We start from the raw sequence: 115,343 nt of genomic DNA on the forward strand, positions 1-115,343 counted from the left end.
CATACTCAGCCGCAGCTTCGATTCGATATTTAAGGGATAAGGATGGTTCGGCTCCTTTTACCCTTGCTCCTAATATTATGACATAATCAATGTCTCGCTCAATTTCGATATGACTGTAACGTATGATTTGAATATGTAAAAAACAAACATAAAAAAATAATATACAACTAGAAATCAGTATTATGATTAGACTCTTTTTCCCCATATCCCTATTCCCTTTCTATAAGGTCTCCTCAAACAAAAAGAGTTGCCATACAACTGACAACTCTTTTTGTTTTACTGCAACTGTTCTAATTCTTGTTCTAAAAATACCATTAATTCTTGAATCATCGAATCTGAAAAATCAAAGCGAATCCCTGCCGCCTCATATACTTCAGGTAAAGATTTAGATGAACCGAGAGCTAATGCTTTTTTATAATTTTCAAGTGCTTGTTCTGGATTTTCTCGGTATTGTTTGTACATTTGGACTGCTCCTAGCTGGGCAATCACATATTCTATATAATAAAATGGCACCTCAAAAATATGAAGAACACGCAACCAAGCTGTTTGTTGCCATTTCTCATAACCATTCCAATTAACCACATTTGAATCTATATCTAACATCAGTTCTTTGTACTTTCTATCGCGTTCATCAGATGTATGATCTGGATTTTCATACATCCAATGCTGGAACTGATCAATAATCATCCCTAGAGGAAGAAAATCGATTATTCCTTTTAACTGCTCTTTCTTTGCACGTATAAGATCTGCCTCATCTTCATAAAAGAGATTCCACTGGTCCATAGTCAAAAGCTCCATTGACATACTTGCTAATTCTGCTGATTCCATTGGTGTCTCACGATAGTCTCCAATTGGTTGCTTTCTCATTAAGTCATTATGAATACAATGCCCCATTTCGTGAAGCAAAGTAATCATATCATCTTGTGTCCTGGACGCATTCATAAAAATAAACGAAAGCTGTGATACAGGGAGATTAGAACAAAAACCGCCTGGCGCTTTGCTTTTTCGACTATTTAAATCAAGCATCCCACGTTCATCCATCGTTGTTAGAAGTTCAGCAAAACGTGGATCAAGGTTTCCAAGGATAACCTTCGACTTTTCAATAAGCTCCTTAGTTGTTGTAAAAGGCTGTAATGGCTTTTGTCCTTGTGGTACACCTTGTCTATCCCATGGTCTATACGTGTCAACACCTAGTTCAGTCTTATGCTGTTTTTGTAATTTTTCTTTGAGCGGTTTGACATACTTACGAATTGATTCTGCTAATTTTTTACAATCCTGTGGTGAATAATCAAAGCGCTCATATTTTTTAAACATATAATCTCTGTAATTCGTTAACCCTGTGTTTCGAGCTTTTTGATGACGTAACACAATAAGCTCATTCATAATTTGTTGAAGCTCTGCTTCCTTGGAGAGGATGGCTTCGGATATTAAAGTAAGAGCTTTTTTTCTCGTATTACGATCAGGGTCTTGTATGTATGGAGAAAGTTCACTTAATGTCAGTTCTTCATTACCCCATTGAACGGTTAGTCCTCCTGTATGTTCAAAATAATTCGTTGCAAGTGCATCTTCTTTTACTTCTAAGTCAATATTTTCTAATCTGAAAATTTCTTTCGCATTTTGTTTTCTTTTAATCAACTGTTCATACAAAATAGGGTCTAATTGGCCGTTTGCCTTAGAAGATAAAAATGCCTCATCAAATAAAGAATTATATTTCTTATAAAGGGGATCAATGACACTTTGATCATGCTCAAAAATCTCTTTTGCCTCTTTAGAGTCACTTTGACATTGAAAGTCGATGTAATGCCCAGACATTGCTTCCTCAATGGTATCAAATAGCTCTGACTGTTTTTTAAGCCATGATTCTAATTCCTCTACTGTGTCCGTAGATTCCTGTAACAATGCATCAAACATTTCCGCTATTTTCTTAGGTTCTTTAAAATTCAGTTTCTCTACATAAAATGTTGACATGAATCATCCTCCTTTTCAGGTAAACTCATCGTACCAGAATACAAAGTAATAATAAATACAAAATTATCCAAACAAAAAAAGGCAGCCCCGACTAAGTCGAAGCCACCTTACACAATTTATTATTTTTCCATCCAGTTTGTATGGAAAGTTCCTTCTTTATCAATACGTTGATACGTATGAGCACCAAAGTAATCTCTTTGCGCTTGTAGAAGGTTAGCTGGAAGTGTTTCTGTACGATAGCTGTCAAAGTATGCTAACGCACTTGCAAGACCTGGAACAGGAATTCCAAGCTTAACAGCTGTAGCTACTACGTCACGAGCATCTTCTTGGTAGCTTTCTACGATTTCTTTGAAGTAAGGATCTAGTAAAAGATTCGTTAAGTTTGCATCACGATCGTACGCTTCCTTGATGTTTTGTAGGAAACGAGCACGGATAATGCAACCACCTCTAAAGATCATTGAGATATTACCTAAGTTTAAGTTCCAATCATACTCTTCAGAAGCTACTTTCATTTGAGCAAACCCTTGAGCATAAGAACAAATTTTGCTTAAGTACAATGCTTTACGGATTTTTTCAACAAATTCTTTTTTATCGCCTTCAAACGTAGTATTCGGTCCGCTTAGAATTTTGCTCGCTTTCACACGCTCTTCTTTCATCGCTGAAATAAAACGAGAGAAAACAGATTCTGTAATGATCGATAACGGTACACCTAGATCAAGCGCACTTTGGCTTGTCCATTTTCCAGTCCCTTTTTGACCAGCTGTATCTAAAATAACATCAACCATAGGCTTTCCTGTTTCATCGTCTACCTTAGTGAAGATGTCTTTTGTGATCTCAATTAGGTAACTATCAAGTTCTCCTTCATTCCACTCTTTAAATGTTTCATGTAATTCCTGTGCACTTAGTCCAAGAACGTCTTTCATAAGGTGGTAAGATTCACAAATTAACTGCATATCTCCATATTCAATTCCGTTATGAACCATTTTTACATAGTGACCAGCACCATCTGGACCGATGTATGTGCAACAAGCATCTCCGCCAACTTTTGCAGAAATATCCTTTAAGATAGGCTCTACAAGATCATATGCTTCTTTTTGTCCACCTGGCATAATAGAAGGCCCTTTAAGCGCTCCTTCTTCACCACCAGATACTCCTGTTCCAATGAAATGAACGCCTGACTCAGCAAGCTCTTTGTTTCTACGACGAGTATCTTCAAAGAACGTGTTTCCACCATCAATTAAAATGTCGCCTTTTTCTAAATGTGGCAAAAGCTGCTCAATTGTTGCATCTGTAGCAAAGCCAGCTTGTACCATTAATAAAATTTTTCTTGGTGTTTCTAGTGAAGCAACAAATTCTTCAATGCTATATGTACCAACGACATTCTTACCTTCTGCTTCTTTCAACATAGTCTCCGTTTTTTCAGAAGATCTGTTAAATACAGAAACACTATACCCTCTGCTTTCAATGTTAAGCGCTAGGTTACGACCCATTACTGCAAGTCCAATAACTCCAACTTGTTGTTTGCTCATTTCTACCACTCCTAATATTTTCTTTCTTTAGTGTGCTCGAACTATTCCCATTACATTACATGTTATTTTTTCACAACAATTATTGTTTTGGGAAAAGTTTTTTTTGAATTCTCTATCTATATTACTACCACTACACATTATGCGCAAACATTTCTTACTGATTTAGTCGAATTTTAGGGATAGTAGCCATAATTTTCTGATTTAACTAATAAAAATAGCTTGCTTGCATATGATGGATATTATACCAAGTAAATGTAGGTGATCATTTGAAACAACAAGAAAGGTTACACTACAAGTTTCAAAATTTACAAGAAAAAAGTATGTCGTTTGAACAAGTTTTTAAGCGAATTATTAAATTTATGAAATTAAATCCACGTGGCAATTATCGACTGATGGTTGGAACGGATTCACAAGTTCATGCACGATGCACGGTTTTTATAACTGGAATTGTGATTCAAAATACTGGGAAAGGTGCTTGGGCTTGCATCCGAAAAATAACGATACCTAAGCCAATGCACCATTTGCATGAACGAATATCGTTAGAAACTACACTAACAGAAGAGATTGTCTCTATGTTTTCAGAAGCAAAAAAGAACAAATTGATTGATATTGTCTTACCATACGTATACCAAGGAGCTACATTTTCTATTGAAGGACACATCGATATCGGTTCAGGGAAACGCAATAAAACACGAGAATATGTAAAAGAAATGGTGGCCCGGTTGGAAACGATGGGGGTTGAACCTAAAATTAAACCAGATGCCTTTGTAGCCTCTAGTTATGCGAATAGATACACAAAAAAAGGAGGTAAATAATACTTTAGATTACTCTTCTCCCCCTACTAATAAAGTACCAGCAATCGTAGGAACTGCCATACCTCAAACTTTAATGATTGGCTTGTTATCATCGACATGGATGATAATGTCAATCTTCCCTGGCCTTCCAACTGCATGCCCTTGAGCAATACAAAAGACATGATCTACTTTTGAATTTAAGATTCCTTCGAGTATAAAATAGCCAGCTAATGCCCCATTTGCTGAACCTGTAACAGGATCTTTATGAATTCCTACAGAAGGAGCAAAGTCACGTGAATAAATCAAGCAATTTTTTTCTTGACTATCAAATGTAAATAGATGAGTCGTACAGATATTCTTTCGTTATGCTTTTTCAATTTGAGAATCTGAGGTACAGCTTGGTCAATGGCCTTACGTGTTGTGACAGGTATGAGTAGGTGCCAATTCCCAGTATACCCACGTCTAACAGGATAATTTGTATCAATATCATCTTTAGTTAAACCGATATAGCTTGCTAACTCAGATAGGTCTGTCTCTATCTTTTTTACTTTTGGTTCTACCTGTTCCATGATAACAGCATGTAATACGCCTTGCATAGTAACGAATTCAACCGGAACATGACCAATGTTTGTCCAAACGTGATCATGTTCTATTTTTCTACCCAATCATATACCGTACCAAGTAACCAAGCTGATGCAACGGTGGCATGCCCACAAAAATCAATTTCACTGCTCGGCGTAAAATATCGAATACGAAAATCTGTATTTGTACTTTTTGAAGGTATGAGAAAAGCTGTCTCCGACAAATTAAGCTCTTTTGCGATCTATTGCATCTCAAAAGATTCCATTGATTCTGCGTTTGGTACAACCCCTGCAGGATTTCCTCCAAACGGTTGATCGGTAAACGCATCAACATGATACACTTTAATGTTTTTCATTTACTATCACTCCAATGTAGTTCTTTGCATTTCTATCATAGAAGAGTTAGATGTTACTATCCAGCACCTAAGCCTTTTTATTTTGACGTCTAAAATATATTACACCGGTACTCGCTAACAGAAGCTATCGAATAATGAGGTTATCCTTGAGATTTTTCTACCTTTAATTGTTCATTTTGTACTTTATTCGCTCTTCTTGACTTAACCCAATTTACGATAACTAGTACAAATACGATTGAAAACCCTATTATACTAGACTGCCAAACATGTTCCGATATCCATTGAATAATTAGACCAAACCGAGGAATTACCCATAAGAAACTTAAAAACAATGAAAATACAAGGATTTTTAAAAGATCTGACACTTAGATTCTCCTCCCAAAGTTTGTCCTCATACCACATATATGATAAAAACTAAGTTTCATTCTAGAAAATTCTTTCAATCCTGTTTGATAACCACCTTTATATTTGATTTGTTTACTTCAGATTAGAAGTTATTTCTCCTTAAGAATAACGGTAACTCTCCTGAGAAGATTGAACTCGGTCTTGGTCTAACAGCCATGAAGTAACGTGTAGATAAGTTAAGCGGAACGTTAGAAAATATACGACTGATGGTTTTACTTCTCCAAATCACTATACCTAATTCATGAAAAAATTCAGGACTGTCCATTTTTAGCATTAGTAATTTAAGCCTATTTCCCACTCGTATAGATCATGGTATGATTTGACTACTTACGAAGAGGTGAAAACATGAAATATGTTATTCTTTTAGTTTCATCAATGGTTTATTTGCTTTTACACACCTCTTTTCCAGTTGAAAAGACCTTTGCAGAAAAAGGCTATGGTCCTGACGCAGTAATTGAAACTAGTCAGTTATACGATTTTCAAGAATTGAAAATACAAAGTATTAAACCTGCATCCCTTACGTTACTCATTTGTTTAATTTTTTTACCGAAACTAGCAACCTCTGAAACTCACTATGAAACATCAATTAAACATTTTTTGTTAGCTGTATTTTATAAGTCGAATTATTTTCAAAACAACATTTATTCCGCATAATCCCTTGTTGAAAGGAGGAATCAATGTGTTTTGGATTCGTCTAATTACAGTTGCTGTTTTCTCGGCAAGTGCATTAAGTATTTTGTTATATCAAGGAATTGAATTTGCGCAAGCAATGTTTGATTTGTGGAAAAACAAAGCTTAGTCAAGAGAGAAAAAGGGGTGCCTCAAAAGGTTTTTGACCTAATGAGACACCCCTTTATAACTTAAAATGGTCCCCATGTCATTGCATGAGCAACAAACAAAAATCCACAACCAATTAAAAACCAAACGATCAATAATGGAAAGATAAATTTAGCCCATTTACCATAGGAAATTCCAGCAGCAGCAATCGTCGCCATAAAGTATCCTGAAGTAGGGAATATAATATTTGATAGACCATCTCCGATTTGGAAAGCCAAAATAGCAGTCTGTCTTGTTGTTCCTACAATATCTGCTAATGGGATCATAATCGGCATTGTAATTAATGCTTGGCCACTACCAGAAGGTACAAAGAAATTAAACAAACCTTGCGTTGCAAGCATCCCTAATACGGTGATCGATGATGGTAAACTACTAACCACATGTGATAACGCATAGATGATCGTATCAATGATTTGACTTTCTTCCATAACAACGGCAACACCTCGGGCAACACCAATAATCATTGCGCCAAGTAAAACATCCCGGAACCCCTTGTTAAAAGATTCACTAATTTGGTTTCCAGACATTCCTGCAACAATTCCTACAATGACTCCCATTGCCAGGAAATATCCAGCTAACTTTATGAAGTCCCATTGATGTGTCAATACTCCATAAATCATACCAACAAACATCAAGATCACGACAATCCCTGCAACCTTTTGTCTTGTTGTAATTTCATAGTTCTTCTCTTTATAAATATGGTGAGATGCAGTCTCTTTTAAACTTTGTTTAACTAATTGAGGATTCTTTTCTAACTTTTTAGCATATCGAATTAAAAATATTACACCAGAAGTAATAATAGCCATTAATAATAAAAATCTATAACCCGCACCTGAATAAACAGGTAATTCGGCTATTTGATGAGATAGACCAACCGTACCTGGATTCGTTAGTGCCGCTAAAAAACCCCCAGTTGTAGAAATCAAGGCTACACCAGCGGCCATCATCTTGTCATAGCCTAGCTTAATCATTAAAGGAATTAAAATAGGTACGTATACTAATGCTAACTCTGGTGTACCAATAAAAGCGGTAATAACCGAAAATGTAACTAATAAAACAGGAATAATTAATACTTTTCTACTAATAAACGTTCTCGTTAATCGATCCACGCCAAAATGTATAATTCCCGTGTCTTTTAATACCATGAATGCTCCACCTATCATAAAGGTGAAAAACACGACTGAACTAGCACTTACCATCCCTTGAGGAATAGCTGTTAGAAAATCCATCAAACCGATCGGTGTTGATTCAATGAATGTAAAAACATCTGGATTAATCATCATTCTCCCCATCGGGCCTTCAACTCGTTCATACTCTCCAGCGGGGATGAAATAGGACGCAATACTCATCACAGCTACAAATATCAATAGAATAACGTAAATGTGAGGAAAAGCAAACTTCTTCTTTTTCGGTTGTTCTTCTTTTACTGACATAATTTTCGCTTCTGCTCTCATGTTCTTCCACTCCTTTTTCCTCAATTTGAAGGTTCTGCTCCTGAATTCGGAATATTCAGTTTAATTTTTAGATACTATTGTTAAACACTAGTCTTGCTATTCAAGCCTTCGAAAACGCAAACGCCTCTTGAAAATGTATACAAGGTCTTTCCGATAAAGGTCTTCCCCACATACGGGCTAATTTTATGGCGATATTTAAGATCTTCTGCTTTCAACATGAATTTTTCATTAAGGTTAATGATTGTTAAATCGGCATCCGAACCGATTTGAATCGATCCTTTATTTGGATATAAACCAAAACGCTTTGCGGGTTGTATAGCGGTAACCTCTGCAATTTTTGACAATGAAACTCCACGTTTGTGGTAACCTTCCGTTAAGAGAGCATGTAATGTATTTTGACAACCAGCAATTCCTCCCCAAACATCAAAAATATGTTCGCCTTGTGTTTTTAACTCTGGAGGTGATGGTGAATGATCTGAGCTAATGATGTCTATATCCCCATTTTTTAAAGCTTGCCATAACAGTTCTACTTCTTCTCTTTCTCGCAAGGGAGGTGCACATTTAGCAGTAGGACCAATCTCCTCAAAGTCATCAATAGTTAAACTTAAATAATGTGGACACGTTTCGGCCGTTACGTCGACCCCTTGTTCTTTTGCTTCTTTAATTCGATTAATAACCTTCTTACTACTTACATGAACAATATGCAATTTACAACCTGTTAGCTCTGCATAACGTAAAACTCTTTCAACTGCTTCGAGTTCTGAGAGGATCGGACGTGAGTTGCAGTAATCTCGGCTGGATAAACGTTGTTCCTTTTTTGCTTTTTCGGTTAAATAATTTATCATCTCATTTGATTCTGCATGAAGCGCTAAAATTGAATCGAGTTCTGCAATTCTTTCCATTCCTTGAATTAAAGTACTATTATCAGCATACTGGAAATCATCCGTACCACATTCCGACATGAATGCTTTAAAACCAATAGCACCTTCTTCATGTAGTTCTGTTAGATTTTCAATATTATCTGGTACCAAACCACCCCATAGACGGTAGTCTACAATCGACTTTTCGTTAGCTAACTGTTGTTTTTCTAAATAGCGCTCCTTAGTAGTAGTAGGGGGATTGCTGTTTAAAGGCATATCAAAGAATGTTGTGATTCCCCCCGCAGCTAAGCTTTGGCTTCCTGTTTCAAGTCCTTCCCAATTATCTCTTCCAGGTTCATTAAAATGAACATGTACATCAATCAAACCCGGAAATATGTGTAAACCTTTAGCATCAATTATCTTTGCAGTTCCTGCTTTAATTGTTCCTGGTTCACAGATTGTGACAATTTTCCCATTATGTATTCCTAAATCCGCTTCAACCACATCGTTTTCAGTTACAACCGTTCCAAATAGTATGACCGTATCAAACAACATTTACCTGCCTCCTTTTTATAACGTTGATTAGAGTGTAAAAGATTCTTTCAAAATCATCATTAGCCACCTTGGCTGAATCAGCCCATTTTTGTTGTTCATCATGCACAATGTTCATATAAAAAAAATAAAATGTCCGTATGTTCTTATCTCATAATTTAGTTTTATCAGATGGTTCAAAAACTTTGGTTAATATTGTCAGATAATATAACGATCTTTTTATAAACTTCATATCTGTAAACAGATACATGTTTAAAAGAGTGTAATTTTTTATTTCTATTCTTGCTCTTTAAACTCATTACAATAAGACTTATAACAAATAAAAAAGACAAACGAAGTTGCAGATCTAACAAGATACGTGTACATCCGTAAATATACCTCACAGATTATATCCATCTTGCTATCTTTCACTTAGTTTGCCTATTTCAATTTATAGCTCTATTGCGCTTCTGCGATCCCGCACCAATCTATTACCGTTAAAGCAATGATTTCTGCTGTAACAAATACCTTATCAAGTTCTATATATTCATTAGGGAAATGTGCTTTTTCTGTTACTCCGGGTCCGAACACAACGGACGGAGTCTCTCCTACCTTTGTTAAGAGCCCCCCATCTGTTCCCCAAGGCGATGCTGCAACTATTGGTTCGTCTTTTAAAACTAATTGATAATTGTTTGCTAAAGAACTTACTAGCAGATGATTAGTTGGAATGGAACCAGGAAGCCATCTCGCACCAAACCATTCTATTTTTGGTGGGGTTTGTTTAAACCACGAATCTAGTTCCCCTAATTTTCTTACCCATTGTTCCATTTCTGCTTTGGCTTCCTCGATTGTTTCCTCTGGTGAAACTCCCATTCGTCCTTCAATTTGAACAAGATCACAAACGGAAGAAGGCCATTCTCCTCCTTCAATTTTTCCAATATTTATCGGGATCGGGATGGGGATCTTTTCATACAAAGGGTCTGTTATGCGGCTATTTCTCTCCTTCTCAAGGTTAAGAATATGATTAACAACTAGCATACTTTTTTCAATCGCACTAATTCCTTCATACCTCGTTCCACCATGAGCCGAACGTCCTTTCACAAAGATGCGAAACCACATTGACCCTTGCTGTTTTGGAAATATTTTCATATTCGTCGGTTCAGGGATAATTGCAGCATCGGCTTTATATCCCCTTTCAATACTAGCTAATGTTCCTGTCCCTCCACTTTCTTCTTCAATAACGCTCTCAAAGATCACATCACCTTTAAGAGGAATATTAAGAGCCTGAATAGCTTGAATAGCAAGAAGCAGCGAAACATTCCCCCCTTTCATATCCGTTACTCCTCGACCAAACATCTTTCCATCCTTTACTTTGCCACTATACGGGTCTTCATCCCATTGTTCACGATCACCGGCAGGAACGACATCAATATGTCCATTTAAAATAATGGATCGTCCCTTTCCTTTGCCTTTCAATACACCAACAACATTTGGACTTCCATGAAAATCAATTTTAGAAGAAGCAAAATACGGATGTGTTTGCAACTCTTTTCCTTCAGGGTCCCAAATATCAATATTTAAGCCCATTTCTGTTAACGTATCAATAACAATTTTTTGAGCCCCAGCCTCATTACCTTGAGTACTCTTGGCCTGAACTAGCTTCTGTAGCAAGTGAGTCCCTTTGCACCGATGAGCCTTTAACCAGCTTGAAATTTTGTCTCTAAAATGATGCTGATTTTCCATTGCTTTTCCCCCTAGTCTAGCTTTCTTTCACTATTTTCACCTCACCTGGTACCAGAAGATGTGCTTCTGTTGCTTCAATGACTTCCTCTGTAGAATATGGCTCCATTACCTCCTTTAATAGTAGCCCTTGATCTGTTACTTCAATTACTGCCATATCAGTAATAATCAAATTGACACAAGCTTTAGCTGTTAGTGGAAGTCGACATTGCTTCATGATTTTGGCATCACCGTTTTTATTTGTATGATTCATTACAACGATCACTTTTTTGGCTTTTTTTGCGAGCTCCATGGCGCCCCCTATTCCTGGCACTCGCTTTTTAGGGACGATCCAATTGGCAAGGTCGCCTTGTTCACTTACCTCTAGTCCTCCTAATATAGTGATATCTAAATAACCGGAACGAATCATTCCGAATGCAACCGCGCTATCAAAATAAGAAGCACCCGGAACGGTGGTAACAGGAAAACCAGCTGCATTACATAGTGTCGGATCTTCCTTTCCCTTTTCTGGTGCTTTCCCAATACCAAGTACTCCATTTTCTGCATGGAACATAACCCGACACTCAGATGCGAGATAATTAGCAACGAGAGAAGGGATTCCTATTCCTAAATTCACCATCATCCCGTCCTGTATTTCTTGTGCGGCGCGCTTAGCTATCCTTTCTCGAATATTCATTCCCATGCCCATTTCCAATCTACCCCTTTGCTTTGAATCACATAATCTACGAAAATACCCGGTGTATGAATATCATGGGGGTCTAATTTTCCAACAGGGACAATTTCTTCTACTTCAGCGATTGTAATATTTCCAGCCATCGCAACTAAGGGATTTGTATTCCTTGCACTTGTTTCATAAATTAAGTTGCCAAATTCATCTGCTTTCTTCGCGTAAACAATCGCAACATCAGCTCTAAGTGCAGATTCTATTAAAAATGTCTTCCCCTCTAGCTGAACTTTTTGTTTTCCTTCCTCCATCATGCTGTCGAGTCCAATATCTGTTAAAACGCCTCCCAACCCAACGCCTCCTGCACGAATACGTTCTGCTAATGTCCCTTGTGGCGAAAACTCAACTTCTAGTTGCCCATTAACCATTAACTGTCCTGCAACAGGATTTGAACCAATGTGCGAGGCTATTAGCTTTTTTGCTCTGCCTTGACTAATAAATTTTCCAATTCCGATTGTTGGAAAACCAGCGTCATTTCCGATCAATGTGAGGTCTTTCACACCTTTTTCTATAAGACCATTAATTAGTGTTGGAGGATTACCGACACCTCCAAATCCACCAAACATGAGAGAACAGCCATCATTAATATAGTTCATAGTGTTTTGTAGAGTACGCACTTTATTAAAAGGCTTGCGAATATTTTGCAAAGGCTTCAACCTCCTATCCTCCTTGGACTTCATGTAATGTGTCTGAAAAAAGCTTAATTAATTGATTAATCTCTTTTTCTGTAATGGTAAAAGGGGGGGAAATAATGATAGCATCTCCTTCAAATCCTTCTCTTCCAGCTGAAGCAGGATATAGAAGAAGTCCCTTTTCTCTTGCTGTAGTAACTATTTTCTGTGTTAGACGCCCATGTGATTCTGAGGTGAATTCCACCCCAATTAATAGCCCTTTTCCACGAATGTCTCCAATCATTGGAAACCCCTTGGCTAACACATGTAGTTTTTGAAGGAGAAGCGCCCCTTTATTTTCGACTTTTTCAACTAAATTTTCTTTTTCAATATAATTTAAAACAGCTAAAGCAACTGCAGTAGATTGTGGGTTGGCACTAAATGTATGTCCGCTCATAATCGATTTAGTTCCTTGTAAAATAGGCTTCATTACTTTATCGCTAGCGAGTGTCGCAGCAATAGGGGTATACCCTGCACTTAGTCCTTTTCCAAGAGTCATAATATCAGGCAACACATCCCAATGATCAAGAGCAAACATTTTTCCTGTACGACCTAGTCCTGTCATAACTTCATCTGCAATAAATAAAATGTTATATCGGTCACAGATCTTTCTAATTTGTTGATAATAGCCTTCAGGAGGCACAATTACTCCTCCTGCTGCACCAACAATCGGTTCGGCGATAAAGGCCGCAATATGTTGAGCTCCAATTCGCTTAATTGCTGTTTCAAGTTCGCTGGCACAAGCGAGCTGACAGTCTGGAAATGTTTTTTGAAATGGACATTGATAACAATACGGTGCTGAAATACTAGGATAATCCTCTAAAAGAGGAACAAATCGTTCACGACGTTTCACATGACCAGACATCGATAACGCCCCGATTGTAATTCCGTGATAGCTAATCCAGCGAGAGAGAATTTTGTTCTTTTGGGTTTTCCCTTGTTCTTGAAAATGTTGAATGGCAATTTTCATAGCAGTTTCAGCTGCTTCTGATCCACTATTTACAAAGAATGACCAATAGTTCTCTTTTGCATTTATCAAAGTGTTTAATTTTTGTGCTAATTGTTCAGCAGGGATCGTTGTAAATTGTGAACGGTAAACAAATGATACTTCTTTCGATTGCTCATGGACAGCTTCAATGATTTCAGTAACTGCATGACCAAGACTTGCGGTTACTGCTCCTGATGAACCATCTAGATACTTCTTCCCATGAGCATCATATATATAGATTCCTTCTGCTCGAACAGCCGTTGGGTAGTCTTCATCCATCATAGGTTTAATTAGTAATGAACGTTTCATTTTCATCCCTCTCTCTTTATGAAGGGCTTTTTTAACTTTAGCGTATTCAAAAAGACTGCAATGGCTCCACACGCTACAAGCCTCTAGGAGAATCCCGCTCCTAGAGGCTTAAAATTTGGTAGCGGTTCCGTTCTTTAATTAAAAACGAAAATAATTATATTTCAGAAAACGTTTTTTCTTCATTAGTTGCTTGTAGCTAATGCTTTTATCTAGTTTAGTTGTATCAATCAGGAGCAGCTGATCTTCTATTTTTTGAATTGTTTCTTCAGCTTGATACTCCATACCACAACTTTTACATTCCATCCCTGGTGTGTCTGTTATTTCTATGGCGCGCGTTCCATCGGGGAGCTCCCAGTAAACAGTACAACTTATTTCTTCAGCTTCGTGTTGCTCACACCATTCACACTTCATTTTTCCTCTCCTTTCTGAGATTGTGAATTTGAATCATAATTATATTTTTTTATTTCTGTTTGATACTTTTTTTCTTTCAATTCATCGCGTTTTTGGCGGCGATCTTTAAGTGTTGAATATCCTTCATTTTCTTGATAACTCGAGCGTCGATTGTATCGTTCCAACGATTTTGGAACGATTGTTTTTTGTTCATCGTTTAATAACGACGATATCCCTGTATTTGAATGGTTTTCTTTGTAATTATGATAAATATTGCTGAAATAATCATCTGCACGCCCAGGAATGTACCCTTTTGGTTCAGGATAACTTGTAATAACACCTTCAAAATTTCGGAGAACAACTTTTTCTGGACTTTGGGAAATCATATAGTTCGGTTGAAGTGTAATCTTCCCCCCACCACCAGGAGCGTCGACTACAAACGTAGGTACACTATAACCTGACGTATGACCACGTAATCCTTCAATAATTTCAAGACCTTTTGAAATAGGTGCTCTGAAGTGACCGATCCCTTCTGATAGATCACACTGATAAATATAATAGGGACGAACTCGAATTTTCACTAAATCATAATTTAATTTTTTCATTATTGGTAAGCTATCATTAATACCTGCTAAAATAACCGCTTGATTGCCAACTGGAACCCCTGAATTTACGAGCATTTCACATGCCTTTTTGGACTCTTCCGTAATTTCAATTGACGTATTAAAATGCGTATTTAACCAAACTGGGTGGTATTTCTTTAAAATGTTGCATAAATTTTCTGTAATTCGTTGAGGGAAAACGACTGGTGCTCTTGTTCCAATTCGAATGATCTCCACATGTGGAATGTCACGTAAGTTCTTTAATATATATTCAAGAATCTTGTCATTAATTAACAATCCGTCACCACCGGAAAGAAGAACATCACGTACTTTCGGGGTGTTGCGGATATAATTAATTGCGTCATCTAATTGCTTCTTAGGGACCCCCATTCCGATTTGACCAGAGAACCTTCGTCTAGTACAGTAGCGGCAATACATAGAACATTGATTTGTAACTAGAAATAGCACACGATCAGGATAACGGTGCGTCAATCCTGGTACTGGAGAGTCTTCATCTTCTTCTAATGGATCCTCTAAATCATATTTTGTTTTGTTAATTTCTTCTCCAATGGGTACAGACTGCATTCGGATCGGGCACCTTGGATCATCTGGATTCATGAGTGAAGCATAATAAGGAGTTATATTTAAAGGAATCGTTTTCGTTGAAATTTTCACACCTTCTCCTTCTTCAGGTGTTAAATTCACTACTTTTTTTAGATCATCAAGAGTTCGAATGGTATTGGTTAATTGCCAAATCCAGTCATCCCATTTCTCTTGCGTTACATCTTTCCAAAGTTCAATGTCTTTCCAGTGACGATTTGGTTTATATAAATCCATTTTCATGACAGACCCTCCTAATAATTGACTCATCCATTTAAATGCAATTTTTATGCCAATTTCGTTTGTTCCTGACACTCCTGCTATATGCGGTACTCTTACCACATAACAAAAAGAAACGACTAAAAAGCTGCCAGAACTTTGGCACGAATATTTCTAGAAGTCGTTCCTATTACCTTCTTCGACTGCCAAATATTGAGCAGTCAATGCAAGAATTTTGGCATATTTTTCTTACACTATAATTAGGGTGTTTTCAAAATTTTTTGTTATTATATCTGTAAAATGTTACAATTTTTTAAAAAAGAAACAAAGTTTGGTAGGGGGAATGAGAAATGAGTGGATTACACTCTTTTAGTCAATTTGTAAGTAAATATTTTGCGGTAATCGTAATCTTAATTAGTATGATTGCATTTATGTCACCAGATACTTTCACGTGGATTGCACCTCATATCACATTATTACTAGGAATTATCATGTTTGGTATGGGGCTAACATTAAGGTTATCTGACTTTGGGGTTGTCTTAAAGAAGCCAATTCCAGTTATTATTGGTGTCATCGCACAATTTGTTATTATGCCGCTTGTTGCTTTTGGAATAGCTATTGCATTAAATTTGCCTCCTGAGCTCGCAGCAGGTCTTGTATTAGTAGGAGCGTGTCCAGGGGGAACGGCATCCAATGTGATGGTGTACTTAGCTAAAGGAGATGTGCCAGTTTCTGTCGCTATGACTTCTTTTTCAACGTTACTAGCTCCAATTCTGACTCCATTTATTTTATTTCTTTTAGCTGACCAATGGTTCCCTGTTGATGCAGGAGCTATGTTTATCTCAATTATTAAGGTGATTATTATACCAATTGCTTTAGGAATCATTTTAAGAAAATTAATGCCTAATTTTGTTGATAAGAGCACAACTGTTCTTCCTTTAATTTCGATCGTTGCTATTTTAGCTATTGTTTCAGCTGTTGTTGGTGCGAACAAAGATAACATTGCTACAACTGGATTACTGCTGTTCGTTGCTGTTATGCTTCATAACTCTTTTGGTTTAGTCTTAGGTTACCTTACAGCTAAACTTGTTGGATTAGACGAAGCGAAACGGAGAGCCATTTCCATTGAAGTTGGGATGCAAAACTCAGGCCTAGGTGCTTCACTTGCAACCGTTCATTTTTCACCATTGGCTGCATTACCAAGTGCTCTATTTTCTGTGTGGCACAACATTTCCGGCCCGCTCCTTGTTAGTATTTGGGGTTGGATTGACAGTAAAAAATCTAAGGAAGAGGTTGATACAAAGACACCATCTATGTAAAGATATAGGGTTATCCTAGGTCACTTCAGCACTTTGGATAACCCTTTTCGTTACGTTTACGTAAATGTAATAAAATTTTTTTCTTAACTACATAAACCGATTGATCGCAAACTGAGAAATGTCTACATCATTCTTCCCTGAAATAATCAAATTACTCAATGCTTGTCCAACAGCACTGCTAAATTTAAACCCATGGCCGGAGAACCCCGCTGCAATTGCAACGTTTGAATGGTTTGGATGTAAATCAATGATAAATTTCTCATCTGGCGTGAGTGTATACATACATGTTTTGCCGTATTTCAATTGCTGTGCACCAGGTATATATTGATTTAAGTAGTTTACTAAATCTCCTTCATCTGCTTCTATTTCACCAAAAGCTAACATTGATTCATCAGGGCTTATTGGATCTCCTCCATCATGACGACCGACCTTTATCCCAGCACCATCAATACTTGGAAAGCCGTAGTACATACCTTGAGAAGTCTCAACCGCAAAAGCTGGAAACTTGGTATGATGATAAACCTTCTCATCAGCTTGAAACCATGCAAAAGTCTTCCTTACTGGTGTAAGAGGAACCTCTAAATCTAACATTGAAAGTAGCTGCCCTGCCCATGCGCCAGCAGCAACAACTAAAGCCTCAGAATAAAATGTCTGTCCATCTGTTAGGATCGTCACTTTTTCATTCTTAATAGAAATCTTTCTTACCCTGCTATTTGTAATGATCGTAGCCCCATTCTTCTTAGCAAGTTCTTGATATGCTTGAATGCTTTCCTCACATTTTAAGACTCCTGACGTTGGTTCAAAGCAACCTATATAGTTGCTAGGCAAAGAAAAACCGGGCCAACGGTTTTGAACTACTTTTGAATCCATAATATCTACTGGCAACGAATACTTTTGGGAACTAGAAATTATATTTTGAATAAAATCAGATTCTTCATTTCCGGCATTGATGACACCTGTTTGCAAAAACAATTGTTTGCCTGAACTTTTCTCTAAATCACTCCATAATTCTTGAGCTCTAAGTACGAAAGGCACATACTCTTCACCCTCACCATAAGCATAACGAATAATTCGCGTCTCCCCATGATGACTCCCTTTGTCGTGAGGCGGGTTAAACGCGTCTAATAATAAGGTTTTCTTTCCACTTTTAGATAGATAATACCCTGCAGCCATTCCCATTGAACCCGCACCAATTACGATTACATCAAAATTCATTTACTTACCTCCATACATTTGTAAAACTAACCTGATTCAGCTTATTAACTATAATTAATAGCATAATCTACTGCAATTTTTATAGCAACGAATAAATAACAAGGCTTGTTTCAAGAAGTTTAAGAAGGTAGTCTCATGATCGAAACTACCTTCTTTCATTAGGTTTTTATCTACTGCCATCAGGTGATGAGCCAGCTGGGAGAATCATCCCTCCGCCTTCTGAGTAGTATTCAGGTACTTCTCCTTGGATATTAATTAGCCCAACAGGAATGGTCGTTTTAACCGCTTCCTCTCTAGTTGCAAATGGGATGACGATCTTTGCATCTACTATCACATCAAAATTTACTGACAACGTGGTATTGTTAATCCCTGTATTTATTACTTCCCAATTTAGATCCGTCTTCACATCCCCAATTGCAGAGAAACGTACAGGGATTTTTGGCCCTAATTGAGCAAGTAATGCATTATTCGTTGCTTGACCTAATGGGATGTTATATATAAGTCCACCATCATTTGTCGAAATGGGCTCACTTTCTGTATCTATCGAAATATCAAAAGCCTCACCTCGTTCAATGGCTTTCAAATGTCTCTCAACACGCAATGTGGCTTCAGACAAAATCCGATTGTAAATTTGTGTATTAAACTGTATGATGTTTTCACTATTAGTAATAAACAATTCATCCTGATTAAGGTCAGAAGCGATTTTCTTTGAGACCGCATCATTGATAGCCCTTGTCGCAATGACTTTTGTTTCAGTAGTTGCGATTTCCATAAGTGTTGGACGAATGCCCTTCTCAATAATCCATAACCCTTGAACAGTTAAAGCAACGAAGATAATAAAAGATAGAAGCAAAACATAACGAAATGGCAGCGGACCTTTTCGAGGTCGGGGCCTGCTTCTTCTTGGTGCTCTCATGCTGATAACCCCCTTCGCAACAATTATATGCAGCAAAGGTGTCAGTTTGACCTAAAATTTTGTTCAAGCTTGAGCATCTAGAATACATGTCATTAATTGCGTGTATTCTATTAATTAAGGAAAGTAGTTACACTCTGACTACATAGTAAAAAAGCCATAGTTAACCTACGACTTTTAAACTACTCTTCATCTCTGATAGGAATCCCTAATTTCTCTTTTTCGTTTACTGGTATAAGCCGGTACAAGTGCACTGTTAGTAAGCCACTTTTATAAGATGCATCAATTTTATCTTTACGGACTGGAAAAGGTAGTTCTACTATCCGTTTATAAGAACCGTGCGGAAATTCCTGTTGAATAATTTGAAATCCATTATACTCGAGGGAATTAGAACCGCTTACCTCTAATGTACTCCCATTTACAGACAAGTGGATTTCTCCTACTCTTTTGATACCAGGAAGAAAGACATTACAGATTAATTCATGACCAGATTGATATAGATTTACTCTAGGCTGAGAATAAGCTCCATTAAAAAGGTTGTTAAAATTATTCCAGAATTCCCCTTGAAATTGGGATTGAAATGGATTATTCCACTCGTTAATATCCAATTCACTTCACCACCTTAAAATAGAAACTAAAACTTCATAACTCTAAATTTAAACATTGCCACCAATGTTTTGGTCAGCAACATCAGGATCAAAGGTATTATTGACACTAAATCCATTATTAGTAATCACAAAATCACCCGTAATTGCACTCCCAGACCCTGTTACAGATTTCCCGGTCGTTTTTGGTGAGATATTTTGGGCGTCGCCGAAATTAATAACTCCTTCATTTGAATTAATTTTAAATGGTCCTCCTACAATTGAAGGCATAAAAAACACCCTTTTCATTTTATAGTTAAATTAATATATTGAAGCCGTTACATTACTCGTCATTATCTTTTTGACCATGTAATAACTGTCTAATGTGCTTAACTCTAGATTCAGAATCAATCAATTGAGTTGATCCTACATGCAACACACTTGATACAGCAACTGCTGTAACAAAGATATTGTTCACTTTTATTGTAGGAGATTCATTGTACCTTACAAAATGTACAGGTTCGTCAAAGTCAGGCTTCGGTAATGGTCTCGTAAAAACAGGATCCCTAAAATGACCTTCATCGCCATAAAATAGCTCAAATTGACGTTGCAACGCCCATACTTTGGAACGTGGTTTGATCGAATATGAATCTCCTATTTCCAAAATAGAACTAAGACCTAAATTGATCACTTTCATGTTTTTAACGACAGAAGTTCGTTTTAACAAGATGGACACTCCTTATGCCCGGGCAAGTGGCACAAATGGCCCTATAATTAATGATTCAGGTGGTGTATCAAAAGCAGAAGACAACGAAATCGTTTCTGCGTCTCCCACTAAGAAGATAGCTGAACTAGCGACGTCAGTCACTCGAACATTATCTACGGATATATTTTTATTCACAACAGTAAAGTTCATAATTACGAATCATTCTCCTCTCGTGGTAAATTCCCAACAAATTCTTCATAGGTTTTGCAAATATCCTCTTTCACTTTATTAAATGTCAATTCCTCAATCTCAGCTAATTGCTCTTGGTTCAAATTTTGTGGTTTCATTTGATTAAGGTAATGCTGAATGCGCTGATCGATTTGCTTTCGAATATCTTCGATTATAAATTGTCTGTACTCGTTATTTAACTGATATTTGAGACGCTTTTCGATTGTATCGATGTCTTGATAGCATGATTTGTTTAAATATTCATGTACACGCTGTTGAACATTTTTATAAATAGGCGGATGTTGTGGGGCAGGAGGAACATTAAATTCACCTTGGTGAACGGCAAAATCCTCAATTGAATTTTCTCCGTTCTGAGGCGTAATCCCAATATTCAACGTACCTTCTAATCTTTCGACTTTAAGTTGATCAAACTTATATTCAATTTTTTCGATATTTGAAGTTTGATTTTGTTTTAATGTATTCATTTCACTTTGAAGCTCTTGGATTTGTAACTCTAATTGATTAATTCTTTGCTGCTGAGTTTGTAAATATCCATACATTTGTTGGAGATTTTGTATTAAACTTGAGTAATCATAGTACACGAAATCTCCTCCTTTTTACTATTATGTCGCGGGCGGAATGAGAGGGGCAATTGGAGCCGGTGTTGTTACTTCTGGTGCCGGTTCTGTAAACCCTCCTGTATTATAAAGGTTTGATAGAGATTTAATCATTCCTGCACTACCAATTTGCAATACAGATGAATTGGATATCCCCTCAATCTTCAAAAGATGAATCGATATATTTTGATTAATATGAAAATTCATTTGCTCCTCCTAACTAAATAATAGTTTTAATGTTGGAATCATTGAGGTCTTTGTCATATGTGTTCGTTTGACTATGCTGATTACTTATCCTTAAATAATCCCCTGTATTAAATGATCCTGCACCTGCATATGCCTTTGATGTACTCGATGGTGACATGTTTAATACATCCCCGATATTAAAAACTCCACTACCTTCAATACTTAATACTTTTACCGTTCCTACGATTGCGGGCATAAGAAACCATCCTTTTTAATGATGCTAATAGTAAAATATGTTGAACCGTGATAAATGTTCATATAATATATGTAGTTTTGTAATTACATTTTAGAAAGGGGGTGTCTCAAAGGTCTATTTTTGACCTTTGAGACACCCCCGAAGCCATTGCCAACTCTGTTCCGGAATTTTGGGAAAGCCTCTTACAATACTATAACCTATTCCACCTTGTTTTCACTTGTCATCCATCAAGTAACTCACGTGTTTTTTCTAATATCTCTTCATCTTTTAATCGAAACTTAAATTCTACCCGACGAGAGGCTTGATTGCTATAATTTCCTGCTTCATCAGTCCGCCCTTCCGTGTAAGATTTCCCGTTTACCGTTAATTTATCTTTTAAATGGTCCTGAATATTTCTATAAGGAAAATCTTCACTTAAAATATATTCCGCTACACTAAATGCCCTTTGCTGCGATAACTCTAGATTGTATAAATAACTGCCAATTTGGTCGGCATGGCCTTCAATAATGATTTCAGAAATATAATCATCATACCCACTTTCCAATAACACATCTAAATAGGCAGGTACAAACTCATCTAAAAACTCAAACGCCTCTGGCTTTAAAATGGCTGCATCAAACTCAAACAATATATCCGTATTAAAAATTAACGCACCCGTTTTCTCATCAATTTCAATGTTAAGAGAAGAATCACTAAATTCTTCATTCAAATCGTTGATTAAGTCTACTCTGACCCCCATAATTTGGTCAATCGTTCGTTTCATTTCTTCAATTTGAAATGATTTGATTACCATCATGATGATAAAGATGAGGATGAAACAAAGTAAGATCGCTGTTAATAAATCTGTGAATGACGGCCAAAAATGACTTTCTTCTTCTTCACGATGAAATAGTCTTTTATACTTTCTAATCATTTGTTCCAACCCTTATTCGACTGCTTTGCATTTTTGCCTCTTGAGAGAAAGACTGAAGCTGGCGATTCAACTGGTGAAATTCTTGACTTAATTCATTAAGTGTTTGCTGTAAAGAGCGAGTATTTCTTTGTTGATTATCGTCGGTAATTTCACTAATCTGCTTAAATTCCTTTTTAACCACTTCATTCATATCAACTACATACTCAGCTAAGTTTTTACTTACTTTGTCCAATCGATCACCAAGAGTCCCTTCCAAGTTGACAACATATTTAGAAAGGGTATCCTTTAATGCCGTAACACTCAACTCAATCTGATTTTCTTTATGATTGAACGAATCCGACATTTGCGAAATAATTCGATTGATGTCATTTAATAGCTGATTGTTCTTCATACCTAGTTGCTCGTAGGACCGCGATACATCATTCATATAGCTCTCTAAGGTTTGTGCATTGGATGAATGTGTCTGTAAATGATTTGAAAAATCAAGATTAAACTGCTTTAGTTCGTCAAAACGGTAGGATAATAAACTCTTATACTCCGATTGTGCTTTGTTCACTGTTTCTAACGCATTTGGGAGACGAACAACAGAATTCCCAAGTGTATGAAAATCATTCCGAAGTTCTCGTAAATACGAGTTCATTTCAAATAATTTTGCACTTACATCTTCTCCAAAAATCCGTTCGAATTTTTGATTATTCTCTTTCATCAGCTTAGCAAATTGATCACTCTGTGAAATCATCTTCTCAAAAGATGCATAAATCGATTCTTGTCTTTGAGCAACTGAAGAGAAAAAGTCTCTCAAGTCTTCAACCGAATGCTGGAAGTGAGTCATTGTTTCTGTTTGGGAATTTGTTAGTTCAGATACCTTTTTATACGTTTCAGTAAAAGCACTTGTCATTTTTTCATTTCTCTGATCTATTTTGTAAAAATAGGAGAATAATTGATCAAAGTTTTTATTTAGTTTCGTGACCCCTTTATCAAAGCCATTAGTTACTTCTTGAACATTATTAAAAATAGCCGTGAAATCCTTAAGGTTTGCTGATAAACCCTCATTAAACTTTGCTAAATCTTTAGCAGATTGCTGCAACCCCACAGTATATTCTTGAAAGCCATGAAAAGAGTCAACAATACTCTGTAAAGATTGTTCATTCGTTTCCCGTAGTTGATTGATGGAAGAATTGATCGTTTCGGATACATCAATGAGACGAGCCATCGCATCTGGTTCCGTCTCCTCTAAAAAAGATTCTGTTTTTAACATAATATCTGTTAGCATCATTTCCGTATTCGCTACTCGAGTTATAACTGTCATAATTAAAGATAACCCCATACCTGCAATACTCGTATAGAACGCCACATCAATACCTGCTAGTACCATCGCGACATTTTCAACAAGTTGGTCGCCTGTAGCATTAATGCTTCCAAGTGATATAGCAAGTCCAATGAAAGTCCCTAATACACCAATTAAAATAAAAACGGATACGGTCATTTGAATCATTTTGATGAGACTTACAACTGGTATATTAAACACACGCCAACTGGAGAACTTATTTTGGACAAATGTCTCCACTTTTACAGATTCCTGTTGATTCTTATGTCCAAATTCCATCTGAAACCTATTTACAGGAGCAATCTCCAGTGAATTTGTATCATTAATAAAGTTGCGTATTCTTCGTAATTTACTAAATAAAACAAAATGAATAACAACAGTGACGGTAAATGTCAAAAAAAGTACCAAGAAAATGAATTCAATTAACGAATTGGATAAAATAGATTGAGCTTGCTGTTCACTAACAAAAAATTTCAAAATAGCTTCAACCATTCAAAGTCCCCCTATTTGTAAAACATAGCTTGTCACGTAACTTAAAGGTAATACAATGCAAAAGAATGTCAGAAGATCGTTTTTTATATTTATTCAAAAGCTGGACAAATCATGCATGGAAACAAGGCGATCATGTTCAAAAGCTAAACTACATAACAGCTAGTTATTAAAGCTAAAAATCCGCCCATTATTTCTTTGGGCGGATTTGAATAACAGTATTTTGATGAGATTCATTATTAACTACTCCTATTTAAAACTCTTCATAAATAGCAGGATCTTGATTATTTATTCTGCCATCAGTTTGATTTAAACCTAATATAAGATTCATATCTGCTTCATCTAAGGTAAAGTCAAAAATTGATATATTTTCAAATTGTCTTTCAGGAGACGAAGATTTAGGAATTGAAATAGCTCCAAGTTGATAATGCCAACGAAGAATAACTTGCGATATTGATTTGTTGTGTTTTTCTGCAATTTGTTGCAAAGTACTATTTTGTAAGACTTCATTCGCTCGAGCTAACGGGCTCCAAGATTGTGTTGTAACATTATTCACTTTATGCCATTTTCTTTGTTGTTCTTGATTAAATAAAGGATGTAATTCAATTTGGTTTATACTCGGCATAACACCGGTTTCCCTATGTAAACGCTCTAAATGTTCAGGCAGAAAGTTACAAACACCAATAGATCGAATCAGTCCCTTCTTTTTAGCGTCTATTAATGCTTGCCAAGCTTCTAAGTAGTTATCTTGTTTTGGATTCGGCCAATGAATGAGGTATAAATCATAATAATCTAAATTCGCACGATATAAAGATTCTTCTATCGTTATGACAGCTTTTTTATACTCTTGATATCGTCCTGGTAGTTTAGAAGTAATTTTTAATTCTTCTCTTGAAACAGAACTTCGTCTAACAGCCTCACCTACTGTTCCTTCGTTCTCATAATTATAAGCAGAATCAATTAACCGATATCCTCTTTCATCAATAGCGCTTTGTATAGCATCGGCTCCTTGACATCCCTTAAGTGTATATGTACCTAATCCAACAACTGGAATAGTAACACCATCATTTAATGTTATTTCAGGAATAGGTATTCCCATAGATAATCGCTCCTCTCAACAATATGTCTAAGTACTAGTTATACTATTGCCTACTAATATAAATTCTCTCTTTAAAATTTCACAATCAAATTTTTTTAAGCCTTTGTTTTAAATCAGTATCCTCACTCCAGTTCATTTTATATATTTTGATGTTTTAATTTTACTATAATTAACCAATTTAAAATATAGTACATATAATTTTTTGCTAGAATCCAATAATTTTAAGCTCTCAAAAAACTTAAAGGCTCTATTTCTTCTCCTCACTTTTACTTTATAACTTATCCTCCCCCCACTAAATACTTTGTGAGGTTTTGTGAAAATGAATCACTATAGAAAAGATCGCAATTAATAGTTCTTTCATCTTATTTTCAAAGAATAAATCAACTATTAAGAATTTTTCTGTTACACTATAAATCCATGTTTTCGATTACTAATTGAATGACAGCGTAATGAAAAAAAATGTCGTAAAACAATAGAGACTAACAGAAAACCAATGTCAATCAGCTAATGAATGTCAACTCCTTAGATAACAGATAAAAAGATTCATTAGGTAATATTTTTTAAGGGGTGTTAGTAAATGATGAACGTAAAAGAATCTGAACTAATAAATGCCCTACAGCAATTTGACGAATTAATAATGGACACGCCTGATGAAAGAAAATTTGTACTAAAATTCAAAGATTTCATCATAACTTTATTAAAAACAAAAACAACAACTGTCACAATACCTATTGTTGAGGTCATGACAGTAATTAAAACGAAAAAACTTCTTGTATTTTCAATTTTAAAAAAAGAGTACGACAATAATCTCATTATGAATGTTGTCACTCAGATAGATGTTGAGTACCGAGAAGCTTATAGAAAGTTGTATGACATAAAGCAGCAGTTGGGGATTATTAAACGATATTAATTGTAATTAAAATTTTGTCTACTTAATTATCCCCCTTACAGAACAAAAATATACCATTAAAATCCATCTATTTGAATTTAAATGGTATAAACAGAAAAGGATTTCCCCCGTCTACCATTTTTCATAGGGTAAAAATTTTCCGTCTAATGTAATAACGACTCGTTCTCCTTCCGGGTCTTCATCGTCTGGACGTTTATCAACTTTTATATCTAGATTGATGGCACTCATAATTCCATCTCCGAACATCTCATTAATGAGTGCCTTTAGAGTTGTACCATATACTTGTGTTATTTCATAAAAACGGTAGATTAATGGATCAACCGGCACTGTCCGATCAAGGGACCCTCTCATCGGAGGCTCCTCTAACACATAAGCCAAACGAGAGTCTACCTCAAGAAGCTCTGTTAACTGGAAAGCATCTTCTCTTTCCATGCTTGCCTGCCCTAACATGGCAGCCGCTACCCACTCCTTGCTTCCACCAATCCTAGTAGCTATTTCTTCAAAGGTTAACTGTTTCATTCGTTTAGCTACTAATAATTCCTGTGAAACCATCGCACGATTTACATAAGCAGCCGTTGGAAAGGGATGGGGTTGGTAAGACTGAGGTAAATCATAAGCTTGATGTTTGTTATTTTCCATGAAAACTCCTCCTCTTATAAACTATATGTAGTCTATGCCGTTGCCTAAGCCTAGGTGTCCGTCCAGATCATTCCTATCGTTTTCAAAATAACTCTCCGAATTTATGTCCGTAACTTTAAGCTCTTCTTCTAAATTTCCAATTTTTACATATTACTTCCCTATAAACCATCTATTGGGGGGCTGAAAATTATAAAGATTTTAGTTGCTTTTATTAGCTTGACTTTCGTTGCTTATGTAACTACGAAGTTTAAGCAGAACTTTCCAGAAACATACTCATTTGGTCAATTTGTAAAAAATGAGAAAAGTACCACTAAACCTCTAGCAGAAAAACCGTATATAACAAACAGTGAAACTACTAACAGTAGTGATATTGGAGATGAAGGAGAATAGATTAAAATATGTTCAAGTGATACAGTAACCAAAGTTTTATATATCACTTTAAAAAGAAATCTAACAAAACTTGATTGACGTACTACTAAAAGGCAAGAATAAATACTACTTTAAATATGTATTTGAAATGTATGTTTCTTGTTATATTTTCTAACAGGAATCCATACAACTTTTGAAATAATTGATAATATAAAATCACCCGATAAACAGTTGGATTGTAGCCCTATTCATGGAATGATTTGGCGATACAATTCCATCTTCTAATAAAAAAAGCCTTTGGCATTTGCCTTGGCTTTTTTTATTATTACTCTCCTCCTTAAACACTCTACATAGGTTTGTTTAATTGCTTGATAGCTTCTTTTACTTCATCAATATGGCTAACAGACAAAATTTCAATCGATAATTCTTCTTGAAACTTCACCCTCTCTGCTTCTTCAACATTTTGCATTGGTAAGATAATCCATGGTAGCCCTTTTTGTTCGGAAATTAACATTTTCTCTTTAATCATTCCTACTTCCAAAACATCCCCATTAGGTTCAATCGTTCCAGTGACCCCAAATGGAATATGGTTCACTAATATTCCCTGATGAATCATAGCTGTTAGCGCCAGTGCTAACCCAGCACTGTTTCCAATCATATTTTCTCGTTGCAAAAAAGCATTAATAAATTCAATGTCTTCCTGAATGTAATTTTTCACATTCTCCCCCATTTGATGGAAGTCTTCTTTTTCAAACCCTACCATTTTTACACTCTCTCTTATTTTACTTTTATAGCGATCTTGATTTGTCATTTCGTACAACTCATAAATTTCAACATCACCACTAGTATAGGTGTCTCTAATTACTTCTTTGTTATCTATGTAATGAATATCGATTAATTTCACTGATAATATATGTATACCTGAATCTTTAAGTAGTTCTTCTGGTTCCTCGTATCCAGTTACGACATAAGTATGACTTTCATAGTTTAAGAGAGGAAATTCATAATAAAAGAAGAGCAATAAGAACAAAATGAAAAAAACGGTTGTCAGTCTCTTCTGTTTGTTATTCCGATAGATAACTAAAAAAATTAAACCAATAACCATCGTTATAATGAGAGAACCCAAAAAGAAAAAACCATTAATAATATTAAAATAATAGATACTACCTAAAATTACATAGACAGGAATTGAAATAAAAAGACTATGCAGTACCAATAAAATTATTTTCGGCTCATGACTGTTTTTATTTTGTATATGCCTTTGAAGGCGTGTATCATCTTCCATACAAATTCCCCTTTATATATATTTTCTTTGAAATGTATATTTTTGCTATTTAATATGTGAACCCCAATATCTTAACATAAAATGTTAATTACACTTAAATTCTTTAGATTTAAAAATTAAAATTCTATGGGAAAAAGAAAAAAACAGGAAGAATAAGTCTAGATCTCGAAATACTTAACCATCATCCTTTAGATAAAGGAGGAAAAAGAAAATGAAATTAAGCAAACATTACTTCATCCTTTACTCTACTATGGGCCCCACAGATGCTCAGGTATATATATCCCAAATTGCCGATTTACTTTCCTGTTCGGAACGTCATGCCAAGTCTGTGATTAAACAAATGCAAGTTCAAGAATGGATATGCTGGAAACCAAGTTCCGGAAGAGGAAAAGCTTCCACATTAACCTTTCTATTGAAACCTCAAGAAGTCGAGCAACAATGTGTTCAAACATGGATTGAAGAGGGAGACATTAAACGAACATTAAGGTGGATGGAACAACAAGCTGAATTGGAGCCTTCGTTCGTTAAGTTGGTAGAAGATCAGTTCCAATGGATCCGGGATGATGGACTGGATATTCTAAGATACCCATTATACCGCCAAATTTATACTTTGCTTCCTTTCAATATGACGACAAAACATGAATGGCACCTTGCTAACCATATATTCAATCGTCTTATACGGTATAATTCTGAGAAACATGAATTTGTTCCAGAGCTAGCTCATCATTGGGAACAACTAGATAATGGACGAATATGGCGTGTTTATTTACGGAAGGGTATTTTGTTTCACGACGGAAGTCCTTTGACCTCCCAAACAGTTAAGGAAAATGTTAATTTTTGGAAAGTGATGCAGTTTGATAGGTGGAGAACGAAAATGATTGAAGATATTACTCATATAGAAGAAAATTCATCGACCGTCATTACTTTTCATTTACTACAACCAAACAAGCTTTTTATGCACTTATTTACGGATTACCAATCCATGATTATTCCTATTCACATATATAAAAAAGACCCGGAAACTTTTAAAATGAGACCAATCGGAAGCGGTCCTTATCAAATCACTGACTATATTAAAGGGTATCTCGTTCTCGAAGCTTACTCTAATTATTTTGGCTACCGTCCCTTACTAGACAAAGTGGAATTATTTAATATACCTAACTCTTCTTATTCATCATCTAGACAGATTCACTATAAACTTTTAGATCAAGAGACAAAGTTAACGAAAAAATATAACTCTGTTTTTCCGGAATTAGGAGGCATTTACGTTGTCGTCAATCACAAAAAGGCAGGAATCCACCGTCACACCAATTTTCGAAGAATGCTTTCGTATGCAATTGATAGAGCAAAGCTATTTAACAATCACCCGAAACATGAAGTCTGGTTTCCAGATAGCCTTTTCGATGAACATGCAGGCATATTAAGGCAAGAATCTAATTTTGACGAAGCAAAAAAATGGTTCTTAGAGCAAGGCTTAACAGGTCAAACCCTAAAGCTTACTGCAACAAACTACGAACAAAATCCATATTTCAGCTTTGAGTTAGAACAACTAACAGAAGTATTTAGCGAGTTAGGAATTAAACTACAATCTGAAATGATCGATATACACCAACTAGCCGAATCGGATCAGCTTCATAAAACTGATCTAATTGTAACAGAAATTTGTCTTAGTGAAGACAGACTTTTTTCTATGTTAAATACACTAACAGATAATACCAGTTTTATCCTTAACACATTGCCACCAGAAGCAAAAGGGTATATACACTCATTGTTGGATGTTGTTAGCCAAAGCCCAGATACAAAAACTGCATACAAAAGCCTGAGAAAAATTGAGACATTTCTTTTAGACAACCATTACCTTATTTTCCTATATCAACGACAAACTCATGCTCTTATTGAGGCTGACGAGAAGCTGCAAGGGATTGAGCTTAATAGCTATAACCTGTTAAACTTCGATAAATTGTGGTACAAACCATAAATCAAGTAACAGTCTATAATACTTGAGAGTAACAAACGGGGATGTCTCTTTGACCTTTTAAGACACCCCAGTTAGAAGACTGCAGCAAAATTCCTATGTATTTAAGGTGATAGAAGTTGCTTCCTATCTAATATTCCTTTTCCTGTTTCTTGCTTCAATAAAAACTCGCTTTCACATAATATTACACGGTAAATAACTAACAACAGTGAAAATGTTGAAAATTCAAACAATTAATGTCATAGGACAAAGCAGTACAGAATACCCATTAAAAAAATAAGTTAGGTGATGCGATAAATGAAACTAAGAAAAATTCGGCTTGATGATATCATTCTTGAAGGGAACTTTTTTGAAGATGAAATGGATTTACCGTCAACTAAACCGCATGACCAAACTCCCCCACTCGTCGTTGAAGGACCAACAGCAGACAATAAATATTATTTAGTAGATGGAATGATACATTATTACAATCTTACCAACCATAAAAAAACTCACACCCTTTGTTTAGTGATGAAAGAAACCAATAAGCTTGAACGTGTGATTACACGCTTGAAAAATGAACTAAATAAAATAAGAAAAAACCATAACAAAATATCGGATTTGATTAACTATTTACGAACCCACAACTATTCCGTTTTAGATATTGCCCAAGAATGCCAACGTCATAAGGCTACCATATATAGATACCTAAAAAAACCAAAAGAAGATATAACAATAAAAAACATATCTGATACTAATAAAGAGAATTATAAAAAATTAAACGATCTGATTAATTCAGCAACATTAAAAGATTCGGTTAAGGAGGAAACAATAAATAAAATTCTAAACTCTGAATTTATGGACACACATATTGAAACGATTAAAGAATTTCATGATATTAGTGAATTTGAACACCTCTCAGCTGAGTCTCAGCTAGCTTGTATTAACAAAACATTTAATCAAACAAAATTCATTGAACAAAAAACTTTCGTCTATGAAGAAGCATTAAAGCAAAGATTTAACAAAACAGCCCATGAACACTTATATAACGTCATGTTAAAATCATTAAAGTGGATCACAGAAAATTGTCACTCTAAATTTTCCAAGTATTTAGATCTCCATCAAAAAATGGAATTACAAGAGCAACTAAGTAAAATATCTGATCAAATACATGAGCCTGTGAAAATAAAAAAAAGTCCTCATCGTCCTAGATCAACACGCTATCAAAATAAACTGGTTGTTTCAATAGAAACTAAAGTTAAGGGGCATCAAGAGGAGAAAGAGCCACACTATTAAACATTGCTTTCAATTAATGTCTTGTTCTCTGATTTCTAAAATGCGTGAATCCGTTCTTGATAGATCTAATTAAAGGAGAAATTATATGAATTTTAATTTTGAAGAAGTAATTCAAGTTCTAGAGCGTACACCACAAACATTGGAGCATTTATTATCTGGCTTATCATCGGAATGGTTTGAAAACAATGAAGGTGAAGGAACTTGGAATGTATCTCAAGTGATTGATCACCTCATTGACGGAGAAAAAAATAATTGGATTCCAAGGTTAGAAATAATTCTTCAAGAAGGAGAAACAAAGCCTTTTCCGGAATTTGATCGATATTCACATTTAAATGAGGAAACCAAACGTACTATGAATCAAAAGCTGTCAGAGTTTAAATGTATTAGAGTAAAAAATATAAAAAAACTAAAATCACTTATCAAACCTAACTCACACCTTGAATTAACAGGATCACACCCTGCATTTGGAGTAGTAAAAGTAAGAGAGTTGCTGGCTACTTGGGCTATTCATGACTTAACGCACATTTCTCAAATCGTTAGAGTAATGGCTAAGAGATACAGCGAGGATGTTGGACCATGGAAAGAATATTTAGGAATCTTGAATAAGAACTAATGACATAATATCACTACATTTCAGTTAAGTGATATTATGTAAGTACAATTCAAACTATATACTATGACAAGTTCACTAATTTTATTTACTTCCATTTACCTAGACTACAACTTACAAAAATTGTATATTATTAATTATGTCTCTTAACTCTCATCCACAATACTTAACCAGCCCGGGCTGCATTATAAGAGAGTTAGGAGACGCCATAGTTAAGATTTACGATTAAATTTAAATATTGTATACTTCCATTCCTCTAAATTGGTAACAATTACATCTCTTTGGTTTACATAGAAGTAAGATAATTATAGATACTAATCTCAAAACCAAGAAAGAGGTGTTTTAAACATGGCAAGTAACAACAATAATTCAAATCAATTATTAGTTCCAGGTGTACAGCAAGCATTGGATCAAATGAAGTACGAAATTGCATCAGAATTTGGCGTTCAATTAGGCGCTGACACAACTTCCCGTGCAAACGGCTCTGTTGGTGGAGAAATTACAAAAAGATTAGTTCAAATGGCTGAGCAGCAAATGGGTGGCTCTCAGTTTTAATTAAAGTAAGAAAGGGGTGTCCAAAAGGTTTTTTGACCTATGACACCCCTTTATTATGTACTACATTGAAATATTGTTCATTCTTCCCTAAAAATCCAGTCAACGTCTTCATCTTCAACAAGCTCTTCAATTGTTTTTAAATGATTTGTATCACTTACTATTTCAAAATCATTTATATGCTGATCGTCCAGTGTGAAGGAAAAACTATCTGTAAGCAAATAATTATCTTTCGTCATATTGGTAGTTAGAATACGAATATAATAATCCCTTGGAAAGCTATGTTCACTAGTATCCTTTTTAAGTCTCATTGACGTAAGATCTTCAATAATATCGTCAATGATTTCCTCATCTCTAATTGTTGCATGTGCATACCTCTCAGGAAAATGATCATCAGTAAACTCAACAATAGTAATGTTTTCGACAATACTTTCCTCATTAAGTTGATGGATATAAATCTTTTCAAATGTTGTATATTTCATAAATTCTATGATGAGAAGGACTCCTATTGTTACGATAACTGTTGCAACCTTAAATGATATTTTCTTCTTAACAACTAACCGCAAAGAAACCACTAGAAAAGTAATAAGGATCACAAAAAGAAATAAATTAAAAACCTGCCACGATACATCAAAGATGGTCACAATCCCCCTCCCCCTAATTAAACGGAAGTTCGTTGTTAATCGAAAAACTTCCATATATAGATAACATGATTAATACGATTTTCAAAAATGAAAAATCTATTCTGTTGTTAATAAACGCCCCATCAGATCTTAAAATGTGATTTATTAAGGACTCGGGTTCATGAAAGCTGTTATAGCAATAATAGAAAACAATATTGGTAGAAAAATACCAATGCTGCTACATACGATACCTATGATTGCCAATTTCTTTTCACCTTTTTCAAAACGTTCCATTTCTTTTAACGCTATTATACCGAATATGAGTCCAACCATTCCCACAACTATACCTAAAAACATGATAATTATAGCTAGAATTGAAAGTATCCCGAAAACAAAAGAAGTGATAGCCTTTCCATTTCCCATCGATCCTTCAACACCTTTCAAAAGTTACCCGTTCTATATAATGACACATGCTTCTTCAAAGACGGGCTTATATAAATAGACACTTCCTATTTATAAGAAAGTGCCTATTTTTCATGATAAAAACATAGTAGTCTACATCCTATTCATTACTATGAGGAAGAATGATATCTATTACCGCTCCACTGTTTTTATTATACATTTTTAATTGGCCTAAATGAACAGTTTCAATGATTCGTTTACATACCATAATTCCCAATCCATGCCCATGTTTTTTTGTAGTGACAAATGGTTGTCCCATTTTGTTAAGTATGTGTTCTGGAAATCCATCTCCATTATCCTCTAACCGGATTAAAATGTTATCCGAATCGTACGGTCCTACAGTAAGTTGAATTTTCCCATTATGCTCAATTGCTTCCACACAATTTTTAAAAATATTAATAAAAACTTGCTTTAACTGGTTGCCATCACAGTAAATACTTGTAGCCCCATTATAAGTTTGCAGAAATTCAATATTTTTCGGTAAAGCTAAACTTGATAAAAATACTTCTAATTCTTGAAATATTTTTTGAATATCATATATTTCTTTTGATAGGACAGTTGGTCTTGATAGGTCTAAAAATTCATTAGTAATGTCATTTATTCGCTCGATTTCTTTAATCATTATAGGTGTAAACGACTCGTCGTAACTCTTCTCTTGGATTAGTTGAATAAACCCTTTAAGTGTTGTTAATGGATTTTTTATTTCATGCGCGATTCCTGCAGCTAATTGACCAAGTATAGACAATTTCTCTGCATCTTGAATGTAAGCTTCCGTTTTTTTATATTCGGAAATATCATGAAGTTGAATTAAACTTCCCTCTAAAAAAGGAAAATAATCAACTAAACAGACGATATTTTTGGAGTTATGAATCCTTATCTCATAACTACGTATATTTTGACCACCTTGAAATTGCTTATATAAATTATTAAATGCCTCAATATCTTGAATAAATTTACATCTTAGTTGCACTTCTGGAAGGATAGCTTGTGCTTTTGGATTGACATTCACTATCTTCCCTTCTTTATTCAGTACAATATAACCTGTTGTCGATTGTTCCAGCATCATTTGATTCATTTTGTCTAAATATCGATTTTGCTCACGTAAGTCTAACTCACTCTTAATAGAATCAACAACCGTTTCTAATGTTGCTAAAATCATTGGATGAGCATAATCCAAAAATGTCATTATAGAGATCGTACCAACCAAATTATCATTAACATATAAAGGGACACTATAACAGGCTGCCGTATGTAGGAAATTATGGTAGTGATCCGTTCCTAGAAATTGAATAGGCTTTTCAAGTTCTATAGCAGCAAGAATCGAACTAACGCCAGCTTTGCTTTCCGTAAATTGAACCCCTTTTTGCAACCCCACTTGATGGACGACTGTCTGCTCCAAACTTTCGTCTCCCATATACTCAATGAATGTTCCTTTATCATCAGTCACTGTTACAAATAATGGCGTTCCTTTAGTTTTAGATAAAAATTTATTGATGAAAAGTCTGATGACAGATAAAGTATCCCTATATTCCTCGTGAATCCTGTTAAGTTCAAAATCTGTAACCCTTGTAAACATAGGAATTTCATTTGGGTCTAGCCCAGACTCAAGGCAACGCATTTTCACCTCAGTTATATATTTATCTAACATTTCTACTCATTCCTTTTGAAATCAGTTACTACAACTACTAATACTTAATAATACCACGAAGGTGATAGATTAGTAATAATAAAATCTTGTTAAACTATTGCATTCAAATGTATATAATACAAAGTCAGATATCAAGAAGGGGCTATCCGAAAGGTTCTATTTTTAACCTTTTGGATAGCCCGTATTTTTTACATTTTCTCAGTATCATGAGGAGAATCGTATGTTACATACGTTCCTGCAATCATGTCATGAATTGAACGTTTATCGTCTCTTAACCCAACCATAAAAGCACTAACAATAACCGTAATTCCTAATGTAATCACATAAATAAACCCGCCTACAAGTTCTCTTAGAAGCATTGTGCCAATCCCTACTTTTTCACCATCCACTCTGACAATTCGAATACCTAATGCTTTCTTACCTATCGTATAACCGTACCAAAATACCGGCAAGAGTAAGTAATATAGTAAATTAAACGTATCGATAAAAGAGAAACTATCAATAAAAAACTGTCCGTAAACTATAGATGAAATAAAACCGAGCACCACAAATAATATAATCGAATCTAAAATACCTGCACCAAGTCTAACCCAAAAACCAGCTGGATTACTTACATTCATATAACTCCTCCTCTCATTCTTTTATCTAACTATTTTATTCTAGAATTAGCTTGTTCTATTACTGGTAATGATTGAATTTTCCAGATTTATTTACTATGAGTCCCTTATCAATCATGTTAATTCCGAAATAAGGGAACACCAGTAACTGAAATAACGATATATAGTTTTGCGCCTAGCTCAATATTAGGTGATTTCAGGATAATGTGTACGTATTTTATGGTAATACTAATAATTAAAACTAAAGACTAGGAGTGAAATCAATGCCTCGTAAGACTGCTACAAATAACGAAGAGACTGAAAAGGACACAGACGAACTATCCGCTATCAAGAATAAATACGAAGATGAAATAAAAAATCTTAATCGTTGGCTAGCTGCTGTTTTGAATTATTTGTCTGATGATGAAGTCGAAGAAATTGACATTGAATATCTTTTAAGTAACACAGAAGGATTACGCGAATGGTGGGATCAATACCGCGAAAACAACAGAAAACTAATCGAAGAAGAAATAAAGAAATCGTTAGGAGAGTTGTCTTTAGAAGAGCTTGAAAGCATTCGGGAAAAAATTAAGGATAAAGAAAAATAAGCAACAGGCTTTTTTAGAGTGAAATATTCCTACTAAATCTGATCATATACAAAACACCAAATATGAGAGGGGGCACCTCAAGGTCGACTTTTACTTATCTAGTGCCCTCTTTGATGAAGTATTTCTTTAAAATTAAAATTCTTCTAGTCTGAAGCTTCCATAGATAAGTCCTTCACCCATACATTCATATCTTCTAGCTTATCATAAATGTAACAATTCTTTCTTAGCCTGCCTGTATAGTGATAGCCAAGTTGGTAAAATACTGAGTTCATACCAAAGGACAAGGAACGAGCAATGGAAAATGCACAAAATATTTGTTCCTTCTTTAATTCACCTTCCAGCTCCCTCAATAATGTCTTCATCAATCCGTACTTACGATGTTCAGGCAAAGTCGCGCAATCAGTAAGTTCTGCATTATTATACGTATAATTAACATCAGCTGAAGCCGCACTCACTATTTCATCGTTATATTCAACAAGATAAAAAATCGAACCAGCTTTCATGACTTTGTTAACATATTCAGGTTCATTCATGGGAGTTGGATACACTTTAAAAACTTTTCGATAAAGCATGGCGAGTTTGTCTGTATCCTTTTTTGTTGCTCTTCTAAAGATATAATTTTCAGGTGCTTCTTTTGTTTCAGAATCCCTTCCTTTTTTATAAACATCTGCTAGTATTTCATCTTCTTTTATCCAGTCTTCACTCGTTCGACGTTCATTTGTTAAATAGAAAGCCATCGTATATTGGTCTGTTCCATTGTTATAACCTTTGAAAATTGCTTCTAATTCAAATCCATACTGTAACAATTCTTTCCAATGTTCTGGCTTTGAATGAAAAATTACTTTTGTAAATTTGCTTTCCTTGAGAAATTCTCTTATTCCACTTACAATCGCTTTAACATTACCTCTGTAATAATCGATTCTAAGTCTCTTATTAAAATGATCTAAGAATAAATCCACTGTATATTGAGCGGTTATCAACCTTTTGTTTTCAGGTAACTTCACATCCATTCTCCTTTCTATTTCAATTTTTAAAAGAGATGCCGTGTTTCTTCATTTTATATTGTAAAGTTTGTCTAGGGATACCTAATCGATTGGCTGCTTGTAAGATGTTTTGATTGGATTCTTTTAATGCTTGCTGAATCATAGAAATCTCTGTTTGTTCTAATGTTTGGCGAAGAGACGAAGAAGTTGATTTTTTCCTTACACTTCCTAGTTCTTGAAGATAAATAGGTAGATGTTCCACAGTAATGGTATCTTCATCTACCAGATTCATTGCATATTCAATCGTATGCTCAAGTTCTCGAACATTCCCAGGCCAATCATGACTTTCTAACTTTTGTATTACTCTTTCGTCAATCGAAACAACCAATTTATTGAATGAGTAATTGTATTTCTTTACGAAATGCTCGGCTAACAATTGAATGTCATGCTTTCGTTTTCTTAAAGGAGGAATTTCTAGAAAGAAAACATTTAAACGGTAATAAAGGTCAGATCGGAGTTGGTTTTTCTCAATACACGTTAAAGGATGTTCATTCATAGCAACAATCATCCTTACATCAACTAAATAAGAATCGATTCCACCAACCCTTCGAATGACTCCATCTTCAATAACACGTAAAAGCTTTGTTTGAAAATCGAGTGACATTGTATTGATTTCATCTAAAAACAACGTCCCTTTATGAGCTAGTTCAAATAAACCAATTCGGTCAACTGAACCTGTAAAGCTCCCTTTTTTCGTCCCAAATAACGTACTTTCAAGTAATGAAGCAGGCAATGATGCACAGTTTTGAGCAATAAAAGGGTCTTTTCTCCTCATCGATGCATTGTGAATCGATTGAGTAAATAATTCTTTCCCTGTCCCAGTTTCACCATAAACCAATACTGGCGAAGACGTCTTTGCTGCTTTTTGAGCAAGTTTCTTTACCCGATTCATTTCAGGGTCTTTTGTAATAATGTCATCAAAGCCATACTTTGCACCCATAATGGGAACCGGCTTTGATTTTTTGTTATTCACTTTCTCTTGAAGATCCATTAATGTTTGTGAGAGCTTTTTTACTGTCGTTAAATCCTTTGCGATTTCAACTGCCCCGATAATCTTATCGCCGACTTGAATAGGAAGAGTAGTATTCACAGTATCAATAAGCTGTCCTTTGATATTTGTGTATGTTTGGGTTTGCTGAAAGATCGGTTTCCCATTTTGAATTACTTTTAGCAATGTGCTTGACTGTTTATTTAGAGATGGAAACACATCTAAAATGTGTTTCCCGAGCACATCCTCTATATTAGATCCATCATTAGTTGCGGCAACTTGATTGTAATAAATCGTAATCCCCTCTGAGTTCACGACATGTATCGCTTCATCAATACTGCCTAATATCGCCTCAAGCATTTGTTTTGTTTCAAAAGGTTTTAAAAACAAAAAAGAACACCCCCAAATCAAACATGTTCCATTCCTATGTGAATTAAAGAATAGGAGAAAGCAATCTAGAAACAGATTCTTTAAAGCGAATCTTTAACGTACGCTTTTCATACTGCTCAAGTGTTAACTCTCTTGAATGATCCATATCTTTATAAAAAATATCCGTTAAGCGAGCAACTTCTTTGGAAGAGTATAGGAATGCGTTAACCTCAAAATTCAACCGAAAACTCCTCACATCTATATTGGCCGTCCCAACAGATCCTATTTCTCCGTCAGAAACAATCGTTTTACAATGAAGAAAGCCATTTTCATATATATATACTTTTGCACCAATTTTTAAAAGCTCTCCTATATTGGAGTACGTTGCCCAGTACACAAATGGGTGATCTGGCTTATTTGGAATCATAATACGTACATCTAATCCAGAAAAACAAGCAATTTTTAAGGCGTCTAGAAGACTCTCATCTGGTATAAAGTACGGTGATTGAATGTATACATAATCTTTGGCTGATAAAATCATCTTAATATATGCTTTTTTTATTTGTTCAAGTTGAGAATCTGGTCCACTTGATACAATTTGTATTCCGCATTGACCATAATCTTTCTCAAAAGAAAGGCGATAGTCTTTAATTAATAACTCTTTTCTTGCCGCTTGATTCCAATCTTGAATAAATCGTGTTTGAATGTTATTCACAGCTTCACCAACTATACGTAAATGGGTATCACGCCAATATCCAAACTTCTCATTTAATCCAAGGTATTCATCTCCGACATTAAATCCCCCAATATACCCTACTTTCCCATCAATAATTACTAATTTGCGATGGTTTCTAAAGTTTATCGTTAAATTGATAAAACGAATTTTTGGTGGAAAGAATGATTCCACCTCTCCGCCAGCAGATTTAATCTTTTGTACAAATCTTTTACTTAAATTACGTGAACCTAAGTCATCATACAACAATCGGACTTTAATCCCTTCACTTGCTTTTTTGGCTAAAGCATCAGCTAACTTATTTCCAAGTTCATCATCACGAATAATATAATATAAAATATGTATATGCTGATTTGCTTGCTCAATATCAGCTAATAAAGAGTGAAACTTTTCTTTCCCATCAATAAATACATCTAATTTATTATTTTGAGTTAACAGAGATGCGTTATGAGTAAGATTCATGATAATGAAATCTTTATATTTCTCTATTGTATCGTCTCTAGTTTTTATTTTCTTTTCTCGAAACGACATTAATTGTGTGGAAACCAGCTTTTTTAATAGTAGATAACTTTTTTCGTCCCATCTAAATAACTTTGATTTACTCAAATTCCGACCGAAAATAATGTATAAAAAGAAACCAGCTAACGGAAGCAGGGTTAAGACTAACACCCACATCCAAATAGAGCTGACATTGCGTCGTTCTAAAAAGATAATCATAATCGCCAAAGCAATGTTTAATATAAAAATGAACGGGACGATTATTGAAAGATAATTCATTATTGGCCTCCACTTATTTAGAATAAATTGTTTTACCAATAGAATAACACGTTTCATCATTTTGTCTAATTTTTCTAAAAGAGCCTTCAATTAACTCTATCTAACTACTGCAAAACCATTTATGTTAAAAAAGTGACAATCTGGCTATGATTTAGAGTGAAGGAGGGATTTATGTGGATCATTTGTATTTGTATATTCTTGCTGCAGTTATTATTACATTTATCCCATTACTCAAATCACTTTTCGGTACAGTTCATACTTTAGTTCACGAAAGTGGTCATGCCATCGCATCCCTTTTAACAAGTGGAAAAGTTTATTCAATCTCTTTATACCGAACAACTGAGGGAGTAGCGTATACATCTTCAAGATCCTGGGTAAGTTCAGTTATCGTTACTTATGCTGGATATACATTCGCATCAGTTGTCTCTGTGTTAAGCTTCTACCTTATAGCTGAGGGTCACGTTTTGGTTTTATTTTATTCATTTTTGGGATTAGCAATAATAAATTTGCTTCTTTGGGTTCGTAACTTTTATGGGGTCATTTGGCTCCTATTCTTTATTGGAAGTTGTGTTTTATTAATGTACTTTCAGCTACGTTTAGTCAAGGAGATCGTCGTTTACTTTCTTTCAAGCATCGTTTTAGTTCACTCTTTACTAGCATCAATAACTATTTTTCTTTTAAGCATGTCCAATAGGCAGAACGCGGGTGATGCCTACGGACTCCAAAATTTAACATATATCCCTGCATTTGTTTGGGGGTTTCTCTTTTTCTTTCAGTCGGTAAGCAGTGCATATTATATCTTTCGTTTTTTTATTTCATAAACTCGTCACCCTTTGTAGAAAGGATGCCATATCCATTTCTACAAAGGGTGCAGTTATCCCTATTAAGATTCAAACCATGTTGTAACTTCCTCGAACGGAGTTTTCTTAACTTTTGGGGTTTTCATATTTGAATAACCGAGATAAATAAAGGCTAATATTTCCCCTTCTTCAGACATTCCAAAAAATTCCTTGACTTTTTCATCATAGCATATCGTACCCGTGCGCCAAATTGCTCCCAAGCCTAACCCATGGGTGGTAAGCAGCATATTTTGAATGGCACTATTGACAGCTGCATACTCTTCTTTAACAATCACATTTTTTTTCTTACTTGGTTCAACTCCAACCGCAATAATGACTGGTGCACGTAGTGGATTGGTTTGACTTCTTCTTAATTTTTTTTGACTTTCTTCTGTTGTAGGATCCTCGAGGCTTGCTTTTGTAATTTCCTCAAAAACATTTCCTAATCGGTTCCTCGCATTTCCAGTTAAGACAAAGAACCTCCATGGCTCTGTTCGAAAATGATTAGGGGCATGCGTTCCGGCATGGAGAATCTGTTCAATTAATTTTTTAGGAACCGGATCCTCCTTCACGAGGCCGATCGTCCTTCTCGTTAAAATTGCCTCAATAATGTCCATTACAAACACCCTTTCTATAGGTAGGGATGGAAAATGTTTTAACTAATCTTATCAAGCCAACAGCTATTTTATTACGGTAATTCCTTACTTTTTATAACAACTCTTTAATATCCAGACTTTCTTATCCCTTTACGCAATCGCTCATTCACTTTAAAATAAGGTGAGTGGAAAAAAGTATTTGAATTTAACAGGAAAAAGGAGATGGCTGTTACGCATTTTCATTTGTTCACACGCGTTTTAGGAGTCCTTTGTTATGTAACTTCAATCCTTTACCTAATTGATTCATTCTTTCCAAGTTCGATTTTAAAGGTTACTTATAGTACTTTTTCAGCTATTTTACTTATTTGTGCACTCTTTTTCTTAACAACAATGAACCGAGTTATTGTTTTGCTCTTGCTTGCTGCTGGGACCATATGTTTAATGATTGAAAAAAGTGGTTTCACTTTAGCTCTACTTGGTTTCGGTGAAAATGTTAATTTACTTACTTTGTTTTTGCTAATCCCGTTAATTGGGACATTTTTGTCAACTGCTGGTTATTTATCCGCCTTAAAAGAAAAGGTACAAGAACGACAAAATAAAGTCGGACAACATCCATATCGTCTTAGCTTTATCTTAACTGCTACAATGAGTGTCTTATTAAACTTCGGGTCTATGGCTATTGTGAAGAGGATTGCAGATGAAAGTTTCTCAAGCTATCGAAATCAGGCATTAACATTAACCATTATGCGTGGATTTGCTACGTCGATGCTATGGTCCCCTTACTTTGTTAATGTTGGTCTTGTTCTTGTTTTGTTTGATGTTGCTTGGTTTGACATTGGTGGCTACGGCTTAATTCTTGCGTGTTTCTATATTGGTTTTTGTATAATTATGTTTAAGAAAATATCATTTCAACATGATCCTCTCATTGAAAAAGTGGACCAAACACCGAAAGGTCATTCAAATCAATCGTCAATACGTGGATTTGTCACTTTCTGTGCGATTCTAATCATCTTATCTTTTCTATTGGATTTCTTACTACATGTTCGAATGCTAACAGTCGTATCATTACTAGCAATTGTTTTGCCAATTTGTTTTGCTATGATGACTAACAACTTAAAAACATTTATTCAAGATGTTTCCGAACAGGTTCAAACAGCTTTTATCAAATTAAAAAATGAACTGGCCGTTTTTATTAGTGCAGGTTTTCTTGGAATGGCTATGTCACTTACAGATATCGGAAACTTTTTATCGAAGGTGCTGTTCCAAGCTTCATTTGGATCAGTCTTTTTCATCAGTTTATTTTTGGTGATTTTAGCTACACTCCTTGCGCAAATTGGAATTCATCCTGTTATTATCGTAATAGGAATTGGGAGTGCTTTATCACCTGATCAATTCGGTGTGAGTCCAGAATACCTAGCATTAGTCTTATTAATTGCTTGGACTGTTTCAACTCAATTATCACCTTTTTCTGGTCAAGTGCTCATGGCTGCAAAGCTCATGGATAAGCCGACAAGTGTAATTGTGAAACAAAATTTGCTGTTTGTTAGTATGATTGGATTGACATTAACAGCAGTTCTGTATAGTTTTTATGTTTTTGGATGGTTGTAGACAAGAGAAATTGGAAGGAATGTATTATGGAAAGTACTACTCACAAACACTTTAAGACACAATCATTATATTGGTTAAAAAATAAAATGACAGACCTGTGTGCAAACGAAGTAAAGCTTTTTGTACATAGGAAGCGTTTTAAAGCGGATGCTTTAGGGATCAATCTAAAAAGGAAAGAAGCTCGCATAATTGAAGTAAAAGCTACTCGTGCTGACTTCCTTCGCGATGAGGTCTTGCATTCAGACTATGGGTATCATCAAATAGCCGATTATGCCTATTTGATGACACCGGTAGGCTTATTAAGCATCGAAGAAATCCCTAAAGGATACGGGTTATTAGAGATGGATGAGTATGATAATATTACCGTTAAGAAAAAACCAGTTAGAAACCCCAAACCATTACTAACTCTTGAAACATTAATTAAACGCACAGGTCGAGCTGCAACAAATGCTGTGTTGTTTCAAGAATTCTCCAAAGTAACAAAAGATAAAACGGACGGGGCCTTTTCAAGAGGTGCAACTGTACAGTTAATTAGTGCTACATGCCCTTCATGTAAAAAACGAAAAAAGTACTTAATTCAGGTGAATCAAGATGAAGTATCGTGCCAGGCTCGCGGTTGCAAAGCCGTAATTCCTCTTTCGAAGGCAAGAACTCATATCATTACATCTTATAACAAAAACTTCTATAAACAATTAAACTCACTAATGAATGAAACAGATTAAAGGAGCAAAGAAACAATGAAACATAAAGAAGTCGAAGAACGAATCGTTGGTAACTTCCAACGTGATGAGCACATGATGATCCTTGTTTTTGCACAGTGGTGTGTCAATCATGATTTAGATCCTGCTTCTATCTATGGAGAAGCTTATCCTAACCAAACTAGGAATCCCGCACTACAACAAGCAATTGAATTAACCGTTCCAAAGAATGAATCAGAGGAGATTCCTGATGAGACGTTACTTGGCGTACTTTCACTTTTTGGAAATGAAGATCTTGCTTTTGTAGTAACGCAAGAAATTAAAAAACGTAAACAATAGGTAAATAAGGCGCTGTTTCAAGGGGTTATCTAAAAAGGTCAACAGCAGACTTTTTGGGATAATCCCTTTTCAATTATTAGTCTTAATCTCCACCACAGCCTCATATTATAAAAGACCTACTAAGTGGAGGTGTGACATGATTCCAACCATTATAATAAAAATAGCTTTAATTATTATTGTAATTAGGTCTGGTTACGTTGCATTGAATATGCTTAATAAATCTTTTGGAAGAAATACGTTGGACCTTTTATACCATTTATCTATTTTTGTGATTGCACTATCTTTTTTAATGTGAATTCATAAAAAGACGAATTCTAAAATTGCTTTTGAACTCCTCCTATTTCTTGATCAGTCAATCTGAACTTGCTTGTCTTTTTATGTAAGCTAGCAAACCAACATAAAGAACATTTGCTACCAATGTGAACAGAAGAATCTCCATAATATAGTCCCTACCAGTAAATAAACTCCCAATTAAAAGTCCGTTTACAAGAAAAAAACCGATCAATATTAACACTTTCTCCTTACTCATATCATCACTCCTACAAATATAGTACTCATTTTATTTTGTCAAGTATAGGCAGATATCTATTTTCTCAGTTCGAATAATAATGATAGTAATACCAGAACGGGGTGGTTCGTATGTTTATTCGTAATTGCTTAACACAAAAAAAAAGACCTTATTTTACTCAATCCGGAAATAACCATTGGAAAAGCATTGGACATCTTAGGGCAATCCCATTATAGTCTTCCTGTATTATCAAAAGACGGATCTTCTTTTTTGGGCATTTTAAGCAAACGCTCTATTCTTGAATATTACGAGTTGCAACCCTTGTCTACACCTTTAGAAGAATTGCATAAACATCCTATTTTTGATTGTGTAGAAAAAACAACCTCTGCAGAATATGTTGACCTAAGAAAAAGTCATTTTGAGGATTGTTTGCCTATCATTGTTAGATACCCATTTGTTCCTGTCCTTGATGGAAACAAATTTGTTGGAATTATCAAACGTTCCATTGTAGAAAAAACGTTAGAATCTTGTTTTGGTACTAACGTAAAAGGTATTCGAATTCTTTTAGGTGTTCATAATCAAGTAGGAACGTTACTAGGTGTATCCAAAATAATGACAAAATATAATGTAAATATCATTTCTGACATCGGATTTGAAGCTGATTCAAAATATCTGCGAAGACTGCTTATAAAAATAGAACAGACACCGAAATTAACAAAAATACTGGAAGATTTGAATAAACATGGATACCGTATTCTTGAAGTGGGGTGATAATGTATGCAATATACTTCGTATTTTAAAACGAGGTATATTGCATTTTTCACCTATAATACTTTCGATTCCGGTACGCTCCTCTCTCCCTTTGTCGATATCGTGATTTGTGGCAGTCATCGCACATTGTAAATTCATGCTCCCATGACATACTTTTACCGCAATATTTACATTTTTTTGATAAATTCCTTACATCATTTTTCAGGACTTCATGGACGCCGTCACTTATTTCCTCACGTACCCGCTCCCAATAAATTGCTTCTGTTCTTCTTTCCAATCGATATAGGAACAACAAATGCAAACCAATCGATTTGTAAGAAAGCTCAAGTTCTTCGAGCGACCCTTTCACAATTTGGGGCTCTGGTAAATCATCTCCCCTCACAATAGCAATCATTTTCTCTTGCCATTGCTCGGTTAATCCTGGTTCTTTTGATGAAAAGGGCAAATGTAAAAATCCATATAAGTCCATCATCGAGAGGCGAGCTTCAATTTCAGTACCTCTAATTGTTTCATATAAATCACGTTCTTCGGACAGACTAGCTTTTTTCGTTCCTTTAGGACTTTCAAATTTCTCCCATAGCTCAAAGAAAGTTCCTAGGTCACGATAATACTTTTGAAATCGTTCGAACACAGCATTTGTAGGTGCAATCGCAAATGACTGAATCGATTCATCTTCTTGTTGTAAAAGGTGCTTCATAATCTTTATCTCACTCGTAAAGGCGACTTTCCCGACATCGTAGATTCCTTTTCGACCTGCCCGTCCTGCTATTTGTTTAATTTCCTGTGAAGTGAGCCTTCTTCTTCTAGTTCCATCAAACTTTTCATTTTCTAAAAACGCAATTCTACGTATTGGCAAATTCAAACCCATACCAATTGCGTCTGTCGATACAATGACTGTTGTCTCGCCATTAATAAATCTTTGCATTTGTTTTTTTCTAGTTTCAGGTGGCATACTCCCATAAATCATACTGACAGAGTGCCCATTCTTTTGTAACTGTGAAGCTGTTTCAAGAACTCTTCTTCTTGAGAAACAAACTAATGCATCGCCTTTTTTCGTGTGACTCATTTTAAATTCTTTTCTTTCAACTTTAAGTGGGATATCTCTCTTATAGTCATGGATTTCTATTTCTTCAGAATCCCCTAATAATTCAAGCACCATCGATTCTGCATTTCGACTCCCAATAATATGAACTTCATTTGCATTTGCTTTCGTTACTGCTTTATACCATGAAAAGCCACGATCTTTATCTGCAATCATCTGCGCTTCATCAATAACAACCACATCATAAAACTCTTTTTCATGAAACATTTCAACCGTACAAGAATTATGAGCTGCGCCTTCTACAGTTTTTTCTTCTTCTCCTGTTTTTAATGTACAAGGTATTCCTTCTGCATTTAATTTGTCATAGATCTCTAAAGCAAGTAACCGAAGTGGAGCCAAATATAAGCCACTTGAAGCTGCTTTCATCCGTTCCAATGCATGATGTGTTTTGCCAGTGTTAGTCTCACCAATATGCAAGACATAACGAATATTTCTCCCCGATGAAGGTCTATATTCACGCCCGAAAATATCATCAAGAATTCTTGCTTCCTCTTCTTGCTTTCTTTTTACCTCCGCCTCTTCTTCCGCTTTCTTTCGTTCACGCTCAATCAAGTCGTTGTGATAAATCTTTTTGTGTTCATCCACATCAAACGGAACCTCTGCAAGGCTCAATAGATCATCAAGCAACTCTGATTGGATATTAGAAAAAAATCGTTTCTCCCAATATGGAAGATATGGTTTAACAATCACACTTACTCTTATATCGGTTAAAGGTTGATTGTAAATTTCCTTATACTGAGTATAGGTTTCGCTGGATAGACGTTCTAATACTAGCCTACTTACATACAACCTTAATTTTTCATTAATAAAACGCTGGTAAGCAAATAAATATCTTTCATACTCCCAGTAATACGCTTTTTGTACAGATCCAGTTAACTCATCAAAGAACTTTGAAACAGTAAAATAATCTTTTGGAGAAAACGGTCCAATTTCTTCTAATTCTTCTTCAATCTTAAATGTTTCAATTTTTCGATACTTTGGCTTCGTCTTAAAATCAGACGCCAATTGCTGACTTACTCGATGACGTATATAAAGGTACAAATGTTCTTGATCTTGTTCCATTATTTCTTGTAAAACAGCTTCAATATTCGATTCAACCTTTTTACGTTTTTCAGCTAAGCGTTCTTCTTCTTTTCGCTTAGCGTAATTCATTTTTGCTTTATCAAAAAGTTCATTCCATTCTTGTTCTTTACCAGAGAACCTCTCTTTTAGCCAGCTGACCACATTAAATGGCCGGTAGTCTCTCATTTCATTACGGAATAAGCGGTTAATGATTTTTTTATCTACTCCGTCTACTTCGTAATTTCTTTCTGTTAAAAAAGCTTTCTTTTCTTTTTTTGACACATCATTAGTAATTTTATTTAGCCATACATTAACCCAAATTTGCTCTACATAGTTATGGCGATCTGCTATGTACTGCTCATAAGTCGGTATGGATTTTTTTTCTTCTAAATAACGTTCTATATCTTCCGTTATTTTTCTTTTTGTATGCTCAACTGCTTGTGGATATACGGTAGTTAATTTATTCATTTTGTACTCCTTCAGAAGGTGTGACATGACAGGACAGATTTGCCTGACAAGAAAAGTACTTGTTACTATTATTTTATGCTGTAATGTCCATTGTAATCAAATCAAAACCTTTACATTTTTTGGTTTGGTGCCCTTAGTGTGTTTATAATAAAAAAGGCGTGTCTCAAAAGGTCTGTTTTTGACCTTTTGAGACACCCCCGAGCCATTGCCTCCTATGTTCCGGACTTTTGGGACAACCCGTTTCGCTTTAGTCTTCTCCAATTACCACTTCAGCAATATTTACAGCATGATCTCCTACTCGCTCTAAATTACTTACAATATCAACGTAAATAATTCCTGCTGACCCTGTACAACGATTTTCATTTAAACGAGTAATATGCTTTTTACGAAGATCACGTTCCATTTTATCAATCTTGTCTTCTTTTTCTAGAACAGCCTTTGCTTCACTTAAGTCCTGTGTTTCTAGCGCTTTAATCGACTGTCTTAAAGTAGATAAAGTTAAGTCAAACATTTCATCTAAGTCGGCAATAGCCGATTCTGAAAACTTCACTTTGTTTCTAATCTGACTATCGACCAACTCCATAATATTTTCCATATGGTCGCCAATACGTTCAATGTCTCTTACTGTATCCATTAAGGTTGAATGCAGCCTCGAATCTTCTACAGTAAAGGAATGGGAAGACAATTGAACTAAATAATCAGTTATTTTACGATCTAAGTTATTGATTGCATCCTCAAATTGAGGTATTAATTCACCATGTTTCTTTTCATGAGTCTTCATATATCTTCCGACTTCTTCTAGACCTTTTTCTGAAAGCTCAGCCATTCTAAGAACTTCCTTTTGCGCCTGACCAAGTGCAATCGATGGGGCCTCTCTTATAAAGCGCTCATCTAAATGTTGAGCCTTGTACTCGATTGCTGAGTCTTTTCCTGGAATAATTTTTGTTACAATTAATGCTAACATCGCAATGAACGGCAGCTGGATCAAAGTGTTAGACACATTGAATATACCGTGTGCAAAAGCAATCGTCATTTCAGGATTCAGCAATAAACTGTCTTGAATATTAGAAATTAAGAACACAAATGGTCTAAATAAAAGTAAAACAATAATGGTACCAATTAAGTTAAAAATAACATGGGTAAGTGCTGCTCTTTTCGCTGCTATTGAAGCTCCTAAAGAAGCAAGGACAGCTGTGATCGTCGTACCAATATTATCACCAAATAATACAGGTAAAGCCGCATCTAAATCCATTAAACCTTGAGAGAACAAAGTTTGTAATAAACCAATTGAAGCTGAAGAACTTTGAACAATAACGGTAAAAATAGTACCAATTAATACACCTAACAACGGATTGTCACTCATACTTACGGTTAAATCCACAAAAGCCTGAACCTCTCTCATTGGCTTCATCGCATCGCCCATAAAATTTAAACCTAAAAATAATGCTCCAAAGCCAAAGATAACTTGTCCATAGTTGTTAACCTTTTGATTTTTAAAGAAGAAAATTAAGAACGTACCAACAGCGATAATCGGTAACGCGTACGCTGATATTTTAATCCCGATGATAAACGCTGTTACTGTTGTTCCGATATTCGCTCCCATAATCACCCCAATAGCTTGTTTTAACGTCATAAAACCCGCATTAACTAGTCCGATTGTGAGAACGGTTGTACCAGTACTCGTTTGAAGCAGAATCGTGACAACTAGTCCTGCAAGAATACCCATGATTGGATTTGTTGTAAATTTATCTAACAAATCTCTTAAACGATCACCTGCTACTTTTTGAAGCCCATCTCCCATGTACTTTATCCCAAATAGGAAAATCCCTAAGCCACCCAAAAACATAAACAAAATTGTTTGTAAATCCAATTTCATCAACCCTTCTTAAATATCGTTTCGACAAGGTTCTACAACGTTTGCCCCCTTTCACATATTAAGGAATTGTTATGAGAATGTAAATGATTCCAATGTAAAGATATTGTAAAGATATTGTAAACGCCATCTCTCATTTTTGTTGTACATTTTTTAATTATTACTCTTGTATTTTTAGACAATTACCCTTTTTGTATTCAAACTTTTAAAATACATAAACTAAGTGAAATGATAATAAAGGAGGTAAATTTTATGACAACAAATGACCATTTTGAAGAAGTTTATAATCAGTACCGAAGCGAGGCAAAAAGTGAAGCTCAAGAAGAGGCTATGACAGCAAGTAGTTCGCAAGAAAGCATTATTGCCGTTCGAAAAAATGATGATGGCGATTTAATTGCTTTTAAAACAAGCAGTGGTCGTGAACTCGATTACTTAACCGCCTTAACAGAAGCAAAACAAGGAAACCTGGCACATGTAGATGTGTTTCATAAATATGGACGCGATATTTTACGTAGTGAACCTGACGGGATAAAAGAAAACAATTTAGACAATTTACCAGAATTCTAATAATACAGGGTATGAAAGCAGTAACTTCATCTTAAAAAGTCAAAAGGCCTCTCCAATGTAAGGAGGGCCTTGGCCTTTTACGTTTAGTACCCCGTATCTAAACTTTGTATTGAATCCATATGACTAGCAATCATGGCAATAATCGTACTAGCTTCATCCTTACTGAAGATGAAGTTAAATTCATCTTTAATTAACTCATCATCCTCTGTTTTTACACGGTTCGTTCTTTGGAGGATTCCATCCCCTGTTTCCTGGATCACACCGAATTTATAGGTGATTTCCACATCTTCATTCTCATCAATATAGGCAGTCACCTCTGGTGTTTCCCAATCAACTTCTAACGTTTCATATTCATCTTCATCACTGTCAATGTAATCCTCATCCTGATCATCATACTCGTATTCATATGCTGTAACATAGTCTTCGTCCTCCATAAATTCATGGAAACTTTCATGAACAGCATCGATAATATCATCTATATCTTCGAGTATCGTTCGTGAACTAAGGTCAAGATCTAAATCAAATGACTCGATATAGAACTCATTGTTAAATGGATCAAAAAAAAGCGTGCAAAAATACTCACGGTCGTTTTCCTCAGATTCAACAAAAAATTCAATTCGAGGGTGCTTAGCTCCTTTATCAATAGACATATGACCAATTTGATCATACTGTTCACAAATTGATTCTAGATCGTCTTGCAGCTCTGCAGATACTCTATCAAACCAATCTAATGTCATGAACGATCACCTCTTTAATAGTATTAGCCTTTTGCATAAATTTGTTCCTGCTAACCCTATTTTGAACCAAAGCTGTGATTTTCAATCCAAAAAGCATTCTTTTCTTCAATTTTTTTATGAGGTTCGAACAGGTTAACGTAGTGCACCGTGTGGTAATATTGCATGGACCCCTTTAACTTGATTCACAATTTGTGTAATGCGAAGGTCAACCACCACACTAGCTAACGCGGTTGCTTCGGATTTACTGACTTTGTATTGTTGTTGAATAAGAGATATCATTCCACCTAATGCAAGGATTGTTGCTTTATTTAAATCTTCATCGAATCCAAAAGTAATCCATCCTGCAGGTGTGTTGGCATACGGCATATGTGAGTATATTTCTTCCCTTACATAAAAAGTTAAATCAACGAGTTCCATTGGACATTCAATTGCTTGTCCAGACACCTCACCGTCACCTTGTGCTGCATGGCCATCTCCTACTGAGAACAATGCACCATCAACAGCTATCGGTAAATATAACGTACTTCCTTTGACAAGCTCCTTACAATCGATATTGCCTCCACAGTAACGAGGAGGAATCGTTGAATGAACACCCGGTTCACTTGGTGCTGTCGCCATTACGCCCATAAAGGGCTGAATTGGAACGGAGAATTCTCTATTATTCCTTCTCCCTATTGCAATACGTTTTTCGTTATCAATTGTCCAATCGAATCTAATTGGTTCTTGATTTGATAAGCCTAACTGATCATTCTGCCAATTTGATTTACCTGCAGCACAGTTCCACCCATACCAACTAGGAACAATCTCATTAATTTTAATTTCAAGTGTCATTCCTGCTCTGGCTTCACTAATTTCTATAGGTCCGACAACTGGATGCCCCAACATCCCTTCATTTTCCCTTGAAGTATATTCTGTTTTCTTTCCATTTCTTTCGGTAAGTCCCCATCCAATATCAACCGTTGAATATTGGACTGAGTCACCTGGTTGAATGGTTAGGATTGGCTGATAATCTTTACTAAAAGAACCGTGCAAAGTAAAATTGCTTGCATCAATAACATGTTTGATATTTAGAAGCCTCCCTCCTAACGATTTGATAAAAATTTCGAAAAAAGTTTTTGATTGGATTCGACTCCTTCATCCAAGTTTAATTCTAGAGCTACTTCATGATATTGATCAAACTTCTCCCGATAATTAGCTAACTCAATCACTTGTGCTTCAAGCAATGTGATCTTATTTTGAATCTTCTTTTTATCCTTATTTGAACACGTTTGATTTGCGACCATTTCTTGTAACTCCTTCAATTGATCCATTTTCTTTTTGATTAGTCGACGTATATAACGGTTTTCAATGTTGACGATCGTATCCCGTTGAATCCGGTGCATATATACTAACGCCCTAAATCCTTTTTCTTTTCCTGAGTTAAATAACCAATATATTGGACGTTTATGATATGTTTTTAGATGGTCTCTGAAAAACTCTTCTAAGAAATACCTCTTTATTCTTTCTTCAGCTGTTTCGTTTTGTTTCATCTTTAGAGATTGTGCCAACCATAATAGATTAGCTTCAACGTAAGCACTTCCGAAACATGCCGCTAAAAAGTACCGTAAACGGGTCAGAACATCGTCCCCAAAAGAATCTTCAACTGTTAGCAATTGAATGCCATCCTGATTAGGCTGGAAGGATTGGTATAAAGAGTGATTCCATTCTCCCCCTGCAAAAACTAACCCCTGTACATCAAGGCTGTATCTTCCAAATAAACACCCTATAAAATAAGAAAGAAATGATTTAGTATCACGCTCTCTTTCAGGTAACGATATTGTTATATCTTTCTCCTTAACTTCCGGTGTTAACTCACCTTTTAAATCGTAAAGCTCTATAAAAATTCGATTCAGTCTTTCTTCGTTCTCTTTTAATGAAGCAAACATCATCTCTTTTGTTTCTTTCCATTTAATAAAAATTGAGGATAAAAACTGTTCATTTTTATAAGCTAGAAACGGATGCTGAGAATAATCCCAAGACGTTTCTTCATAATCCCAATCTTGCTTCGCTATATCAATATTCTCTTTCGTTAACCTGTCAATTTGTTCGTTTTTTTCTTTTTGAATAATAGGGAGTTTTCCAATAACACCCGAACTATAATTAATTGTTGGGTTCAATGTATGTAAAAGAGTACTTGCAACTGTAGAATTTAAAAAGCTTGCAAAGTAATAATAGTCTGCTTTTTCACAAAAGATAGCATGAGAACCAACATCAAAAATCATTCCCTTTGGATAACAACGTACACCAAATTTACTTGAGCTTATTAGCGACCATGTAATTCCTTCTCGAAAATAATATGGTACATTCTTTGGTTTTGAATTACTAGGCAAGCATTTTCCAATCGATAGTTTATGTAGTTTATCCTCTCGTATTTCTTTCCCGTCATGCTGCCAATTTACAACCATCTCGTTATTTCCATACCACTTCCGTATAGGGCCACCTTTATTTAATGGAAACCATTTTTTATCACTTTCTAGTGCAGACTCTCGGTCATGTGAAAAGCCGATATCTGAAAATCGAACTTCATACCAATAACGATGAAACCGATTATTATCAGCTGTAGCTAGCCCCTGTCTCGGTTCTGCAATTTGTTTTAATGGTGTTCCCTTTAAAAAGACATTTGTTAATTTCTTAGTTAACCAATATACGATAGGTGTTTCTGGAATAATCGAAAACCTTTCTTGTATACATGTGTATTTACCTTTGCCATTTAAAAAAGCTTCTCTCTTAAGTTCTGTATTCTTATAATCAATGAGTCGATAATAGGTGCTATTATACCCGCTAATATAATTACGTTTTGAAACAAATGCCGTACTTTGAACAACTTCCCCACCAATATCTTCAAATGTATGTGCTCCTAAATGTAACATGGACATAATAGTAGTCTCATTTAAAAGCTGCAACCGTAATTTCTTATAGCTTGTTAAAAACATCCATGATTGCTGGTTAAGCATGGAGAAGACACCATTCTCTTTTGTGAAACGGAGCACTCGTTCCATAAAAACGGCTGACATGTCATACTTACTATAGGGAAAATACTTCTTAATATAATCACTTGTTGATTTGTTCAACCCTCTTATTCCAATATATGGTGGATTTGTGACGATAATATCGTATGACGACGCTAACATCTTTCCTTGTGTTAAAAGCTGAAGTGTAAGGTCTAATTTCTCAAATACATCATAATTATCGACAGCTAATTCTAAATCCAGATCCTTAATTCTGTTTATATACTTATCAAAATTGATTTGATTAGGCTGCAAAACGGATCCTAATTGCTTCGCATTAACAAATGATGTGAATAGCTGTATAAGTTCAGCTGATTCATTTTCATCACTTGCTAATAGATTTGCGACAGAAATAACATCAAGGTCCTTCGATTCTTGTATCGAAATAATGTTTATTTGTATGTCATTTTGTAATATTGTTTTTGATTTTTGACAAGCTTTCATTAACAAACTGAAGGTTGCAAGCTGTGCTGCACGATTATCAATATCGATTCCATAAAGATTATTTTCTAAAATTAATCGAGGAATCAACTCATTTTCATAGCCAGCCTCAATATACATTTCGTACAACAAATCAAAAGCATACACAAGAATATGACCTGATCCTACACATGGGTCAAGGAATGTGATCTTTTTTAGGTTAACAGGGGAATAATCTAATTGTTTGTTGTGAACGATAACGTCCTTCTCAATTGGTTTAATATAATAGGGCATGGAGTGCTTTAAATTTGAAACTGGATTGGCATTAATCCATAAATTACCTAACGTATTCTCAACCATATATTGTACAATCCATTTAGGTGTAAAAAGCTGTGTAGCTACAGCGATATCTTGTGTTTCCATTTTTTTATTTTGCTTTAGATTAGCAAATACTTGATCTTTAGGTTCACTATTATAAAATTGGTACATCCATCCAATGATTTCGACCTCGGAAAAACTTTCGGTTAAGCTTTCACTTCGTAAAAATTTATTTATACAAGAATATTGATCTAATAACATATCCGGCAACAACAATTCCGTATAATCTTCAATTTTATCAAATGAAGCAGGTAAGATTGCATGCAACAGATTGCATTGAGCAAGGAAAAGCTTACGATTCAGTAAATCAATTGCTCCTTTCTTGAAGAAAGAGAATAGTACTTCTTCATTCAAGTCAATGTAGAGCTGTATTGCACTTATGAATTGTCTAAGTGTAGATTCAGATAAGGAGTCCATTGCCTGTAACCGGTCTGGAATCAACTCATTCACTTCCATGTATCGGATGGCCACCATTCGATTAAACCACGTATAGGACACTTCCTCTATCAACTGACCAACCCCCTTATAGTTCAGTTCACTTTGCAATGATTGAAAAGAAGACTTCATTTTTGTTGGGTACAACAGATCATTAATAAGAAGTTGCTCATGTTTTTCTTCCATTTGCAACAACTTATTTTCTTTTAGACCAAATAACTCAGCACGTGTAGACACCTCATAAAGTAGGTCGCGTCTTGTTTGTATAGCAAACGCCTTTAATTCTGATCGCTTCATATATAAACCTCCCAAATAAGGGAATATTCTCTACTTTCCTTCACTTTTTTAATTATTAAAGTACTCAAACTACTCAAACAATCTCATCCTTACAGTAAGAAAAAACCAATGAGAGTTCCGACTCCTCCATATAAAATTGCAAACGGAATATTTCTAATAGTAATTCGATAAGGATTTTGATTTGTGTTCATAGAAGTGATGGTAACCGTTACTCCATATGCCCCAACTGTCGCTGTTGCCAATGCACCTGTAATTAAGACCATTCCAATACTAAGAGGATTGATAATTTCATATAATGGCTGCAACACTTCCATTAGGACACCTATTGTCGCAATTGGGTGCACTCCTATCATGCTCATCACAAGGTATGTTGCTTGGACTAGCAGCAAAATTAAAAACGGTGTTTCCGCTGCTACTATAAATGGTTGTTGAATGATTCCAAGAAACGGTGTTTCATTTAAACTACTTGAAAAAAAAGCTAACGATAAAAAGAGAACAACAAAGTTTTGCATACTATTTGTTCGCAGCTTCCATGAGTTCCAACCAATTGCAACGAAACTTCGAATCCGTCTCATTATGAAAGCCCAAGTAAATGAAAATGGCAAAATAACTAATGTAACAGAAAGGAGTAAGTTTAATTGAAAGTAATTGCCGATACTAACAACAGTCAATAGAAAGATAGACAGAGCCATAATAAGCTGTGCAATTTTCACAGCGATTTTTTTCGGTTGTAAATCACGAGGCCTACTCATTCCAATGGGCTCATATGGGATTTGATTAAATTTCTTCCTCCCCCATAACAGATCAATAGTAAAAACGATGAATGAACATAAAAATAACCAAGGTAAAAAGGTTAAGTAACTCACTCCAGTAGCATCGACTGTGATAGCAACCATGACTTCCATTGGATTCCACGCTAATGCAACAGCAAACGCTCTTAGGGTCGATCTACTAATAAAAGAGTCTTGTATTTTTTTCTTTAAGTTCGTCATATTTCCTTCAATACTTCTTGAGAAAGTGATAACGCTGATAAATTAATAAACGTACAAAGTACATACGTGGTAAAAGAACTTCTCTCATACAATCTTCCTAAATTAGTAACATTCACTTTCATTATTTCATTAATTCGACGATCAAATCGTCCTGCTCGCACCACACTGTTCATCCATGGCAACATAGCTAAAAAAGCTAATAATGGCATGGTAGACGTCATAAATATTGGGATTTGATAGATTGGTAACCCAGAATATATAAACAAAGCGATGCCAACCGAAAGAAAAATCACACCCAAAATTCGGAATAACTTAGCCGCCCCCAAAAACGATACACAAAGCATTGGTATCGACAACACCCCTACAACATATGCCAATATTGCATTTGCTATGAACGTATTTAACACGAAGAGGAAAAGCACACTTGTATAAATAACAAACATATATTCTTCAATGAAACGTTTCATACTCATCACCATTCTATCCACTTTACTCTTTGTTTTACAATTCTTTAACTAAATTGCAAACAAAAAAACGGCTGAGCCGTCTTTTAAATTGTTATATTGACATTTAATCGTGTATTTCTATCCCTTTATTTATCTCCATTTATCGGAAGAGTGATGCTAAAAACCGTACCTTTTTCGGAAGATGAAAGCAACTTAATTTTCCCTTTGTGATTATCAATAATTCTTTGCACAATCGTAAGACCTAGTCCCGTCCCATTTTCTTTTGAAGTTAAAAATGGATCAAACACTACATCTTGTAGGTCTGCAGGAATACCTGGACCATTGTCCTCTATAAAAATCTGATACTGATCTTCAATCTTCCTAGAGTAAATAGATAGTTTTCCCTTTTTCGGAATAGCTTCTATACTATTTCTTATCAAATTATGGAACACTTGTTTCATTTGCTTTATATCAAGTTGCAAAGGTATAGGTTCTAAATCCACTTGAATATCTACCTTTCCATTTGCTACTGATTGCATTATGAGTGGAAGGATTTCATTTATTACATCCTCTAGTATCATTTCATTAAATACTGGCGCACTCGGCTTGGTTAGCAATAACAATTCTTCAATAATTGAATTGATACGCTCAAGTTCTTTCATTAAAAGTGGCATATGAAATTTCTTAGTATCTGTTTCAGATAACGATTGATTCATTAATGACATAAATCCATCAATGACCGCTAACGGATTACGAATCTCATGCGCAGCTCCAGCGGCTAACTCACCAATCAAAGCCAACTTTTCAGACTGATGCATCCGTTTTTCAAGTTCTTCTGTTTCTGTAATGTCAACAAAGTAAAAAATTCGACCAATTACCTTAGCATGTTGATCTCGAAGTTCAGACTGAGAAACTAATAATGCATGTTCAGCATCCCGAGAATAATAAGGGACTTTAACGTTCTTAATAATTTTTTTAGAATGTAGAATATCCCAAAACATACGGTTTTGAGTATCGTATTCAGGATTATCTTCTTTTAATAGATGGTTTGCCGCATAGTTATACGTTACATTCTTCGTTTCTTCATCAGCAGTTATAATTCCAACTGGTAACGAATTCAGAATTTGTTCTCTGAAAATTTTATCCATAATAATTTTGTGAAATGAATCTTTTAATTTCGTAGACATTTGATTAATAGAACCAGTTAATTTCTGAAATTCCACTTGTTTGCTAGATTGAATAGTAAGTCCGTACTCACCATTAGCAATACGGTCAACTTTCTGAACCATTTCCTCTAAAGGTTTCGTCAAACTTCCACTTAAACGGTATGCTGATACAAAAGAAATAATAACCGTTCCTATTGTTAAGAAAAGCAACAGGTACAAAGATTGATTAATAATGGTAGAAACATTATTTGAATGATCTGTTAAAGACATAAGGACATTTTCTTTTGCTTGCTGCAACTTACTAGAAATTTCTCTATGATGTGGGAGAAATTGTCTTTCGATATAATTTCTTATTGCAACATGATCACCAAATGAAATCAAGCCCTGTACATAATTCTTCATCTTAAAATCTAGCAGTAGAATTTCAGTTTTGAGATACTCAATAGATTCAGGTGGTACTGCGGTATGTTCAGACAATAAATGATTCTGTGTAGTAACAGTGACTGAATTATATGTGTCCACTAAGTCACAACAGAGATCATTCAATAGAAATTGTTCAACTATATTTCCCTTAATGTGCATTTCATCTTCCCAATATGAAATCCAAACTAATTCAGGAATGTTTTGCTCATTTATTTCGTTATTTACATTACTTATTTGTTCAATCGATTGAATGAGAATAAATGAGAAGCTACTTAAGAGAATCGTTGTTAAAAGAAGGATTGTTAAAATTTTACTACGAAAACTTATTTTTTTAAAAAAATGAATCATAAATCCTCCTTCAACGAACGATCTATTATAAAAATGTTATTCGGATTGATGTATTTTTTCTAATTCAGAATCAATAAGTTGTTTCTCTTGATCTGAAAACATGGGGCCAAGAGGAGCAAGTCTATACACACCATCTTGATCTGTTAACATAACTGTCCCAGTCGGAATTCCATCAGGCGAAAAGAAATCCTCCATAATTGAAACATAGGCTTGCGACACATCATTAATGACACTAGTTAATACTAAATCTTCAGCAATATAGGACTGGTCATCGAGATAACCAATAATATAAATATCATACTTCTTGGCATGTTCAATAACATCTCGGTTAAATGCATTACCTTTTGAGTAAACAACATCTACTCCCTCTTCAATAAATTCTTCTAGAATTTCCACAGCTCGTTTCCCGTCATCTCGGCTACCGACAAGCTGATAATAAAGCAAAGCGTCTGGACTATAGTAACTCAACCCTTTTTTAAAATCGTTTTTGCTTTCTCTTGCTTCAATAGGATCAATTATTCCAACTTTTTTGTTCTTTGATTTTAACGAAGCGACTAATGCTGCAATGTGTTCGATGTTGCCTTGATTAAAAGTATAAACAGACTGATTTTCATACTCTGAAGTACCGTGAATTGTTACAAAATGCGTATCCATATACATTGGTGCTAGTTTAGTAAATACATTTGAAAATTCTCGGCCGTGGCCAATAATTACTTCTGTATTTTCTGCAATTGTTTCTTTTATAGTTGCTTCAATTAATTCATCTGAATATATTTCACTATATAATGATACGGTTACTGGGAATTTTTCTTCCATTTTCAATTGACCTTTATAGGCTAGACCACCCCAACTTTGGTCGTTAACTTGGTCTGATGTAATGATAGCCACTTTTACGGTATCCTGATTACTGCTCACAGTCTCAGAGTCATATAGTAAAGAACTGGTTCTCAGTATTAATAAACAAATAAATAGTATTGCAACAACCATAGTAATGAGCAAAAGAATTCTAGATTGTTTAGATTGTTGCAGCATAACTAACTCTCCCTTTTTCTATATATAAAATTAATCTTACTGAAAAAAAGTTCAGAGGTCTACCTTTTTTCTATTTTGTTTGACAAAATACCACATAGTTTACCATTTTCAAAAGAATTACAATCGAATTAGTTTACATAATATTGTTATGGTGAATAATCTCGGCGTTCACATGTTACGTTACATTACCCAAACAAAATTCACGATTACAACCGTCACAATTAAATATAATAGATTAAGCGGTATACCTATTTTCAAATAATCAGAGAAACGATATCCTCCGGGACCGTATACAATTAAATTCGTTTGATATCCAATTGGCGTTGCAAAGCTTGCTGAAGCAGCAATGGCAATCGTTACAAAAAGTGCCATCGGATCAATAGAAAGTTGGTTTGCAATATGCAGCGAAATCGGAAACATCAACACTGCTGCTGCATTATTTGTAATAATTTCTGTAAAAAAGCTAGTTAGTAAATAAACAACGAATACTGCACCTAGTATACCGAATCCTTTTGTCAATTGGACAAACTGATTAGCAATTAATTCTGCGGCTCCTGTTGTCTCTAGCGCAATTCCTATTCCAATCGCGCAAGCAATGACAATTAACACATCAAATTGAATATACTTTCTTGCTCCCTCAAACGATACTGTCTTCGTTAAGAACAAGATTACAACAGCAAGGACAGCAGCTTTAAACATTGGCAATATCTCAAATGCAGCGAGTAAAATCATCAACACTAAAGTAATAATTGCAATATACGATTTTTTTGCATCAATAATTTCTGGTTCATCAATCGGTGAGAGTAAATAGAAATCATTTGAACTAGACCATCTATTAAGAAAATCTTTGTTAGCTAACAATAGTAACGTATCGCCTGGCTTTAATTTAATATCCCCAACCTTATTATTAATTCGCTCATCATTTCGATGAACCGCTACTACCCCCGCATCATATTTACTGCGAAATTTACTCTCCTTAACAGTCTTTTGGATTAAGCTAGATTGATGAGACACAACCGCTTCAACTAAAGAGGCACTTCCATTTTGCAAATCTTCTAATTTAAGATCTGTACCTGTTTCTACAGTTAACCCGCGGATATTCTGTAATTCAACGATCGTACTAAATAGTCCTGTGAAAATTAAACGATCATTTTCTTTAATTTTATAAAAGGAAGGAACAGGAGCAGTCCGCTCTCCATTACTAATAACTTCTATAAGATATAACCCTTTTAAATTCCTTAAACCCGCATTTTCAATTGACTTGCCAATTAAAGGTGACTGCGTTTCAACGATTGCTTCTGAAAGATACTCTCTTGAACTCTCATCGAATGTCTCTTCAGATGTTTTTCTATCAGGTAGAATCTTGTACCCAATCGTCACCATAAATAAGATGCCGACGATACTTGCCGGGATACTTACTATTGCTAGTTGAAACATCGAAAACCCACTCATTCCTTTCTCTAACATAAATCCATGTATGACTAAGTTTGTCGACGTGCCAATTAATGTCCATGTCCCACCAAAGATTGCTGCATATGACAATGGTAACAAAAATTTAGATGGAGAAATATTTCGGTCTTTGCACCATTTACGTACAACAGGTGTAAACATTACGACGATTGGTGTGTTATTCAAAAAAGCTGACATACCAGAAATCGGTATCATCATTCTTATAAGAGACATTCTTGGACTTTTTCCCGTGCTTAAAGCTTTCACAACAAGTTGATTGAGAGTCCCACTTTGTTTTACAGCTCCTGCTACAATAAATAACAAAGCAACGGTTAACATACCTTCATTAGAAAACCCTTTTAGTGCATCCGCAGGTGTTAAAATTCCGGATAATAACAAGATAGCTAATGTACAAAACAAAATAAAATCTGGTCTTGCTACTTCTTTTATAAGACAGATAAGCATCCCAATTACTACAACTATCACAAATACAATTTCGAAGTTCACCTTATCCATCCCCTGTTCTCTTTTATCTAATAAACTAACCCTCTACCAATAAAACCAATGAGTTTAGTATGAATTAAATATAAAAAAAGGCTTCTACTTTTTAAAAATAAAAGTAGAAGCCTTCGGTATTTCCAATCAGCTTTCACGATTTAATTTTCTTATGTTCAACATATTTATTTCTTATGGTTATATTATTCTGTTAATTCACATCTGTCAAGTTGGTTTTAATAAAATGCGTTTTTTCTGGAGGAAGAATGAAAAACCCCACTACTTGCTGTATCATATGTAAGAAAAGTAGTGGAGTTTCCTTTAATTATCTAATTAAATAACTTAATGACTTTATTAAAGATTTTTTCATCGTTTGAGTTCATCTTTTTACTAACCGTGGTTGAAGATAATTTTGTGTTATCTTTTGAATCAAAAGAAACGATTTGTAAGTAAAAAGGTTTTGTTTTTCGGTCTCCTCCAAGATATCCTCTTAAAAAACTCATCTTTTCAACGGAGCCAGTAATCTTACAATTATAATCCCATTCAATTTCATTGTTGTAAATTGTATCCATTTTCTTTTTTAATGCTAATGCTTCAACTATCGCTTCTTGAGGAGTATTAAAAAAAGAATTTGTTCTCTTTAAACCCGTCCTCTTAAAACCATCGCCTGCTTTTGCTTGATAAACCGTATCTGTCATAGTGGTCATCCTTTCGTGATTGGTCTCACGCCTTCTGCTGGTGAGTCTGCACATCAGAAGACCAAAGGGTATTCCCTTATTAATAAGTGTAACCTATGTTACCAATTTTTACTACATAACAGCTAAATTAACAAATTATATAGAGAAAAAAGTATAAAAATGAACATAACTTCAATAAGTATGAGATAATATAAAAATGTAGATTTTAACTTAATTCAAATACAGGATACTTTTTTTATATGTATTAATCAATTGAAATGATTCTTCATATAAATAAACATTATATTGAAAGTTGGGTTTTTCATGAAAAGTAAAAATAAGTTTCAAGCTAATGAGAAAGTAATTCTAAAGGCGACCGGTGAGACCCTTACTATTAACAAGTTTAGTTATGTACCAAATATGAAAAGATACTCCTATACTTGTTTAGAACACCCAAGTACATTCTTCTTTGAAGAAGAAATGAGACATTCAAAATCATAAAAAACCCTTATTTAACCCAATTGCGAATTGTTCTTGCAATTCCATAAGATGGATGTTATGATTAAAACAATTATTTTTGTTCGGATACACTGATAGAATTAAGACTTTCTTAATAAGTGGTTTTGTCTTGAGGGGTTATGCATGGGCAAGGATAGTAATAAATAGTGGATAATCCACGTTGGAGGCAATATCATGACACAAGGTACAGTAAAATGGTTTAATGCAGAAAAAGGTTTCGGTTTTATCGAAGTGGAAGGTAGCGACGATGTATTCGTACACTTCTCTGCAATTCAAGGTGAAGGTTTCAAAAGTTTAGAAGAAGGTCAAGCTGTTACATTTGAAATTGAACAAGGTGCTCGTGGACCACAAGCTGCTAACGTTCAAAAGTAATAAAAAAAGACTCCAATTGGAGTCTTTTTTATGGAAATTTGAGAAAGCAGGCATTAGCAAAAGAATTAGAACACTTGTATTAATCCTTCCTATCTAACTAAAGCATATAGAAAGCTTATGACCAATAATAGCAATGAGCTGAGTAACAATGGATTTAGTGTAAGCAATTTATTACCTTCACGTGGAACATGAGTACCAAGTGTCTTCATTGCTAAGTGCGCTTCACTAGAAAGCCCACTTGTTGATAATAACAATGAAATAGCCCCAACGATAAAGGCCACATTGACAAATTGAAAACCAAAATACCATCCAATTAGAGCACTAATTCCAACTAATATTATAAAGAAAATCGCAGTGTTACCGATGTATTGTTTGATGTCATACACTCTCCCTTCAACGTTATTTATTTTATAAATGAATACTATCATTGTAAAGCGTTAATACAGCTATGCAGTTAGAGTAAAATTAAGGGAGCAATGTTTTAAAAGACCTTTTAAGACACCCCTCATAGCAAAGTATTGAAGCTGTAAAAAGTTGATCCTAATATTTTTTACACCTATTCCAAACAATACTATATTTGTGGTTTTTACTGTTACTGTTCATCATATCATATCTTTGAGGCATATTATGAAGCTACATACAAAAGAGCCCCACAACAACAAGAGGGCACTGAAATAGGTTGATTTGTACCTTTTCAGTGCCCTCAATAACCGTGAGCTTTACATTTTGAAATTTATCCTCTAAACAAGAACGTGTTCTTTAAAAATATGCTTACATTCTCTCTTAACTTTAGCTAAAGAATCTTCAATACTACTTGTTTTGTCAATTAGAAATGAATACATTGGAACAAGCGAACTACTTTCACTTTGTTCATACATTACTTTCACAAATTCTTCAATTGAAGCTGATTCTGTTTCGTCTATGCAAACCTCAACCTGTTCCCAAACTACATAATAATGGTTTTTTACTTCTTCTCTTAAATATTCTTTCATGTTAATCAGTTCTTTCGCTACCAATTTAATCACTCTTTCATTTATTTTTTGCAGTCTTTACCGAATAAATAACATGAATGAGAAGAGTTAAATTCTTATTAGGTATATACTGCAACCCCAATCTATTTGGTTAAGTTAATCATAAATAGAATTCGGTTCGACTATCTGTGCGTTTCATCACATTCGTATCAGTTTTTTTATAGTTTTATCCAAAATAAAGAGTCACTTCAAAATGAGGACACATCAAAGGTCGACTTTCACCTTTTCAGTGCCTCTATGCAATGTGATTAGCCATTTCTACTTAATCGAGCCATTGAAAAAGGTTGGTTTTCACCTTTTTCCGTGGCTTCTTCAAAACAGATACCTCTCTTAATAAAAAAACACATTATTTTCTTTTTGATAAAGCTTGTACTAAGATTTCGATTTCTTCTTCTGACAAAGTTACTCCTTTTCCCATTTTTGAATGGTCAGGTGCCCAGTCTCTTATATCATATTTAGCATCTCGACCGTTCCAACTAATTAAATTCAACTCTTTTTTCCAACCCTTAGATCCTTCTGATAATACAGCTAACGTTTCTACAATTTCAAATTTAATATCCGCCACTCTTTAAACCTCCAATAAAAACATTTCAACTATACCGTACCCCTTTTATTAAGCAATTACAATATATTTGAACATTAAGCGCTTCATAGTTCCTCCTCATTCCAAATTATTCCACAATTCTATTGGTTATTTTTGTCATTTCTTTTAAAATAGTTTTATAACAAGGAAAGGAGCTATGACTTTGATTATCTAAATAGTGTTGCTTACTGAATAGCAAAAAAAATCAAAGGAGAATAAAAACAATGCAGTTACAAACAGAAAGACTTACGCTAATTCCATGTACAAAAGTTTCCATTTTATTGGCACAAGCTTCTTCATATGAAATTGGACCACATATTGAAAGTCATCTCCTGGAACTTGAACAAGATTCTAGCCTTTTGGGCTGGGGTGTATGGTTAGTTATTAATAAAGAAACGAACAAAGTAATTGGGGATATTGGCTTTAAAGGCAAACCTGATCAAGAAAATTCGATTGAAATCGGCTATGGTATATTACCAGCTGCTCAACAAAATGGTTTCGCTACAGAAGCAGTGCGTGAAATCATCAAATGGCATTCTCAATTGAACACGTCCATAAAATTATTGCTGAATGCCTGGAAGATAACGAACCATCAATAAAAGTATTAGAAAAAAATAAGGAAGAAAGTTAACAGAATAGATAATATGCTAAAGTGGGAACTGTGTAAACATGGCTAAATTCTAATTCTATATAAACATAAATTCCTAAGGGGGATCTCAAAAGGTTTGACACCCTCTTTGTATTGATTTTATCAAAGCTTCACCTACTATTCTCATTCTTTATACAAACTTTGAGATGAATAGTAACCACATATGACTAAAACTAAGATAGATAGTGGATATAAATCAAATTTCGCTACTGTATACGCATTTACCTTATTGAGCGTTATATCTAAAACTAGTAGCAACATAACTGGAAAGATACCAAGCAAGATAAATTTTGAATACTGTATTTTCCACTCCCCATAGATTCGATGTTGTTTAATTAAATGCTTGCTTGCAAGTAGCACTCCAAATAATATAAATATTGCTATTGGAGTTGCAACTGAAAAAACATCGAGAGTTTTTGATGTGGTAATATGATACCAACCATTTGTTAATTCTAATAATAAACCAGTTATGATTAGAAATATACACCATGCTATCAAGTTTATAATATGCATCATCGGCTCTCCCCCAAGTTTGAGTCGAATTTATTTATTCTATTGCAAGGATAAGTCATGCTTCCGTAAACGTTTCTTTCTCTATTTGTCAAATTGACGATAATATAAAAAGACTATAATAACAGTAAATAGCCCCCTCCAAAATAATATTCCTATCACATACATTAATTCAACTTGTACAACAAATTCGACAAAGAAAAAGGGCATCCCTAAAGCGAGATATAAAAAGACAAAAAACTGCTTTCATTAACCTCTTCCTGATCTATAAATTGAGTGTTTTATATATACGTTATAAATAGTCCAATGTTTCATTTGATCTAAAAATTTTAAAAACTAAAAACATAATATTGCTTCGGATAAAAACTTACTCTTTATTACTTATGAAAGTAATTTATGAAACATGAAAAACTAACAACAAAGAACTAAAATTTAATTTTTTTCAGCTGGAATGAATACAGCCATAACTTCCTTCTTTCTTGCTAAATAAATAACCTTTTGTTATCATTCGATAATTATAAGAAATGGGAGAGGCCTTATCAATTAACCTCTCCCATCTTTTCTTATTTTTGATTTTTTCTTTGTTTCTTTTGCGCACGCTTATCGGCTTGCTCCATCCTAGCCATTGCTTCTTTGTCTTCAGCGTCAGCTAGTTCCTCTGAATACTCAACATCATCATATTTTCCTTGCTGGTTTTTCTTGCTCATATTCGTATTACCCCCTAATCAAAATTGTAGAAGAAGAGAAGGTTATCCTTCTTATCCTCTATTAGTATTTACGCCCAATATTTCACACATGAGTGGTACATTCTGGCTACAATACATATTGACTACCAAAAAGGGAAATCTAACAATACGTCTTGTATGAAGGTAGGTAAATAAGAAATGTATAGCATTTTTCTTATATTATTACTCCAAATTATCTTAGTACCCGTACTATCACTTCGGATTATTTTTGTCGTAAATACATGACGTTACTCGCATCAGCTTTTGGATTTTTAGAAGCGTTAGTACACATTTTTGGTCTTTCTATTGTACTAAGCGGGGAACAAAGCATTGCTGAGATGCTTACATATGCTATCGGATTTGGTGCAGGTATTTATATTGGGGGATATATTGAAAACAAATTAGCGTTAGGTTATACAACTCTCACTGTGAATTTGCTGACAAGAAACACAGACTTGATTTCTTCTCTTCGTAACGAAGGGTTTGGAGTAACCGTTTTTGAAGGAATGGGAAAGGATAGTATCCGATACCAATTGCAGATTTTGACTAAAAGAAGCATGGAACAAAAACTTATTAATATGATTGAGGAATATGAACCTCATGCATTTATCATTTCTTATGAACCACGTAAGTTTAAAGGAGGTTATCTTCTGAAAGGAATGAAAGTAAAGTCGTACAAGCAGAGCTCTCACTAACCCTAACGTTTCTGTTGGAACAATCCCATAATTATCTAAAGAGTCATTCATGTTTTTATTTCGTTAAGATAGCTTAGTGACAATTTATTCAGCTTTTCACCATAAATATCCTGACACCTCCCTTTCCTTTTTGAAACCTTCTCCTTACCAGGAAAGTTATCCCAGTAAAATATGTGTATTTGTAAGCAATTGAAAGGTAATAGCATATATAAAAAGGACAAAATTGATTTAGAAGTAGAAACCATAGCAAACATTGTCTTACCATCATATCTGAATGTTTTGTCGTGTTGAGGAACTGTTCGGATTTCGTTACGATATACGTCGTTGGCAACAAACATTTTTAAGGAGGAACAATGATGAAGCGCAAAATTACCTTAATCAGCCTAGTCATACTACTTTCCTTCCTAGCTGGAGTTCTTTATTTCGAAAATACAAAATTACAACAAACAATAACAGAAACTGAAAATGAATTAGAAGAACAAAAAACTAAGCTAGAAATGAAGGAACTGGAAGAATATTTTGCTACAAATTCTGAAGCAACGGATGTTACTCTCACTTATGAAACTTGGGTTGAATCTACGATGCTTGCAGAGAAATTGCCGCACAACGTGATATTGATCCATTTATCGTTTATGAATTGTTAAGAACAGAAACAGGTGGCTCCTTTGATCCTACCCTTGTTGGTCCAGAAACTCGCTTTGGACATGCTTATGGGATGGCTCAATTTATGAAAAATACAGCACCCTGGATTGCAGAAATGGCAGAATTGCCATATAACGATGACTTGTTATTTGATCCACTTTACTCAATTCAGTTATCAGTTGAGTATTTAAGTTATCTTTATAATAAATATGAAGATTGGGATTATGCATTAACCGCATATCACCGCGGAGTAGGTGGCCTTGAAAATTACATTGATGCAAATGGCCATGCAAAAAGTGCTTATGCCGTAGAGATTCAAGAAAATGCAGAAGAAATAGGAAATTTAGTCGCTTATTCGAACTAAAATTATAAATTCTTCGTTAGGAGATTCTATGCCGTTAGGCTCAAATCTCCTTTTCCTCATCTTACATATTCAGCTTGATAGGAATTCGAACCTGCGTGAACTGATAATAGTGTGTTCGCATAACCTACAAGCCGATTAACTAATTCATCTGCGATTGCGTAAACGAGCGGGTCTAATTCTTCTTTATAAAGCTCTGGGTCATCAAAGATGATCGTTGTATTAATATAAATATCACGGTTACCTTGGAGATCATAATGGATAATTGCTTTTCCCGCCGCTCCTCCAGTTTTAGGATCATGATAACTTTCAAGAAATACATACCACTCTTCAGCTGAAGCTGATCGGAAATTTTTCGTAAAACGTAAAGCTTTGAGTTCCTTTTTAATCTTATCTTCTAGTTCTGGGTTCGCCAAATCAATAATTTTCTTTGTCATACCATCACCACTTTTAATCTTATAAGAATAATGTTCCCCATTTTAAGCTGTAAAACACAAAATAAAACTAGCTTTTAGGCGGCCGTGAGGGCTCTCACGGTAATTGAGCAGCCCTCTTAGTGATAATTTATCATTGAAGTGCCTTAATTGGGTTTCCCTCCGAAGCTAGCACTTCCCAACTTTCACCACGATTAATCGTTCTATATATGTTTTGTTGGCTTGTACCAACAATAATTTCGCTCTCAAAAACCGGGTGAACACTTATATAGGTAACTGCATCTTCATCTAATTGTAAGTTAAGTGAACTCCACATATTTCCAAAATCTTCACTGATATATAGTCCCTCTTTCTCTCCAAAGAGGTAGGCAATTAGACCACCCGATTGCCCTACTTGTTGAAAAGCAGTTGAAAATATTTCTGTGTTATACTCGGCCCAATTTTGACCACCGTCATCTGAAACAAATATTCCTAAACCTGTTCCAGCTAAAAGTAATTCAGCATTTTGCGGATGAGACGAAAGAGCATATACTTCACCAATAGGTACTGGCAGGCCACTAGCATTAACTTGCTGCCACTCATGCCCGCCGTCTGCTGTACGATATAATTCAGAATGATAAGAGTCAATCCCATACATAATCCGTTCGTTTTCCCTACTTACATGAAGAACGTGGAAATCCACTTTACCATGAAGAGCGATCGGCTCCCAGGTTTCCCCTTCATTTTGACTAACAATGATCCCTAAAGGATTTTCAAGCTCCGATCGGTAACTAGGATGACCACTTGAAATCATTTGTCCATCTTCTAAAATCGTGAATCCCATTAAATCATGATGTTCTGTTTCGTCCCCTACTTGTTTCCAACTTGATTTATCAACATGAATTAAACCGTGGTGTGTAGCTAGATAGAAACTATTCCCCTCCTTGTCAAACTCTAGTCCATGAACATGCATAAATGATTCAACTTCGTCCGACTGACCGCACGCAGTCAAAAACAGCATTAATATGACCGTTAACGTTATCTTCCTCATAAAGATCCCTTCCTTTTTTAATTCCTTGTTAAAATAATTGTGAAGATTGTCCTCTCTCCTAACGTACTTCTAACTTTAATCTCACCTCCATGAAGCGTAACCAATTGTTTCGTAATCGCTAATCCAAGACCGCTGCCCCATGCTTTGTTGATCGTGATTGATCCACACGATAAAATCGTTCCCAAATATAATTTAAATCTTTAGAAGGAATGCCTTCACCATTATCTTGTACGGTAATTGAAATTTCAGATTCATTCTGTTCCATTTTTAACGTAATTTTCCCATTTGGGGGAGTATGTCGAATTGCATTATTTAATAAGTTTAGGATAATTTGCTCCATACGTTCTGGATCAATTGTAGCCATGATTTCATTAGGTTCGTATAAAAAGTCTAAATGAAGCTCCTTTGCAGAAGCAGCTACTTTCACTTTTTGAATCGTCTTTTTACCTATTTCAATTAAATTACAGTTCTCTTTTTCAATCGTAAATTTCCCTTCATCTAGTTTCATTAACTGAAAGATATCATTCACTAGACGTTCCATCCTGACAGCTTCTTGATAAATCACTTTTGAATGGTCCCCGATATCAGCACTCACATCATTTTTGTCTTTCAAAATCGCAGCATACGCCTTGATATAGGTTAAAGGGTGCGAAGATCATGGGAGACATTTGATAAAAATTGTTGTCTGGAGTCGCTATAACCCTTCAATTGTTCAGCCATCGACGAAATATCGTTCATCAAATCAGCTATTTCATCTTTTCCTTTTGCCTTTAACTGAACCTCAAAGTCCCCTTTTGCAATTTTTCTTGTTGAATTACGAATTTTCACTATCGGGTCTGTCCACTTTTTTGATAAATAAATCGTGATAAGACCTGATAACAGCAGTAAAAAGAAACTCATAACGATCGAATGAATAACAATTGTGATTTAGCCTGTTCAAACTCTCCTGTATCTTGATCAATAAACAAGTAGCCAACAACCGCAGCGTTTTGCTTAATAGGAACCGCAGCCCAAATATGCGGAATGTGATGAGCAACGGTTTCAACAAATTCTGTTTTTTTGGATGTTCCTACTTGACTAACCCAATCTCGGTAAAAGATAAGCCTTTCAGAATCAATTGGGTATGAATGATCGATCACTCCAAAATTCTGATCGAAAATAATAAAAGAACTTTCTGAACCTCTTTTCTCCATTAGAACAACATGGTGAAGTGTATGGTGTGAAAAATCATCTTCAATAACATCCAGGTGGGCTTGCATTCGGAATTCTATATCCTGCTGGAGCTGATTTTTATAGAAAGTCTTTGACACTTGATAAAAAGCTACACTCATCGAAACAATACCGATTAAAGATGAAACAAAGACAAGGATTATTAACTTAGTTGAAAGTTTCATTGTACATACTCTGGTTGTGATAGTTTATAACCGACTCCCCAAACGGTTTCGATGATCCTCTTTTCTAAGCCTGTATCTTTTAATTTTTCTCGAATGTTTTTAATATGAGTATCAATGTTGCGATCATACCTTTCTCCCAAATCATCCCATTCCAATTCTAATAGCTGATCTCGTGTAAATACTTGACCTGGATTTGAAAATAAGCGCAAAAGTATTTGATATTCTTTTCTTGTAAGACCAACGATCTGACCGTCTATCATAAATAGTTTCTGATTCTCATTTAATGTAATTCCATGCAGGTTAGTCACTTTTTCTCTTGTATTTGCTTTTTGGAACCTTCTTAACACAGATTGAACTCGTGCCTTAAGCTCACTTGGTTCAAAGGGCTTCGTTATATAATCATCTGCTCCTAAACTTAGCCCTTTAACAACATCTTCTGTTTCTCCTAGTGCCGTTAAAAGTATGACAGGTAGTGCTGCATGTTCCTTCTCTATATTTTGTAAGACTTCATACCCACTTACTCCTGGCATCATTACATCTAATAGTAATAAGTCATATTCATTTTGTCTTAACACGTAAATAGCCTCTTTACCAGAAGAGGCTGTATCAAGGATATAATTTTCTTCTTGTAAGCAAACTGCAATTAACTTCTGCATTTGAACTTCATCGTCTACTATTAAGAGCTTTTTCATTCTAATCCCCTTTTTTTAAAGAGCGTTTAAAAAGAAGTGAAAAGGAAGGAAATTGTATTGTACCTTACCTTCCTTTTCATATTTAATTATTGATGTGCATGATCATTTCCCTCCAAAGAAGCAATCTCTAACTTTTCATCAAGGATTCCTTGCGTTTGAAATGGAATTAGGTCAAATGATCCAAGTACATATCCATGATTATATGGTCCTTCCGTTGGATCTGTAGTAAAGGCTGGTTTTAACTTTGCTAAATACTCATACAACGACTTCGTTACTTCCCCATCTTCTAACCATACCATCGGTGCGTGCTTTCCTAAATGTGCAAACGGAGCGGCTGCAATAGCAAGTTCAGGACTTTCAGTTGATACAAATACTAATCCATGACCAGGAGTTGTAATTCCCCAACCGAAGTTATTATCATCTTTAAAAGAAGAAAAAGCAATAGATTGTTCAATTTCGTTATCACCGGAAATGCGTTGAACCGTTCCGTACTCTTCAAGTTTACTTTCTACTTCTTCAGATATAATTTCCTCTGGACCAACAATGTAAATTTCTGCTTTTCCTTCACGCTTTTCTAATGCTTTTATTGTTTCTTGTGGGACTGTATCTGCCTCTACATATAAAAGTGATTCGTTCATATGAGCGATCCAGTTGCCAACTGGGACCGTATATCCTTTAGCAGCATCATCAGCTGATCCAATAATAACAGCTTGATGTACATGACCGATCGTTTCAAAAAAAGATTCTTCTATTTTTTCCGCAAAATCAGCTGGGTTTTCACCGACAATTTGTTTTACTTCAAATCCATTCAATTTGCTTAACTCTTTCTCATCATAATCTCCAATGACTAACACTTGCGTTCCTTCGTCATTCCCTTTTGGCTGTAGGCGATTAATCTCCATTAACACATGATCCGATATTTCTTCATCAACAAATAACAATGGACCATCATTCGGGTGATGAACCAACGTTAATGCAGCTAACGAATATTGCCAGTCATCAACTGGAGCCAAAATAACTGTTCCTGGTTGATTTTGCTCATGCGTTGCGGGCCATACTGTTTGTGATACGAATATTGAGGCAGTTACAGGATCTTCCTCATTAATTCGTGTAATATTTTTCGTATTTTCTACAACAAGACCGTTCATGGCATTTTCATTAAAAGCATTAGGCTCCCTTTCCCCATCACTTTCCACCTGTTCTCGTGAGTTGTTACTAGAATGATGATTTTCATGTTCGTGATGCTCTTCTATTTCCTGATGGTCCTCATGATGATGTTCACTTGTTTCATCATTAGCACAACCTGCTAGTATGATTCCTGCACCTAACAAATTGGCAAGCAAAACTTTTCTTGTGAATTTCATTATTCATACTCCTCTCGACTGCAGAAATGTCTACACGAAACATCACACTTGTAATTTATGTAGAAAAAATGAAGATTCGAGCTTTTCATTAAACGTGCAATAATGTTAGTGGTTTCTCCTATTATATCCATACTTTATTTGGAAAAACGGCTTCTTTCTGTGTGATTGTTTATTAATACAATCTGAAGTTGGGAATACTTTACGTAAGTAATTATTTTTACATTTGAATTGTCTAAGCCTTCTTTATCTGTTTAGGAGGAGTGATATCTTGTCTGAAGTACCCATAAGTATCATAATCTTATTAATTTCGTTATTAGCTATATCAGCTTTTTTTTCTTCTGCTGAAACTGCATATTCAAGTGTAAATAGAATACGTTTAAAAAATTATAGCGATGAAGGCTTTAGAGGTGCCAAAAAAGCCTTACATATTTCAAACAATTTTGATGAGGCGTTATCTACCATTTTAGTTGGTAATAACTTAGTAAACATTGCAGCTGCAACCTTATCATCGCAGTTAGCTATACAATTGTTTGGTCCTAATATGGGGGTTTTTATTAGTACTGTTGTGTTGACTATTCTCGTTTTAATATTTGGTGAAATATTACCTAAGTCATTTGCAAAAGAATATGCTGAGTCCTATACTTTGAAAACATCAGGAATCATGACTCTCTTGATTACTATATTTAAACCAATTACATGGGCTTTTATCCAATTGCGCAAAGGGGTTTCAAGGTTTATAAGGAAAAAGGAGCATCATCCTTCTATGACGGAAGAAGAAATCAAAGTAATGATTAACATTAGCGAAGAAGAGGGAGTTATTGAAAGTCACGAAAAGGAACTTGTTCACCGTTCACTAGAATTTAATGACATTATTGTCGCAGAAATTATCAAACCAAGAACAGACATTGTAGCGATAAACGTGAAAAGTTCGATTGACGACATCAAAGAAGTATTCTTCCGTGAACATTATTCTCGCATTCCCGTCTTTGAAGAAAGCATTGATAACATCGTCGGTATTCTTTCGGAAAAAGATTTTCTAAAATCACTACTTATAAAAAGCGAAACGCAAATTACTGATCTTTTACGTGATCCTTTATTTGTAGTTGAATCAATGAAAGTATCAACTTTATTACCACAGCTTCAAATACAAAAAACACATATGGCGATTGTGATTGATGAATACGGAGGGACTGCTGGACTTGTCACCCTCGAAGATATACTAGAAGAAATCGTCGGAGAAATCTGGGACGAACACGATGAAAAGATAAAACCCTTTAGCCAACTTGACTCACATACGTATGTTATCTCTGCCGATTTTCCTCTTGATGATTTTGCGAGGTTAACAGATGTAGAATTACCTAATTCTTCTTACCACACTCTGGGCGGCTGGTTAACGGAGAGATTCGAGCGCATTCCTAGGGAGGGGGAGCAATTCACATATGAACATGTGGACCTCCAAGTGGAAGCATCCGATGACAAAAGATTACGGCAAATCAAAGTGTCGATTCACTCTTCTTAATTAAGCAAGCTTCTTTTCTGTCTTACAAGCTATTTTTGAGCGTTCATCACAGGCACTGGAAAAGGGTAGTTTCCCCATTTTCAGTGCCTTCTACGCAATGAGCGGAACCGTTTCAATTTTTTAAAGCCAGCTATGAGTGGGTTTCCCATGGCTGGCGCGCAACGTGTGGAGCCATTGCAGCTTCCTTGAGTAACTTTCAAGAGCTTTTTCAATGGTCTCCAGTTTTACCTTTTCAGTGCTCTCCATTATTCTCCTTTCTTCTTAACTTCACTTTCAATTAAAATTATTTTAATGTTATTTAATCTGACACAGTTTTTTCGTTTATCCTTAACTAATTGATACTAAATTACAGACAATCTTCTCCATTTCATGTACGATGGGTGTATAAGGAAGCGTAACCCTTTGTTCTTTCGGGATGAAGGTTGAATTTGCGCTTATGAATACGTTCTTACTATAACAATATCGTGTTAATAGGAGTGAGTCCCTTGCATCTAACTAGTTATACTGACTATGCATTACGTACTCTTTTGTATTTAAGTACAAGAGATAACCTTGAATTGGCAAAGATTAAGGATATAGCAACAATCTACAACATTTCTAATAACCATATGAGTAAAGTTGTTTATGAATTAGGTCAACTCGGATTAATTAAAACGATTCGAGGGAAGAATGGCGGGATCAAATTAGCTTTAGATCCAAAAGATATTAATATTGGATCTGTTGTTCGAAAAACGGAGAACTTACACATTGTTGAATGTTTTGACCGGAAAAATAACACATGCATTATCAGCTCTGCTTGTAAATTAAAGTTCGCATTAAATGAGGCACTTCAAGCTTATTTAAGTGTTCTCGATAAATATACTTTAGCAGATGTAATTACAAACAAACATGATTTACTAGAAATTTTTACTTTTCATGAGCAGAATGCTTAATGCTAAAAAAAGCTGAAACAAAGCTTCACTATTCTTTTAGCAATAGTGAAGCTTTTATTTCAGCCTTTTCCATTAGCGGTTAACTCTAACCTGCTTTTTACTTTCTTTCACTTTGAAAAAATCTCCTCCCTTCATATTTTTCAAACCACTACTTAGGTTATCTATTTTTTGTAATTTGGGGACATGCTTAGAACAATGGATAAATGCCTCTTCGACTTCAATAACAACCCATCTCTCCGCTTTTTCTCCTTCTCTTAGTAGAATATCTTCCTTCATCTTCTTTGGTAATTGTAGGGTATCTAATTCCTTATTTTCGCATATATAAGCTTTCCCATTCACATGCAAACCGTAGCGACTATGATAGAAATCAATAAACATTAAACCAATATGAGGGTTTTCCATAATATTACCCATACTTGCCATGACGCCATTGCCCCGATATTCCGGATACATAACCACATTTTTATTAATCACTCTGACAAATCCTGCTTCACCTGCACGAAAGGATGAATCACATTTCCCACTTCTATCAGAAGTTGAAATAAACATCATCTCTTGTGCTTCAATAAATTCCTTCATCGTTTCATTTAAATAAGATAACATCTGATTGTTATAAAATGCCTTAGCACGCTTTTCAGTATTGTATTTTTCCTGTAAAAGTTGCTCTCCCGATTGTTTAAACAATTTGTTCAACCCCTTTTCACTATTGAAATAGGTAAAACGTATCTCAATTCATCTTAACTGAATATTCAAACAAAAAAGCGCATGATGTAAGATTATCTAACATGTATTTTAAATCCATCAAAAAAAAACTGCAAACCTAAACAGAGGTTTCCAGCTTTTCGTAAGATCTTTTATATGGATATTTTATTAAGCCGTTTATTTAACTTTTTATACAGTTCATCTCCAGTTTCACATGAAATTACTTTTCCATCGACCAAAGAAAATGGACAGCTCTTACACGTTTTACACTTACCGAGACAACCTTTTCGTTTAATTGTTACCTCAGGATACTTTCCTTTAAGAGTCTTGTATGTTTTCTTTGTTTTGAACTCATTCTCTTTACAGAAATAGACTTTCCGCATGGCCTTTCTCCTATTCACCAATTGATAATTATAATCATTTTCACTAATACCATCATATCATCTGTAGACGCATATGTATAGTCTTAACAATCTGATAATTATAAATTAAAAATTGACTCCCTTTGATACACCGGAGTCAATTTTTAACTAATATTATTTTTGAGAAACTGTCGATATTTTTCATATAGCTTCTCTCTATTTTTTTGGGTTTTGAACTCCATATGCTGTAACTTGTATCCTACTTGATTATATAGGAGAAGTCCTGTCTCTTTTCCGACCAGCTCAGAACGTTTTCCCATTCCGTATTTATAGTTTATAATTTTTAACCAGTCTTTTGAACGTTTTCCCGCTTGATACTTCGATTGCGGTTTTTTTACAATAATCCCTTCAAGGTCGTATTCTTTTACAACATCGAAATACGTCTTAGAATTGCCCTCTACCCATTGAGAAGTCACAATTGTGATTGTATCTGTTGGGATAACTTCATTTAATAATGTTTTCCGTTTTATAAGTGGTAGCTGAGTAATTTGTTTCCCTTTATAGAATAACAGATCAAAAGCTACATATTGTATTGGAATTGTTGCATTCACCTTATCGGATCTAAATCTTTCCATCAAACGCGGAAAATCTGGTTTGTTCTCTGAATTTACTGAGATGAGTTCTCCATCTAAAATAATTCCTTTTGGAAGAGGAAGCTTTGTAATTTCTGGAAATAAATGAGTGACCTCGAGACTATGTCTAGTAAATAATTTTGGGGTTCCCGATACGTTACTATATATTAGCCGAACCCCATCTAATTTTAATTCAGTAATGACATTTGCATAATCTTCGGGCGGAGACGTTGACTCTTGTAACAACATTGGCGAAATAAACATATGCACCACCTCCCACTTTATCTTACATGGGCTATTTGTTTATTTCATTAGTGAGCAATTGGAAGTTAGTAAAAATTTAGGAATAAATGCGGTTCGTTCAACTCACCCTAACAGTATCTTTCATAATAAGCAGGAGTGAAAATAAAATGAAATTTGTTGATGAATTGTATGAACTATATAAAAATCATTTAACTGGGGATGAAGAAGATGCGCTAATCATTATTAACGGAATTCTGCATGATTTCAATGATAGAGATATAAAAAAGTTGGTTGACGATATGCCGGATCAAGAGAGATTTGAAATGCTAGCGTTGTATTTATATGAGAAATTTCGAATAAAAGTTGCTGAAGAAGGAATCGGCCAAACAAGAAATCGAGATGACCATGACGAGGTGAAATTTTATCATTAATCATAGAAAAAATGCGTCCGGTATCTAGACGCATTTTCATTCACGGTAACTAGATACTTGCTTATCTACTTCTTTTGATGGCGCCTTTTTTGGCGTATAGGACAGGACTCCAAGCCCTACAAATAACAATCCAACACCACCCCATGACAATAACGGTAAATATTCTCCGACGAGAAAGACTCCAAGCATAGCTGCCGTTAACGGTTCAGCAAGTGAGAAAGTTACCGCAGAAGAGGCTGTAATCCCAGTAAGACCGCGGACAAAGAGGAGGTACGCAATAGCAGTAGCAAAAATGCCAAGATGTAGAGCTACTCCTACTCCATTCACTTGAAGCAACCACGATAAGTCATATATAAAAAGAATCGGCGTTAACATGAATGCACTTAGGGTGAATACAATTGCCACAACTACTTCGGACGCGTGTCGTTCTAGTAACTGCTTACTAACAAGTGTATATATGGCAAAGGCTACTCCTGCTCCAAGTGCCATAATGATTCCAAGAGGACTGATACTCATTTCACTCTCATTTGTATTTGTAAAAAGGAGCAAACTTCCTGTAATTGCCACCACCGTAGCCAACCACCACTTTTTATTTGGCAACCGCCTTCTGACAAGCCACTCTAAAATACCAGCTAAAATCGGAGCGCTACCAATTGCCACCACTGTCCCTATTGCTACTCCTGTCATCGACACCGCTTGAAAAAACAAGGGCTGATATGCAGCCATACTTAATGCAGCTACAAGCGTTACACCGACTGGCCAATTTTTTAACGTTAATTTTCCTTGAAAGACAACAAATAACAGCAGTGCAGGACCCCCTACCGCTAGTCGAACGGCTCCAATTACAACTGGATTTGCATTTTCAGGAGCAAAAGTTTGTGCTGTACCCGTTGTTCCCCATAACATGGCAGCAACTAACACTAACAATACGGAAACATTCTTCAATTTATCTTCCCCCTAAAGAAGTACTTGCTTTATCTATTGTACCTCTTCAAAAAAAGGCTGCATTACATTTTTTAATGTCTTATTTACCTTTTTTAAAGCTATTCCTATACATTTGTGGTGAAATACCTATATTCCGAATAAAAGCTCGTGTGAAAGATGAAGGATATTCAAAACCAACTTCTTTGCAAATCTCTGTAATTGATAACGTTGTTTGAACCAACAGTCGTTTTGCTTCCTCTAATCGTACCCACTGAATATAGGCGCCTGGACTCAAGCCAGTTACTTTTTTAAACCAATTTGTGTAATAGGATGGATGGTAGTGTTCTAGCCTAGATAACTCCTCAATCGTAATTTTTTCCGCATAGTGGTCATGGATATATTGAACTGATTTCTCTGTTTTTTTATTTAATTTTTCACTAATGTAGCGTCCTAAATAAGTTAACGAAGCAGAAGAAGAACCTTTATTTTGTAGCTCTTCAAGCAACAAATAACGAATCGATCGCCACTGTTCATTTAACTTCATATATTTCCCATAGGATTGACCTCCCCCATTTATTAATAAATGGTCCGGTAGATCAACAATTAAAAACTCATTCGTATTAATCGCACGAAATGTATGTAAACACCCTGGTGGGAGGTAGAAGCAGAACTCATTTTCAAGCTGAAATTCTTGTTCATACACTTTTATTTGCATTTCTCCTTGAAGGGGAAACAATAATTGACCATATGTATGGTCATGTGTATCAAATTGTTTCGAGTACGTTCTTTTTTCGCAAATCACTCGTTCAAGCTGCACCTCAAATTCCTCCTCCTACTTCATATATGTATTTACAAGTGTAACTTTCTTCACCTTTGATTCTTCAATTATAGTCTCCTTTTCGTTCAATCACATCAATTATCCAAGGTAAATGCCTATTTCCTTCACCTAAATCTGTCTCATTACGTATGATACTTTCGAATAACAAAGGTGGTGAAAAAGTGAAAAATAGATCAAACGTATCATTTATCGTTCTTGGGGTCGTTTCTCTTTTATTTCTTTTCTCCCTTACCTTTTTTAGTCAATCGAATACGCCTGTACCAGTTACTGCTTCTTCCGATGACTCACAAGTAGAACACACCGATTTAGTTGAGGATGAATCATCAAATTACAGTAACGGTGACAATGAGTCCAAAGAAAGCAATGTCACAAATCATGTCGATAACTCAATTAATGCAAATGATGGAGAAGTTGATAACTCTCTTGAAAATCACATTAACTCCTCTAGCTCAAATGTAGAAAATAATGTGACAAATGAGATTATCTCTACCCAATCCTCAGTTAATAATACAATTCAAAATCACATTGACGCAGAAAGTGCAGATGTTGATAATGCCATCGACAATAACATTCATAGTAACAGCAATGATATCACAAATAGCATCGGAAATGATATTAACGTTAGTGTTGATGTAAACGTAACAAATCAGATAAATAATCATATTACAAATACAACAAAAGACGGCGATGGATCTGAGAACGGAGAGAATGGGAACGGAAACGAAGAATCCCCTGAAACGGTATGGGGTGTTGATTCAGCCAGTATTACTACAGAAGATATGCTTGCTTGCGTTCGTAATAACTTTGGTGACCCCGAGGTGTGGGGCCGTTATTTAGGTACGAATGAAGGAGCTTCGTATGGCTTAACCACTGAAGAGGTTGATTTGCTCCATTCCGAAAACATCCAAATCCTTGTGATATATAACCACTTTAACGATGGTACAGTATTTGAACATGGGCAAGACCATGCAAATGCAGCGCTTGAAATGGCAAGAGACTTCGGGATACCTGAAGGGGTAGCATTATTCGCTAATGTAGAACCAATTTATCCTATTGATTCGGAGTTTATCCAAGGTTGGCATGATATTGTCTCTGAATCAGAATACAGTTCTGGAATCTACGGAATTTTTGACCCAAGTGAAGAACTGTATGTAGCATTTGAAGCCGCTATAGATTCTGATCCTAGTATTCTAGATGAAATGTATGTATGGACCGCAGCTCCAAATGAAGGCATTACCACAGAAGAAAATGCGCCAGCATATAATCCTAGTTACCCTGATGGAGCTTTAATCGGTGGTTGGCAATACGGTCTTGATGACGAAGCGTGTAACATTGATACAAATATTTTTGATGGAAACGTTCTAGATGTCCTATGGTAATCACTAAAAGTAATGATGTTCGCATCGTTACTTTTTCTTTGTTATTTAAATTAATTACAATTTAATGTTTACTTCTCTTTGATAAATGTTATTATTTAATTAGCAACATTAAATATGATGAGCAAAGGTGAACTTTATGTCAACTAAGAAAACAGTTTGTCCGCAGTGTCAATCGATAATAAAACAACTTAAACATAGTATTATATGTGATTGTGGTATTAAATTCAAAACATTAAAATTCATCTTGTAGTAAGTTAACGAATTTGCTAAAGGAGGTGCCCACCCTATTCTGCACCTCCTCCTTAAGTCGTAGAGAATTTCAGCATCTAGTACGAAGACGTTCTCTTCCTTTTGCTATATCCTTTAGTTATAAGGCTATATGTAAAGGAGGAATGGGTATGACGTTTCACTTTCTACTTTTTACAATAACAATTCATAAAAGAAAATATACGGAACAAGAGTTACAGCAAATTATTCATGACAATCATGTTCAAGCCCAGGTAGACCGCTACAGAGCTAAGTACTGGAATTAAAAAAACAGCAATGGGCCAACTTGTAAAGCCGTGAGTGGTATGGTATCACTTCTCACGGCTGCTAATTAGCTCCATAGATCCCCTCTCCCCCTTCTTTATCTCACTCTTTCACCCATTTTAAATATCCGATGGATTTAGCTGCTTTAAATAGGCCGTATCACTTTCCATCGTTTCAAGCCACATCGTAACTAATTCCACCCCATTTATTAATTCGATTCCTAATCCATCCGCATATTCAACTGCCTTTTTTGTAAAACTTGACGTTGTAATCACATAACCCCCAACAGCTCCCCATTTCTCCATATTTGAATGGACGAGTGCAATGGCTTCAAAGTTTACATCTTTATTCGTGCATTTTACCTGCCCCATATAAAGGCCATCCTCTCTCCTATTTTCAAAATCCACGCCAAAGTCTCCACTTGCTTTACTTACAAACATCTCTCCCCCATACTTAGCTTCAATAATATCAGCGACAAAATGTTCAAAAGAAAGAGGGTCTTCCTTTAAAAAGTTCGAGCTATATGTCGTGGTACTACTAGACTCTTCTTTTTTAAAGCGCATATACAATCCCATTGCGAGAGTTTTCCTTAACTCCAAATCATGCTCTATTTGATCAAGAAGAAGCTCAGCAAAATCATTATGTTTACTTTTAAGACGAATCCAATTCACTACCGCAATGAGCGTGATCAATATAGCTCCAATTACTGTCATCATTTGCATATTAATTTGTAGATTCATTCGTAGCACCTCCACTTATTAAGTTTATACAAAACACTAAATTGGCAAACATTTTTCTATTCTTCTAAATTTATTAAAATAATGCTGGTAATTTCCGAAAAATAAAGTATATTTTATATAGCCATATTAAATGGAAGTTTACTGGAGGGATATAAATGTGTGGTTTCATAGGTGAATGTAGAAAGAAGGATATGCCCGCAATTGATTCACATACATGGTTTAAAGCAATTGAAGCAATCCATCACCGAGGTCCTGATTCGACAGGACACTATGTAGATGAACATGTTCAATTAGGTTTTAAAAGATTAAGTATTATTGATCTCGAACACGGGACTCAACCTATGTCTTTGCAAAATAGATACCACATTGTTTTTAATGGGGAAATCTACAATTATATTGAACTTAGAAATAACCTTATAGCTGAAGGCTTTGTATTTCAAACTGATTCAGATACAGAAGTTTTGCTAGCAATGTACGCTTCACATGGGATAGAATGTGTGAAAGAGCTTCGTGGAATGTTCGCATTTGCTATTTGGGACAAAGTTGAACAAACGCTTTTTGCTGCAAGAGACCCTTTTGGAATTAAACCATTCTATTATACTGTGAGCGAGGATCGTCTCTTTTTTGCTTCAGAGCAAAAAAGCATTCATTCCTATATCTCAATAGATGAATTATCAAAAGAGGCCTTACAACATTATTTAACTTATCAATATGTTCCTGAACCTTTGTGCTTATCGAACAAAATCTCAAAGCTTCTTCCAGGACAGTATTTGCTCACATCACCGGGGCAAAAGGTATCGATAGAATGCTATTTCAAAAAAACCTTCACCCCTGTCAAAGAAAGCATGAAACTTTATTCTAAAAAAACAAGAGATGTTTTGCTAGATTCGGTCGAAAAACACATGAGAAGTGATGTGCCTGTTGGTGCCTTTTTGTCATCTGGTATTGATTCTACAAGTATCGTTGCACTAGCTAAACAACACAATCCTAACTTAAAGACGTTTACAGTTGGATTTGACCATCAAGGTTTTAGTGAAATTGATATTGCTAAGGATACAGCCGAGAAATTACAAGTAGAAAACATCCACAAGATTATTACACCGGAAGAATTTATGCAAGAGCTTCCTAACATTATTTGGCATATGGATGATCCGGTTGCAGACCCTGCTGCCGTTCCTCTTTATTTTGTTGCCAAAGAAGCCAGCAAGCATGTAAAGGTTGTCCTTTCTGGTGAGGGAGCAGACGAATTATTTGGTGGTTATAATATTTACCGCGAGCCATTGGCATTAAATTGGTTCAATTATATGCCTGGGTCTTTGAAATCCCTTTTGCATAAAGTGGCATTAGGATTGCCTGAAGGGACGAAAGGCAAAAGCTATTTGTTAAGAGGAACCACTCCGTTGTCTGAGCGGTATATTGGAAATGCCAACATTTTGAGTGAGCTTGAAAAACAGCACTTACTTACCGCCTATGATACATCTAATCCGTTTATGAAGATGACAAGAAATCTATACGACGAAGCGGCTCTATTTGATGACTCCTCAAAAATGCAATACATTGATCTTCATACGTGGCTACCTGGCGACATCCTTGTTAAAGCAGATCGTATGACAATGGCTCATTCCATTGAACTACGAGTTCCTTTTTTAGATAAAGAAGTATTTGCTGTGGCAAGTGAGATCCCTACTTATGCTAAGATTTCTCACGGAACGACGAAGTACGTGTTAAGAGAGGCTATGAGTGAGTTTATTCCTGAATCCGTCTTGCACAGAAAGAAACTTGGATTCCCTGTACCAATCCGTCACTGGTTAAAGGACGAGCTCTACGATTGGGCCCGGAACCTTTTACTAACTAGTCCAACAGAGTATTTATTTAAAAGGGAAGAAACAATAAAATTATTAGACGAGCATGTACAAGGGAAAAAGGATAACAGTAGAAAAATTTGGGTGATTTTGTGCTTTATGGTATGGCATTCCCTCTATATTGAAAAAAATGCTTGGAATCACAGTTTACTGAATGAACCTAAAGTACTAGTTACTACTTAAGAAGAGGGGGTGTCTCAAAAGGTCTGTTTTTGACCTTTTGAGACACCCCCCGAAGCAATGAGCGAAGTCGCTACATCTTTTAAAAGCCTTGAGAGGAGTGGGTTTCTCCTCGCAAAGCGCGTAGCGAACGGAGCCACTGCCATCTCCGTTCTGGACTTTTGGGATAGACCCCCTTTTCTACTCTTACTTTCCAACCAATTGTTCAATCTCTGCTAAAATCTCTTTTTGAATCTCTTCTACTTTAGTGAAATCCATCGCTTCAATATAGAAAGCTTCTAATTCATCGCGGAGAGCTTTCGCTTCTTTTAAATAGGAAATTCCTTCTTTCATTTTGTCTTTGTATGGTTTGGTCGTTTTCTCGATTTCTGTTGCAAACTTTTCATCTGTACCTGGCGTGATACATCTTGCATACATATCAATGATTTCATCTGAATCACGATCAGGGAAATATTCGTGCGGAGCTGTACTATCAAAAATGGCAAAACCTAGCTCTCTTACAATAACCATATCTAAACTATTGGGATCAAAACCGCAATGATACACTTCAACATGAAAGCCTCTCTCTTCACCTGCAGCTGCTATCTTCTTTAGCATAGTCGATTTTCCAGACCCTGCTCTTCCTTTAATGAAATAGCGTTTACTAATATCTTCCGTTAAATTTTGAATAAAGTCTACTGCTCCATTTGGAGTAGCTGCGCCTAAAAAACGGTGTTTTACTTTCGCTTGTTTTGTGTCTGAATTCTCTCCGTAAAAACGAGAAATTAACTCATCCGTAAGTTGATTCGCTTCCGTGAAATCCATATTAGAAATATAGATATCTTCAATATCATCATGTGCCTTTAATGCTTCCGAAAATGTATCGTAAGCAGTTTGGAAGGTTGTAGAGATTTTTTGATTTAATGTAAGTATTTCTTTTTTATGCTGTTGCAATTTGTTTGAATCCCACGCCACTCCTAAGTTTACATATTCCTCAATAACACCAGGTGCTTTCGGTTCAATAACATGAGGAGCCGTACCATCGACAATTCCAACCCAAAAGTCAGGAATAATCACTCCATCAATCGATTCGTTGTCTGAGGAACAATGTAAGAACTCAATATTAATACCTTTATTTACCAATTGTTGTCCAACTGCCTTCATTAAAGAGGATTTTCCAGTCCCTGGCCCTCCTTTTAAAATAAAAAGACGCTCTAAATCTTCTAATGCAGAATCATATAAACTGTAAAACCCTTTCGCTGTGTTTCCTCCTGCATAAAAGTTTTGAACTTTTCCTTTCATCTAATCACCCTTTCCGCTTTTACCACAACATATGTAAGTATTCTTACAAGGGTGATTGCCTAACCTAAGTAAATTCAAACTTAATGTTACATGCCATTTGTTAGATTATTCTCTACCTCTTCTAACATTTGTAGCAACAAGTCTGGTCGCTCTGTAATAATCCCGTGAACCCATATTAGTTAAAACGTCATTAAAAAAAGAATTCCACTATTGTATAGGGAATTCTAAAATAATAGAAATACATTCATTAACGAAGCCATGTCTTTTTATCCAGCTATCTGGTTTTCGCTACTTGTTCTTATGAAATCTAACGAAACTTCATTAAAATGTTCATGTGCTTCCACGTTGCAAACGTGCCCGCTTTCTTTGATGACGATTAAGTGACCAGGAAATGTGTGATTAATTTCTTTTTTTACTTTTGGAAGAAACATGTAATCATTTTCTCCCATGATACATAATGTCGGTATATCTAAGTCTTTATTCTGGATTTCTTGATGATTCGAGTCCACATCTCTTGTTACTCGAAACCATTTGATAAACTCCATTTGGTTCATACTTTTTGCTTCTCTTCCAAATAACTGTCTTGATTCCTCATGTTGTTTTCTTGGCATCATAATCCAAGCAAATAAATTATACAACCACATATAAGGTATTCGTTTTTTTACTAAATTTCCTGCAGTAATTAAGATTCTAGAGCGAAGATTAAATCCTATAATTAAACCTCCGAGGATCATGGACTTCACCTTTTTCGGAAAGGAGTAAGCTATATTTCTAATGACAATGCTACCTAAAGAAATCCCCATAAAATGGGCTTTTTTTATATTTAGATGATCCATTACTTCTACTACGTCCTTGCTAGCCTGTGTAAAAGTATACCTTTCATCCTTTGTTTTTCTATTAAAGGACTTTCCATGTCCTCTTAGTTCCACTAATAGCAAATTAAAATGCTTCCTCAGGTCTTTTATTTGTTTATACCAAATGGTCGAACTTCCACCTAACCCATGTATCATAACAATCCATTCGTGTTTAGGCGAGATCTCATACGTTTTGTAATATAACATGCATTCTCCTTTTTAGAGCAAAATTTATACTAAAACTGGTGTCTTATCTTGTTTTTTATATCCGTCGATAATTGTCCGTAGCATTTCGTTATCCATGTTTAAAACTTGGTTATTTGTCGCATTTAGAAGCTGTTGAGTATTGGTTATGCTAAAATCAATATCACGATTTACATAAATGGTGAAATTTGATACGAACTCATTTAAAACCATTTCCTCTTTCGTTAATAAAGTATCTTCTCTCGAATTAAATTGAACATTCGGGAAATCTAGTAGTTCTCCTATCATTTTTAGCCCTTCATGATTTAGTGGAGGGTTAGGATTGGTAACATGATAAATTGTTTTATTTTTTGCCTTTTCTAATCCAGCCATTAGAACACGACAAACATAATCTACTGGCACTAAATTTTGAGTACCCAATTTATTTCCAATAATATTATACCTTCTACCGCTAGCGTTCCCTGCTCTAGATATTCTTTTCTTAAATATTTCAAGCCCTTTTATAAATCCATATAATCCAAAAGTAGAATCCGTTTTACCAGTTACAGAATGACCGACAATAATGGAGGGTCTAAAAATTGAAACGTTCATCTGTTCACTATAAGACATAACGATATGCTCAGCTTTGCATTTCGTTTCCTCATATGGATTATTAAATTCTTGGTCCATTTCATGTAATGATTCTTCAGCAGTGTTTTTCTTTCCAAGAGTATAAGCTGTACTAATATAATAATACGATTTCACACCAATATTTTTAGCCAACTCTAATGAATGTTTTGTTCCCATTTCATTTACTTCATACAATCGATCGGCCATTTTAAAATCGAACGAAAGCAATGCCGCTATATGAAAAAAAGCATCTATTTTACCTTTAAGATTGCTTTGATCTTTCTTAGAGATTCCTAGTTGATTGTCCGCAAGATGTCCTTCTATCATCTCTATTTGTGAATGTTGGTGTTTCGGAATTTTATTTAATAAAGTTTGGCTCTTCTTAGTTGATCTTACTAACACATAAACTCTGTTATCTGAATCTAGTAGTTCCTGGATAAATTGGGTACCTAAGAAGCCTGTTCCACCTGTGATAAATATATTCATATAGTTCCCCTTTCGTTATCCGCTTTCATGAGTTACCGCCATTATACACAACATTTCCAACATACTCGCGCTGTAAATCTTTCAATTATGTGAAGTCTTATTCTTTTTAAACATAAATTTACAAGTTCTATCCTAAAAAGTGGATTTAACGCTAAAAGGCTACTTAAAAGGATGTTTTTCCCTTTTCAGTAGCCTCTGTTTTTACTTTTCTAAAAGTGTTTGCACTGTAACAAATTCGTATCCTTGTGCTTGTAGCTCATCGATCATTCTTGGCAGAGCCTCTACCGTTCCATCGAGAAAACGAGCATCCGACTGAAAATTATGCTGAAGAATAATCCCGCCTGGTGAAATATCTCGACGTACAATATGTAGTATTTCCTCTGCTGATTGACCACTCCAATCGATCGTATCAACAGACCACATAATGGTTCGCATCCCCATCTCATGTAGAACGATGTGGTCCGACTTTGTCAATGCACCATATGGTGGGCGGAAAAGATCCGGCATTCTACCGACTGTTTTCATCATTTCTTTTTGAGTCGATTGTATTTCATCTACTAACGTCGATGTCATAACAGTCGGGATATTGGGATGATTCCATGTGTGATTAGCTATCCCATGTCCCTCCCTTACAATTCGCCTCATCATATCGGGGAATTCTTCTATTTGTTGGCCCATGACAAAAAAAGTTGCCGGTACATTTTTCTGGTTGAGGATATCTAGTATTCTCGGTGTATAATAACTATCCGGCCCATCGTCAAAAGTAAGAGCTACTTGTTTCATTGCCGGATCTCCTCTGTATATAGCACTTGGAGCCACTGGAATATTTGTTGTTATAAATGTATGGCCCCTTTCTCTTTGATACGCTACGTCCATCCCAAGTTTTCGAACGACATCAATAAGTGGAACAAATGCCTCACCATTAAATTCAATTGTTTTCGTTGAAAGACTTTGACGCCTCCAGGTCCCGGTGGCATGACCGTAGACATCGGCATAATCTCTTCCTACAGGCAGAGCAAATTGAATGTCTTTGTGATTAAACACAACAGAGCGATACTGCTTATTCCAACTAATTTTGACACCAGTATGTTTTAGAAATAACGCTGGGACGAGTAAGTGACCGTCTCTCATTATGTAGCGTGTCTCAAAGGGCTGATTGTCAATGTAGATCGGCGCTTCTGGCAACTGCGACTCTTGTGCCAATGTAGGGGCAGAGCAAGTGGCCAAAATAATGAAGCAAAAAAGGATGAGTATTCCATTTTTATTTAGCATAACAATTCCTCCTGACCAATTATGCTTAGCCTTTCCTATTCTAGGAGGTTTATGAAGAGATTACTAAAAAAGCCGTTTTTACTTTTTTTAGTCCCCTCTTCCGCTTAAAACGATTGGTTCGCTTGTTCGAGAGTCACAGCGTAGAAAAATGGTACCCTTTCTTTTTTAGCTTTTGAATAAGTTTTGGCAAAATTAAAAGTGTTTGCTCCAGTTCATGTAGAAGAATGATCGAACCATCTTGAACATGACCGACCACGTTTTCTATAATTTGATTAGGATCTTGTTTTAAATTCCAATCAAAGGATGAAATATCCCACATAACCGTCTGTAGTTGTAAATGCTCCGCGATCTTCAATGTATCTCGATTGTACTGTCCAAAAGGAGGTCTAAAATACTTGACGGTCTGCCCTGTGATGGTTTTGATTGCTTCTTTACTCGTTTGTATTTCATGCATTTGCTTAGCAAAACTCAACTTAGTCAGATTCGGGTGACGATGGGTATGAGCACCGATTAGATGACCATCATTAAGTACACGCTTCCATGGCCTATTATGGTGGAGCAATCTAGTTTGCCAAAAAAAGACTGCATTCACTCCCTCTTTTTCTAAAGTGTCTAGAAATTGGGGTAAGTATCTACTCGGGCCATCATCAAATGTTAAGACGATTCCTGTTTTATTACACTTTGTCATATTTGATAAGACACTTGCTTCTTTTGAGTTGTACACAACCTCGGTAGTAACCACTCATGGACTTTTTTGCATTGTTACACTTCCTTTTATCTACTTTTTACTAACAAATTAACCGCTTCTTGAATCATTTCTTCCGTATCTTCGCCTTTGTTTATTTGTTCACGTACACACTGCTCTAGGTTCGTGCTCACAACAAGTCCAATTGTTCGATCTAGTGCATTTCTTGCAGCAGACATTTGAGCTACAAGATCTTTGCAATCCTTTTCCTCTTCCATCATACGAATTAATGCCTTCACTTGTCCTTCTACACGCTTTATTCTATTTTTCATTTGATCATTATATTTCATTTTACTTCCCCTTTCTAAAATACACCGAAACTAATCCTACACCATCATATCCTACGTTCCTTCACACTTTCAACTTCTGCTAACCTTCATTATACACTTGGCACAAAATGTATGTTGAATACCGAACGTACTTTCGCATATAATGATAACACAAACATTCGTTCTTAATTCGGAGCGTGAATTCAATGAAAACAATCTTTCTTGTTGATATGCAATCTTTTTATGCATCTATTGAAAAAGCAAGATACCCTCATTTAAAGGACAAACCGCTCGTTGTATCTGGAGACCCGAAACGGCGTTCGGGAGTTATTTTAGCCGCCTGTCCTCTAGCAAAGAAAAGCGGCATCAAAAATGGCGAACGCTTATGGGAAGCTGCGCAAAAATGTCTTGATTTAGTTGTAGTCCCTCCAAAAATGCAAGACTACATTACGATCTCTGTTGAGATTACAAATATTTTAGAGCAGTATACCGATTTAGTAGAGCCTTTTTCCATTGATGAACAATTCATCGATGTAACCGGCAGTCACACGCTTTTTGGTCCTCCTCTTGAAATAGCTAAGAAGATTCAACAACAAATTTGGGAGAAAACAAAGGTCCGAGCGCGTATTGGAATCGGAGAAAATAAAATGTTAGCTAAAATGGCTTGTGATCATTTTTCTAAGAAAAACAAATCCGGTATCTTTTGGTTAAAAAAAGAAGAATTAGAAAAAACATTATGGCCCCTGCCCGTTGAGAAGATGTTTGGAGTTGGGGGTCGAATGGCGGGTCACTTACGGAATATGGGAATTCGTACAATTGGTCAATTAGCGGCTGTTCCCTTAAAACGTCTACAGGACAAGTGGGGGATTAATGGGCATGTTCTTTCTATGACAGCTAACGGCGAGGACTTTTCCCCTGTCACAACCTCTTCTCACGACGGACAAAAAGCGATCGGCCATGGCATGACCCTTCCACGTGACTACATAGGACTTGCTGAAATACGCGTTGTCTTACTTGAGCTCTGTGAAGAAGTTTGTATGAGAGCGCGAAAATCAAACGTGATGGGGCAAACCGTAACCGTTAGTGTCAGCGGAGCTAGCTATGAAATACGAAGCGGCTTTCATCGTCAAGCAACTTTATATGAGCCAACGAACTACGTAATGGATATCTTTCGTGTTGCTGAAAAGATCTTTCTTAAATTTTGGGACGGAAATCCGATTCGAAGACTGGCTGTTAGCTTAACAAAACTTTGTCGTGATGATGAGCTACAACTTAGCCTATTTGATACAGGAAGAGATAAAAAGGCCGATCTAGGCTACGTGATGGACGGAATAAAAGAGAAATATGGCACAACAGCTCTCATTCGAGCTTCTTCTTTGACAAAGGCTGGTCAGGCTTTTGAACGTGCCAAAAAGATAGGAGGACATTATAAATGAACGAGCAGCATTTACACCGTGGAAACCTTCTTTGGGAAAGCAGTAGAATGTTTTTACCTGAGCATAAAGAAGCTCTCCTTGAGCGGCGAATGGAACTAAATAAAGTCGCAAAGCCCGAATTAGACGAACAAGAGTTAGAAGAAATCGGCATTATTGTGACCGACTCACTCAAACATGAGCTCGATGTTCAAATCACCTACTGGCAAGATGGAATGTTTTATGAACTTATAGGAATTGTCGATCGTATTGACTGGCATTGTAAGAAAATAAAAGTAAAAGCTGGAGATGAACCAACTTACATTGCGATTGATTGCTTAAAATCAGTCGTCCGACTATAACTGGTAAGCATTGCTGTTCTTATTTCGTATCACACACTTAGAAACTCACATACTAGAACCATACTAACGAAAGAGGTGATAATCATGGCAAGCAACAACAATTCAAATCAACTACTAGTCCCTGGAGTCGAACAAATGTTCGATAACATGAAGTGCGAGATTGCACAAGAATTTGGTGTTCAACTTGGCGCTGATGCAACCTCACATGCTAACGGTTCAGTTGGCGGGGAAATTACAAAACGTCTTGTTCAAATGGCCGAGCAACAACTAAGCGGTTCACAACTCTAACGTATAATCAATACCCTTAAGCCCACACATTCTTCCTAGCAGCTAGAACCTTACAACGGTCTAGCTGCATTTTCTATTACCTACCTATCCGCTTACATAAATTCGGTATAAATGGGACATAATTACACTCATACTGATAAACGGAGGACACCAATGAATGAGACACTTGTCGTAATCATAAGATCAGTTATCACTTTTTTTACCCTCCTCGTTTATGCAAGGTTGATAGGAAAACAGCAAATTGGAAACTTAACGATGTTTGATTATATAAACGGAATTACAATTGGCTCCATTGCTGGAACGATGGCTACCGATACTTCATCAAAAATGTTAAATCACTGGCTAGCCTTAACGATCTTTATTGTTTTTACTCTCCTTCTTCAAATTACCGACATTAAAAATCGTTATTTATCAAAAGTGATTGATGGCGAACCTGTAACCGTCATAGAAGATGGAAAGATTTTAGAAAACAATTTAATGAAGTCACGCTTAACAAAAGATGAACTAATGGTACAGCTCCGCAGCAAAAATATCTTTGACCTTACTGAAGTGGAAATCGCTCTTTTAGAACCTGATGGAACGTTAAGCACGCTAAGAAAATCAGAATTTCAATTTGTACAGAAAAAAGATTTAAACATCCAAGTAAGTAGAGCTAAATTAACAACAGAAATCATCGTCGATGGACTTTTACTTCCGCAAAATTTACAACAGCGCAAGAAGGATCTTGCTTGGGTCCAAACACAACTAGACAGAAAAGGAATCAAAGATTTAAAACAACTCTCCTATGCAGCCATCTTACCGAACGACACACTCTATGTAGATTTATTTGATGATCACACAACAAAAACAAATGATATTAGTGATTATAAAGGACCTTACTAATAGCAAAAAGGAGCATCACTCTTGCGAAAAACACTCTTATACGCTGTCCCGATAACATTTATCCTAGTAAGTTTAACTTTAATGATTAGTGGAGGTTGGCTGAAAGAGCCAATGGGAGATCAAGATGAGCTCTTAAAATCCGTTCAAAACATTGAACAGCATGTAAAAAGAAATGAGTGGCAAGAAGCAAAGCGCGAACATACATATACAAAAAAAGCCTGGACCATTGTCTCAAAACGTATTCAATACAGTGTAGGTAAAGAGTCCCTGTCCGACGTAAGCCAAATTCTCTCTCGCATGGAAGGAGCGATAGAGGCAAATGATGCTAATGTCACCTTAGTAGAAGCATATTCTTTTTACGAGCTTTGGGAAAACCTCGGCTAATATATTAAAAAAGACAAAAAACCCGAAAAAGATATCACACCTTTTCGGGTGGACGAATCGTCCATAAGTTCAATTCCCCCAAACTAATTACTATCCTTAGTCCATATCAGGTAATGTTACATAAGCTAGTTTCTTAATAATCTCTTCATGTTGTGGGTATGTTTCGAGAAGATTTTTTTGTGTAAAAAGTTCGAAGTCTTCATATTCAAACCCCGGCGATACCATACAACCGACAAGAGAAAAAGCTCCCTCTTCCTCTTGTGACAGGGATGAACCAAAGATTGCATTTTTCGGTACTAACACTTGAGGTACTTCCCCTTTTTCAAGATCTAAACCTAAACGAGCTTCCTCGTATTCTCCATTTTCATGAATAATATGTACGGATAACGAATTCCCTGCATGGAAATACCACAATTCATCCGACTGTAAACGGTGAAAATGCGAAACATCACCGGTTCGTAATAAAAAGTAAATACTCGTATAAAGCATTCTTTCTTTTCCAGGCACTTCTTCCGTAGAACGGAACGATCTCTTAAAAAATCCGCCTTCAGGATGAGCCTCCAGCTCAAGATACTTAATCCAATCTTCTGCCTGATAGTTTTTCATACTAAACCCTCATTTCTAATAGTCACTATACCAAGTAAACCAAATGCACGGAAAAGAATCAACAAAAGAACAAACCTCATTAAATTGTAAAAAAGACGATTTTAGTTACCTGTAAGCAATGCGCGGAGGCGTAAATGCTTAATTACGGTACTAAAAAAGGGCGTTTTTCTACTTCTGGTCATCCGTTTCTGTTTGCTTTGATTGAATACTCACCCATAAGCGCTCTTCCTCCCACTTCAATCTCAAGGGAAGTTGAAACGTTTTTTCCAAGTTTTCTTCAGTTAGTGTCGATTGCTTTTCTCCTTTTGCAACAATTGATCCGTTATTAATTAATAATGCATGTGAAATGGCAGGAACGACTTCCTCAATATGATGTGTCACATAAAGAAGAGTTGGTCCTCCTTTTGTTTCAGCTAACGATTGAATCGTCTCTAGAAGTTGTTCACGTGAGAATATGTCCAATCCATTACATGGCTCATCTAAAATAAGTATTTTTGGTTTTGCCATTAAAGCTCGGGCGATAATGACTCGTCTTTTTTCTCCTTGTGAAAGACTCGAAAACCTTTGCCACGATAATTGTTCAATCTTTAATTCTTGTAGCAATAGTATAGCCTCTGAAACATCCTCACTAGTAATTTCATCATAAATTCCAATGGAAGCATGCTTTCCACTTAGGACAACTTCAAGGGCCGTATCACTCCCCCTTGCAGCATAACGGTCATCAATAGAGGCGCTGATCCAGCCGATCGATTTGCGAAGCTCTGGAATATTAGCCTGTCCAAATTTTAGATCAAGTACATGAATCTCCCCTTTTGATGCCCACTGATATCCCATTAACAACTGTAAGATTGATGTTTTCCCTGAACCGTTTAATCCTAAAATGACCCAATGCTCATTAGGAGTGACATTCCATGAAATATTATGTAAAATTGGTTTTCCTTCTCTTTGCCACGAAACATTCTTTAAAGAAACTACGACTTGTTCTGTCATCATTTTCCTCCTTCCCATATAAATATATTGTATAGTGTTCAACTATTTATGTCACTTTCCCCCAAACTGAATTTTATAAAATTTTAAAAAATTCATAAGTTCCTCTGGCATAATTTACAAATCACTTTCTTTCTATTACTATTTTTATGTATAAACTGAAAAGAATGGTGGGATGTTGATGTTTAAAAATATATGTGTATTTTGTGGATCAAGCTTCGGAACGAGACCAGGCTATGTCGAGGACGTACATACATTTGCCCAAGCTCTTGTTACTAGAAACATAAACCTCGTATATGGTGGCGGGAACCATGGTCTAATGGGGGAACTAGCACGCTATGTTCTCGAAAGAAAAGGGGAAGTAGTCGGTGTGATTCCTAAAAAAATACACGAGAACGTTCAGCATATTGAGCTGACGGACTTAATTATTGTGGACGATATGCATCAACGGAAAGCAAAAATGTATGAACTAGCTGATGGTTTTATCGCCTTACCCGGAGGTATCGGTACCATTGAAGAATTGGCAGAATCATTAACGTGGCAACAAATTGGTTATCACCAAAAACCAATCGGCATTCTAAATCCAAATGGCTTCTATGATAAATTGCTTTCGTTACTAGAGCATATGACCAACGAAGGGTTTCTAAAAGCTAATTTTCTTGAAAACATTATTATCTCTGATTGTCCAGAGGAGCTCTTACAAAAAATGGAGAACTTTAAACCAGCTTACGTAAGTAAATGGGATACATAACAAGGCTGTCTCAAGGGAAATATCCCTTTGAGACAGCCTCTTTCCGTATCTTAGTCAATATTCACTTCTTCTAGTAGTGGTTCATCAATTGGTTTTGCTCCATTTCGATTTTCTTTTAGTTCAAAGTAAGCCTCCAGTGCCAACTTCGAAATTTCTTGAGCAATTCCTTGGCGACCACCATTGCTACCAAGCTTAACATCTGGTACGACAACGGCAAATGCAATTTCTGGGTTATTAAACGGTGCATATCCGACTAATGATTGAGTGTTGCCATCAACGACTCGGCGATGATCACCTTGACCAACAGCAACTTTCACTTGAGCGGTACCCGTCTTACCAGCAGGTTGATACGAAGCATTCGCAAAATTCCCCCGAGCTGTTCCTCGTGTCATCACATCACGAAGCCCTTGCTGAACACGACTAATATGAGCATCACTCATCTCGATTCGATTGAGGATCGTTGGTTCAAACTTTTGAATAACCGCTCCTTGCTCATTTTGGTTCGTAGAAGGTTCACGTATTTCTCTTACAAGCCGAGGCTCCATTCTGTACCCATCATTTGCAATCGTAGCAATATACTGGGCTAATTGAAGAGTCGTATAGTTGTCATATTGTCCAATCATCAAGTCGAGAAGATTCCCCCCACTCTCACTCCCTCCAGTCAAACCTGATGAATAAGAAGGAAGGTCGATCCCCGTTTCTGAGCCTAACCCAAATTGACTAAAGTTATTTCGAACCTCTTGATAGGCACGTTCAATCGTACCACCAGACCCTGTCGACCAACCACAACTTGTGTTTGGAGCTGTATAATAACAATTAGCCATTCTCATTCCAATTTCAAACATATAAACATTGGATGATTGCTCAAGTGCGCGTCGGTCATCAATCCATCCAAACCCACTTGTGTTCCAGGAACGTTTTGGGGGTGTATTCGGTAAATAAATAGGTCTGTCATTAAAGCGTGTTCCTGGAGAAGCGACCCCTGCATGGAAGCCCGTTAAAACTGACGCTGCCTTTACAGATGACCCCATTTCAAATGCTTTATTTATATTACCATCATGATCAGCATAGCTATTTCGGTCACTAACTGCCTGATCCCAGAACCCTGCCATAGCTAAAATGTCACCCGTACGCGGATCCATTAATACAGCATAAGCTGATCGATCTAAAATGAATGAGTTTCCAGATTTTCGAATCTCCTCATCAATAATGTCTTCAAGCCTTTGTTGAAGCTCCATATCTAAGGTGAGGACAAGATCATTTCCACGCTGACCTAATCGCTCATTCACTGTTCTATCAATCGTTCGCGTACCTTCTCGTTTTGTAACGCTTTCCACTATCGCTTTTTGCCCCCGTAACACTTCTTCATATTGAGCCTCTAAGAAGCTCGTTCCTACGATATCCGAGCGCTCGTACCCACGCGATAAATAATAATCGACTCTTTCACTTGGTATTTGATTTGTTCGTCCAAATAAACTTTGAAAGGAATCCCCATAAGGATAGGACCTGCTTGAATGCCTTGCGATATCAATCCCTGGTAGTCTATCTAAATTTTCACTTATAAGATGTGCTTCCTCATCCGTTATTCGCTGCTTGATTCTTTGTGGCGAATTAGCATATCCTCTGGCCATTTCACGATAAATTGCTGCAACTTGTAATTCTTGATCAGAGAGGCTATCAATTTGTTCATCGGTAATCCGCTCAATCTCAAGATGATACTCTGCAGAGGGACCATCAAGCTCCCGTCTTTCTTCTCGAGTCACAAGCTCATAACGCTCATCCTCTGACATATTCAATAAAATGTAATCCCTTTTGTCTCTTGGCGTTACTCGATCCGTCTCGACTTCAATGAATGGCTCCAAATCTTGAGCAATGTCAAGCATTGTTTGCGCCCTTGTTGTTCTAGAAGGATTTGTGTATGTAACGGATAATTCCAATTGATTGTCGACAACAACATGACCGAAACGATCATACATCACTCCTCTCGGTGCATCGTGTCGTTCTGTTGCATTTGTAGTTGAAGCCAGTTCACTAACAAATGTTTCTCCTTCAACTATTTGAACAAAGCCTAAACGCAATATCAATGCGGAAAACAAGAGAAACACGACAAAAAAGAGGACATTTAATCGAAATGAGAGATGATTCCTTTTCTTTTGCCTATGTTTTAGTTTGTTCTTTTTCTTCATAACCCTCTCACCTCTCCACCTACTTTTAGCCCCGTAAAAAAGAAGCAAAAAAAAGTTTTATATGGAATAAATCTCTAAACTTATATGACTAAATACTATTTTAACATATTTACCCATAAAAATAAGGATTTTTCCAATAATTTAGTAATACACTTTGTTAAAGAATCTATATTCATAGAATCATAGTAGAAACGTAAAAAAGAAGTAGCTAGTTATTGAACTGTTCGTTCTCCCTAACCACTTCTTGACTATTAACCAATCGCTTATAGAAACTTGATAAAAGAACCATTAACAAATGAAACCACATAAGCAGATAATGACTCTCTTTGTTTGACTTCAAAACCTGGAGACGTTTTAAAATCAAATGAAAACTAATTGAAAAAGCCAACAACTTACATTTAGAAATCCAATCGCCTACCTTTACTGTTTTTGTAGCAACAATCGCATATACAAATGAATACAAAGGTGCAATAAGAAAATGCTCGTACCATGTATGCACTTTTCCAATTCCAAACCTAAACTTTCTTAACAAAACTAACAGAAAAAATAAATTGACTGAAGTGACCAAATTCATATTAAAAAGTGAAGCCGATAAAACAACCGGGGTCCCTTTTTTGATATGCTTGTACCAAATATCACTTAAGTAAAAATGAACAGGAATAGCCAAACCAGTAAAAATAGGATTCCACCATTTTAGTTTATAAATTTTCATCCTCAAGAAAAGGGACTCCACGAAAACAAAGTATAAATTAACAAATAGCTTTGTTCTCCACTTTACCTCAAATGCAGTCAGAAACAAGGAAGTAAAAGGGATAAAAATAGCTTGCGATAAAAGAGCACCAAAAACATTGTCCAAATATCTGTTTTTCAAAAACATTGGTTTATACTTATATGCTTGAAACACATTGAGAACAAGATACTCAAAAAAGTAAGCAAATGAAATATTAGATAACAGAGCGATAAACAAGTTTTTTCGATCTTTTTTCATAATAAAAGTAACCAATAGCAACGTACTGTGAATGACAAATAATAAACCAAATGCCAGTCTATTTGGATTTTTGTTAATCATTATCACGACTCTTCTCTTCTAGTTGTAGTAATATAGTGTGCCACTTTTTTAAGTTGTTATGTAGACTACACCCCACCTCAACATGTATTCAATCTCCTACTTTTAATAAAGCATTCTTTCTTCTTGTTCGGTATGGCGTGACACTTTTCATCCATTTTAGCAGTGCACCTTCATAAAAACCTTTACTTAAAGGTGGTTTAAAAATCAAAAGAACACAAATGACAGACGCAACAGATGCATTGATAATCACTAGCGGTTTTTTTGTTAATAAATAGCTAAACAAATACATTTTTATATACACGCATATAGAACAAAAGATCGTCCACCGGCAATGAAATGTAATCAATTGTATCTTATGGAAAAGAAATAACTTTATGGATGCTGAAATCGCAATCCATTTCACAATATGAATGAATTGATTATACAGGCGACTAGGGAACTCAGATTAAATAGAGAAGAATGACATGAGGCATAATAAAAAAATGTACAGCGCCCTAAGATATTTGACTTTTACAAATGGAGATTTAAACTCCCAAAGCAGAAAATGTTTAAAAAGATAATAATAAAGTGAATTAAAGAACATGACATAAAGCACACTTGGGAAAAACTGTTTAATATTTGAATACGTTTTCCTTCTTACATTCAACAAAAAAACAACTAGCGACAGTTTGACTTGCCGTCAATCTAAAAACCTTTTGCGTTCATCTAATGGCAGTAGCATACAACTTTCATTTCTTCCAAACCTATAACGATTCTTCGCAACGAAATGATACAAACTATCCCTGATAGGCGTCGGTATAAACAAAAAAAGTGAAAACAAGCTCCAAGGCCATCTTAACTTCCTGCAAATCTTTAGAGCTGCAGATGACTTGATAAAATAAGTTTGTTGATCTACTAAAACCAAACTATTTAGGTTGGAGTCTATCCCGTATTGTTCCATCATTTTTTTACCTGTTGTACTTTGCTGTGAAGCAAATGTAAATATTGCTTTTGGATCTCTTTTTATAATAAATTGAACACTCTTATTACAAACGTTACATTCACCATCAAATAGAATAATTTGATTCATCATATCGCACCTGCCTTTCCTATACATACATTTTACCATAGCCGCTTCTTTTAAGATTTCCCATACACTGAATGTCCACATTTTATATAAAAAATGAGAAACAAAATAAGGTGGCTCACCTTAATATAAGCCACCCTACATGGTCAGACATTATGCTTTACAATACATTCCATCTACACTCGTTTATTCACTGTAAAATTAGCATCAATCAACAACCAATTTTGTGGGAACTCCCATCCTAACACCCAATAATAGAAGCCGCGTAATCCAAATTCTTTCACCAGATCGAATTTCGCTTGCATGCTTCTTGCGTCTTCAAACCATACTTCATGCTCTTGACCTTCATCATCAACATAATTGAAGAAAGGAGACTGCGCAACTGTATCATACTCAATAATAGCGTTATGCTCTGCTGCAAGACGGATTGCTTCCTGGTGATCGATCGCACGTGCTCTTGTAACACCTTCTACAAAAGGCAAGGTCCAGTCATACCCATATAATGGAATACCCATCATAATTTTATCATTTGGCATTACGGAAGCCGCATATTCGATAACTCTTCTAACTTCATTTAATGGTGCTACTGCCATGGGAGGTCCGCCAGTCCAGCCCCATTCATAGGTCATAAGGAAAACAAAATCGGCAATTTCTCCATGCGCAGCATAATCATGTCCTTCATATAATACACCTGGCATACCAGGCTCAACTTGAGGTGCTAATGCACTAGAGAGAAAATAGCCTCGCTCATCTAGTCTAACTCTCGCTTTTCTCATTAAATCGTTATATTGTTCTCTGTTTTGTGCACCTAAGTACTCAAGATCAAAATCTAAACCTAAATACCCCTTTTCATCCATTATTGCAATCGATTCGTCAAGCAAACGATTTTGTAGCTCTTCACTTTGCAAAACAGTAGTGACAAGCTCCGTATCAAAAGCACCATTTTCAAGATTTGTAATAACCATTAACGGTACGACTTGATTTTCCAAAGCCGTATTTATTATTGCTTGATCATCAATTGGTGTCAGTGTCCCATCAGCATTCAATTCATAACTAAAAATTTGTACATACGTTAAATATTGGCCAACTTCATCTACGTACTGTGGAGATTCCTCACCCGTAATTCCTAAATCAACATACGCTCCAACATCTACAGCTGGCTTTTGACGGTAATCACTTGGGATATACAACCTAAACCAAGTTGGAATATTATTTGGATATTCAATATTGTTAAAACTTACAATTTCTTCAACTGGTACTTGAAAACGTTCGCTAATAGATGATAAAGTTTCCCCCTCTTCAACCCAATAAACACGACCGCCTACTGGAATGACAAGCGCTTGACCAATAACTAATTGATCGGGGTTAGGCAATTGATTTGCATCGGCAATCGTTTGAAAATCCACCCCGTACATTTGAGCAATGCTCCATAACGACTCACCAGCGGAGACAACATGTATTTCCACTATCTCGTCCTCCTAATCTATACATTTATTCCCTTACAACCTTATTCAAAAAACTAGAACAAGGTGCCTGGCTCATCATATTTTGTTAACAACCATAAAAAAAGCTGCTGAAACAAATGGTTTCTACAGCTTTTAGAAATGAACTATTTTAATAAACCTACGAGCTTTAGACCATGCAGAATTCCATCTTCATCTACATCATTCGTTACATACCTTGCTGCTTCTTTTGCTCTATCATGTGCATTCCCCATTGCTACACTATTAGTAATTTGACTAAGCATTTCGATATCATTTAATCCATCTCCGAACGCATACTGATTTTCCTTCGCGATCCCTAGCTCTCTAGTAATTTTTTCAATGCCAATTGCTTTTGAACCACCAGCTGGGATCACATCCACCGAAAGTGGATGCCAACGTATAAAATCAAACTTCTTGTACTGTTCCTCATAGATGGCTTCCTCTTTGTCTTTTAAAAATAATAACGATTGATAGATCTCTCTCTCTTGGTGATAGAGAGGATCATGGCTAGGAAAATGACCGATTTTAAGAGAGTCGATACTTTCTACAATATAATCATGATGCGCAACGTTTGCTTTCATATCCTCGTGATCCATATAAACAATTGGATGATTGTTTGAAACAGCTAGTTCTGTCAATGCATGCAGTGCTTGTTGATCCAATGGATTTTTATATAATACACGACCATTTAAAACAACATATTGCCCATTATAGCTAACAAATGTATCGATTTCTAATTCCTCACGTAAATCTGCAAACATAAAAGGGGCACGTCCAGTAGCAATTGCTACCTCATGTCCTTTTTCTTTTAAATTTCCGATCGCTTTTTTTGCCGTTACAGGCAATTTCTTATCATGATCTAACAACGTTCCATCAATATCAAAAAATACAATGCTCTTTCCTGCCATTACTATACTCCAGCTCCTAACTTCTACTAATTTTTTTTATCTCTTTTCATGATACACGTAAATAAAACTTATTTCATGTTTTAAATGGTACATGATGAAACGCGTTTCATAACAAGCAAAGAAAACGACATGCTTATTGTTGACATGAAATGCGTTTCATCGTCTAAAATAAATTCAAGTAATATATTCATTAGAGCAAGTGAAGGTGAGAAAAATGGCAAATATAAAAGATATTGCTAAAATGGCGAATGTATCGATTACAACTGTATCACGCGTTTTAAATAATCACCCTTACGTGAGTCTGAAAAAAAGAGAAGCAGTATGGCAAGCAATGAAAGAAAGCAATTATCAAAAAAATTTAAATGCTGTTCACTTAAGTACGGGGAAAACACATTTAATAGGAGTCGTTCTTCCTTTTTCAAATCACCCCTATTTCGGCTTATTGTTAGAAGGAATAGCCACCGAGGCTGTAAAAAATAATTATAAACTCGTTTTGTTTCAAACAAATTATGAGGAAACGCGAGAGGTCGAAGCATTAGATATGTTAAAGCATAAGCAAATTGATGCACTTATTGTCTGTTCAAGAATTTGCTCTTGGTCAACGATAAAAGACTATGCGGGCTATGGACCGATTGTATTTTGTGAGGATACACGAGAGCAGCCTTTTTCCGCTACGTTTGTCGACCATTACAAAAGCTTTCAAACGGCATTACATTACTTAGCCGACAAGGGACATAAAAAAATTGGTTATTGCATTGGCCGTAGTAGCGGCGCAAATAGTACAAACAGAGCACTAGCATACAAAGACTTTTTAACAAAAAGAAAATTGCCATTTCATCCTGAATATATTTTTAAACAATGCTTGCATTTAGAAGATGGAGAAAACGTCGTGTCAAAAATTACAAACATGAAAGAACCTCCCACAGCACTTCTAGTAACAAGTGATCAAGTAGCCGCAGGTATAGCTGCATCTAGTCTAGCAAACAAGATTTCCATACCACAAGAAATAGCAATAATAGGTTTTGATAACCAACCTATCTCAAAAGTTATGGGGATTACAACAATGGAAATTCCATTAGTGGAAATCGGCAGGAATCTTTTTTCTCAGTCTGTTCAGAATCACATTTCCTATAAAGAAATGGATGTTACTTTAATTGAAAGAAATACCGTTTAACGTTTCACTACTCTTGACGTAAAGAAAACAATTCACTCTCATAGTTAAATTGGGATTCATTCTTCCATTTAATAAAAAAAAGCAACTCCTCTTCTTTATCGTAATACCCGCAACTATTGCATTCATATTGATACACTTGATCATTATTAATATCCTCGACATCTATCCACCCTCCTCCGTAATGAGGGTGGACGTCATATTCAACTTGTTTAACCTGCTTATTTTCTTTGTATTTAATGAAAATAGAATAGCTTCCTTCAGGATTCAATACTTACGTGCCATTTGTCAGTCTCTCCGGAATAGGTCACTGCCGGAACTCGTAGAAATAACTGATATAGCAAAATCAACAGTATAAGGGTAGACATGATCAAAAGTTTATTATTGACATTTTTACCATTCTTCACCTCTTAAACTATTTGATGTACAAGTATGAAGCATTATGCTTGCTTTTGCAGAATTTAGTTATTCAAAAAATACGGTACGTGAAATCATAATGTTAATAGTTAAAAACCGTTAGCAGAGTAAACTCTTCTACTAACGGCAAATAGTAATCTATGAAGTTGTCACCTAATCCTGCCTTGTATCGTCCTTGCTATGTACAAGTAATTAATTAAATGCTAAAGTGATTCTTTCCACGCATCCGAAAGCTCCCTTAATTCGAGCAATCTGTGGATGGCTTCTTTATTTTTCTTATCATGATATGTTACTTTATTTACAAACTCTATGCTACTATCAGTTTTACGTTCTAATAAGATAAGTGAATCATTAACAGAAATGTTTCCTTCTTGTAACACTCGTAAGTAAAAACCAGAATAACCTGTTTCCTGAATATATAAAGGAAACTTTTTTACTCCATGGCGCTTGGCAACTTTAAAGCAAGGTCTTCTCGGCTGGCTTACTTGAACGACGGCATCTCCCCATTGAAATGTATCACCGATGAACACATCTGCCTCAGTTAGTCCACGCAACGTAATATTTTCTCCAAATGCTCCAATCGGAAGTGATAATCCTAGTTTTTCGTTCCAGTAATGATAATGTTCATATGGATAAACGCAGACTGCTTTATCTGAGCCACCATGATTGACCAAATCTGCTTGCTCGTCCCCTTCAATTTGAGTTACAGATAAATGAAGTACTTGTTCGTTTACTGATTGCTTATGAATCGCAGACAAAACTTCCTTTTCCCCATAAGCAGCAATATTTTTGGAATTACCTATATTTAATGAAACAATGGTACCTTTAATCACAGTTTGAAACCTCCATCTCTTCCTTTATCAAACTATTCTTTCTGCACTTGGCCTTTAAATCCTTCCATGCTCTCTCAAATAAAAAGGTAAATTATTACGTATAAAAGATTTTCCTAAGGTAAATATTGTAATAAATCTTGCGAGGAGGTTACGATATGGAAGTCAATATGAGTGCCGAACAGGTCATTACAGAAATTCAACAATTAAGTGCAGCTGGTGAAAGTCTTAATAAGAAAAAAGTAAAAAAATCACACCCTGAACTCATGAGAAGTGCTCTGCACTATTTTCCTAATTGGGACAATGCCATTGAAAGAAGTACAATGTAAGTAATTAGGCTTCCACAAATGCCTGTTCAAGCTTCATTTCTACATATCAAACAGGCATTTGTTGAGCCACAATTATTTAAATAGGTCGACGAGGATGGCGTCCTTCTCTAAAAGCTCTATAGCTTGATCACGGTATTGCTTTTCATGCAAGTATGTAAAACGATTCGGCTTAATGGTTGGGGCTAATTCTATTGCCTGTATAAACTCTTCTTTTTGTAGTGATAACGTGGAGACAAAGGAAAAGAACCCTGTGCGTTCGAAGACTTTTGTCACTCGTTCTGCACGGTGGTTTTGAACTTTGGCCATAATATACGTAGCAACCCCTACTTGAATTCCATGCATTTGTGGTTGTTTGGCAATTTTATCTAATGAATGAGAGATTAGATGTTCTGAACCACTTATTGGTGAGCTATTACCGCTAATAACCGTCGCAATTCCCCCCATTGTCATCGAACTAACTAACTCTTTCAAGAATATCGTAGCCTTTATATCATCCATAGGAGTTCGTACGAAACTATTTACTGCCTTCTTACTGATCATAGAAGCAAATGCATTGACTGTACTGACTCCTTTTTGCTGTTCATATTTCCAGTCATACAGTGCAGTAATGTTAGACATAAGGTCTCCAATACCTGCAAATATAAATCGTTCTGGCGCTTGTCGTAATATCGTTAGGTCAACAATCACTCCAAAAGGAACTTTGGCAGGAACAGACGTTTTCTTACCATTTACAAAAATCGAGCAATTGCTACTAGCAAAGCCATCATTTGATGCTGAAGTCGGCATACTTATAAAAGGAAGTTTCCTTACGTAAGAAATATATTTCCCGTAATCGACAACAGCTCCTCCCCCAATTGAGATGATCGCATCATAATCTCCCAATTCAAACGCTTTCGTAACAAGATTATGAATATCCATCATACTTGGCAACTTTATCATCATTGCATTTTTTTTATCGAAAAATGGTTGAATTTTATTGCTAATAAAAGAATAAGAAAATTCATCAAACAAGATGACCACACGCTCTATTCCATGACTTTTTACTATCGTATGTATGTTAGTGAGCACTCCTTCTCCAATTTCTAAAATGGTCGGAATCGAAATAGTCGTTAGTAGATTTTCGTTCATACCAAAAACCTCCCTTTCAAAATACTAGCCCTCATTGTAGAAGCAAACTAAAAAATCATCATACTTTTGTTATTTTAAAACGCTTTCACTAAACTAATGATGGAATGGGACTAGTCTCCCTCCTTTTTTTCATTTATAGTTAGTTTATAGTCTCTTACTAAAGAAAGGAATTAAAACATGACATACAAAATGATTGTTCTTGATTTAGATGACACATTGCTTCGTGACGACCACACTATTTCTGAGCGAACAAAGAAGGCACTAATGACTGCGCAGCAACAGGGCGTAAAAGTCGTTCTCGCTTCTGGGCGCCCAACTTTTGGGATGAATGCTATTGCGGAAGAATTGCAATTAAAAGAGTACGGAAGCTTTATTCTCTCTTTTAATGGAGCAAAAATTATCAATTGTAAAACAAAAGAAGAACAGTATAGTAGTACACTTCCTCCTGATGTTGCTCATCGTCTATACGAGCTAAGTCAAAAAGAAGGTGTCTATATCCATACATATATTGGAGATGAAATCGTTACAGAATTGGAAAATCGGTATACGACAAGAGAAGGTGAAATAACAGGGTTACCCGTAAAAAAAATTGATAACTTTATTGAAGGCGTCAATGAACCTGTCGTAAAAGTATTAATGTGTGAAGACCCTGATAAGCTCGTAAAAGTCGAACAAAAGTTAAAAGAAGAATTTGCAGGTACTTTAAGTATTATGCGTTCGAAACCTTATTTCTTAGAATTCCTGGAAGAAGGCGTGACTAAAGGCTCTAGTTTAGATTCCCTCATTCAATCACTTGGTATTAAACAAGAAGAGGTCATAGCTATGGGAGATAGTTATAATGACTTAGCAATGATTGAATTTGCTGGCCTTGGCGTTGCCATGGGAAATGCACCTGATGACATTAAACAAATGGCAGATTATGTCACAGATACGAATATGAATGATGGCGTTGCTAAAGTCGTAGAAAAGTTTATTTTAGCAAAAGCTTCTGTCTAAATCATAGATCCTAAAGAGTATACACCCTTTTTAGGATCTTTTTTCTACTCTTAAATAAAAAAACCTTCCTAATTTACAAATTTGGTAAAAAATTACTTGGTTTGATACATACTAACCCCTACATATCAAAATAATTAGGAAGTAGGCTATGTAAGTGAAAAATCATGCATTACGTTATCCTAAAGGGGTAGTTTCTCCTTTCTCAATTAGTTTAGTTTCCATTCGGAATCCTAACTTAGCAATGTGGTGGGGAGCTGCCTTCCCAGGATTGCCTCAAGATTGCCATGTGTAAATATATTTCTGGAGTCATTCTTATTGCATGGGAATTTATTATTAATACATATTCAAATCTGAATGTTGCGATTATATATTCCTTCAATGGAAGATTCGCATTGGCCCAACAAGTTCTAGACACTAGATGGTTTCTTCTATATATCCCTTTATATATTTGGTATTTGGGATGGAAGGCGCGTTGTAATGGATGTAAATAAACATGCTCTTTTAGCTGATATGACTGGTTCGGTTGCAACAGTTAATTTCAAAATGTTGCTGGACTTCTCTTTATTTTAGATCGTTAACTCTACTTTAACCGGACAGTGATCACTCCCTAACACTTCTGAATGGATTTCTGCCTCTTTTATAAATTCTTTTAGTCGATCAGAAACAATAAAATAATCAATACGCCAACCAATATTTCTTTCTCGAACTTTATTCATGTAAGACCACCATGTATAGCAATCTTCCTTATTTGGATAAAGATAGCGGAACGTGTCTACAAAACCCGATTGAAGTAGCGTTGACATTTTCGCTCTCTCTTCAGGTGTAAAACCTGAGTTTTTTTGATTGGACTTATGGTTTTTTAGGTCGATCTCTTGATGAGCAACATTTAAATCTCCACAAAGAACGATTGGTTTTATTGTATCAAGTTCTTTCAAGTACGCACGAATCCGCTCTTCCCACTCAAGTCGATATTCAAGACGCGACAAGTCTCTTTTTGAATTAGGTGTATAAACATTCACCAGATAAAATGAATCAAACTCTAAAGTGATGACTCTGCCTTCATTTTCTTTAAAGTCATCCCCTAATCCAAACTGGACAGATAATGGTTTCACTTTTGAAAAAATAGCTGTACCTGAATAACCTTTTCTTTCAGCTGAATTCCAGTATTGATCATATCCATCAAGCTGTAATTGAATTTGCTCCGGCTGACACTTTGTTTCTTGCAAACAAAATATATCTGCATTCACTTTATGAAAATAATCTAAAAAACCTTTATTCACACAGGCGCGTATTCCATTGACATTCCAAGAAATAAGTTTCATATTTTCAAAGTTTCTCCTTGTTATTTTTCTTAAAAACTAATCTTACTATAAGTTGTTATTGAGCGTAAAGAAATATAGTGAGTAAAAGTGAAGGTACTAAAAAGGGTTGGGGTACCCTTTTTAGTACCTTCTTCACTTATTCTCTTTAATTACTTCAACTATGGTGTCCTGTTCGTCGTGATTGTTTAGTTCATGATCATCTAATAATTTATTTATAGATATGGACTGTTTGAACAGTTCTTCTAGATAACCTTCAGACATCATTGGGATCATTTTATCTTGGATAAACGCTGTTCCCTTTTTCACCGAGTTAACTCCACTTTCAGCAAGCTCTTCCGGTGCCATATCAAATAAAACAACTGCCCCTATTGCCACTACGAGCAAAATAACAGCAAATTTAAATAGCGTTTTTAATAAGGAAATAAGCAAAAAAACAACAATCACAACACCAATTAAAAATAACCATGTCTGTTGTGCTTCAACAAACTCAATTAGCTGCTCCACATTTCCTCCTTTATGACTGCTACGTGTATTTGTCTCTATTTCCCATTATGAACCAAATGACTATGTTTAAACATGTTCAAATCATTAAAAATAGACCTTATGTTTCTGCCAACATTGGGAATGCTATCATTGATAAAGTCTGATAAACAACTGGGGGATCATAAATGTCTATTTTCTCTAAGCAACAACGAAAGCCGTTTGCAAGAAGTGAATATGATGTATTAAAACAAGTCATTTTATGCAAACCAGAATATATGACGATTCGCGATGTTATCAATGAAACACAAAAGAAATTTAAAGATGAAGGAATCCATATTGAACTAGCAATGGCTCAACATAAGAAATTTGTGAAAACACTTGAGGACCATGGGATTGATGTTGTTTTATTACCTGCTTTAAAAATGTTTCCTGAGCAAGTATTTACACGCGATATCGGATTTACCTTTGGGCATATCTTGTTTGTTGCCGAAATGGCTCATAAGATTAGACAAGGCGAAGAAGAAGTATTACGTGGTTGGATTAAACAGGAGCGAATGTCTTATTTTAATTTAATTGGTGATATGATTGAAGGTGGAGATGTTATTGTTGACGGAGAATCGATCTACGTCGGTTTAAGCAATCGTACGAATCAAAATGCGATTGATCACCTACAAAGTATTTTGCCTCACTACGAGGTTGTGCCTGTTCCTTTTACAGAAAAGTATTTACATTTGGACTGTGTATTTAATATTGTATCTCCTAAAGAAGCACTTATTTACCCTGGCGCTTTAACAGCGAAAGAAATTGACTTCCTTGCTTCTCGATTTGATTTAATTGAAGTCACGGAAGAAGAACAATTTACACTAGGAACCAACGTCTTATCGATTGGCAACAAAAAAATCTTTAGTTTGCCAGTGAATACAAAAGTAAATGAGCAGTTACGAGCACGTGGTTTTGAAGTGATTGAAGTCGATATTACCGAAATCATCAAATCTGGAGGATCTTTCCGCTGCTGCACTCTTCCTGTTTTAAGAGAAGGAGATAACCATTAAGCAATGTGCGGAGTCGTTACATCTTTTATAAGCCTTGAGTTGATTTCTCCTCTCAAGGCGAGTAGCGACCAGAGCCATTGCTATTTCTGTTTCTTGGCTTTTTGAGACAGCTCCTTCATCACCTCTACAATTAAACAAGGAGTGATCTGTTTTGAAGAGACCGTTTCAAAATTTAGATAATATCGATAAAAATAAGATAAATCTTCGAAAGTTGTATCATTATTTTCAAATTCGTAATAAAGGCAAGGATTTAAAAAGCCGTATCCCCGTAGAAGAGAATACGAATATTCACTATCTCCAACAAAACCGCTCCCATATGACGTATACATGGATTGGTCACTCTACCTTCCTCATACAATGTCATGGACTCAATATTTTAACAGATCCTGTCTTTTCTAAACGGATGGGAACGGAAAGAAGATTGGTTCCATTAGGTATCGAACTTGAAAAGTTACCAGAAATAGATATCGTAGTCATCTCCCATGCGCATTTTGATCATCTTGAATTTTCATCAATTAAAAGACTTAAAGGAAATCCTCATTTGTTTGTACCCTGTGGTTTAAAGAAACTATTTAACCTAAGGAAAATCACGTCCGTTAGTGAAGCCAACTGGTGGAATTCATTCAAGTATAAAGATATCAAGCTCCATTTCGTTCCCGCTCAACATTGGAGCCGAAGAAATCTCTTTGATAAAAATCGTGCACATTGGGGAGGGTGGATCATTCAATCTGATCAACATACCTTTTATTTTGCTGGAGATACTGGTTATTTTCGTGGGTTTTATGATATTGGGAATCGCTTTACGATTGATACGGCTTTTATGCCAATAGGCGATTATGAGCCGGAATGGATGTCAGGATTGCAACATATGAACCCAGAACAGGCGGTACAAGCATTTTTAGACCTTGGTGCAAAAGCGTTTGTGCCGATGCATTACGGGACTTACCGACTATCAATGGATACGGGACCTGAAGCGTTAGAAAGACTGCATGCAGAATGGTCCAGCAGAAACACACCCGACAAAAAGTTAAACACTTTGAAAATAGGAGAGACAATCTTATTGTAGAATGAGCCTCTAAAAAAAATGGCAATAGCCAGCTTGCTTTCAATGCGAAACAGACTGGCTCTTTATAATTTCTATTACTTCCTTTTAACCTACTGCTTGTATTTCGTCACCTCCTACTTTTCGGTTCTAAATTCCGCCTTTTTTCGTAGAAATATTATCGATATTTCTGCATATAATATATAGGTTTACTATAGAAGGGAGAATACAGATGGATTTATCAGAAAAACAATTTTCTCGCTTAAGCAAAAAGTCACTAAAGCACCTTGAGAAACTGCAGCACAAATATTCAGAGGAATTTGGAGATTTCATTTCAAAAGCGGAGCTTATGTCGATTATCGTAAGGTATCAACGTGAAAGAACGAAACATACTCATAACCAAGAAAAGAAAGAGTGAACTAATTGTCACTCTACTCTCGGTTAATGTTAATATATTCAAACAAAAAAGATGAACCGTCCCGATAAAAGCGTGGATCATACACCCCTAGTATTTCATCTGTTTCAACTACTACGACAAATGGTGACCATTCCACTAATACTTCCGCTTTCGGATTTTCTTGATAAAGTGGCTCTAAATTAGCCTCATCCATTGATACAATGGTTTCATTCACAACTTCTCCTCCCCAAACAGTTGCATTAGAAAGTGTAACAATATCTGAGTTTTTTCCAATAACCGAAAAATGACCTGGGAGGAAACTAGCTGAGAGAGCCACTTCTTCATACTCTTTTATCGCTTCTTGATAAATGATTATCCCTTGAATTCCCTGGATGAATATGTGTAAAGTAATACCAACCCAAACATATCTCCATACTTTATATCGTTGTATATGTCTTTTAATCCTAATAATTACGAAACCAAATAATATAATTGACCAGAACACTAAGTCAACAATTGGGATAACCCCAAGCGTCACCCTCATCTGTGAAAGTGGTTCAAAAACCCCTGTTCCCCAAGCATTTAATGCATCTGACGCGTTATGTATTGCGACATTTATCATAGCCAAATAGAAAATAAGTAAGTCTTTACGCTTCCAGATAAAATAGGCAACTACGTAAATAAGTCCAGCCCATATTGGCACTAGAAAAAACGAATGCGTTAACCCTCTATGCCACATTTGTCCCATCACTCTGCCAGTCTCCGTTATATTAGCAACCACATCAATATCCGGAATTTGGCTTGAGGTCAACGCAGAAAATAGCAATGCTCTTTTTTTATTTCGATCCATCTCCTCTTTCTTCACTGCGCCGTACGTTGTTAAACCAAACAACATGTGAGTTACTGTGTCCATAATGCTTCCCTGCCCTTTTTGTCCTTCCTATATCATAACCATTTCTACGAAGTAATCCAAATGAAAGACGCTTCCCTTTAATAATTCATAAATTCTATCTCATTCATTACATAAACAACGCTTCTTTTTCGAACAATAATTTCGAATGAGGAGTGATAAACTTGAAGACAAAAGCTGGTGAACAAGCGGAAAAACCATTGAAATGGTGGGAATTATCCTTACTAGGAATAGCCGGTACAATTGGTACAGGTTTTTTTCTTGGATCAAGCATTGCTATTGATATGGCTGGCCCTTCCGTTTTATTTGCCTTTGCCTTAGCTGCTGTTGGAACCTATTTTGTTTATGAAGCACTGGCAAAGATGACAATGGCTGATCCGCAAAAAGGATCGTTTCGTTCATACGCAAAAAAAGCCTATGGTCGCTGGGCAGGCTTTAGTAGTGGTTGGGTATATTGGTTATCAGAAATGCTAATTATGGGAAGTCAAATGACTGCATTATCGATCTTCACTAGATTTTGGTTCCCAGCTGTTCCTTTATGGGTATTTGCTTGTGTATATGCTGCTCTTGGAATTCTTGTTATAGTAGTTGGAACAAAGAGTTTTGACCGTGTTGAAAACCTTTTGGCAGTTCTAAAAGTTGCAGCCATTCTCATGTTTATTATTTTAGCCATTTTAGCCTTATTTGGAATATTCGGTCAAGGTGGAGAAGATGTCCCCCTTCCAAGAACATACGATTCCCTTTTTCCGAATGGACTTACTGGATTACTTCCTGCGTTCATCTACGGATTTTACGGATTTGCTGGAATCGAAATTATGGGATTAATTGCAATTCGATTAAAAAATATGAATGAAGCACCGAAATCGGGTAAAGTAATGCTTACAGTCCTAGCGATTATTTACATTGCCTCTATTGGACTAGCCTTGTTTATGGTTTCTTGGAATAACTTTACGACAGAGCAAAGTCCGTTTGTAACGGCACTGAATGCCTTTAATGTTCCTTATATAAACCATTTCTTTAATGCTGTATTTATTATTGCAGGCTTTTCAACAATGGTAGCCTCTTTATTTGCTGTTATTCGAATTCTTGTTACTTTAGCGGAAGACCGAGATGCCCCAACTTTATTTTCTAAGAGAATTGGGAAAAACATTGCTTTACCAGCAATTGGTCTAACAGCCGCTGGAATGGTCGTCTCTATTATTCTTGCCATTGTCATCCCAGGCCGCCTTTACGAATATGT

Annotated in this window: 123 protein-coding genes and 4 pseudogenes (2 of these 127 cut by a window edge); 41 read left to right on the forward strand and 86 right to left on the reverse strand. The window is 35.6% G+C overall.

Features of this window, described 5'->3' with window-relative positions; genetic code table 11:
- The 3 genes from SAY88_RS01510 to gndA form a co-directional block, all read right to left on the reverse strand.
- Positions 1 to 205, reverse strand: partial view of a YdcF family protein gene (locus SAY88_RS01510; protein ID WP_332628704.1) — the 5' portion only. It extends 374 nt beyond the left edge of the window; the window shows 205 of its 579 coding nt (coding positions 1-205); its start codon is at positions 203 to 205; its stop codon lies off the left edge, out of view.
- A gap of 71 nt (positions 206 to 276) precedes the next feature.
- A complete protein-coding gene (locus SAY88_RS01515; protein ID WP_332628705.1) occupies positions 277 to 1,968 on the reverse strand; it encodes a M3 family oligoendopeptidase in 1,692 nt (563 codons plus the stop codon).
- Between the two features lie 119 nt (positions 1,969 to 2,087).
- Positions 2,088 to 3,497, reverse strand: a complete 1,410-nt coding sequence (gene gndA / locus SAY88_RS01520; protein WP_332628707.1) for an NADP-dependent phosphogluconate dehydrogenase — start codon at positions 3,495 to 3,497, stop codon at positions 2,088 to 2,090.
- Positions 3,498 to 3,817: 320 nt separating this feature from the next.
- Between gndA and SAY88_RS01525 the strand changes: the two genes are divergently transcribed.
- On the forward strand, positions 3,818 to 4,312 hold the full coding sequence (locus tag SAY88_RS01525; protein WP_332629026.1) for a ribonuclease H-like YkuK family protein: 495 nt from the start codon (positions 3,818 to 3,820) through the stop codon (positions 4,310 to 4,312).
- 63 nt (positions 4,313 to 4,375) lie between these two features.
- Here the strand turns inward: SAY88_RS01525 and SAY88_RS01530 are convergent, their stop codons facing one another.
- From SAY88_RS01530 to SAY88_RS01545, 4 genes and pseudogenes are all read right to left on the reverse strand, one after another.
- Positions 4,376 to 4,597: a PhzF family phenazine biosynthesis protein gene (locus SAY88_RS01530; protein WP_332628709.1), complete on the reverse strand. Its 222-nt coding sequence runs from the start codon at positions 4,595 to 4,597 to the stop codon at positions 4,376 to 4,378.
- Positions 4,594 to 4,956 carry a PhzF family phenazine biosynthesis protein gene (locus SAY88_RS01535; protein WP_332628711.1) on the reverse strand — a complete coding sequence of 121 codons (363 nt, stop codon included), beginning with the start codon at positions 4,954 to 4,956 and terminating at the stop codon, positions 4,594 to 4,596. The genes SAY88_RS01530 and SAY88_RS01535 overlap by 4 nt, the downstream gene beginning before the upstream one ends.
- Positions 4,941 to 5,228: pseudogene (locus SAY88_RS01540) on the reverse strand (PhzF family phenazine biosynthesis protein). Before SAY88_RS01540 ends, SAY88_RS01535 begins: the two are co-directional and overlap by 16 nt.
- Positions 5,229 to 5,368: 140 nt before the next feature.
- Positions 5,369 to 5,593 (reverse strand): hypothetical protein, encoded by a 225-nt coding sequence (locus SAY88_RS01545; protein WP_332628713.1) that lies wholly within the window; start codon positions 5,591 to 5,593, stop codon positions 5,369 to 5,371.
- A gap of 385 nt (positions 5,594 to 5,978) precedes the next feature.
- Between SAY88_RS01545 and SAY88_RS01550 the strand changes: the two genes are divergently transcribed.
- Positions 5,979 to 6,287, forward strand: a complete 309-nt coding sequence (locus SAY88_RS01550; protein ID WP_332628715.1) for a hypothetical protein — start codon at positions 5,979 to 5,981, stop codon at positions 6,285 to 6,287.
- A 206-nt stretch (positions 6,288 to 6,493) separates the two neighbouring features.
- Here the strand turns inward: SAY88_RS01550 and SAY88_RS01555 are convergent, their stop codons facing one another.
- The 8 genes from SAY88_RS01555 to kamA form a co-directional block, all read right to left on the reverse strand.
- Complete coding sequence (locus SAY88_RS01555) at positions 6,494 to 7,924, reverse strand: YfcC family protein (RefSeq protein WP_332628717.1); 1,431 nt, start codon at positions 7,922 to 7,924, stop codon at positions 6,494 to 6,496.
- Positions 7,925 to 8,004: 80 nt separating this feature from the next.
- Complete coding sequence (locus tag SAY88_RS01560) at positions 8,005 to 9,339, reverse strand: allantoinase (RefSeq protein WP_332628719.1); 1,335 nt, start codon at positions 9,337 to 9,339, stop codon at positions 8,005 to 8,007.
- Between the two features lie 435 nt (positions 9,340 to 9,774).
- On the reverse strand, positions 9,775 to 11,058 hold the full coding sequence (locus SAY88_RS01565) for a peptidase (protein WP_332628721.1): 1,284 nt from the start codon (positions 11,056 to 11,058) through the stop codon (positions 9,775 to 9,777).
- Between the two features lie 16 nt (positions 11,059 to 11,074).
- Complete coding sequence (locus SAY88_RS01570; protein WP_332628723.1) at positions 11,075 to 11,743, reverse strand: 3-oxoacid CoA-transferase subunit B; 669 nt, start codon at positions 11,741 to 11,743, stop codon at positions 11,075 to 11,077.
- Positions 11,728 to 12,417, reverse strand: coding sequence for a CoA transferase subunit A (locus SAY88_RS01575; protein ID WP_332629028.1), 690 nt, complete (start codon positions 12,415 to 12,417; stop codon positions 11,728 to 11,730). The genes SAY88_RS01570 and SAY88_RS01575 overlap by 16 nt, the downstream gene beginning before the upstream one ends.
- 22 nt (positions 12,418 to 12,439) lie before the next feature.
- Positions 12,440 to 13,747: an aspartate aminotransferase family protein gene (locus tag SAY88_RS01580; protein ID WP_332628725.1), complete on the reverse strand. Its 1,308-nt coding sequence runs from the start codon at positions 13,745 to 13,747 to the stop codon at positions 12,440 to 12,442.
- 138 nt (positions 13,748 to 13,885) lie between these two features.
- The gene (locus SAY88_RS01585) at positions 13,886 to 14,158 is read right to left on the reverse strand and encodes a YokU family protein (protein WP_332628727.1); all 273 of its coding nucleotides are present in this window, start codon (positions 14,156 to 14,158) and stop codon (positions 13,886 to 13,888) included.
- A complete protein-coding gene (gene kamA / locus SAY88_RS01590; protein ID WP_332628729.1) occupies positions 14,155 to 15,582 on the reverse strand; it encodes a lysine 2,3-aminomutase in 1,428 nt (475 codons plus the stop codon). Before kamA ends, SAY88_RS01585 begins: the two co-directional genes overlap by 4 nt.
- A gap of 326 nt (positions 15,583 to 15,908) precedes the next feature.
- Between kamA and SAY88_RS01595 the strand changes: the two genes are divergently transcribed.
- Complete coding sequence (locus tag SAY88_RS01595; RefSeq protein WP_332628731.1) at positions 15,909 to 16,877, forward strand: bile acid:sodium symporter family protein; 969 nt, start codon at positions 15,909 to 15,911, stop codon at positions 16,875 to 16,877.
- A gap of 87 nt (positions 16,878 to 16,964) precedes the next feature.
- Here the strand turns inward: SAY88_RS01595 and solA are convergent, their stop codons facing one another.
- The 12 genes from solA to SAY88_RS01655 all read right to left on the reverse strand — a co-directional run bounded on the left by solA (position 16,965) and on the right by SAY88_RS01655 (position 25,410).
- The gene (solA, locus tag SAY88_RS01600; protein ID WP_332628733.1) at positions 16,965 to 18,092 is read right to left on the reverse strand and encodes an N-methyl-L-tryptophan oxidase; all 1,128 of its coding nucleotides are present in this window, start codon (positions 18,090 to 18,092) and stop codon (positions 16,965 to 16,967) included.
- A 166-nt stretch (positions 18,093 to 18,258) separates the two neighbouring features.
- A complete protein-coding gene (gene yunB, locus SAY88_RS01605) occupies positions 18,259 to 19,008 on the reverse strand; it encodes a sporulation protein YunB (protein ID WP_332628735.1) in 750 nt (249 codons plus the stop codon).
- A gap of 179 nt (positions 19,009 to 19,187) precedes the next feature.
- A complete protein-coding gene (locus SAY88_RS01610; protein WP_332628737.1) occupies positions 19,188 to 19,613 on the reverse strand; it encodes an Hsp20/alpha crystallin family protein in 426 nt (141 codons plus the stop codon).
- A gap of 48 nt (positions 19,614 to 19,661) precedes the next feature.
- Positions 19,662 to 19,880 carry a spore germination protein gene (locus tag SAY88_RS01615; protein ID WP_332628739.1) on the reverse strand — a complete coding sequence of 73 codons (219 nt, stop codon included), beginning with the start codon at positions 19,878 to 19,880 and terminating at the stop codon, positions 19,662 to 19,664.
- Between the two features lie 52 nt (positions 19,881 to 19,932).
- Entirely contained in the window at positions 19,933 to 20,316 is a 384-nt protein-coding gene (locus SAY88_RS01620; protein ID WP_431308828.1) for a spore germination protein GerPE, read from the reverse strand.
- Between the two features lie 12 nt (positions 20,317 to 20,328).
- Positions 20,329 to 20,505 (reverse strand): spore gernimation protein GerPD, encoded by a 177-nt coding sequence (locus tag SAY88_RS01625; RefSeq protein WP_332628743.1) that lies wholly within the window; start codon positions 20,503 to 20,505, stop codon positions 20,329 to 20,331.
- 2 nt (positions 20,506 to 20,507) lie between these two features.
- Positions 20,508 to 21,125, reverse strand: coding sequence for a spore germination protein GerPC (gerPC, locus tag SAY88_RS01630; protein ID WP_332628745.1), 618 nt, complete (start codon positions 21,123 to 21,125; stop codon positions 20,508 to 20,510).
- A gap of 21 nt (positions 21,126 to 21,146) precedes the next feature.
- Positions 21,147 to 21,347: a spore germination protein GerPB gene (locus SAY88_RS01635; RefSeq protein WP_332628747.1), complete on the reverse strand. Its 201-nt coding sequence runs from the start codon at positions 21,345 to 21,347 to the stop codon at positions 21,147 to 21,149.
- A 13-nt stretch (positions 21,348 to 21,360) separates the two neighbouring features.
- Complete coding sequence (locus SAY88_RS01640) at positions 21,361 to 21,582, reverse strand: spore germination protein (protein ID WP_332628749.1); 222 nt, start codon at positions 21,580 to 21,582, stop codon at positions 21,361 to 21,363.
- A gap of 220 nt (positions 21,583 to 21,802) precedes the next feature.
- Entirely contained in the window at positions 21,803 to 22,495 is a 693-nt protein-coding gene (locus SAY88_RS01645) for an OmpA family protein (RefSeq protein WP_332628751.1), read from the reverse strand.
- Positions 22,488 to 24,314, reverse strand: a complete 1,827-nt coding sequence (locus SAY88_RS01650) for a MotA/TolQ/ExbB proton channel family protein (protein ID WP_332628753.1) — start codon at positions 24,312 to 24,314, stop codon at positions 22,488 to 22,490. The genes SAY88_RS01645 and SAY88_RS01650 overlap by 8 nt, the downstream gene beginning before the upstream one ends.
- Before the next feature lie 250 nt (positions 24,315 to 24,564).
- Complete coding sequence (locus SAY88_RS01655; RefSeq protein WP_332628755.1) at positions 24,565 to 25,410, reverse strand: aldo/keto reductase; 846 nt, start codon at positions 25,408 to 25,410, stop codon at positions 24,565 to 24,567.
- A 577-nt stretch (positions 25,411 to 25,987) separates the two neighbouring features.
- On the opposite strand from SAY88_RS01655, the gene SAY88_RS01660 reads away from it, so the two are divergent.
- Complete coding sequence (locus tag SAY88_RS01660; protein ID WP_332628757.1) at positions 25,988 to 26,320, forward strand: hypothetical protein; 333 nt, start codon at positions 25,988 to 25,990, stop codon at positions 26,318 to 26,320.
- A gap of 111 nt (positions 26,321 to 26,431) precedes the next feature.
- Here the strand turns inward: SAY88_RS01660 and cynS are convergent, their stop codons facing one another.
- Together cynS and SAY88_RS01670 are read right to left on the reverse strand one after the other, a co-directional pair.
- Positions 26,432 to 26,959: a cyanase gene (cynS, locus tag SAY88_RS01665; RefSeq protein ID WP_332628759.1), complete on the reverse strand. Its 528-nt coding sequence runs from the start codon at positions 26,957 to 26,959 to the stop codon at positions 26,432 to 26,434.
- Positions 26,960 to 27,674: 715 nt separating this feature from the next.
- Complete coding sequence (locus SAY88_RS01670; protein WP_332628761.1) at positions 27,675 to 28,613, reverse strand: S16 family serine protease; 939 nt, start codon at positions 28,611 to 28,613, stop codon at positions 27,675 to 27,677.
- 211 nt (positions 28,614 to 28,824) lie between these two features.
- Between SAY88_RS01670 and SAY88_RS01675 the strand changes: the two genes are divergently transcribed.
- The 4 genes from SAY88_RS01675 (at position 28,825) to SAY88_RS01690 (ending at position 33,028) form a co-directional block, all read left to right on the forward strand.
- The gene (locus SAY88_RS01675; RefSeq protein WP_332628763.1) at positions 28,825 to 30,591 is read left to right on the forward strand and encodes an ABC transporter substrate-binding protein; all 1,767 of its coding nucleotides are present in this window, start codon (positions 28,825 to 28,827) and stop codon (positions 30,589 to 30,591) included.
- A gap of 294 nt (positions 30,592 to 30,885) precedes the next feature.
- Entirely contained in the window at positions 30,886 to 31,863 is a 978-nt protein-coding gene (locus SAY88_RS01680) for a hypothetical protein (protein ID WP_332628765.1), read from the forward strand.
- Between the two features lie 85 nt (positions 31,864 to 31,948).
- Positions 31,949 to 32,476, forward strand: coding sequence for a DinB family protein (locus SAY88_RS01685; protein ID WP_332628767.1), 528 nt, complete (start codon positions 31,949 to 31,951; stop codon positions 32,474 to 32,476).
- Positions 32,477 to 32,821: 345 nt separating this feature from the next.
- Positions 32,822 to 33,028 (forward strand): alpha/beta-type small acid-soluble spore protein, encoded by a 207-nt coding sequence (locus SAY88_RS01690; protein ID WP_034742580.1) that lies wholly within the window; start codon positions 32,822 to 32,824, stop codon positions 33,026 to 33,028.
- 77 nt (positions 33,029 to 33,105) lie between these two features.
- On the opposite strand, the gene SAY88_RS01695 is transcribed toward SAY88_RS01690, so the two are convergent.
- The 4 genes from SAY88_RS01695 to SAY88_RS01710 form a co-directional block, all read right to left on the reverse strand.
- Positions 33,106 to 33,669: a hypothetical protein gene (locus tag SAY88_RS01695; protein WP_332628769.1), complete on the reverse strand. Its 564-nt coding sequence runs from the start codon at positions 33,667 to 33,669 to the stop codon at positions 33,106 to 33,108.
- A gap of 144 nt (positions 33,670 to 33,813) precedes the next feature.
- The gene (locus SAY88_RS01700) at positions 33,814 to 34,071 is read right to left on the reverse strand and encodes a DUF4190 domain-containing protein (RefSeq protein WP_332628772.1); all 258 of its coding nucleotides are present in this window, start codon (positions 34,069 to 34,071) and stop codon (positions 33,814 to 33,816) included.
- 139 nt (positions 34,072 to 34,210) lie between these two features.
- Positions 34,211 to 35,758 carry an ATP-binding protein gene (locus SAY88_RS01705; protein WP_332628774.1) on the reverse strand — a complete coding sequence of 516 codons (1,548 nt, stop codon included), beginning with the start codon at positions 35,756 to 35,758 and terminating at the stop codon, positions 34,211 to 34,213.
- A gap of 188 nt (positions 35,759 to 35,946) precedes the next feature.
- On the reverse strand, positions 35,947 to 36,378 hold the full coding sequence (locus tag SAY88_RS01710) for an RDD family protein (RefSeq protein WP_332628776.1): 432 nt from the start codon (positions 36,376 to 36,378) through the stop codon (positions 35,947 to 35,949).
- A gap of 260 nt (positions 36,379 to 36,638) precedes the next feature.
- On the opposite strand from SAY88_RS01710, the gene SAY88_RS01715 reads away from it, so the two are divergent.
- The gene (locus SAY88_RS01715) at positions 36,639 to 36,962 is read left to right on the forward strand and encodes a hypothetical protein (RefSeq protein ID WP_332628778.1); all 324 of its coding nucleotides are present in this window, start codon (positions 36,639 to 36,641) and stop codon (positions 36,960 to 36,962) included.
- Between the two features lie 143 nt (positions 36,963 to 37,105).
- Here SAY88_RS01715 and ablB read toward each other — a convergent pair whose 3' ends face one another.
- The 3 genes from ablB to cls are packed head-to-tail and all read right to left on the reverse strand — an operon-like array spanning position 37,106 to position 40,872.
- On the reverse strand, positions 37,106 to 37,966 hold the full coding sequence (gene ablB, locus SAY88_RS01720; RefSeq protein WP_332628780.1) for a putative beta-lysine N-acetyltransferase: 861 nt from the start codon (positions 37,964 to 37,966) through the stop codon (positions 37,106 to 37,108).
- Between the two features lie 19 nt (positions 37,967 to 37,985).
- A complete protein-coding gene (locus SAY88_RS01725) occupies positions 37,986 to 39,383 on the reverse strand; it encodes a sigma-54 interaction domain-containing protein (RefSeq protein ID WP_431308829.1) in 1,398 nt (465 codons plus the stop codon).
- A 43-nt stretch (positions 39,384 to 39,426) separates the two neighbouring features.
- A complete protein-coding gene (gene cls / locus SAY88_RS01730; protein ID WP_332628782.1) occupies positions 39,427 to 40,872 on the reverse strand; it encodes a cardiolipin synthase in 1,446 nt (481 codons plus the stop codon).
- 173 nt (positions 40,873 to 41,045) lie between these two features.
- Here cls and SAY88_RS01735 point away from each other — a divergent pair, with 173 nt between their 5' ends.
- Positions 41,046 to 41,693, forward strand: a complete 648-nt coding sequence (locus SAY88_RS01735) for a M50 family metallopeptidase (RefSeq protein WP_332628784.1) — start codon at positions 41,046 to 41,048, stop codon at positions 41,691 to 41,693.
- Positions 41,694 to 41,755: 62 nt separating this feature from the next.
- Here the strand turns inward: SAY88_RS01735 and SAY88_RS01740 are convergent, their stop codons facing one another.
- Positions 41,756 to 42,328 (reverse strand): nitroreductase family protein, encoded by a 573-nt coding sequence (locus SAY88_RS01740; protein WP_332628786.1) that lies wholly within the window; start codon positions 42,326 to 42,328, stop codon positions 41,756 to 41,758.
- Between the two features lie 201 nt (positions 42,329 to 42,529).
- Here SAY88_RS01740 and SAY88_RS01745 point away from each other — a divergent pair, with 201 nt between their 5' ends.
- Genes SAY88_RS01745 through SAY88_RS01755 form a run of 3 tightly spaced genes read left to right on the forward strand, consistent with a single transcriptional unit; the run spans position 42,530 to position 44,952 of the window.
- A complete protein-coding gene (locus SAY88_RS01745) occupies positions 42,530 to 43,915 on the forward strand; it encodes a hypothetical protein (RefSeq protein WP_332628788.1) in 1,386 nt (461 codons plus the stop codon).
- A 26-nt stretch (positions 43,916 to 43,941) separates the two neighbouring features.
- Positions 43,942 to 44,637, forward strand: a complete 696-nt coding sequence (locus tag SAY88_RS01750) for a hypothetical protein (protein WP_332628790.1) — start codon at positions 43,942 to 43,944, stop codon at positions 44,635 to 44,637.
- A 15-nt stretch (positions 44,638 to 44,652) separates the two neighbouring features.
- Entirely contained in the window at positions 44,653 to 44,952 is a 300-nt protein-coding gene (locus SAY88_RS01755; protein WP_332628792.1) for a hypothetical protein, read from the forward strand.
- A 352-nt stretch (positions 44,953 to 45,304) separates the two neighbouring features.
- On the opposite strand, the gene SAY88_RS01760 is transcribed toward SAY88_RS01755, so the two are convergent.
- Positions 45,305 to 45,481, reverse strand: coding sequence for a hypothetical protein (locus SAY88_RS01760; RefSeq protein ID WP_332628794.1), 177 nt, complete (start codon positions 45,479 to 45,481; stop codon positions 45,305 to 45,307).
- 150 nt (positions 45,482 to 45,631) lie between these two features.
- On the opposite strand from SAY88_RS01760, the pseudogene SAY88_RS25910 reads away from it, so the two are divergent.
- Both SAY88_RS25910 and SAY88_RS01765 read left to right on the forward strand, forming a co-directional pair.
- Positions 45,632 to 45,757: pseudogene (locus SAY88_RS25910) on the forward strand (CBS domain-containing protein); the annotation flags it as partial.
- 24 nt (positions 45,758 to 45,781) lie between these two features.
- Positions 45,782 to 46,231, forward strand: coding sequence for a hypothetical protein (locus SAY88_RS01765; RefSeq protein ID WP_332628796.1), 450 nt, complete (start codon positions 45,782 to 45,784; stop codon positions 46,229 to 46,231).
- Between the two features lie 49 nt (positions 46,232 to 46,280).
- Here SAY88_RS01765 and SAY88_RS01770 read toward each other — a convergent pair whose 3' ends face one another.
- Positions 46,281 to 48,863: a helicase-related protein gene (locus SAY88_RS01770; protein WP_332628798.1), complete on the reverse strand. Its 2,583-nt coding sequence runs from the start codon at positions 48,861 to 48,863 to the stop codon at positions 46,281 to 46,283.
- Between the two features lie 247 nt (positions 48,864 to 49,110).
- Positions 49,111 to 50,739, reverse strand: a complete 1,629-nt coding sequence (locus SAY88_RS01775) for a Na/Pi cotransporter family protein (protein WP_332628800.1) — start codon at positions 50,737 to 50,739, stop codon at positions 49,111 to 49,113.
- 249 nt (positions 50,740 to 50,988) lie between these two features.
- Here SAY88_RS01775 and SAY88_RS01780 point away from each other — a divergent pair, with 249 nt between their 5' ends.
- Positions 50,989 to 51,303 (forward strand): DUF3892 domain-containing protein, encoded by a 315-nt coding sequence (locus SAY88_RS01780; RefSeq protein WP_332628802.1) that lies wholly within the window; start codon positions 50,989 to 50,991, stop codon positions 51,301 to 51,303.
- Between the two features lie 83 nt (positions 51,304 to 51,386).
- On the opposite strand, the gene SAY88_RS01785 is transcribed toward SAY88_RS01780, so the two are convergent.
- The 9 genes from SAY88_RS01785 to SAY88_RS01825 form a co-directional block, all read right to left on the reverse strand.
- A complete protein-coding gene (locus SAY88_RS01785; protein WP_332628804.1) occupies positions 51,387 to 52,040 on the reverse strand; it encodes a hypothetical protein in 654 nt (217 codons plus the stop codon).
- Positions 52,041 to 52,172: 132 nt separating this feature from the next.
- A complete protein-coding gene (locus tag SAY88_RS01790; protein ID WP_332629031.1) occupies positions 52,173 to 53,165 on the reverse strand; it encodes an acetamidase/formamidase family protein in 993 nt (330 codons plus the stop codon).
- Positions 53,123 to 56,617 (reverse strand): BREX-1 system adenine-specific DNA-methyltransferase PglX, encoded by a 3,495-nt coding sequence (pglX, locus tag SAY88_RS01795; RefSeq protein ID WP_332628806.1) that lies wholly within the window; start codon positions 56,615 to 56,617, stop codon positions 53,123 to 53,125. The genes SAY88_RS01790 and pglX overlap by 43 nt, the downstream gene beginning before the upstream one ends.
- An 89-nt stretch (positions 56,618 to 56,706) precedes the next feature.
- Entirely contained in the window at positions 56,707 to 57,609 is a 903-nt protein-coding gene (locus SAY88_RS01800; RefSeq protein ID WP_332628808.1) for a hypothetical protein, read from the reverse strand.
- Complete coding sequence (locus SAY88_RS01805; protein WP_332628810.1) at positions 57,606 to 58,082, reverse strand: hypothetical protein; 477 nt, start codon at positions 58,080 to 58,082, stop codon at positions 57,606 to 57,608. Before SAY88_RS01805 ends, SAY88_RS01800 begins: the two co-directional genes overlap by 4 nt.
- Before the next feature lie 119 nt (positions 58,083 to 58,201).
- Positions 58,202 to 59,992 (reverse strand): sensor histidine kinase, encoded by a 1,791-nt coding sequence (locus SAY88_RS01810; RefSeq protein ID WP_332628812.1) that lies wholly within the window; start codon positions 59,990 to 59,992, stop codon positions 58,202 to 58,204.
- A gap of 36 nt (positions 59,993 to 60,028) precedes the next feature.
- Positions 60,029 to 61,024 carry a BMP family ABC transporter substrate-binding protein gene (locus tag SAY88_RS01815; RefSeq protein ID WP_332628814.1) on the reverse strand — a complete coding sequence of 332 codons (996 nt, stop codon included), beginning with the start codon at positions 61,022 to 61,024 and terminating at the stop codon, positions 60,029 to 60,031.
- 180 nt (positions 61,025 to 61,204) lie between these two features.
- Positions 61,205 to 62,980: an SLC13 family permease gene (locus SAY88_RS01820; RefSeq protein WP_332628816.1), complete on the reverse strand. Its 1,776-nt coding sequence runs from the start codon at positions 62,978 to 62,980 to the stop codon at positions 61,205 to 61,207.
- 317 nt (positions 62,981 to 63,297) lie between these two features.
- Positions 63,298 to 63,666: a hypothetical protein gene (locus SAY88_RS01825; protein WP_332628818.1), complete on the reverse strand. Its 369-nt coding sequence runs from the start codon at positions 63,664 to 63,666 to the stop codon at positions 63,298 to 63,300.
- 672 nt (positions 63,667 to 64,338) lie between these two features.
- Here SAY88_RS01825 and SAY88_RS01830 point away from each other — a divergent pair.
- Positions 64,339 to 64,536 carry a cold-shock protein gene (locus SAY88_RS01830; protein WP_250097305.1) on the forward strand — a complete coding sequence of 66 codons (198 nt, stop codon included), beginning with the start codon at positions 64,339 to 64,341 and terminating at the stop codon, positions 64,534 to 64,536.
- Between the two features lie 89 nt (positions 64,537 to 64,625).
- Here SAY88_RS01830 and SAY88_RS01835 read toward each other — a convergent pair whose 3' ends face one another.
- The 3 genes from SAY88_RS01835 to SAY88_RS01845 form a co-directional block, all read right to left on the reverse strand.
- Positions 64,626 to 64,922, reverse strand: coding sequence for a hypothetical protein (locus tag SAY88_RS01835; RefSeq protein WP_332628821.1), 297 nt, complete (start codon positions 64,920 to 64,922; stop codon positions 64,626 to 64,628).
- Between the two features lie 354 nt (positions 64,923 to 65,276).
- Positions 65,277 to 65,552 carry a hypothetical protein gene (locus SAY88_RS01840; RefSeq protein WP_332628823.1) on the reverse strand — a complete coding sequence of 92 codons (276 nt, stop codon included), beginning with the start codon at positions 65,550 to 65,552 and terminating at the stop codon, positions 65,277 to 65,279.
- A 361-nt stretch (positions 65,553 to 65,913) separates the two neighbouring features.
- Positions 65,914 to 66,132: a YdbC family protein gene (locus SAY88_RS01845; protein ID WP_332628825.1), complete on the reverse strand. Its 219-nt coding sequence runs from the start codon at positions 66,130 to 66,132 to the stop codon at positions 65,914 to 65,916.
- A 242-nt stretch (positions 66,133 to 66,374) separates the two neighbouring features.
- Here SAY88_RS01845 and SAY88_RS01850 point away from each other — a divergent pair, with 242 nt between their 5' ends.
- The gene (locus SAY88_RS01850; protein WP_332628827.1) at positions 66,375 to 66,749 is read left to right on the forward strand and encodes a GNAT family N-acetyltransferase; all 375 of its coding nucleotides are present in this window, start codon (positions 66,375 to 66,377) and stop codon (positions 66,747 to 66,749) included.
- A gap of 173 nt (positions 66,750 to 66,922) precedes the next feature.
- On the opposite strand, the gene SAY88_RS01855 is transcribed toward SAY88_RS01850, so the two are convergent.
- Positions 66,923 to 67,315: a hypothetical protein gene (locus tag SAY88_RS01855; RefSeq protein WP_332628828.1), complete on the reverse strand. Its 393-nt coding sequence runs from the start codon at positions 67,313 to 67,315 to the stop codon at positions 66,923 to 66,925.
- A 557-nt stretch (positions 67,316 to 67,872) separates the two neighbouring features.
- Complete coding sequence (locus SAY88_RS01860) at positions 67,873 to 68,016, reverse strand: YfhD family protein (protein ID WP_332628829.1); 144 nt, start codon at positions 68,014 to 68,016, stop codon at positions 67,873 to 67,875.
- Positions 68,017 to 68,193: 177 nt separating this feature from the next.
- On the opposite strand from SAY88_RS01860, the pseudogene SAY88_RS01865 reads away from it, so the two are divergent.
- The 3 genes and pseudogenes from SAY88_RS01865 to SAY88_RS01875 all read left to right on the forward strand — a co-directional run bounded on the left by SAY88_RS01865 (position 68,194) and on the right by SAY88_RS01875 (position 69,735).
- Positions 68,194 to 68,729 (forward strand): annotated as a pseudogene (locus SAY88_RS01865) (DUF2179 domain-containing protein).
- Positions 68,730 to 69,082: 353 nt separating this feature from the next.
- Positions 69,083 to 69,373 (forward strand): hypothetical protein, encoded by a 291-nt coding sequence (locus SAY88_RS01870; protein WP_332628830.1) that lies wholly within the window; start codon positions 69,083 to 69,085, stop codon positions 69,371 to 69,373.
- Positions 69,367 to 69,735, forward strand: coding sequence for a transglycosylase SLT domain-containing protein (locus SAY88_RS01875; protein ID WP_332628832.1), 369 nt, complete (start codon positions 69,367 to 69,369; stop codon positions 69,733 to 69,735). The genes SAY88_RS01870 and SAY88_RS01875 overlap by 7 nt, the downstream gene beginning before the upstream one ends.
- Positions 69,736 to 69,791: 56 nt before the next feature.
- Here SAY88_RS01875 and SAY88_RS01880 read toward each other — a convergent pair whose 3' ends face one another.
- The 7 genes and pseudogenes from SAY88_RS01880 to SAY88_RS01915 form a co-directional block, all read right to left on the reverse strand.
- The gene (locus SAY88_RS01880; RefSeq protein WP_332628834.1) at positions 69,792 to 70,169 is read right to left on the reverse strand and encodes a hypothetical protein; all 378 of its coding nucleotides are present in this window, start codon (positions 70,167 to 70,169) and stop codon (positions 69,792 to 69,794) included.
- A gap of 130 nt (positions 70,170 to 70,299) precedes the next feature.
- The gene (locus tag SAY88_RS01885; protein ID WP_332628837.1) at positions 70,300 to 71,196 is read right to left on the reverse strand and encodes a F510_1955 family glycosylhydrolase; all 897 of its coding nucleotides are present in this window, start codon (positions 71,194 to 71,196) and stop codon (positions 70,300 to 70,302) included.
- 17 nt (positions 71,197 to 71,213) lie between these two features.
- Positions 71,214 to 71,791, reverse strand: a pseudogene (locus SAY88_RS01895) (sensor histidine kinase).
- 44 nt (positions 71,792 to 71,835) lie between these two features.
- The gene (locus tag SAY88_RS01900) at positions 71,836 to 72,024 is read right to left on the reverse strand and encodes a HAMP domain-containing protein (RefSeq protein ID WP_332628841.1); all 189 of its coding nucleotides are present in this window, start codon (positions 72,022 to 72,024) and stop codon (positions 71,836 to 71,838) included.
- 68 nt (positions 72,025 to 72,092) lie between these two features.
- Complete coding sequence (locus tag SAY88_RS01905; RefSeq protein WP_332628842.1) at positions 72,093 to 72,590, reverse strand: hypothetical protein; 498 nt, start codon at positions 72,588 to 72,590, stop codon at positions 72,093 to 72,095.
- On the reverse strand, positions 72,587 to 73,282 hold the full coding sequence (locus SAY88_RS01910; RefSeq protein ID WP_332628844.1) for a response regulator transcription factor: 696 nt from the start codon (positions 73,280 to 73,282) through the stop codon (positions 72,587 to 72,589). The genes SAY88_RS01905 and SAY88_RS01910 overlap by 4 nt, the downstream gene beginning before the upstream one ends.
- Before the next feature lie 86 nt (positions 73,283 to 73,368).
- The gene (locus SAY88_RS01915; RefSeq protein ID WP_332628847.1) at positions 73,369 to 74,646 is read right to left on the reverse strand and encodes a cell wall-binding repeat-containing protein; all 1,278 of its coding nucleotides are present in this window, start codon (positions 74,644 to 74,646) and stop codon (positions 73,369 to 73,371) included.
- A gap of 268 nt (positions 74,647 to 74,914) precedes the next feature.
- Here SAY88_RS01915 and SAY88_RS01920 point away from each other — a divergent pair, with 268 nt between their 5' ends.
- Both SAY88_RS01920 and SAY88_RS01925 read left to right on the forward strand, forming a co-directional pair.
- Positions 74,915 to 76,165 (forward strand): hemolysin family protein, encoded by a 1,251-nt coding sequence (locus SAY88_RS01920; protein ID WP_332628848.1) that lies wholly within the window; start codon positions 74,915 to 74,917, stop codon positions 76,163 to 76,165.
- 485 nt (positions 76,166 to 76,650) lie between these two features.
- Positions 76,651 to 77,097, forward strand: a complete 447-nt coding sequence (locus SAY88_RS01925) for an Rrf2 family transcriptional regulator (RefSeq protein ID WP_332628849.1) — start codon at positions 76,651 to 76,653, stop codon at positions 77,095 to 77,097.
- A gap of 72 nt (positions 77,098 to 77,169) precedes the next feature.
- On the opposite strand, the gene SAY88_RS01930 is transcribed toward SAY88_RS01925, so the two are convergent.
- From SAY88_RS01930 to SAY88_RS01940, 3 genes are all read right to left on the reverse strand, one after another.
- Positions 77,170 to 77,781 carry a pyridoxamine 5'-phosphate oxidase family protein gene (locus SAY88_RS01930; RefSeq protein ID WP_332628851.1) on the reverse strand — a complete coding sequence of 204 codons (612 nt, stop codon included), beginning with the start codon at positions 77,779 to 77,781 and terminating at the stop codon, positions 77,170 to 77,172.
- 170 nt (positions 77,782 to 77,951) lie between these two features.
- The gene (locus tag SAY88_RS01935; RefSeq protein WP_332628853.1) at positions 77,952 to 78,182 is read right to left on the reverse strand and encodes a DUF1450 domain-containing protein; all 231 of its coding nucleotides are present in this window, start codon (positions 78,180 to 78,182) and stop codon (positions 77,952 to 77,954) included.
- A gap of 143 nt (positions 78,183 to 78,325) precedes the next feature.
- A complete protein-coding gene (locus SAY88_RS01940; protein ID WP_332628855.1) occupies positions 78,326 to 79,057 on the reverse strand; it encodes an ATP-dependent DNA ligase in 732 nt (243 codons plus the stop codon).
- 146 nt (positions 79,058 to 79,203) lie between these two features.
- Between SAY88_RS01940 and SAY88_RS01945 the strand changes: the two genes are divergently transcribed.
- Positions 79,204 to 79,467 (forward strand): DUF6154 family protein, encoded by a 264-nt coding sequence (locus SAY88_RS01945; protein ID WP_250097286.1) that lies wholly within the window; start codon positions 79,204 to 79,206, stop codon positions 79,465 to 79,467.
- 36 nt (positions 79,468 to 79,503) lie between these two features.
- Here SAY88_RS01945 and SAY88_RS01950 read toward each other — a convergent pair whose 3' ends face one another.
- On the reverse strand, positions 79,504 to 80,412 hold the full coding sequence (locus SAY88_RS01950) for an EamA family transporter (RefSeq protein ID WP_332628857.1): 909 nt from the start codon (positions 80,410 to 80,412) through the stop codon (positions 79,504 to 79,506).
- A 79-nt stretch (positions 80,413 to 80,491) separates the two neighbouring features.
- Entirely contained in the window at positions 80,492 to 81,208 is a 717-nt protein-coding gene (locus SAY88_RS01955) for an AraC family transcriptional regulator (protein WP_332628858.1), read from the reverse strand.
- A 182-nt stretch (positions 81,209 to 81,390) separates the two neighbouring features.
- On the opposite strand from SAY88_RS01955, the gene SAY88_RS01960 reads away from it, so the two are divergent.
- Positions 81,391 to 82,608: a glycoside hydrolase domain-containing protein gene (locus SAY88_RS01960; protein ID WP_332628859.1), complete on the forward strand. Its 1,218-nt coding sequence runs from the start codon at positions 81,391 to 81,393 to the stop codon at positions 82,606 to 82,608.
- 398 nt (positions 82,609 to 83,006) lie between these two features.
- Positions 83,007 to 83,141, forward strand: coding sequence for a YrzI family small protein (locus SAY88_RS01965; protein ID WP_332628861.1), 135 nt, complete (start codon positions 83,007 to 83,009; stop codon positions 83,139 to 83,141).
- Positions 83,142 to 83,258: 117 nt separating this feature from the next.
- Here the strand turns inward: SAY88_RS01965 and SAY88_RS01970 are convergent, their stop codons facing one another.
- Entirely contained in the window at positions 83,259 to 83,879 is a 621-nt protein-coding gene (locus tag SAY88_RS01970) for a restriction endonuclease (protein ID WP_332628862.1), read from the reverse strand.
- 155 nt (positions 83,880 to 84,034) lie between these two features.
- Between SAY88_RS01970 and asnB the strand changes: the two genes are divergently transcribed.
- Positions 84,035 to 85,924 (forward strand): asparagine synthase (glutamine-hydrolyzing), encoded by a 1,890-nt coding sequence (gene asnB, locus SAY88_RS01975; protein ID WP_332628864.1) that lies wholly within the window; start codon positions 84,035 to 84,037, stop codon positions 85,922 to 85,924.
- Positions 85,925 to 86,107: 183 nt separating this feature from the next.
- Here asnB and SAY88_RS01980 read toward each other — a convergent pair whose 3' ends face one another.
- From SAY88_RS01980 to SAY88_RS02005, 6 genes are all read right to left on the reverse strand, one after another.
- Positions 86,108 to 87,202: a PRK06851 family protein gene (locus SAY88_RS01980; RefSeq protein ID WP_332628865.1), complete on the reverse strand. Its 1,095-nt coding sequence runs from the start codon at positions 87,200 to 87,202 to the stop codon at positions 86,108 to 86,110.
- A gap of 266 nt (positions 87,203 to 87,468) precedes the next feature.
- Positions 87,469 to 88,263, reverse strand: a complete 795-nt coding sequence (locus SAY88_RS01985) for an alpha/beta fold hydrolase (RefSeq protein ID WP_332628867.1) — start codon at positions 88,261 to 88,263, stop codon at positions 87,469 to 87,471.
- 24 nt (positions 88,264 to 88,287) lie between these two features.
- Positions 88,288 to 89,355 carry an SDR family oxidoreductase gene (locus tag SAY88_RS01990; protein WP_332628868.1) on the reverse strand — a complete coding sequence of 356 codons (1,068 nt, stop codon included), beginning with the start codon at positions 89,353 to 89,355 and terminating at the stop codon, positions 88,288 to 88,290.
- A 201-nt stretch (positions 89,356 to 89,556) separates the two neighbouring features.
- Positions 89,557 to 90,627, reverse strand: a complete 1,071-nt coding sequence (locus tag SAY88_RS01995; RefSeq protein ID WP_332628870.1) for a polysaccharide deacetylase family protein — start codon at positions 90,625 to 90,627, stop codon at positions 89,557 to 89,559.
- Positions 90,628 to 90,760: 133 nt separating this feature from the next.
- Positions 90,761 to 91,369: a polysaccharide deacetylase family protein gene (locus SAY88_RS02000; RefSeq protein WP_332628871.1), complete on the reverse strand. Its 609-nt coding sequence runs from the start codon at positions 91,367 to 91,369 to the stop codon at positions 90,761 to 90,763.
- 32 nt (positions 91,370 to 91,401) lie between these two features.
- Positions 91,402 to 91,662: a metal-sensitive transcriptional regulator gene (locus SAY88_RS02005; RefSeq protein WP_332628872.1), complete on the reverse strand. Its 261-nt coding sequence runs from the start codon at positions 91,660 to 91,662 to the stop codon at positions 91,402 to 91,404.
- Between the two features lie 185 nt (positions 91,663 to 91,847).
- Here SAY88_RS02005 and SAY88_RS02010 point away from each other — a divergent pair, with 185 nt between their 5' ends.
- From SAY88_RS02010 to SAY88_RS02030, 5 genes are all read left to right on the forward strand, one after another.
- Entirely contained in the window at positions 91,848 to 93,077 is a 1,230-nt protein-coding gene (locus SAY88_RS02010; RefSeq protein WP_332628874.1) for a DNA polymerase IV, read from the forward strand.
- Complete coding sequence (locus tag SAY88_RS02015) at positions 93,074 to 93,415, forward strand: YolD-like family protein (RefSeq protein WP_332628876.1); 342 nt, start codon at positions 93,074 to 93,076, stop codon at positions 93,413 to 93,415. Before SAY88_RS02010 ends, SAY88_RS02015 begins: the two co-directional genes overlap by 4 nt.
- A gap of 84 nt (positions 93,416 to 93,499) precedes the next feature.
- Complete coding sequence (locus SAY88_RS02020) at positions 93,500 to 93,703, forward strand: alpha/beta-type small acid-soluble spore protein (RefSeq protein WP_332628877.1); 204 nt, start codon at positions 93,500 to 93,502, stop codon at positions 93,701 to 93,703.
- A gap of 153 nt (positions 93,704 to 93,856) precedes the next feature.
- The gene (locus SAY88_RS02025; protein ID WP_332628879.1) at positions 93,857 to 94,585 is read left to right on the forward strand and encodes a DUF421 domain-containing protein; all 729 of its coding nucleotides are present in this window, start codon (positions 93,857 to 93,859) and stop codon (positions 94,583 to 94,585) included.
- Positions 94,586 to 94,606: 21 nt separating this feature from the next.
- Positions 94,607 to 94,969 (forward strand): DUF4363 family protein, encoded by a 363-nt coding sequence (locus SAY88_RS02030; protein ID WP_332628880.1) that lies wholly within the window; start codon positions 94,607 to 94,609, stop codon positions 94,967 to 94,969.
- Between the two features lie 96 nt (positions 94,970 to 95,065).
- On the opposite strand, the gene SAY88_RS02035 is transcribed toward SAY88_RS02030, so the two are convergent.
- Positions 95,066 to 95,575 (reverse strand): cupin domain-containing protein, encoded by a 510-nt coding sequence (locus SAY88_RS02035; RefSeq protein WP_332628881.1) that lies wholly within the window; start codon positions 95,573 to 95,575, stop codon positions 95,066 to 95,068.
- A gap of 168 nt (positions 95,576 to 95,743) precedes the next feature.
- Positions 95,744 to 96,568 (reverse strand): ABC transporter ATP-binding protein, encoded by an 825-nt coding sequence (locus tag SAY88_RS02040; RefSeq protein ID WP_332628883.1) that lies wholly within the window; start codon positions 96,566 to 96,568, stop codon positions 95,744 to 95,746.
- A 175-nt stretch (positions 96,569 to 96,743) separates the two neighbouring features.
- Between SAY88_RS02040 and SAY88_RS02045 the strand changes: the two genes are divergently transcribed.
- Positions 96,744 to 97,313 carry an LOG family protein gene (locus SAY88_RS02045; protein WP_332628884.1) on the forward strand — a complete coding sequence of 190 codons (570 nt, stop codon included), beginning with the start codon at positions 96,744 to 96,746 and terminating at the stop codon, positions 97,311 to 97,313.
- A 50-nt stretch (positions 97,314 to 97,363) separates the two neighbouring features.
- Here the strand turns inward: SAY88_RS02045 and SAY88_RS02050 are convergent, their stop codons facing one another.
- The 5 genes from SAY88_RS02050 to SAY88_RS02070 all read right to left on the reverse strand — a co-directional run bounded on the left by SAY88_RS02050 (position 97,364) and on the right by SAY88_RS02070 (position 104,026).
- Entirely contained in the window at positions 97,364 to 99,499 is a 2,136-nt protein-coding gene (locus SAY88_RS02050) for a peptidoglycan D,D-transpeptidase FtsI family protein (protein ID WP_332628885.1), read from the reverse strand.
- A gap of 208 nt (positions 99,500 to 99,707) precedes the next feature.
- A complete protein-coding gene (locus SAY88_RS02055; RefSeq protein ID WP_332628887.1) occupies positions 99,708 to 100,568 on the reverse strand; it encodes a hypothetical protein in 861 nt (286 codons plus the stop codon).
- A 679-nt stretch (positions 100,569 to 101,247) separates the two neighbouring features.
- A complete protein-coding gene (locus SAY88_RS02060; protein WP_332628888.1) occupies positions 101,248 to 101,640 on the reverse strand; it encodes a thiol-disulfide oxidoreductase DCC family protein in 393 nt (130 codons plus the stop codon).
- A 170-nt stretch (positions 101,641 to 101,810) separates the two neighbouring features.
- Complete coding sequence (locus tag SAY88_RS02065; protein WP_332628889.1) at positions 101,811 to 103,100, reverse strand: glycoside hydrolase family 18 protein; 1,290 nt, start codon at positions 103,098 to 103,100, stop codon at positions 101,811 to 101,813.
- Between the two features lie 143 nt (positions 103,101 to 103,243).
- Positions 103,244 to 104,026 carry a Cof-type HAD-IIB family hydrolase gene (locus SAY88_RS02070; RefSeq protein ID WP_332628890.1) on the reverse strand — a complete coding sequence of 261 codons (783 nt, stop codon included), beginning with the start codon at positions 104,024 to 104,026 and terminating at the stop codon, positions 103,244 to 103,246.
- A 214-nt stretch (positions 104,027 to 104,240) separates the two neighbouring features.
- Here SAY88_RS02070 and SAY88_RS02075 point away from each other — a divergent pair, with 214 nt between their 5' ends.
- On the forward strand, positions 104,241 to 105,200 hold the full coding sequence (locus SAY88_RS02075; RefSeq protein WP_332628892.1) for a LacI family DNA-binding transcriptional regulator: 960 nt from the start codon (positions 104,241 to 104,243) through the stop codon (positions 105,198 to 105,200).
- Positions 105,201 to 105,207: 7 nt separating this feature from the next.
- Here SAY88_RS02075 and SAY88_RS02080 read toward each other — a convergent pair whose 3' ends face one another.
- Together SAY88_RS02080 and SAY88_RS02085 are read right to left on the reverse strand one after the other, a co-directional pair.
- Positions 105,208 to 105,468: a hypothetical protein gene (locus SAY88_RS02080; RefSeq protein ID WP_332628894.1), complete on the reverse strand. Its 261-nt coding sequence runs from the start codon at positions 105,466 to 105,468 to the stop codon at positions 105,208 to 105,210.
- A 349-nt stretch (positions 105,469 to 105,817) separates the two neighbouring features.
- The gene (locus tag SAY88_RS02085) at positions 105,818 to 106,447 is read right to left on the reverse strand and encodes an MOSC domain-containing protein (protein WP_332628896.1); all 630 of its coding nucleotides are present in this window, start codon (positions 106,445 to 106,447) and stop codon (positions 105,818 to 105,820) included.
- 155 nt (positions 106,448 to 106,602) lie between these two features.
- On the opposite strand from SAY88_RS02085, the gene SAY88_RS02090 reads away from it, so the two are divergent.
- A complete protein-coding gene (locus tag SAY88_RS02090; RefSeq protein ID WP_332628898.1) occupies positions 106,603 to 106,773 on the forward strand; it encodes a hypothetical protein in 171 nt (56 codons plus the stop codon).
- A gap of 72 nt (positions 106,774 to 106,845) precedes the next feature.
- On the opposite strand, the gene SAY88_RS02095 is transcribed toward SAY88_RS02090, so the two are convergent.
- Complete coding sequence (locus tag SAY88_RS02095) at positions 106,846 to 107,901, reverse strand: iron-containing alcohol dehydrogenase family protein (RefSeq protein WP_332628899.1); 1,056 nt, start codon at positions 107,899 to 107,901, stop codon at positions 106,846 to 106,848.
- Between the two features lie 177 nt (positions 107,902 to 108,078).
- Here SAY88_RS02095 and SAY88_RS02100 point away from each other — a divergent pair, with 177 nt between their 5' ends.
- A complete protein-coding gene (locus tag SAY88_RS02100; RefSeq protein ID WP_332628901.1) occupies positions 108,079 to 108,897 on the forward strand; it encodes a Cof-type HAD-IIB family hydrolase in 819 nt (272 codons plus the stop codon).
- Positions 108,898 to 109,051: 154 nt separating this feature from the next.
- On the forward strand, positions 109,052 to 109,189 hold the full coding sequence (locus SAY88_RS02105) for a hypothetical protein (protein WP_332628903.1): 138 nt from the start codon (positions 109,052 to 109,054) through the stop codon (positions 109,187 to 109,189).
- 274 nt (positions 109,190 to 109,463) lie between these two features.
- Here the strand turns inward: SAY88_RS02105 and SAY88_RS02110 are convergent, their stop codons facing one another.
- Both SAY88_RS02110 and SAY88_RS02115 read right to left on the reverse strand, forming a co-directional pair.
- A complete protein-coding gene (locus tag SAY88_RS02110) occupies positions 109,464 to 110,219 on the reverse strand; it encodes an exodeoxyribonuclease III (RefSeq protein ID WP_332628904.1) in 756 nt (251 codons plus the stop codon).
- A gap of 132 nt (positions 110,220 to 110,351) precedes the next feature.
- Entirely contained in the window at positions 110,352 to 110,723 is a 372-nt protein-coding gene (locus SAY88_RS02115; RefSeq protein ID WP_332628905.1) for a hypothetical protein, read from the reverse strand.
- 164 nt (positions 110,724 to 110,887) lie between these two features.
- Here SAY88_RS02115 and SAY88_RS02120 point away from each other — a divergent pair, with 164 nt between their 5' ends.
- The 3 genes from SAY88_RS02120 (at position 110,888) to SAY88_RS02130 (ending at position 113,214) form a co-directional block, all read left to right on the forward strand.
- Positions 110,888 to 111,754 carry a dimethylarginine dimethylaminohydrolase family protein gene (locus SAY88_RS02120; protein ID WP_332628906.1) on the forward strand — a complete coding sequence of 289 codons (867 nt, stop codon included), beginning with the start codon at positions 110,888 to 110,890 and terminating at the stop codon, positions 111,752 to 111,754.
- A gap of 151 nt (positions 111,755 to 111,905) precedes the next feature.
- Positions 111,906 to 112,820: an MBL fold metallo-hydrolase gene (locus tag SAY88_RS02125; RefSeq protein WP_332628908.1), complete on the forward strand. Its 915-nt coding sequence runs from the start codon at positions 111,906 to 111,908 to the stop codon at positions 112,818 to 112,820.
- 208 nt (positions 112,821 to 113,028) lie between these two features.
- On the forward strand, positions 113,029 to 113,214 hold the full coding sequence (locus SAY88_RS02130) for a hypothetical protein (RefSeq protein ID WP_332628910.1): 186 nt from the start codon (positions 113,029 to 113,031) through the stop codon (positions 113,212 to 113,214).
- A 13-nt stretch (positions 113,215 to 113,227) separates the two neighbouring features.
- On the opposite strand, the gene SAY88_RS02135 is transcribed toward SAY88_RS02130, so the two are convergent.
- Complete coding sequence (locus tag SAY88_RS02135) at positions 113,228 to 114,106, reverse strand: metal-dependent hydrolase (RefSeq protein ID WP_332628911.1); 879 nt, start codon at positions 114,104 to 114,106, stop codon at positions 113,228 to 113,230.
- Positions 114,107 to 114,258: 152 nt separating this feature from the next.
- Between SAY88_RS02135 and SAY88_RS02140 the strand changes: the two genes are divergently transcribed.
- Positions 114,259 to 115,343 carry the 5' portion of an amino acid permease gene (locus SAY88_RS02140; RefSeq protein ID WP_431308830.1) on the forward strand. Its footprint extends 292 nt past the window's final position, so only the first 1,085 of its 1,377 coding nucleotides appear in the window; it begins with the start codon at positions 114,259 to 114,261; its stop codon lies off the right edge, out of view.

Source organism: Halalkalibacter flavus, assembly GCF_036663575.1.
Classification (GTDB): Bacteria; Bacillota; Bacilli; order Bacillales; family Bacillaceae_D; genus Halalkalibacter; species Halalkalibacter flavus.

Coding starts and splice junctions, on each gene's coding strand:
- SAY88_RS01640 (WP_332628749.1), bottom strand. CDS start 21,582: ATGCCCGCAATCGTAGGAACGGTAAAAGTATTAAGTATTGAAGGTAGT.
- SAY88_RS01710 (WP_332628776.1), bottom strand. CDS start 36,378: ATGAATGTAAGTAATCCAGCTGGTTTTTGGGTTAGACTTGGTGCAGGT.
- SAY88_RS02110 (WP_332628904.1), bottom strand. CDS start 110,219: ATGAAACTTATTTCTTGGAATGTCAATGGAATACGCGCCTGTGTGAAT.
- SAY88_RS02010 (WP_332628874.1), top strand. CDS start 91,848: ATGAAAACAATCTTTCTTGTTGATATGCAATCTTTTTATGCATCTATT.
- SAY88_RS02040 (WP_332628883.1), bottom strand. CDS start 96,568: ATGATGACAGAACAAGTCGTAGTTTCTTTAAAGAATGTTTCGTGGCAA.
- SAY88_RS01740 (WP_332628786.1), bottom strand. CDS start 42,328: ATGGACATTATTGAGGCAATTTTAACGAGAAGGACGATCGGCCTCGTG.
- SAY88_RS01515 (WP_332628705.1), bottom strand. CDS start 1,968: ATGTCAACATTTTATGTAGAGAAACTGAATTTTAAAGAACCTAAGAAA.
- SAY88_RS01905 (WP_332628842.1), bottom strand. CDS start 72,590: ATGAAACTTTCAACTAAGTTAATAATCCTTGTCTTTGTTTCATCTTTA.
- SAY88_RS01680 (WP_332628765.1), top strand. CDS start 30,886: ATGAAACTAAGAAAAATTCGGCTTGATGATATCATTCTTGAAGGGAAC.
- SAY88_RS01805 (WP_332628810.1), bottom strand. CDS start 58,082: ATGAGTATGAAACGTTTCATTGAAGAATATATGTTTGTTATTTATACA.
- SAY88_RS01650 (WP_332628753.1), bottom strand. CDS start 24,314: ATGGTTGAAGCTATTTTGAAATTTTTTGTTAGTGAACAGCAAGCTCAA.
- SAY88_RS01860 (WP_332628829.1), bottom strand. CDS start 68,016: ATGAGCAAGAAAAACCAGCAAGGAAAATATGATGATGTTGAGTATTCA.
- SAY88_RS01810 (WP_332628812.1), bottom strand. CDS start 59,992: ATGATTCATTTTTTTAAAAAAATAAGTTTTCGTAGTAAAATTTTAACA.
- SAY88_RS01985 (WP_332628867.1), bottom strand. CDS start 88,263: ATGTTATATTACAAAACGTATGAGATCTCGCCTAAACACGAATGGATT.
- SAY88_RS01670 (WP_332628761.1), bottom strand. CDS start 28,613: ATGGAAGATGATACACGCCTTCAAAGGCATATACAAAATAAAAACAGT.
- SAY88_RS01945 (WP_250097286.1), top strand. CDS start 79,204: ATGAAATTTGTTGATGAATTGTATGAACTATATAAAAATCATTTAACT.
- SAY88_RS01775 (WP_332628800.1), bottom strand. CDS start 50,739: ATGAAATTGGATTTACAAACAATTTTGTTTATGTTTTTGGGTGGCTTA.
- cynS (WP_332628759.1), bottom strand. CDS start 26,959: ATGGAAAATAACAAACATCAAGCTTATGATTTACCTCAGTCTTACCAA.
- SAY88_RS01595 (WP_332628731.1), top strand. CDS start 15,909: ATGAGTGGATTACACTCTTTTAGTCAATTTGTAAGTAAATATTTTGCG.
- SAY88_RS01970 (WP_332628862.1), bottom strand. CDS start 83,879: ATGAATCTACAAATTAATATGCAAATGATGACAGTAATTGGAGCTATA.
- SAY88_RS01965 (WP_332628861.1), top strand. CDS start 83,007: ATGACGTTTCACTTTCTACTTTTTACAATAACAATTCATAAAAGAAAA.
- SAY88_RS02095 (WP_332628899.1), bottom strand. CDS start 107,901: ATGAACGAAAATCTACTAACGACTATTTCGATTCCGACCATTTTAGAA.
- SAY88_RS02075 (WP_332628892.1), top strand. CDS start 104,241: ATGGCAAATATAAAAGATATTGCTAAAATGGCGAATGTATCGATTACA.
- solA (WP_332628733.1), bottom strand. CDS start 18,092: ATGAATTTTGATGTAATCGTAATTGGTGCGGGTTCAATGGGAATGGCT.
- SAY88_RS02120 (WP_332628906.1), top strand. CDS start 110,888: ATGTCTATTTTCTCTAAGCAACAACGAAAGCCGTTTGCAAGAAGTGAA.
- SAY88_RS01700 (WP_332628772.1), bottom strand. CDS start 34,071: ATGGGAAATGGAAAGGCTATCACTTCTTTTGTTTTCGGGATACTTTCA.
- SAY88_RS01770 (WP_332628798.1), bottom strand. CDS start 48,863: ATGAATAAATTAACTACCGTATATCCACAAGCAGTTGAGCATACAAAA.
- SAY88_RS02055 (WP_332628887.1), bottom strand. CDS start 100,568: ATGATTAACAAAAATCCAAATAGACTGGCATTTGGTTTATTATTTGTC.
- gndA (WP_332628707.1), bottom strand. CDS start 3,497: ATGAGCAAACAACAAGTTGGAGTTATTGGACTTGCAGTAATGGGTCGT.
- SAY88_RS01645 (WP_332628751.1), bottom strand. CDS start 22,495: ATGATTAGAAAGTATAAAAGACTATTTCATCGTGAAGAAGAAGAAAGT.
- SAY88_RS02130 (WP_332628910.1), top strand. CDS start 113,029: ATGGATTTATCAGAAAAACAATTTTCTCGCTTAAGCAAAAAGTCACTA.
- SAY88_RS01830 (WP_250097305.1), top strand. CDS start 64,339: ATGACACAAGGTACAGTAAAATGGTTTAATGCAGAAAAAGGTTTCGGT.
- SAY88_RS01685 (WP_332628767.1), top strand. CDS start 31,949: ATGAATTTTAATTTTGAAGAAGTAATTCAAGTTCTAGAGCGTACACCA.
- SAY88_RS01910 (WP_332628844.1), bottom strand. CDS start 73,282: ATGAAAAAGCTCTTAATAGTAGACGATGAAGTTCAAATGCAGAAGTTA.
- SAY88_RS01625 (WP_332628743.1), bottom strand. CDS start 20,505: ATGAACTTTACTGTTGTGAATAAAAATATATCCGTAGATAATGTTCGA.
- SAY88_RS01940 (WP_332628855.1), bottom strand. CDS start 79,057: ATGTTTATTTCGCCAATGTTGTTACAAGAGTCAACGTCTCCGCCCGAA.
- SAY88_RS01850 (WP_332628827.1), top strand. CDS start 66,375: ATGCAGTTACAAACAGAAAGACTTACGCTAATTCCATGTACAAAAGTT.
- SAY88_RS01690 (WP_034742580.1), top strand. CDS start 32,822: ATGGCAAGTAACAACAATAATTCAAATCAATTATTAGTTCCAGGTGTA.
- SAY88_RS02050 (WP_332628885.1), bottom strand. CDS start 99,499: ATGAAGAAAAAGAACAAACTAAAACATAGGCAAAAGAAAAGGAATCAT.
- SAY88_RS01565 (WP_332628721.1), bottom strand. CDS start 11,058: ATGGAAAATCAGCATCATTTTAGAGACAAAATTTCAAGCTGGTTAAAG.
- SAY88_RS02100 (WP_332628901.1), top strand. CDS start 108,079: ATGACATACAAAATGATTGTTCTTGATTTAGATGACACATTGCTTCGT.
- SAY88_RS01980 (WP_332628865.1), bottom strand. CDS start 87,202: ATGAAAGGAAAAGTTCAAAACTTTTATGCAGGAGGAAACACAGCGAAA.
- SAY88_RS01935 (WP_332628853.1), bottom strand. CDS start 78,182: ATGCGGAAAGTCTATTTCTGTAAAGAGAATGAGTTCAAAACAAAGAAA.
- SAY88_RS01785 (WP_332628804.1), bottom strand. CDS start 52,040: ATGACATTAGATTGGTTTGATAGAGTATCTGCAGAGCTGCAAGACGAT.
- pglX (WP_332628806.1), bottom strand. CDS start 56,617: ATGAAGCGATCAGAATTAAAGGCGTTTGCTATACAAACAAGACGCGAC.
- SAY88_RS01855 (WP_332628828.1), bottom strand. CDS start 67,315: ATGATGCATATTATAAACTTGATAGCATGGTGTATATTTCTAATCATA.
- SAY88_RS01745 (WP_332628788.1), top strand. CDS start 42,530: ATGGCTGTTACGCATTTTCATTTGTTCACACGCGTTTTAGGAGTCCTT.
- SAY88_RS01755 (WP_332628792.1), top strand. CDS start 44,653: ATGAAACATAAAGAAGTCGAAGAACGAATCGTTGGTAACTTCCAACGT.
- SAY88_RS02060 (WP_332628888.1), bottom strand. CDS start 101,640: ATGATGAATCAAATTATTCTATTTGATGGTGAATGTAACGTTTGTAAT.
- SAY88_RS01760 (WP_332628794.1), bottom strand. CDS start 45,481: ATGAGTAAGGAGAAAGTGTTAATATTGATCGGTTTTTTTCTTGTAAAC.
- SAY88_RS01660 (WP_332628757.1), top strand. CDS start 25,988: ATGATGAACGTAAAAGAATCTGAACTAATAAATGCCCTACAGCAATTT.
- SAY88_RS01870 (WP_332628830.1), top strand. CDS start 69,083: ATGATGAAGCGCAAAATTACCTTAATCAGCCTAGTCATACTACTTTCC.
- SAY88_RS02070 (WP_332628890.1), bottom strand. CDS start 104,026: ATGGCAGGAAAGAGCATTGTATTTTTTGATATTGATGGAACGTTGTTA.
- kamA (WP_332628729.1), bottom strand. CDS start 15,582: ATGAAAATGGATTTATATAAACCAAATCGTCACTGGAAAGACATTGAA.
- SAY88_RS02090 (WP_332628898.1), top strand. CDS start 106,603: ATGGAAGTCAATATGAGTGCCGAACAGGTCATTACAGAAATTCAACAA.
- SAY88_RS01825 (WP_332628818.1), bottom strand. CDS start 63,666: ATGACAGATACGGTTTATCAAGCAAAAGCAGGCGATGGTTTTAAGAGG.
- SAY88_RS01780 (WP_332628802.1), top strand. CDS start 50,989: ATGACAACAAATGACCATTTTGAAGAAGTTTATAATCAGTACCGAAGC.
- SAY88_RS01560 (WP_332628719.1), bottom strand. CDS start 9,339: ATGTTGTTTGATACGGTCATACTATTTGGAACGGTTGTAACTGAAAAC.
- SAY88_RS02135 (WP_332628911.1), bottom strand. CDS start 114,106: ATGGACACAGTAACTCACATGTTGTTTGGTTTAACAACGTACGGCGCA.
- SAY88_RS01800 (WP_332628808.1), bottom strand. CDS start 57,609: ATGACGAACTTAAAGAAAAAAATACAAGACTCTTTTATTAGTAGATCG.
- SAY88_RS01655 (WP_332628755.1), bottom strand. CDS start 25,410: ATGGGAATACCTATTCCTGAAATAACATTAAATGATGGTGTTACTATT.
- SAY88_RS01675 (WP_332628763.1), top strand. CDS start 28,825: ATGAAATTAAGCAAACATTACTTCATCCTTTACTCTACTATGGGCCCC.
- SAY88_RS01615 (WP_332628739.1), bottom strand. CDS start 19,880: ATGCCTTCAATTGTAGGAGGACCATTTAAAATTAATTCAAATGAAGGA.
- SAY88_RS01525 (WP_332629026.1), top strand. CDS start 3,818: ATGTCGTTTGAACAAGTTTTTAAGCGAATTATTAAATTTATGAAATTA.
- SAY88_RS01750 (WP_332628790.1), top strand. CDS start 43,942: ATGGAAAGTACTACTCACAAACACTTTAAGACACAATCATTATATTGG.
- cls (WP_332628782.1), bottom strand. CDS start 40,872: ATGAATTATCTTTCAATAATCGTCCCGTTCATTTTTATATTAAACATT.
- SAY88_RS01550 (WP_332628715.1), top strand. CDS start 5,979: ATGAAATATGTTATTCTTTTAGTTTCATCAATGGTTTATTTGCTTTTA.
- SAY88_RS01815 (WP_332628814.1), bottom strand. CDS start 61,024: ATGCTGCAACAATCTAAACAATCTAGAATTCTTTTGCTCATTACTATG.
- SAY88_RS01580 (WP_332628725.1), bottom strand. CDS start 13,747: ATGAAACGTTCATTACTAATTAAACCTATGATGGATGAAGACTACCCA.
- SAY88_RS01715 (WP_332628778.1), top strand. CDS start 36,639: ATGCCTCGTAAGACTGCTACAAATAACGAAGAGACTGAAAAGGACACA.
- SAY88_RS02025 (WP_332628879.1), top strand. CDS start 93,857: ATGAATGAGACACTTGTCGTAATCATAAGATCAGTTATCACTTTTTTT.
- SAY88_RS02045 (WP_332628884.1), top strand. CDS start 96,744: ATGTTTAAAAATATATGTGTATTTTGTGGATCAAGCTTCGGAACGAGA.
- SAY88_RS01555 (WP_332628717.1), bottom strand. CDS start 7,924: ATGAGAGCAGAAGCGAAAATTATGTCAGTAAAAGAAGAACAACCGAAA.
- SAY88_RS02015 (WP_332628876.1), top strand. CDS start 93,074: ATGAACGAGCAGCATTTACACCGTGGAAACCTTCTTTGGGAAAGCAGT.
- yunB (WP_332628735.1), bottom strand. CDS start 19,008: ATGAGAGCACCAAGAAGAAGCAGGCCCCGACCTCGAAAAGGTCCGCTG.
- SAY88_RS01915 (WP_332628847.1), bottom strand. CDS start 74,646: ATGAAATTCACAAGAAAAGTTTTGCTTGCCAATTTGTTAGGTGCAGGA.
- SAY88_RS01990 (WP_332628868.1), bottom strand. CDS start 89,355: ATGAATATATTTATCACAGGTGGAACAGGCTTCTTAGGTACCCAATTT.
- SAY88_RS01705 (WP_332628774.1), bottom strand. CDS start 35,758: ATGTTAGATAAATATATAACTGAGGTGAAAATGCGTTGCCTTGAGTCT.
- asnB (WP_332628864.1), top strand. CDS start 84,035: ATGTGTGGTTTCATAGGTGAATGTAGAAAGAAGGATATGCCCGCAATT.
- SAY88_RS01570 (WP_332628723.1), bottom strand. CDS start 11,743: ATGGGCATGGGAATGAATATTCGAGAAAGGATAGCTAAGCGCGCCGCA.
- SAY88_RS01635 (WP_332628747.1), bottom strand. CDS start 21,347: ATGAATTTTCATATTAATCAAAATATATCGATTCATCTTTTGAAGATT.
- SAY88_RS01880 (WP_332628834.1), bottom strand. CDS start 70,169: ATGACAAAGAAAATTATTGATTTGGCGAACCCAGAACTAGAAGATAAG.
- SAY88_RS01885 (WP_332628837.1), bottom strand. CDS start 71,196: ATGAGGAAGATAACGTTAACGGTCATATTAATGCTGTTTTTGACTGCG.
- SAY88_RS02035 (WP_332628881.1), bottom strand. CDS start 95,575: ATGAAAAACTATCAGGCAGAAGATTGGATTAAGTATCTTGAGCTGGAG.
- SAY88_RS02005 (WP_332628872.1), bottom strand. CDS start 91,662: ATGAAATATAATGATCAAATGAAAAATAGAATAAAGCGTGTAGAAGGA.
- SAY88_RS02020 (WP_332628877.1), top strand. CDS start 93,500: ATGGCAAGCAACAACAATTCAAATCAACTACTAGTCCCTGGAGTCGAA.
- SAY88_RS01995 (WP_332628870.1), bottom strand. CDS start 90,627: ATGCTAAATAAAAATGGAATACTCATCCTTTTTTGCTTCATTATTTTG.
- SAY88_RS01585 (WP_332628727.1), bottom strand. CDS start 14,158: ATGAAGTGTGAATGGTGTGAGCAACACGAAGCTGAAGAAATAAGTTGT.